Origin of the sequence: Flavobacterium branchiicola (assembly GCF_018383905.1) — a bacterium.
GTDB classification, from domain to species: domain Bacteria; phylum Bacteroidota; class Bacteroidia; order Flavobacteriales; family Flavobacteriaceae; genus Flavobacterium; species Flavobacterium branchiicola.
The window spans coordinates 230,687-346,029 of sequence record NZ_JAGYWA010000001.1 but is presented as its reverse complement, the minus strand read 5'-3'; the positions used below and the strand labels follow the sequence as shown (position 1 = coordinate 346,029).

Here is a 115,343-nt window from a genome sequence, read left to right as displayed (position 1 = left end):
ACAACAGATTGTTTTATTATCGTTTTGTTTTTATATGCTATTGTATAGCCCCAACCCGTATTAGTTTTGAAAGAATCTATTTTAAAAGCTTCTTTTTTTGTACAGGCAGAAAGTAATAAAACAGCAATGATAAACAATAAATTCTTCCGGATTTTACTCCAGAAGAATTGTTTTTTTGTATTAATTATCATCGTCGCTTTGTGTGTCCAGAGGTTTAAATTCCCATGCATCATCAAAATAAGTTGAGCCAACGCGGCCTAACATATAAAATCCACGATTGTTGATGGCAAACCCGACAGCATCAGTTCTTGCAGCGCCTTCCATTGCGGTTCTCTCTGTCCAGTAATCTGTAGAAGGATTATATTCCCAAACCGTTTTGATACTTTCGCCACCTACAACATATCCTAATCCGTTCATGGAAAAAGCCGAAGCATTTGCCCGTACAATTGCATACTCATCATTATAGGTATAATCATCATCGGTATCTTTGTCTATATCGCGTTTTCTGGTCCATACATCGGTAGAAGGATCAAACTCCCAAAAATCTTCCTGATAAACCCCATTATTAATCCCGGTGCCTATATAGGCTTTATCAGCAATTACAAAAACAGTAGCATTTCGTCTTTTGTTTCCGCTAAACCCGTTCATAAGTGTCCATGCATTAGTTTCGTCATTATATTGGTAAAAATCTTTTAGGTAATTTCCATCATAACCGGTTCCAAAATAAGCTTTACCGCCAACTTGAAATCCCAGAGCACCATAACGGGCAGTTCCTGCAAAATCTGTTTTTTGAGACCAGGAATTGCTAGCAGGATCATATTGATAAAAGTCTTTCAATTTGTTTGTTCCGTCATACCCAAGACCAACATATCCTTTTTCATTAAGTGTAAAACTAGAAGCAGAACTTCTACCAACTCCTGTAAAATCAGCTTTTTGTTCCCAGTAATCACCATTAGAGTTATAAGCCCATAAATCTTTTAAATATTCATCGCCTGTATATCCGGTAGCGACATAAGCATAATCACCAATTACAAAACTAGTTGCGCTAGATCTGGCAGGTCCATCAAATGCAGATTTTTTAATCCAGTTTCCTATCAAATCATCATCGTCATCATCGTTGCTGCAGCTTACAAAAAAGAGCGCCGAAAGCAATGTTGCGAGTAATATTCCTTTTTTTAAATTATTCATAGTGTATTAAATTTATTTATTGTTTGTATTTGATGCCAATTCCTAAAGTATATCCGTTGCCTGAATTAAAATCATATATTTTATGATTTTCAGAATCAATCAGATTGTATTTCTTATTAAAATCATATCCAGCCTTAAAATGAAGGAACCAGTTTTTATCGACATTTCTTTCATATTCAAAAGCAGATGTCATTTGCGATAAACTTGCTCTTGTGGCTGTATTCATGCTTGTTGTCTGATCTAAATTGTAGAAATTTCCATTGAAACTATTACTCACATTAAATTTGTTTCGAATAGTATTGGAATAAGAAAGTTTTGAATTCGGAAATCCTATCAAAAGAGTACTTTTGTTATTGATTTTAAAGTTTAAAGAGGCAACGGGTATAAATCCGGGATAACCAAAAACAGTTGCTCTTGCCGCTCCTAAAGCCAGACTTATATTTGAATCTATGTGCTGAATAATCTCAAGACTTCCTAAAATAGAAAAATCTGAAATATTCGGATTTTGCTGAAAACTTAATATTGGTGTCAGGCTGAAATTTACTTTTGTTGTATTTGAAAATTGATGCAGGAAATTGGTCTGATTTTTCAATTGATTAAACCGATTCAGATTTTCATAGGTTGTAAAACTTCCTAATTCATAATTTACATTCAGATTCGAATATTCAAATGTATTTGTTAGTTGATTTTTGTCATCTATTCTTTTATGGTATTGTAGCGCCAAACCGATTTCTGTGAAATCAATTTTATCCGTTGCTACTGTTTTTAAATTAAAATCTGCCGAAGAGGTTTCCTGTGCTTTCATACTAAAAAATGAAATGGTGAAAAACGTACCTATTAAGAGCCTTATTTTCATTACTTACTTATTGGCTCAAAAGTAGTTTCCTCATACTTTTAAAAAAAAGAATATATATGTATGACACTTTTTGATAGACTAAATCGTCGTTTTTACAGTCGAACCAATAATTTGTACGGATTAATCTATTGTAGATGTTTTTTTGCTGTCTGTAGGCTAAAAATGCGTGGTTGTATATGTTATAGTGCAGTGCAGAAGTGTGCCTTTTATATTTGTTGAAAAAATTTATTATGCACAAGTTTTTATTGATGTTCTTTTTTGCCATCACTTTGCTTTCATGTGGTACAGATACAGATGCTGGTGAATTTGTTGTTGGATCTGATTATTTAGCAGTAAACAATAAAGTAATTATGATTGATACTGTTTCTGTCGAGATGTCTACAATAAATTTTGATTCTTTGGTTACATCGGGTCAAAGTCGAATTTTATTGGGAAACTATGATGATCCTATTTTCGGAAAAGTACAGTCAAATAGTTATTTCCAGCTATCGGGAGCAATTTATGCCTTAAATTCCGGCGGATCAGATACAGAGGCTACAAACTTTGTTTTTGACTCTATTGCAATGATTTTAAAGTATGATAAGTATTATTTTGGAGATACCACAAAAGTGCAAACTTTAGATATTCACAGACTAATACAAAAGGTAAAACCAAATACAGATGATGCCAGTTTTTACAACAACTCGTCACTTGCTTATAATACTGAAAGTCTGGGGACAATTTCATATATACCAAGACCACTTGGAAAAGATTCCATTGTAATTAAAATGAATGATACTTTTGGAAGTGAACTTTTTCAGAAGATTAAAAAAAGAGAAGTTACCGGGTTTGATAATTTTACAGAATACCTTAAAGGTCTCGTTATTGTGCCATCAACATCCAATTCTTCAAGTGTTGTTGGTTTTCATGCCGCAACAAGTAAATTACGGTTGTATTATTCAAAATATCAGGCCGATACAGAAACCTCTTATTTTGTTGATTTTACCATTTTAGACATCTCAAAACAGTTCAATTCTATTTCGCTGGATAAAACGGGAACATTACTTTCCAGTTTACCCGTTTCAAGTAAAGCATTGTCAAGTTCGTTACTCAACAAACAAGGCTTTATTCAGTCCGGAACCGGAGTGGCGTGCCGAATCGATTTTCCAAATATTAAACAGCTAAAGTATATTTCTGAAAATGGTGCCATTGTAAATGCTGAACTCATCTTAAAAGCTGTCAATAATACGTATACGCAACAATATCCGCTGGCAGATTCTTTAACGGTTTATGTTGGCGATAATTTAAACAGGATTAGCGGTTCATTGCAAAACGCTGCAGGAACAGCTGTTTTTGGTATTTTAAATAAAAAAAGCGACGAGTTTAATGAGAATGTAGGTTACACCATTCCGGTTGGGAATTTCCTGCAGAAAGAAATGCTTAAACAAAGTGATTCCAGATCTAATCTTATCCTGACATTGCCCGGAATTAATAAAACAGTCAACCGAATTGTTTTGGGAGACCAGAAAAATTTAAACAATAAAATCCAATTGAAAATTTATTACATCTCTTATTAAATGAAAAAGAAAATAATTTATTTAAGTTACCTCGTTTTATTGTCCGTGGCTTCATTTTCTCAAAGTATTTCAAGTTCACCCTATTCGCTTTATGGAGTGGGGAGTTTGTATGATTCAGATTTTGGAACTATCCCTTCAATTGGTTCATCAGGCTTGGCTTTGCCTTCAGATACTTTTATAAACAATCTAAATCCGGCTTCGCTGGGTTATATGCCTCTTAATCATTTCATGTTTGACATAGGAGGGAAGGCTATTGCATCAACTTATCAAAGTGGTTCCAGAACAGAGAATCGAAATAATTTTCAGTTTTCACATCTTGCCTTTGCTTTTCCGGTAACTAAAAATTCAGGATTTAGCGTTGCATTAAGACCCTATTCGAGTGCTACTTTTAAAATTTCGAATTTAAAATTACCCATTACAGATAGTCAGGAATATTATTATTTAACAGCTGTAGGTTCCGGTGGATTAAACAATTTTGATTTTTCGTATGGATATCGATTCGGAAAGAAATTTTCAGCCGGAGTATCTGCTGCGGTATTATTTGGAAACACAACAGATGAACGAAGCTATCTGATTGCAAATTCAGTTACAGCCATTAGCAAAAAAACAAATTATAATGGTCTGCGTGCAACATTTGGAGCGCAGTATAAAATAGATTCCACTTTTACAATTGCATCAACGTTTAAGTTGCCGGCTCAGGTTAAAACGTCAAAAGTGCAAACTGTTCAGATGGTTACAGATGAGGTGGTAACTACTGTAGAGTCTGATGTTGCTTCAGACGTAGATGATTATTATTTACCTTCAGAAATAGGCGTGGGGATTAGTAAACGCTTTAAGAATAATCTAAATGTGACCTTTGATTACGAAAAGAGTCTGTGGAATAATACAAATCAATCTGAACTCTATGGCGATTTTGTAAATCAGGACAGATTTGCTTTAGGATTTACCTATAAACCTAAGAAAAATATTCGCAAATATTGGGATAGGGTGCAATATGCAATGGGTGCAAATTTTGATAACGGTTATCTCGAAATCGACGGAAAAAGAATTAATAATGCTGCAATCTCTATAGGGCTAAATTTACCAATAGAGAATACTTTTTCGAGTTTAAATATTTCTTACTCGTATGGACAAAAAGGAAGAATTTCAGATAATTTAATTAAAGAAAATTATCATAAGTTATCTCTTAATTTGTCTCTGGACGGTATCTGGTTCGTTAAACGAAAGATCGAATAATAACTTAAAAATCTCTTTTAATAACAGGATATTTGTTTTCTAAAATTGAGTTTAAAACAGCAGGATTAGAATTCACATAAAATTCAGGTGCATTTTCTATCGCATCAGAAAAACCAACTTTTTCACGCAACAGATTTTGTGTCTGGCGTGCCACTGCCTCTCCTGAATCTATAATCTGAATATGGTCAGGCAGTATTTTTTTGATCTGAGGGATCAGATACGGGTAATGGCTACAACCTAAGACAAGATAGTCGATATTGGCATCAATCATAGGTTGTAAATAAGATTCTAATAACTGAGTCATTTCCGGTGAGTTCAGATTTCCGTCTTCAATAAGTTGTACCAGACCATGTCCGACTTGTTCAATTATAGTAGTATTATGAAACATTTCAGCAGTTTTATTAAACAACTCACTGTTTAGTGTTCCTTTGGTAGCCAAAATACCAATAACCTGGGTTTTTGAATTGGTTGCTGCGGGTTTTATTGCAGGCTCAATTCCAACAAAAGGAATATCGTAATCTGCACGAAGTTCGCGAATAGCATTTGTTGTTGCAGTATTGCAAGCCACAACAATCAATTTGCAGTTCATTTCGAGTAATAAATCGACATTTTTTTTGCTCAATGCAACAATTTCCTCTTTGGTTTTCTGACCATATGGCGCATTTTTACTGTCTGCTAAATAGATGGTTTTTTCGTTTGGAAGTAAATCATGAATTGCGCTCCAGATTGAGGTTCCGCCAATTCCAGAGTCAAAAACGCCGATAGGATTATTGTTTGTCATAGTACAAATTTAGTGTTTTTTGAAATAAATTTATATTCTAATTTAACTGAAATCTTCAAATTCTATTGTGTTCTAATTTTAAATAAATGTAAAAAAAAACTGCTCAAACTTTTAAAGTCTGAGCAGTTTTTAATAGGGAATCTGTTTATTAGAATCCTAAGTCTTTTTTTACATCAGCAGTAATGTTTGGACCATCAGCTAATAAAAGAGAAGAACCATCTAATACATATTGGAAACCTTTAGCTTTTCCAACTTTTTGGATAGAAGCTCTTACTTTTTCCATTAATGGTTTTACGATATCGCTTTCTTTTTGTTGTAATTCTTTTTGTGCATTGTCTCTGTAATCAACAATTCTTTTTTGCATATCCTGAACTTCTTTAGAACGCTCACCGTTGATAGCTTCAGTTACTGTTGCAGCTTCAGCCTCATACTTTTTGATTTTTGTTTGATATTCGTCAACCATTTTTTTGTATTCAGCATCATATGTACCACTTAATTTTTGTAGTTGATTTTGAGCATCTAGCATAGCAGGCATTTTCGACATAATCTCGCTAACATCAACATGGGCAACCTTAGCCTGTGCATTCATTGTGTTACTTGCTCCTAAAATTAGCATCGCAGCAATTAGTAAAGTTTTGATTTGTTTCATCATTTTTAAAATATTAATTAATTATTGGTCGTATTTGTTTTTTGTGTTTCGGCCTCTTTTGCTTTTTTGGCCGCTTCTCGTTCTTCGAGTATTTTCTTTCTTCTTTCTTCTAATTCTTTTTTACGCTCTTCATACAATCTCTGTCTTTCTGCAGCTTTATCTACAGCAGGTTCAGTAGTTGCTGGTGTCGTTCCAGTTGCTGTGGCTGCGGCTGGTTTTGCCGTTGTGCCGTCAGTTTTTGCTGGTTCGGCTGTTTTAGCAGGTTCAGAAACCGTGCCATTTTTTTTCGCCTCTCTTTCAGCCTGAATAGCTTTTCTTCTGTCGTCGTATTCTTTTTTCTTAGCTTCTTGCTCTAATCTTCTGTCTTCAATTAGTTTCTCTCTGGCAGCTTTCTTTTCATCCAGAACTTTTTGACGATCTGCTAATGCAGGGTTTTCATCAATTGCATTTTCACGACTTTCTTTAACTTCCTGATCTTTCAATTGTTTTTTAGTCAATTGTTCTCGCTTATCAGTTCTGTTTAAAATACGTATCACCTGATCGCTGATATCGAATTTTTTATTGCTGAAAAGCATGGTTAAATCTGATGATCTGTCAAAAACAAAATCATAATTTTTAGCTTCTGCAATATCCTGAACGGCTGTGAAAACCTGATCCTGAATCGGTTTTGCTAAAGCAGCTTTTTGGTGCATCAAATTTCCATCTGAACCAAATTGTTTTTGCTGATAGTCGAGCATTTCAGTTTCAAGAAACTTAATTTCAGTTTCTCTTTCCTCTATAAGCTCTTTAGTAAGCAAAGCTTTTTCAGTTTTTAAACCTTCTTTTAATTTATTTATTTCTAGCTTCTTAGTTTCAACTTCCTGCTTCCATTTTTGAGCTTTTAACTCTAATTGAGCTGTAGCCTCTTTATAGTCGGAAACATTTTCTAATATGTATTCCATGTCAATGTAGCCAATTCTTGTCGTCCTTGTCTGCGCTTGACTTGTATTTGCTACAATCAAGGCTAAAAATATAAATAAATATTGTTTTCTCATAACATAATTTTATTTGATGATTTTTAACCAAACGTTATTTTTCTAAAATTGTTGTCCAATAATGAAATGCGTTTCCCAACCATTTGCTTTATTAGTAACAGATCCTGGTAAAGCATCGAAACCATATCCAAAATCAATTCCTAACAATCCAAATGCAGGCATAAATACACGTAAACCAACACCTGCAGAACGGCTCAAATCAAACGGGTTGTAATCTTTGAAAGTCGGATAAGATGAACCAGCCTCTAAGAACGTTAACGCATAGATAGATGCAGATGATTTTAAGGTAATTGGATATCTTAATTCCATAGAGAATTTGTTATAGATCGTTGCTCCAATTTGTTCGCCTTTTGAGTTTACAGGAGTTAATGAGTTATTTGGATAACCTCTCAATCCAATAGTCTCTCTACCATCCATCGAGTATTGTGCCATTCCGTCTCCACCTAAATAAAAACGCTCAAATGGTACTACACCTCTTGCTTGATCATAAGCTCCTAAGAAACCAAATTCAGTTAATGTTCTTAAAACTAATTTACCATAAACTTTCGTGTACCAGTCTGCTTTAAATTTAATTTTATAATATTCTAACCAATTGTATTTTTGTTGGTCAACTTTTGCAGGATCTGCAGCTGCTTCCTGATAAGTACTTACCTTGTTACCACTTGTGTCAAGATAGTCTCCTTTTTTGATCATTTGGCCATTTGCATCTCCTTGTGTAGCATCTGCAGTAGCTTTCATTTTGTACTCTTCTTTATCACCAAGAGTAGCATAATCAATTCCGTTAAACAATGAGTAAGGAGGTGTTACTTTTGCAGAAACACTAAACTCCGAACCATAAGTTGGGAATATTGGATTAACTCCTTTATTGCTTCTTGATAGTCCAATTGTGTAAGCTAAGTTTCTTGAAGCTCCATTACCAAAAGTAAACAAACCAGTGTTGTAATTATTCAAATCATAGTGTTGGTAACTTACCGATTGAGATAATACAAAGTAATCATCCGGTACTGTTAACCTTTTTGCTAAACCAACTTGTATTGTAAAAATATTAAAACTTTTGCTTTTGTCCACATCTCTTGTAATATAATTATTTAAGAATTGTTTACTATAAGAGATAGATGAGCTAAATTGTACTGGTTTTTTTCCTCCAAACCATGGTTCAGAGAATGATAAACTATAAGTCTGGAAATACGTACTTCCTTGTAAACGAAGTGCTATTTTTTGACCGTCTCCCATGGGAAGTGGCTTGTATGCATCTTTGTCAAATAATTTTCTAGCCGAGAAGTTGTTAAACGAAAGACCTAATGTTCCGATGAAACCTCCACCACCGTAACCTCCCTGAAGTTCGACCTGACTAGATCCTTTTTCAACAAGTTGGTATTCGATGTCTACAGTTCCTGCACCAGCATCAACATTTCTAAATTCTGGTTTGATAGATTCCGGGTCAAAGAAACCTAATTGACCAATCTCACGAATTGTTCTTACTAGCTCTTCTTTGCTGTATTTGTTTCCTGGTTTAGTTCTTAACTCACGGTAAATTACGTGGTCATTTGTTTTGTCGTTTCCTGTAACATAAATTTTATTGAAGTATGCAATAGGACCTTCTGTTACTCTAATTTCAAAATCAATAGTATCATTTGCTGTTTTTACCTCTACAGCATTGATGTTAGAGAATAAGTAACCATTGTTTTGATATAAGTTGGTAATATCCTCAGCATCTGGTTTCGACTTATCTGCAATTCTTTTTTCAAGTAAAACTCCATTGTAAGTTTCACCTTTTTTAATCCCTAAATAACGGTTTAATTGCTGATCTGAATATACAGTGTTACCTAAGAATTTGATATTTCCAAAGTAGTATTTATTTCCTTCTTCCAAATTAATTTTAATAGCAAGCATATTTTTTTCTTTGTTGTAAGTAACAGAGTCATAAATAATACGAGCATCACGGTATCCTTTTTCTTTATAGGTTGAGATAACCTTTTCTAAGTCGGTTTTGTATTTTTCCGGAATAAATTTTGAAGCTTTTAGTACACGAAGTACATTTTTTTGTTTGGTGTCTTTCATTGCGGCTCTTAACTGAGTGTCAGTAAGTTGTTTGTTTCCGCTAAAATCGATACTGCTAATTTTTACCTTATCGCCCTTGTCAATTCGAACAAGCATGTTTACATGATTTCCGGCCAGGGTGTCAGGTGTATTTGTGATAGTAACTTTTGTATTATAATAACCTTCTTTTTTATATTTATTTTCAATATAATTTTTGGTCGTCGTGATTAAGTTTTCATTGACAATTTTATTTTTTGTCAAATTATTATCCTTAATAAGTCCTTCGACCTTACTTTTCTTAACGCCAACAATTTTGACTTCGTTTAATTTTGGAAGTTCTACTATGTTTAAGTCCAGATAGATGCTGTCATTTTCTACTTTATTAATGTAAAAAGCGATTTCATCAAATAAACCTAGTTTACCTAATTTTTTAATAGCGCCACTAATTTCTTCACCGGGAACCGTTATTTCCTGTCCTTTTTGAAGGCCGGAAAATGTAACGACGGTTTGTTCATTGAAGCTTATTTTACCAACAACTGAAACTTTAGCAAGGATGTATTTTTTTCCCTGATCAAAAGGAACTCTATCTTGTGCTCTTATTTGTGAAAAACTACCCAATAACAAAAGGGTACAGATTATTTGTGGTATTCTTTTTTGTAACACTAAAAAATTATTTAATTTGTTCACTGGTTTTTCCAAATCTACGTTCTCTTTTTTGATAACTAATAATAGCCTCATATAAATCTTGGTCTTTAAAGTCTGGCCATAAGACATTAGTAAAATACAATTCGGCATAGGCAATCTGCCATAGCAAAAAGTTACTTATTCTATGTTCTCCACTTGTTCGTATTAATAAATCTACGTCAGGTAAATTTTGCGTGTAAAGATGCTCATTTATAATTAAATCGTCAATAGTGTCTATTGAAATTATATTATTTTTAACTTTATCACTGATGATTCTAACGGCATTTACCAATTCTTCTCGTGATCCGTAACTTAATGCTAGTGTTAGCGTAAGACGTGTATTGTTTTTTGTTTTTTCGATTACATCCAAAAGCTCTTTTTGAGCTGATTTTGGTAGTTTATCAAGATTACCAATTGCATTAAGACGGATGTTGTTTTCCTGAAGCGTGGTAAGTTCTTTTTTTAATGAATTGATTAAGATTTTCATTAAAGCTTCAACCTCTAGTTTTGGACGATTCCAGTTTTCAGTTGAAAATGCATATAATGTTAAGTACTCAATACCAAGTTTGGCACAAGTTGTAATTGTTTTTTTTACCGATTTTGTTCCGTTTTCATGACCAAAAGCGCGTAAAAAACCCTGTTGTTTTGCCCAACGTCCATTTCCGTCCATAATAATGGCCAGGTGTTTAGGTAAGTTTGTGTGGTCTATAGAGTCTATTAAATTCATTGTATTATTCTGCGCAATAGCAAGGTTTTTGTCCAAAGGTATACGTTAAAGTAATACCAGAGAACACATACCAGTCATTATTATTTAAATTTCCGAATTTTAAAATATTAGCATTGCTGGTATTCGGATTACTGCCATCAATATTATCTGTAAAAGTATAACGTGCACCAACCTCTGCTGCAAGAACAAAATGCGGTGTTATATTTGATTTTATACCCAATGTCATCGGAATTGCAAATGAATTTGAATTCACGCTGTAGATGTTGTTTGGGTTTGTATTATAACGGTATAAGCCATCATAGAGAAAAAAGCTTAAACCAGAATAAACATAAGGTGTAATTTTTGGATGATAATCATGAAGATTGAAATCGAAGAAATTAAACTCGAGGCCAGCAGAAAACTCTTTTACATTATTTTCAAATCTGTACCCTCTGTTGCTTCTTCCTGTTTCATCAGATTTTTTATCATTTCCTATAACAGTCGATTGTGTGTAGGAGAAACGATAAGAATGTCGGGGACTTTTGTTCCATTTGTACAGAACACCAAAAGCTGGTTTTTCGGGAGCGATATAAGTAGTACTTCCTACATCACCTACAAAGTTGCTTCCGCCTAGAAAAACACCAATCTCATTGATCTGAGCCTGTAGTGTAATAAAGGGGAAAAAACATAACAATAAATTAAAAATTTTCTTCATTTAATTCAAAATTGCGTGCAAATATAATAATTATCGATACGAATCAACGTTGCTTTAGTTAAATGTGCTTTTTTTTCAATTTACCATATGATTTTAAGCTATTTAATAAGGATTCGATACATGCAGAACGGGAAAAAGTAGTATTATCGTATAGTGAGTCGTCAGAAAAAGCTTTAATTTCTTTTGTCTTCACCCCATAGTAATTTGTTTCTTAAAGTTTTAAGGAAAGTTTCGCCCGGAATCTCAACCATTTTTATTTTGTAATCTGTTTTTTTGATCTTTAAAATAGATTCATTTTTTACCGACGAGATTCTGGAGTCTAAAGAAACCAAGTACTGATCTTCTCTGCCAGAGACACGCAATGTGATTTCGGTATCATCCGGAATAACCAGTGGTCTGGTGGTTAAATTATGTGGGGCAATAGGTGTAATTACTAAGCTTTTTACATCTGGTGTTAATAACGGGCCACCACAGCTTAAAGAATATCCTGTTGATCCCGTTGGTGTTGAAATAATTAATCCGTCTGCCCAATAAGAATTTAAATATTCATTGTTAAGATAGGTTTCAACTGTAATCATCGAAGTAGTATCTTTTCTGCTGACAGTTACTTCGTTCATTGCAAAATTAAGTTCCTTAAAAGCATCATTATTGGGTTCGGAAGTTAATCCAAGTAAAGTTCTTTCAGATGTGGTGTAGTTTTGATCGATTACATATTGCAGTAAACTATCGATGTTTTCTTTTTGAACTTTAGCTAAAAAACCTAATCGTCCTGCATTTATACCTAAAAGAGGAACACCGGAATTACGAACAAAAGCAGCAGAACGCAACATGGTTCCGTCACCGCCAATACTAATTAACATTTCAAAAGTACTGTCTAATATTGTGCTGGATGTAAAGGTTTTGTATTCTTTTTTTACAAGTTGTTTTTCGTAAAGCATTTGAAGAAAGTTTTCTTCAATGACTATTTCAACATTATTAGAAGTAAGAAAAGAGAAAATGTCTTTAATAATAGGTTCAGTACTGTTTTGATAATATTGTCCGTAAATGGCTATTTTCATTCTTGTTAAATTAGATAATATGGCAATTAGATAATGTGGCAATTTGAAAATTAGATAATGTCAGTTGGAGTGTAAATTTTCTAATTGACATATTAACTAATTTTCTAATTATATGTTGAGATATTTGTCTAAATAATCAGAACGCTCTTTTAAACTATTGATATAAGAGTCTTCCTGATGTTCAGAAATAATTTCGTAATTGTATCGTCTAAAAGTCTGGATAATTTCATTCATTGGTCCAGTGCTCACTTTTATGGTAATCTGAACATTTTCTAAATCGGCTTCAGATATAAAACAGCCCAGGATTTTACCATTATTACTTTCAATAATTTGTGTTACCTGACCCATTGAGTAATCTAAAAGCCCTTTTTGAACAATAATAATTCCGCCTTGTTCTTTTAAAAATGGAGTTTCCTGAAAAAATCTCATAATATCTTCCATTTCATAATAACCAATATAGGAATTATTTTCATCAAGAATTGGAACCGTATTAGTGTGATTTTTAGCAAAGACTTCCAGAACATCCAGCCAGATCATTTCTTTTCTCGCAAAAAAACGTTCCAGTGTATATTTATAGTCAATTGCTTTTTTATCAGTATCAAAAGTTTCAACGTCATCAGAAGCGATACTTCCAATGAAAATTCCGTTTTCCAAAACCGGAAAATGCGAAAAATCAACTTCGGCAAAAAAGTCCTGAACCGATGCTATCGTTTCCTGACTATCAATTGCTCTGAAATCATTGGTGATATAGTTTGTAATTTCTGTCATAAATCAATTGAGGATATTTGATGCAAAATAATCAAAAAATAGCAAAAACTGCTACGTTTTACTTTGTATTTTTGTCGTAACAAATATAGTGTTACTAGAATTAATTATCTATTTATATGACAAAGTTAAGTGTAAATATCAATAAAATTGCAACGCTTCGAAATGCTCGCGGTGGAAATGTACCTGATTTAGTAAAAGTAGCTGTAGATATTCAGCGTTTTGGGGGACAAGGAATTACAATTCATCCTCGTCCGGATGAACGCCATATACGCTATCAGGATGCAAGGGATTTAAAAGCGATTATTACGACAGAATATAATATTGAAGGAAATCCGCAGCATAATTTTATTGATTTAGTTTTAGAATGCAAGCCAGATCAGGTAACATTGGTTCCCGATGCTATTGGGGCAATAACCTCTTCTGCAGGTTGGGATACAATAAATAATCAGGCTTATTTAACGGAGGTTATTCAGGAGTTTCAAAGAAACGGAATCAGGACGTCGATTTTTGTTGATCCGGTTTTAGAAATGATAGAAGGGGCTAAAAAGACAGGGACAGATAGAATTGAATTGTATACTGAGGCTTTTGCACATCAATATGGTTTAGGAAACGAAAGAGGTATTGATCCTTACATAAAAGCAGCAGAACTGGCAAATGAATTAGATTTAGGAATCAATGCTGGGCACGATTTGAGTTTAGATAATATCAAGTTTTTTAAAGAAAATATTCCAGGTTTATTAGAAGTTTCTATTGGTCATGCTTTGATTTCAGAGGCACTTTATCTTGGTTTGGATAATGTGGTTAATATGTATTTGAATAAATTGAAGTAATTTTTTTAAAGTTTTTAATTTAATCGATTGATATGCTTAGTAATCAAAGTCAATTGTTTTCAGAGATTAGAGAAATTATTCTTCAGTCTCGTCAGCGTGTTTTCAGAATAGCAAATTCTACATTATTAGAAACATATTGGGAAATTGGAAAAGTAATCATTGAAGAAGAACAAAACGGAAAAGATCGTGCCGATTATGGTAAATCAACTTTAAAAAATCTGGCAGATCAACTTACGCTTGAATTTGGAAAAGGGTTTGATGAAAGAAATTTGAACAATATGCGTGCTTTTTATAGGGCTTTTCCAATTTGGAACGCATTGCGTACTGAATTGAGTTGGACGCATTATCGATTATTGTCAAGATTGAATTCGGAGCAAAAAATAAATTATTATTTAAACGAAAGCATTCAAAATAATTGGAATAGCAGAACGCTTCAAAGGCAAATAAATTCATTAGCATTTGAGCGTGTTTTGGAACATAAAAGTATTGAAACAAAAGCAGATACTATACATAATCTAATAAAAGATCCTTACATTTTTGAGTTTTTAGGACTTTCAACTGAAAATAAAAATTCTGAACGAAGTATTGAAACTTCTATAATTGATCATTTACAACAATTTTTATTAGAGTTTGGAAAAGGATTTGCTTTTGTAGCAAGACAGCAGCATATTGTAACAGATACTTCAGATTTCTATATTGATTTAGTATTCTATAATTATATTTTAAAATGTTTCGTTATTATTGATTTAAAAACGGGTTTCTTATCTCATCAGGATATTGGGCAAATCGATATGTACGTGCGAATGTATGATGATTTGAAAAAAGGAGAATCTGATCAGCCAACGATAGGAATTTTGCTTTGTTCTGAGAAAGACGAAACAATTGTAAAATACTCTGTATTGGCCGATAAGAAAAGTATTTTTGCAAGTCAATATTTACTGTATATGCCTAAAGAGGAAGAGTTGAAAGCTCTCGTTGAAAATGATATTCAAAGATTTAAATTAGATAATGAAATTGATTAAAAAGAGAAAAAAACGCATTAACTAAGAAAAGATTTTATAATTGTTTATTTTCGCACTTTTCTTATTAAAATTTAGTGTTGAAAATAATTACTTTTTTCTGTTTTTTCTGTTTTTCTGGGATATTTGCCCAATCAAAAGCAGTTCTTTCTGGTAATGTAAAATCTTCTGAAAACGAAATTGTTACTGGAGTGAATATTTCCTTTAGTGCAAAAGAATTTTTTGCATCCTCATTTACCGATTCTCTGGGTAATTTTTCTGCTAATATTCCTTTGGGAAAAATAAAAATGGATATAAATAAAGAGGGTTATCTTCAAAAAAGCTTTCATTTTAATTTCTCAAAAGACACGCTGATTTCTATTGTTTTAGAAAAAGATATTTCTCATTTAAAAGAAGTTGTTGTCGCCAGTGGAAAGAAAAATCCCATCACCAATTTATCCGGAGGAAAACTTTCTTTTAATCTTAAAGAATTAAGTAATGTTCCGACCGTTTTAGGAACTACCGATATCATCAAATTATTGCAATTAACTCCCGGAGTACAGAATTCTGGTGATGCAAATGGCTATTTTTATGTGCGGGGCGGAGATCCGGGGCATAATGCGATATTGTACAACGGAACGCCAATTTATGGAATGTCGCATTTGCTGGGTATTTTTCCGTTTTATAATGCCGATCATATAAAAGATGTCGAATTTGATAAGTCAAGTTCTAATGCAAAATATGGAGGACGTTTAAGCTCGACAACCGTACTAAACCCCAATAAAAAAATACCTGCTGAATTTGGAATTCAGGGAAATGTTGGAATTTTAGCCTCTCAATTAACCTTGGCAGTCCCACTTACCGATAAAACAGGGTTTTATATTTCAGGGCGAAAAACATATATAGATGAAATTGTTGGGCCAGTCTTAAAGTCGGGGTCAAACAATGATGTTCAGGATATGAAATATGGTTTTTCTGATGGTAACTTTGCCTTCATTTCGCAACTTTCAAAAAACAATTTATTTTCTGTTGATGCCTTTGTTAGTAGTGACGAACTAAAAGTTAAAGATGAAAATCTGGCATTAAGAACCAATTTAAAGTGGAGTAACTTTACGGTTTCACCATCTTTAACAACTACGTTATCTCCTAAAGCCAGCATGTCAAATTCGGTTTATTTTAGCCAGTATTCTAACGATTTGAGTATGAATCAGGCAACAATTCAATTTGATGTTTCTTCTTATGTTAAGGATTTTGGGTTTACAAATTCAATTAAATATTTCGTTAAAGACATTCCTTTTGAATCGGGAGCGCAATATGTTTACCATAACTTGCAGCCTCAAAAAGTAAATGTTGAAAATTTTACAACAGTTAATAATAATTCTGAGCAGATCATTAATGCCAGTGAAGCGGCAATTTTTACAACTGCAAAGCCAAAATTATCTGAAAAAGTAACGGCAGAATTGGGACTTCGAATTAATTATTACACTTCAGGAACTGACTCTTATCTGCATTTTCAGCCTCGAGCTATTGTGAATTATTTTGCAAGCGAAAAGTATTCATTTTATGCGTCATACAACAAGCAGTATCAGTATTTAAGTATGATCACGACTTCGAGTGTCGGGATTCCTACAGATTTCTGGATTGCAAGTACAAATGGAATAAAACCACAATCTTCTGATGAATTTGCAATAGGTTCAAATCAAAATATTACAAGAAATTTTTCTTCTTCTTTCGGAGGTTTTTATCGTTCGATGAAAAATCTATTGGAATATCCATACGGGATAACTCAGTTTAATGAAATTACAACTTTAAAAAACGATTTGCTGGTTGGAAAAGGAAAAGCCTATGGGTTTGAAATGATGCTTCGCAAAAGTAACGGAAGGTTTAATGGCTGGATAAGTTATACGTTGAGTTGGTCTGATCGAAATTTTGATGAATTGAATAATGGAGAAACCTATTTTGCAAAATACGACAGACGTCATAATCTTTCTGTGGTTGGAATGTATGATTTGAATCCAAAATGGAGTTTTGGTGTAACACAAATATTTGCCTCGGGAAATCGATTTACAATGCCAACTTCTTGGTATTTTATAAATAACAATCCGGTTAAAGAATATTCAGGATATAATAATGCGCAAATGCCCAATTATATCAGAACCGACCTTTCTGCAAATTATTATTTTATAAAAAGTGCTAAAAAAGAAAGTGCTTTAAATTTTTCTATTTATAATGCCTTCAATATTGAAAATCCGATTTATGTTGTTTTGAATGTTCAGGTTAATCCAGATAAGAGTAGCGTAATTGTAAAACAGGAGAAAAAGGTTTTGTACAGAATATTACCTTCGATAAGCTGGAGATTTAAATTTTAAAGAGATGAAAAAATATATCGTATTCCTTTTTGTTTTAATTGCGGTAAGTTGTTCTAAAGAGGACTTTAGCGAACAAAGTACCGAGTCTAAAATTGTAGTGGAAGGCTGGATTGAAGAAGGGGATTATGCCCAGGTTTTATTATCGACTAGTATTCCTGTTACAGGTGTAATAGATTCTACAAATGTTTTAAATCATGTTATTAGATCTGCAAAAATCACGGTTTCTGATGGTGAGACATCTGAGGTTTTAAGAGTGAAAAATGATAAAAACAGGGTGCCGCCATTTGTATATTACGGTACAACTTTAATGGGTGAGGCAGGAAAAGAATATTCTATCAAAATAGAATATCTGGACAGGGTTATTCAGGCTGTTACTACGATTCCGAAAACGGTAAAAATTAAAAGTGCAGAGTATGTAAAAAAAGACCCGTCCGATAAAACAGGATATATTTTTGTAAAATTTGATGACCCAGCCAACGAAAAAAACTACTACCAGATTGCTACAAAAATCGATGGTGAAGAACCTATTTTCGTTCCTGCTTTTTATGGTAATTTAGATGATTCAAATTTTAAAGGATCTTCGGTTTCGGTACAGATAAATCGTGGAATTTTACTTTTTCCTAAAACGAAGTTCACTCCTTATTTTTCTGATGGAGATTTAATTTATGTAAAATTGAGGACTCAAAATAAAGATGCACTGGATTTTTGGAACAGTTGGCAAAATGAAATAGTAAACAGCAGAAATCCTATTTACCCGGCAAATACAAGTCTGAAATCAAATATAAAAGGTGCTATAGGTATTTGGGCAGGATACGGGCAGAGTCTTTTTATTGTGAGAACCCCGGAAGTAATAAAGCCGATTTGAATTTCTTCAAACCGGCCTTAAAATGTATTTTAAAAGTTGTTATTTATTGAAAGCTATTATGAAATCTTCAAATTTAGTTATAAGTGTGTCAAAGCCTTTAGAGAAATAAGTGCTCATTGCTGCTTCAGTACTGTCATTGAATTTTAAATAATAGGTAGCATTATAATATTCAACATTAGAGTTATTATTGTCCTGATCTTTTTCAGAATGCTGAATGATGTCAGCAATTTTAGTTCCGTCTTTTTTAGAAACCAAAATTAACTTCATGTTTTTGTTGAAATTTGTAGCTTCACCTTCTGCTATTTTTTTGTTGTAAGCGCTATAGTCAGCATAATATGTTGAAGAATTATGATCAGTAGGACGAACTACAGATTTTGCAAGTGCAGCATCATCTACAGCAGCAGTTGCTAAATCCATATCAGCAACAATAACAAAATTGTCCATTAAGCTGAACAGTCCATTTGATTTACCTCTGTATTGTGTTAGCTCTTTATTATCAAGCAAAGCATCAATTTGCGCAGTGCTTCCTGCATTAAATCCAATTAGATTTTTATCATTATAAGTAAATAATGCTTTTGAAGTATTTGCAGTCGCTTTTGTTCCGCTCATTTCCCAGGTATAACCATCGTTTAGCACCATTTTATAAGCAAACTCATTAGGAATTTCTTTACCATTAGCATATTTTGCTGTTTGAGTAAATGTAGCAGATGAATTACCATCAATAGTTAAAACTGCATCAGAAGATAAAGGAAGATAAACCCAGTTGTTTGCATCTTGCTCATAGTCATCGTTGTATGGAACCTTAATTTCAGAAGAAATGCTTTTTGTAGAAAAAATGGCATTGTTTGCAGTTTGTGATTTTTTAGACGGGAAAACAAATTTTAAATCTGTAGTTGAAGGCGTTTTAACCCAAACGCTTCCTTTATTATCCCAGGTATAAATACCGTAAACACCAGACACATTTAAAATATCGTCTATTTTATTATTGTTTTTCCCGTCAGAAATATCAATAGAATTAAGCTCTAATAATCTTTTTAAGTTTTCAATTGCTTCAATAGCACTAGAGTTTTTAGATTTATCTAACTGAGTTAACATTTCGTTAGCTTCAGCTTCTAATTTTACTTTTTGGTCAGCAGGAGTTAATTTTGAATACGGTTGTTTTGATAAATTCGCAATTTGCTCTTGTAAAGTTTGATTTGTCTCAACCTTTTCGTCATTAGAACATGAAATGGTTAGTTGCGAAACAACTAAAGACATAAGTAAGATTTTTTTAATCATGATAATTTATTAATTATAGGTTTATATTGTACGAAAATACGAATTATTATTGTTTTTTCTTACAATAAACCCAGTAAATTAAGCTTTTACCTTGTTAAAATCAATTAATTAATTATGATTTAATTTAATAAGTGATTAAAATTATACTTTATTCACGGGAGATTACTAAAAGTATATTTAGAGAAGTACAGACTAAGCAAAACTATTTGTGTTTACTCATGAAATATTAAGCAAAAAAAATACTTTTCACGTAATAAGGAGAATTCTAATTTTAGATTTAAGAAGTTTCAATTGTAATTTTTCTTTTTCAAATAAAGAGAAATTTTTTATTGTAAAAACTCCGAAAATAAATAAAGCCGTTTTGAGTAATTCAAATCGGCTTTGTTTTTTTGTTTTAAAAATTATTATCTTTCAAAGGCTTTGATAAAATCTTCAAACTTAGTTTCTAATTTTTCAAATCCAGAAGAGAAGTAAGTACTGAAAGAAACTTCAGTATTATCATTGAATTTTAAATATAATACTTCTTCAAGGTATGGTTGTGCAAAAGTTTCACCAGTACCGTTGTTTGTCCAATAAGAATATTGAGCATTCCAAACAGGTAAGTTGAAGATATAATCATCACCAGATTTTTCTGAATGTTGAACAACTTCAGCAATTTTAGTTCCGTCTTTTTTAGAAACCAGGATTAGCTTAAAGTTTTTATTGAAATTAGCAGCAAGACCTTCAGAGTATTTTTTCTCATAAGCATTTAATGCTGTGTAATATTCTTTGTAATTAGTTTTAGGATTGTTTGAATCTGGATAAGCTGGACGTACTGAATTTTTGTCTAAAGCTATTTGATCAGCACCTTCAGTAGCTAAATCTAAATCTGCAACAATAATAAAATTGTCTAATAATTTGATTAGTCCGTTTGCTTTACCTCTGTATTGAACAAGCTCATCATTATCAATAAGATTATCAATACTAGCTGAACTTCCTGCATTAAACTCAAGTAAAGTTTTTCCATTATAAGTAAAAAGTGCTTTTGAAGTGTTTTCAGTACCTTTTTTACCATTCATTTCCCAAGTATAACCATCGTTTAGAGTCATTTTGTAAGCAAACTCATCTGGCGATTGGTTTTTAGAGTTGTACTTAGCAGTTTGAGTGAATGTTGCTGCTTGTGCGCCATCAATTGTTAAAGTCGCATCTGATGAACTTGGCAAAAACAGGTTGTCATATACATCGTCGTTTCCGTTGTATCCGTCAAAATATTTAACTTTTACATCAGAAGAAACTCCTTTTGCAGAAAGAATTGAATTGTTTGCTGTTTGTGCTTTCTTAGCAGGGAAAACAAATTTTAATTCTGTAGTAGAAGCTGTTTTATCCCATTTTTTGTTTGCATTGTTCCAAGTGTAAATACCGTAAACACCAGAGATGTTTAAAATATCTTCTACTTTATTATCGTTTTTTCCAACAAAAATATCAATTTGGTTAAGATCTAATAATCGGCTTAAGTTTTCTATAGCTTCAATAGCACCAGAACTTTTAGTTTTGTCTAATTGAACTAACATATCGTTAGCTTCAACTTCCAATTTTAGTTTTTGCTCAGCAGGAGTTAATTTAGAGTATGGTTGTTTAACGATCTCAGCAATTTGCTCAGCAAGAGTTTTGTCTTTTACAGGTTCTCCAGTGATTGGATCTGTTACAGGATCTGTGTTGTCATCGCTAGAACAAGAGATTGTTAGTTGCGAAAGAACTAATGATAATAAAAGGAATTTTTTAATCATATCGTGGTATTTAATTAGTTTTTAAATCAAAAGTTTTGGTTTTGATTTTCGGCGAAGGTAGGCCTTTCGTTTCTTAGATCTTTACGGGTTTCCGTAAAAATGTAATTTTTTTTGTACTAAAGGTGCTGGTCAGTATTTTAGAAGTATTCCTGCATTTTTTGCCTGATAAGTTTTTTTTACCTTTGTAAAAGTCATTAATACTTATATTAAATGTTATACTCAAAAATAGAAGGAGAAGGAAAGCCGTTTGTTATCATGCATGGATTTCTGGGAATGTCGGATAACTGGAAAACACTTGCCGGACAATATGTAGAAGCAGGATTTCAGGTTCATCTTTTGGATTTAAGAAATCACGGGCGCAGTTTTCATTCAGATGAATGGAGTTACGAAGCTATGGTACAGGATGTATTTGAATATTGTCAGGAACATCAGTTAACGAGAATCGATTTACTTGGACATTCGATGGGAGGAAAAGTAGCCATGCTTTTTGCAACGACACATCCTGAAATAGTAGATAAATTAATTGTTGCCGATATCGGACCTAAGTTTTACAAACAACACCATCAGGATATTTTAGCAGGATTAAATGCTGTAGATTTCTCGGTAAAACCAAGCAGAAACGATGTTGAAGCAATTGTAGCGCAATATGTTTCGGATTTTGGAACACGTCAGTTTTTGTTGAAGAATTTATATTGGAAGGAGCCGGGACAATTGGCATTCCGATTTAATCTGGAGGTTTTTAATAATAATCTGGATGCAATTGGAAAACCATTGGCAGAAGGTTTAGTTTTTGATAAGCCAACATTATTTATAAGAGGAGGAAATTCAGGATATATTCAGGACTCAGAAATTGATGATATCAAAAAGCATTTTCCGAATTTAAAACTAGAAACCATTCCAAATGCCGGACATTGGTTGCATGCCGAAAATCCAAAAATGTTTTTTGAAATGACGGCAACGTTTTTAAAAGAGTAGCCGCTTTTGATGAAAATTTTATTACTTTTAATTAAATTTTAAAATTAAAAACTATGAAATTATTACTCAGACTCCTTGTTACTGCTGCACTGGTATTGTTATTATCTAATCTTTTAACGGGGGTTCATGTAGCTAGTTTTGGTACAGCTGTAATTGTGGCCGTGGTTTTAGGATTATTAAATCTTTTTATAAAACCTATTTTGGTTCTGTTAACATTACCTGTTACATTTATTACACTTGGCTTATTTTTACTGGTAATTAATGCCATTATTATTTTATTATGTACAAACATTGTAGGAGGCTTTGCAGTCGATTCGTTCTGGACAGCGTTAATTTTTAGTGTTATTTTGTCTATTCTGCAGTCTATTACGTATAAAATACTGGGAGACGACAAATAAAAAGCAAATTGGCGTAGTTTAAAACTGCTTCAAATACAATAGATTAAAAAGTTGGTTGGGTTGCAAAAATTTTATAATTTTGCAACCCAATTTTATTATGTAAATTAAAGAAGAAGATGGATATTAAAAGAGTAGCAATAGACGCTGTAAACGAGACGATTGTTATGAACGTTGTTCATATGGATTATAAAGGTCAAGTAGCAAAAAGAGTTAACGAAAAAATGCCTTTGGCTACTGTTAAAGGTTTTAGAAAAGGTCAAGTACCTAAAGATCTTGTTGAAAAACAATACGGAAAAGGTATTAAGCAAGAAGAAGTAAAAAAAGTAGTTGATTTGGCTTTAGAGCGTTTTGTACAATCTGAAAGATTAAATCTTTTAGGAACTCCTATTGCTAAAGTAAACGAAAACTTCGACTGGGATGCTGAAGAGTTAACATTCGAATACGAAATTGGTTTAGTGCCAAACTTCGAAATTGATTTAGAAGCAAAAAATAATATCGTAAAATATATTGTTACTGCTGATGATAAATTAATCGACGGACAAGTTGAGCGTATCCAAAAACAATTTGGAAAAGCAATTCCTCAGGATAAAGTTGTTGCAGATTCAGATTTAACAGGAACTTTTACAAACGAAGAAAAAGGAATCAACAATCAAACTACAATTTCTGTATCTACTTTCAACAAAGCTGCCGGAGATAAATTCATCGGTAAAAAAGTTGGAGATGTTGTTACAGTAAGTACAAAAGGTTTATTTGAAGATGATCACCAATTAATGGATTACCTTAAAGTAGGTCATGATGATGTTCATGGTTTAGATATCGAAGTAAACTTTACAATCGAAGCTATCAACGGTGCTGAATTGGCAGAATTAAACCAAGAGCTATTTGATAAACTTTTTGGTGAAGGAAAAGTTGCTTCTTTAGAAGATTTAAAAGCTAAAATTAAAGAAGATGCTGAAGCACAATTCGCACAGCAAGCGGATCAAAAATTATTATTAGACGTTCAGGATTTCTTAATCGAGAACACTAAATTTGATTTACCAGCTGAATTCCTTAAAAAATGGTTACAAACTGTTGGAGAGAAAAAACTTTCTGCAGAAGAAGCTGAAGTTGAATACGCAAGATCTGAAAAAGGTTTACGTTTTCAATTAATCGAAGGAAAAGCAATGGCTCAAAGTAATATCCAAATTACATTTGAAGATTTGAAAGAGTTTACAACAGGCGCTATCAAACAACAAATGGCTCAATTTGGACAAACTAACCCAACTGACGAAGAAGTTCAGGGAATCGTGGCTAGAGTTTTATCTAACCAGGAAGAAGTAAAAAGACTTTCTGAGCAAGTTGTAGCAGCTAAATTGTTGGAAATTTTCAAAGAAAAAGCAAACCCAACAACTAAAGAAGTTACTTACGAAGAATTTATTGCAGCTTCTTACGGAGAATAAATTTAAGTCTGAAAGTCGAAAGTTATAAAGTCGAAAGTTGATGAGCACACTTCATTAACTTGATTTTGAAAATTAAGATTTTATTACAGAAACTGAAAGATAAAAATAATTATATTTGAACGTCAATGGAAGTTTTTTCTTCTATTGACGTTCTTTTTTTTGTTTCAAGTTTCAGGTTTCACGTTAAGATTAGTATAGAATCTGAAACTTGAAACAAAAAAAACGTAAAACGATTTTAAAAGAAGACATATTGACACCCTTCATAAAAAGGTATGACCTTTGCAGGGATTAAAAAAAATATACACCAATAAACGTAAAACTTAGATACATATGAACTACGGTAAAGAATTCAAAAAATTTGCTACAAAGCACCAAGGAGTAAATGCTATGTACTATGACAAAATCATAGCAGCGATGAATCCAACTAATATGACTCCATATATTATCGAAGAGCGTCAGTTGAATATTTCTCAATTAGACGTATTTTCAAGATTAATGATGGACAGAATTATTTTCTTAGGAACTGGTATTGATGACCAAATCGCAAACATCGTTCAGGCACAATTGTTATTTTTAGAAAGTGCCGATGCGTCAAAAGATATTCAGATTTATTTAAATTCTCCGGGAGGAAGCGTATACGCAGGATTGGGAATTTATGACACCATGCAATACATCAAACCAGATGTTGCTACAATTTGTACAGGAATGGCAGCTTCTATGGGAGCAGTTTTATTATGTGCAGGAGCAGCAGGAAAACGTTCTGCTTTACCACATTCAAGAGTAATGATTCACCAGCCATCAGGAGGAGCACAAGGTGTTGCAACAGATATGGAAATCAACTTACGTGAAATGTTGAAACTAAAAGATGAATTGTACAACATCATCTCTCAGCATTCAGGACAAACTTTTGACAAAGTGCATAAAGACAGTGAGCGTGATTACTGGATGATTGCAGACGAAGCAAAAGAATACGGAATGATTGACGAAGTATTAAGAAGAGGATAATTCTTAAAGTTTAAAATTTGTTTCAAGTTTCAGGTTTCAAGTTGCTTAGATAACATGAAACGTCAAACATGAAACATCAAATAAAAAATAAATATTAAGCTGTAAAGAGCTAAGTTTTTAAGTATTAAATAAAAAAACTTAGAAACTTAGTATCTTTGCAGCTTAGTAACTTAAATAAAGAATGGCAAAAGTAGTATTAGAATGTTCGTTTTGTGGAAGAAAAAAGCCAGAAACTAATTTATTAATTGCAGGTATTAATGCACATATTTGTGATAAGTGTATTGAACAGGCACATGGAATTGTTCTTGAAGAATTAAAATCCAGCGGAAGTGCAAAACTTGTAGGGGACTTGATTTTAAAGAAACCAAAAGAAATAAGAGCTTTTCTGGATCAATATGTAATTGGTCAGGATCAGACAAAAAAAGTAATGTCGGTCGCAGTTTACAATCACTACAAACGTTTAATGCAACAGCAATTAGACGACGAAGTAGAGATTGAAAAAAGTAATATCATCATGGTTGGTCAAACCGGAACAGGAAAAACATTGGTAGCAAAAACTATTGCAAAAATGTTAGACGTTCCTTTGGCTATTGTTGATGCAACTGTACTTACAGAAGCAGGTTATGTAGGAGAAGATGTTGAAAGTATTTTGACTCGTTTACTACAAGCTGCTGATTATGATGTAACCAAAGCAGAAAGAGGAATCGTATTTATTGACGAAATTGATAAAATTGCCCGTAAGAGCGATAATCCGTCAATAACACGTGACGTTTCTGGTGAAGGAGTTCAACAAGCACTTTTAAAATTATTAGAAGGAACTATTGTAAACGTACCACCAAAAGGAGGACGTAAACACCCGGATCAGAAATTTGTTGAGGTAAACACTCAAAATATCCTGTTTATTGCCGGTGGAGCTTTTGATGGAGTAGAACGTATTATTTCTAAACGTTTAAACCGTCAGGCAGTTGGATATTCAACTTCTAAAAATGTAGACAATATCGATAAAGACAATTTACTTCAATATATTATTCCAAAAGACATTAAAGATTTTGGTTTGATTCCGGAGATTATTGGTCGTTTACCAGTTTTGACACACATGGATCCTTTAGACAGAGAAACATTGCGTGCAATTTTGACACAGCCTAAAAATGCATTAGTAAAACAATATCAGAAATTATTCTTAATGGATGAGGTTGAGTTTAGTATTACTGATGAAGCTTTAGATTTTATTGTTGACAAGGCTTTAGAATACAAATTAGGTGCACGTGGACTGCGTTCGTTATGTGAAGCAATTCTAACAGATGCTATGTACGAATTACCAAGTTCAGATGATAAAGTTCTGACAATCGACAGAGAATATGCGGAACATACTTTAAGTAAGAATTTATTGAAGCGTATGGAAATTGCTTCTTAAAGTAATAGAATAACTTTGTCAAAGTTTAATTATAAACCTGTTCATTTTTTGAACAGGTTTTTTTTTACTTTTTAAAATCTATTTTCGTTTGTCTTTTTGTGTAAATTTAAACATGAAAAAAATGTTTTTTATAATTTGTCTAGGCTTGTCTTTTTCTTGTAATAAAGAGAAAAAAGAAGCTGACGTTTTTAAAAGTGAAAATAAAACAGAAATTGTTTCAATAGAAAAACCGCTGGTTAATTATAGCGATTATTATAGAGAAGCAGTACAATATTGTAAGACAAATAAGTTAAATCAAAATAAGTTTATCCTGATTGATCTTGGCTTACATTCCGGTTATAAAAGATTTTTTGTTTTTGATTTTAAAAAGAAAGAAATCTCAAAATCGTATATGGTCAGTCATGGCTGTGGCGATAATCAATGGGGAAGAACGTCTACTAAAGAGAAACCTCAGATAAGTAATGAATTTGATTCGCATTGTTCTTCGCTTGGAAAATATGTAGTTTTAGATCGCGGTGTAAGTCAGTGGGGGATAAAAGTAAATTATATTTTGCAGGGAAAGGACAAAACAAATTCTAATGCAAGGACCAGAGCAATTGTTCTGCATTCCTGGGATGCAATTTCAGATGCTGAAGTGTATCCTGAAGGAACTCCTGAAGGCTGGGGTTGTCCAGCAGTTTCAAATGAAAGTATGAGAGAAATAGATGAGCTTTTGAAAACGAATAAAAAAGTTCTCATGTGGATTATTAAGTCCTAATTTTTAGTTTTTTTGAAAACAAAAGCTTCTGGTTTAGCCCTGATCGAAACGGCATCCTTTTGTGGTCTCGTTTTTTTCTAACGAGGCTACAAAAGATATAGTGTAGAGCAGGACCGATGTTCTTGTAAAAACTAATATTGTGCTTCTTAAAATTACTGCACTCTAAACTTTTCTCTGTATTCAATAGGTTTCATTCCGACCATTTTATAAAATACCTTTCTAAACGCTTTAGGATCATTGTAACCCGTTTTTTCGATAATTTCAGAAATGGAGAGCTGCGTTTGTTCCAGATATTTTTTAGAACTTTCTACTCTTATGTTTTGTAGGTATTCTATTGGCGGAATTCCTGTAACTTGTTTAAAACGTCTTGTCATATTTCTGGTACTGGTTGGGATATCTTTGGTGATTTCTTCCAGTTTTTCGATACTATGATACTGACTTTCTATTTTTTGCTGCAGCATGGCAACTAAGGTGTCGTTATGAAGATGATTAGGTCTGAAAGTACTGAAATAACTTTGCTTGTATCGATTTAAGTCAATCGAGAAAATCTTGGCAATTTGTACAGCAATTTCATTTCCGCAATATTTCTGAACCAAAAGAATCAATAAATGAAAAGTTGAGGTTGAACCACCGCTTGTGTACAAACTTCCGTCGGCTGTTAGGGTTTCTTCAGGTTTAAGATTAACCATCGGGAAAGCCTTTGTAAAAGCACTGCAGGCATCAACATGTGTGGTAGCTAATTTTTCGTTTAACAAACCAGATGCCGCAAACAAAAAAGCTCCGGTACAAAAACTTGCGAGTTCTGCTCCAGCCTGATGTTGTTTTTGCAGCCACGGAATAAATTTTTTATTCTTTGCAATCATTTCGCTCATATCATCTGTCGTAAAAGCAGGAATTAAAATTAATTCCGATATTTCGTCAGATCCTTCAATAGAGTTAGTTTCATACCCAAATAAGCGCTCCTGATTGATTTGCTCGGCCATTTGAAAAATCGAAATTTCAAAAGGTTTTTCCTTCTCTTTACTCAGTTTGTTGGCTGTTTCAAAAACTTCTAAAATCGCTGCTATACTCAATAATTTATAATCGTGCGGAACAATTAAGGCTACTTTTTTGGTCATGATTTTTGCTTTTTTGTAAAATAACTTCCTAACAAAAGTATGAAAAATGTCTTAAATGACCCTAAAGATGACTTTTAATGTATCTTTTGGTTAATCTTAAAATTTTAAATTTGTTTTGATTAATTCGTAATTTTATAAAGATGAAAACAAAGATATTCTTAAATCTTGCTGTAAAAGATTTAAATCAGGCAATAACCTTTTTCAACGAACTTGGTTTTACAGTCAATCCAAAATTCACAAATGATAAAGGCGCATGTATCGTTATTAGTGAGAATATAAATGTGATGCTTTTGGTTAAAGAGTTTTATCAGACTTTTACCGAAAAGCAGATTTGCGATTCTACTACAACGAGCGAAGTTCTTATTTCGATTTCTCTTGATACTCGCGAAAAAGTAGATGAAATGATAGGCAAAGCCGTCAAAGCTGGAGGAACAGAGTATCTTCAAGCAAAGGATTATGGCTGGATGTACCAAAGATCATTTCTTGATTTAGACGGACACCATTGGGAAATTTTCTTTATGGATGAAAGCCAGATACCGGCAGAGATGTAATTGTTTTAAAAGAGTAAAAATGATAACAGTTCAAAATACAATTAAGGCATCTGTAGAAAAAGTATGGGAACTTTGGATTTCTCCTAAACACATACAAAACTGGAATTATGCTTTTGATAACTGGCATACACCCTTTGTTGAAAACGATTTGAAAGTAAATGGCAAATTTAAATATGAAATGGCAGCAAAAGACAAAAGTGCAGGTTTTGACTTTGAAGGGATTTATACGAAAGTTGAAAAATACTCCTTAATAGAATATAAGCTTCTCGACAACAGAACAGGAAGTATTTATTTTGAGGATAATGGAAATCACGTAAAAATAACAGAAGTTTTTGATCCTAATGAAACGGATGCTGTAAATATGCAGCAAATGTGGTGTCAGGCCGTAATTGATAATTTTAAAAAATACGTCGAGAACAATTAATAGAAAACGAAACCAAAGAATTTAAAACTAAATTTAATAGATAATGATAACAGTAAAAAGTACAATAAATGCGTCGGTAGACAAAGTATGGAATTTCTGGAATTCACCAGAGCATATTACAAAATGGTGTTCTGCTTCTCCTGAATGGCATACACCCTTTTCTGAAAATGATTTAAGAGAAGGTGGAAAATTCAAATCGACAATGGCAGCTAAAGACGGAAGCATGAGTTTTGATTTTGAAGGCGAATATACTTTGGTAAAAACAAATCAAGCTATCGAGTATGTAATGGGAGATGGAAGAAAAGTTGAAATTAGTTTTACTGAAACACCAAACGGAGTAGAAGTTGTAGAAAGTTTTGATCCCGAAACACAAAATCCCGAAGAAATGCAAAGAGGTGGCTGGCAGGCTATTCTTGACAGCTTTAAAAATTATACAGAGAGTAATTAGTTTTTCGATCCAAGAGGCAAAGGTTCAAAGGTTGAAAAAGAAACTAGTTTCTAACACATAGCTATGTTTGTTAATGCAAGTGAAACGCCTTTTTAGTCGCAAAAAAGCTATGTTTCTATGTGTTAAAGTTTTTTTTAATTACACCCAACAAGTTAATTTTCTAACAAAATATATGAAACAATGACAAAACAAATCTGGTTGAATCTACCTGTTAAAGACGTAGCAAAAGCGAAAAAGTTTTTCTGGGAAATTGGTTTTTCGTTTAATGAGCAACATGATACCTCAAGTTCGACGTGCATGGTAGTTGGTGAGACGCATTTTGTAGTAATGCTTTTTGAGGATTCGCTTTTTACAAGTTTCTCTCAAAATAGTTTAACAGACACTAAACAAAGTTCAGAAGTTCTGATTTCTATAGATGCCGAAAGTAAAGAAGAAGTAGATGAACTGGCAAAAAAAGTAAAAAATGCCGGTGGTGAAATTTTTAGCCCTCCTGCCGAAAGTCAGGGATGGATGTATGGTTTTGGCTTTTCAGATCTGGATGGCCATCGTTGGAATGTATTGTTTATGGATTTTAGTAAATTATCTTAATTATGGAAACATTAAAATTTGATATAGAAATAAAGGCTTCTAAAGAAAAGATTTGGAAAGTCTTATGGGACGACGAAACGTATAGAAAGTGGACAAAAGCTTTTTGTGGAGAAAGTTACGTAGAATCAACTTGGAATGAAGGCGACAAAATTTATTTTTTAGGTGCAGCCGGAGAAGGAATGAATAGTTTGATCGAAAAGAAAATTCCAAACGAGTACATGGCTTTTAAGCATATGGGTGAACTCAAAGACTATAAAGAGGTTCCGCCAAATGAAGAAACCGAGCAATGGATCGGAGCAATGGAAACCTATAGATTAACACAAAATGGAGATGTAGTTGATCTGCACGTAGAAGTAGATGTAATAGACAAACATTTAGACTATTTTAAAGAAGCCTTCCCAAAAGGATTGGAAACAATTAAAGAGTTATCTGAGAATTAGAAAATAGAGACAAAGAAGCAAGATTAACTACTTGCTTCTGAGTTTAAAAAATTATAATCAACAAAAAACAATAAAACATAAGAAATCATGACAACAGTAAATCCGTATTTAATTTTTAATGGAAATTGCGAAGAAGCGTTTCTATTTTACAAATCAGTTTTTGGAGGGGAGTTTCCTTATATCGGAAAATTTAAAGACATGCCGGCAGAAGAAGGCTGTGATCAGGTTACAGAGAAAGATGCCGACAGAATAATGCACGTTTCACTGCCAATTGGAAATACAATTTTAATGGGAAGCGACAGTAGCGAGCAATCAGGAGATGTGACTTTTGGTGGTAATTTTTCTGTTTCGATTAATGTTGAAAGTGCAGCAGAAGCAGATAGAATTTTCAACGGACTTTCAGCCGGAGGAACCGTTTATATGGCAATGAACAAAACATTCTGGGGAGCGTATTTCGGAATGTTCAAAGATAAATTTAACGTAAGCTGGATGGTGAACTTTGACGAGAATCAACCAGGTAAATAATTCAAAAAGTTATGTTATTGTAATACCCAAGCATAATTGTTAAATTACTCGAAAAAGCACATTGATATGTGCTTTTTCTGTTTAAAAAAACAATGATTATTCTTTTTTATCATCAGGAGATTGCCGATTTTTGTCGCTTTCTAAATCAATTCAGAATACAATGGCGACAGAAGATAAAGAGATTATTTTATTAAAAGTTTCAGGACATGATAAAATCGGGGTTACAACTGGTTTAACAGCCGTTTTAGCAGCTTACGATGCCAATATTTTAGATATTGGTCAGGCCGACATTCACGATACGCTTTCTTTAGGTATTTTGTTCGAAATTGAGGCAGGTTCAAGTTCTGCTCCAGTTTTAAAAGATTTGCTTTTTAAGGCATACGAATTGGAAATCAAGGTAAAATTTATTCCAATCTCTATTGAAGATTATGAAAAGTGGGTAAAATCACAATCTAAACAACGATATATCATCAATATTTTGGGCGAAAAATTAGCTGCTTCTCAACTGGCTGCAGTAACCAAAATTATGTCAGATCAAAATCTGAATATTGATTCTATTATACGATTAACAGGAAGAACTTCTATTCTTGAGAAAGAAGAATATCCACGTTCTTGCATTCAATTATCTGTAACGGGTGAAATTGTAAATAAAATTGTCATGACGGCAAATTTTATGGAAATTTCAAGAACCTTAAACGTTGATATTTCGTTTCAGGAAGATAACATTTACAGAAGAAACCGTCGTTTAGTTTGCTTCGATATGGACTCTACATTAATCCAAACGGAAGTTATTGACGAATTGGCAGAATTAAACGGAGTAGGGCCTCAGGTTCGCGCCATTACAGAATCTGCTATGAACGGCGAAATAGATTTTAACGAAAGTTTCAAACAACGTATGGCTTTGCTGGAAGGTTTAAGTGAAGAAGTTTTGCAAAACGTTGCAATCAATTTACCTATTACGCAAGGCGCACATCGTTTAATGAAAGCCTTAAAATATTATGGTTATAAAACCGCAATTCTTTCAGGAGGATTTACCTATTTCGGAAATTATCTGCAAAAAGAATTGGGAATAGATTACGTTCACGCTAACCAATTAGAAATAAAAGACGGTAAATTAACCGGTAAATATCTTGGCGATATCGTAGACGGACAAAAGAAAGCCGAATTATTAAAAGCAATTGCCGAAAAAGAAGGAATTCATATCAATCAAACTATTGCAGTGGGTGACGGAGCAAATGATTTACCAATGCTAAACTTAGCTGGTTTAGGAATCGCTTTCCACGCAAAACCAAAAGTAAAAGAAAGCGCATCAACGTCAATTTCAAGCTTGGGTCTTGATGGTGTTTTATACCTTTTAGGATATCACGACAGGTATATCGATATGATGTAATATTGTGTCACTTGACAAATTATATTTAGCCCAATTTTGTCATTTCGAGGAACGAGAAATCGCACTAGTAACTCGACAAAGATTGGCGCATATACTTTATAGAATTTCTAGTGCGATTTCTCGTTCCTCGAAATGACATAGAAAACGTAATAAAAACAAAACCTCAGTCTTTTTCAATAAAGAGCTGAGGTTTTTTATTTGGGTATATCCCCAGAAAGCGGGTCGGGCTATCCGTTCCACACGAGCGATAGCGAACTGACGAAGTAATCTTTTTGTTTTTAAAGAAAAAACAAAAAGGATTTCCACTGCTATCCCTCATGCGACTTTAGTAGAATTAGTCGTTTTTAATCATGAAATTATCTGACGAAAGTTTTTAAGTCTATTTTTTCTTTTAATTCAGTATAAATTTTTTCTGTGAACGGAGTTTCAATATTCAATTCGATTCCATAATTAATTATAGGACTCGCAAATAATTGTAACTCATTTTGTTCTTTGTTTGAATTTATATCAAGCTGCAACGAAGTTGGTGTCTGTGGCGGAAAAGTTGTTGCTTTTTCAAAAGTCTTCGCTATAATATCCTTATCCAGATTAAAACCCTTTTGGTCGGCTATTACTTTTATTTCTTTCATGATTTCTTCAGCTTCACTTCTTTGCAAAGGGTCTGAACAAACTTGTCCAATAGACGAATTGTACTTAGAAGTTACTAAACCAAAACTGGCAATAAAAATAAATTTTGTCCAGATTTCAGTAAAAGAATTGTCTTTCAGATCAAAATCGATTCCACTTTTAGACAATAAATCAAGTATCCAGTCGATGTTTTCAGTAAAATTTTCAGGATCGCGTCCAATAAAGATTTTTCCGGGCTTTCCTTTGTGTTCAATTATTCCTTTTTCTTTTATGTGAGATGCAACATAAATATAACTTGGTAAAATAGTATTTTTAGGAATTATTTTTCTTATCCTTTCATAAATGTCGGCACCATTCATCATCGGTAATATAATGGTATTTGGACTGATAATTTGAAACATGTCCTTACAGATATTTTCAAGATCATATTCCTTTGTACATAGTAATATTAAATCAGGAGATGAAACGTCTTTTATAGTATCAAGAATAAAATCTGGTTTTGTAACCGAATTAGGATGTTCGTCCGAAAGTAAAATTAATCCGTTATTTTTAACAGTCTCATATGTTTTGTCTCTGGCAACAAAAGTAATTTGATACTGTTTTTTATCTTCGTTGGCCTGATTTATTTTAAAGCCAAAATAGCCTCCAACTCCGCCAAGTCCTACTATTGCGATATGTTTTCTGTTCATTTTTTTATTTTTACAAATATCCGTGGTTACACGTCTAATAATACTTGCCAAATGATAAGAATTTTAGAGTTGAGAGGTTTCTCTTCTAATACGGCTTAATGAAGTATCTGTAATTCCTAAATAAGAAGCTATAATTTTAAGCGGTACATGCTTAAAAATATCAGGCCTTTCTTTTAAAAGCTTTAAATATCTTGTTTCTGCCTTTTGACTTCTCATTTCTATAAGTCTATCGTTAAGATTATGATAATTAATTACAAATAGCAGTCGGCTGAATTCTCTAAATTGTGAAATAGTATGAAAATTGTCCTGAACAGTTTCTAAATTGGTTTCCCAAAAAGAACAATCTGTAATAGTTTGGAAAGTTTCTTTGGTAGGTTGTTTTTTAAAAAAAGAAAGGAAGTCATTTACAAAGCAAGGAGCTGTGAAGATATTTGTAATAATTTCATCATTATCTTCATTAAGAATAAAAGACGCCATATATCCTTTTTCTAAAAAATAAGTTTTAGTACTTATGGTTTCTTTATCCAGCAGAATTGTATTTTTCTCTAACTTAAAAGGAGTAAAATTTTTGGTAATTTCTTGTACAACTTCTTTTTCTATTGGGAATAATGAATGGAAAAAGTTGTTTAAAATTAATTTATCTTCTGGGCTATTCGTCATACTCTAATTCCTTTATGAATTTATTCCTGGATATTTCAGGACAATTGATTTGTACCAATTCATGAAAATTGGTGCAAACTTCATAGTTCTACATTTCCTTCAACTGCTCCAAATAATCTCTTTGATTAGAAAGTCTCGGAATCTTATGCTGTCCGCCCAATTTATCTCTTTCTTTTAGCCAGTCATAAAAAAGATTTTCTCTGGCAACATTAATCACCAAAGGATTTAAAGTCATATTGTTGTAGCGTTTTGCTTCGTAGTCAGAATTTAAAGTCTGTAAAGTTTCGTCCAGAACTTTCTGGAAAAGCCCTACATCGGCAGGTTTTTTCTTGAATTCAATCATCCATTCGTGCGCACCTTTTTCTTTATCCTGCATAAAAATTGGAGCAACGGTATAATCGATAACTTCGGTTTGGGTAACCAGACACGCTTTTGCAATTGCCTGATCGGTATTTTCGACCATTAATTCTTCCCCAAAAACATTAATATGATGCTTGGTTCTTCCTGTAACTCTTATTCTATAAGGATTTAAAGAAGTGAAACGAACAGTATCACCAATTAAATAACGCCATAAACCGGAATTGGTTGTAATTACAATCGCATAGTTTTTATTCAGTTCAACATCTGCCAAACGAACCACTTTTTGATTTGGAGTTCCAAAAGTATCCATTGAAATAAATTCATAGAAAATTCCATAATCCAGCATCAATAATAAATCACTCGAATTATTTAAATCCTGAATGGCAAAAAAGCCTTCAGAAGCATTGTAGATTTCGTAGTATTTAAAATCTTTACTGGGTAATATTTTTTTGTATTGCTCTTTGTAAGGAGAAAAACTTACGCCGCCATGAAAGTAAACTTCAAGATTTGGCCAAAGTTCCAACAAGTTTTGATTGCCGGTGTTTTCTAAAACTTTATTCATTAAAACCAACATCCAGGACGGAACTCCTGCAAAACTGGTCACATTTTCATTCTTAGTTTCATTTATAATAGCAGCAATTTTGGTTTCCCATTCGCTCATTAGCGAAGTTTTACTACTTGGTGTACTGCTAAACTCTGCCCAAATAGGCATATTCTCAATTAAAATAGCCGATAAATCGCCAAAGAAAGTATTGTTGTTCTCGTAAATCTGAGAGCTTCCGCCCAAACGAAGACTTTTTCCTAAGAACAATTCAGAATCTTCATTGTTATTCAAATACAAACAAAGTAAATCTTTACTGCCTTTATAATGACAATCTTCCAGAGCTTCATTACTTACCGGAATAAATTTACTTTTAGCATTTGTTGTACCGCTCGATTTAGCAAACCATTTTATTGGAGTCTCCCAAAAAACACCTTGCTCACCCTGACGCGTGCGTTCAATTAAAGGTTGTAATTCTTCATAGCTCGAAATTGGCACTCTTTCCGTAAAAGTCTGATAGGAGTTTATCGATGCAAAATCGTATTTTTTACCCACAACCGTATATTCTGAAGAAGTCAATAAATTATGCAACAGTTCTTCCTGAACTTCATTCGGATATTTAAGAAAAAGTTCTATTTGGTGTATCCTTTGTTTAAGGACCCAAGAAGCGAAAGAGTTGATAATTGATACGGGCATGAAGATTTTATATTTTAGATTTCGAATTTTGTCCGGGAACAAAACTCATAAATTTAAGATTTGAATATCGACAGACAAATACTAACTTTGTCCTTGTATCAAAAATAGTGTTTTTTTATAAAAAACAGTTCTATTTGTAACAAAGATTCCAAATCTTAACCTGAATTTTCAACAATAAAAACTCTAAAATCTTCAGGTTATTATAAAATATATAATAAGCAATTTAAAAATTAAAACTTTATGCAATATCAGGGAGTACTTACAAAAATGCAGACTGAACTTGGAGACCCAATTCAATACTATTTAGTTTTTGAAGACAGTTTTTTGAGTATGAATCAATTATTGGATAAAGAAATCGAAATTAATTTTGTTGGTTACCAATGTTTAAATTGCAATAAAAAGAAAAAAATATACCGTCAGGGTTTTTGCTACGATTGTTTTTACTCAAGCGCCGCTGTTGGAGACTGGATTATGCGTCCTGAATTAAGTACTGCTCATCTAGGAATTGCCGATCGTGATCTTGAATACGAGCAAAAAGTACAATTGCAACCTCACATTGTCTATTTAGCTATTTCAAGCGAAGTAAAAGTAGGTGTAACACGTAAAACACAAGTGCCAACACGTTGGATCGATCAGGGAGCAGATCAGGCGATTTCTATTGTTGAGGTTCCAAACCGATATTTGGCAGGAATTACGGAGGTTGCTTTAAAAGATCATTTTACAGATAAAACAAACTGGCGTAAAATGCTGCAAAATACTAGTACGGATTTTGATTTAATTGCCGAAAAAGCAAAAGTAGAAAGCTTGATACCTGCAGAAGTAAAAGAATATTTTTACAGTCAGAAAAATGACGTTTACGAATTAAAATATCCTGTTTTAAGTTATCCTGCTAAAATTTCGAGTTTAAATCTGGATAAAACACCTTCTTTTTCTGGAAAATTAAAAGGAATTAAAGGCCAATATTTAATCTTCGAAAATGGTACTGTTTTTAATGTTCGTGGCTCGGAAGGTTACGTTGTGGTTATAAATGTCTAAACTGTATTTTAGTTTTAGCTTTTTTGTAATTACTTGATAATTTGTATGTTATAAATAATTTGATTAATTTTATTACGTAAGTAAATTGCATTTGTATGCAAATGATGAAACATTTGATTACAATTTTGTAATAATTACTTATTGAAATATTTTAGTTTTAAAAAACGGTATTAACTAGTTTAGTTCCAGTTCTTTTAGAACGGTTTTTCTCTTAAATAAAAGGAAAAATTTTAATCTGTAAATTATTTATAAGATGAATGTTTCAAGTAAAATTAATTCCTTTAGAAGAGCAGTAATGAACTTACTGACGAGGAATATTGGTAAGTCAAAAGTCGATCAGAATATTGTTTTGCTCAATAAATCAGAAATCAAAAGAGTATTGGTTTGCAGACCAAACGGAAGATTAGGAAATCTTTTACTGATAACTCCTTTGCTCCAGGAAATAACTTCAACGTTTCCAAATTGTAAAATTGATTTGTTTGTTAAGGGAACATTAGCGCCCATTATTTTTGAGAACTATGAGAATGTCGATAAAATTATAGATCTGCCTAAAAAGCCTTTTAAAAGCTTACTTGAATATATTAAAGTATGGTTTGTAATCAAAAATGGAAAGTATGATCTTGCCATAAATGTCGATCAGAATTCTTCCTCAGGAAGATTGGCAGTAAAAGTAGCCAATGCTAAATACAAATTTTTTGGTGATTTTCCTGACGGCCAAATGGATCTTAAAGCAGATTATGAGCATATTGCAAAATATCCCGTTTACAACTTCCGAAATTATCTTACGACATTAGGAATAGAAAAAAGTAACCGAATAATTGCTCCGGTAGATCTTAAATTAAATTCGGCAGAATTAACAGGGGGCAAAATAGCACTTGACCAACTGGTTCCTAATTCTAAAAAGACAATTTGCATTTTTACCTACGCTACGGGAGCAAAATGTCTTGAAGAAAATTGGTGGGAAGTTTTCTATAAAGATCTCAAAAGAAAATACAAAGACTACAATATTATAGAGATTTTACCTGTCGAAAATGTTTCTCAGATTGGTTTTGAGGCTCCATCATTTTACAGTAAAAACATTAGGGAAATTGCTGCGTTAATAGCAAATACAGAATTGTTTATTGGTGCCGATAGCGGGATAATGCATTTAGCAAGTTCTTCTCAGACTCCAACAGCCGGATTGTTTTCGGTTTCTAATTTAAAAAAATACGAACCTTACGATAATAGTAGTATAGGAATAGATATTTATAACTATTCTAAAAATGATTATTTTAAAGTCTTTAATAGTATTTTAAATAACGGCAGGCTCCATATTTATTCCAAAGCAGTATAAAAAAAATGGTCAATCTACTCGATTGACCATTTTTTGTTTAGATTTATTTCTTTTTAAATAATCCGTTTAATAAATCACTTGCTTTTTTAGTGACTTCCTGAGTTTTTTGTTCCTTCTCCGTTTTTGCAGCCTGAGTAGTATCTTTCGCTTTAGTGTTTTTGTTGATTAAATCATTTAAAGCCGAAGTTCCTTTTTGCGTTAGTTTTTCCTTTTGCTGATTCGCAACCTGAGAAGCTAAACTGCTAACAGCACTTTTCATATCAGTACTGATTTTTGGACTAGAAAAGTTACCTGTAATCATTGCATTAATTGGAATGTTTTCCAATTTAGCAGCATCGGCAGGAGACAATTTTGATATAAATGTATTTGCTTCACTTCCTAAATATTTAGCAGGAACATCTAATTTTAAGTTGTAATTCATCGTTTGATCAAAACCGTGAGTTCCGCCAACCGTAACTTTAATATCCTGATATTTGATGTCAAATGGTTTTACGTTTACTTTTCCATTCTCAAAAGTTAAAGCCGCTTTAATATCATTCAAATTCACCTTATTCATATCGATAAATTTAATGTTTGAGCCTAAAGCATTTAATAAAGTGGAATTTTTAGCATTTACAGTAGACGAAAGCAATTGTCCTAATAAATCTCCTGAAATCGAACTTAAATCCGGAGTTAATTCTTTAGCATCTAATTTTCCGTTTAATTTAATGGTCGAGTTTAATTTACCATTGATGATTCCGGCAATAGGGGCAATCTTTTTCATCATGTCCAATTGCGTGAATGTTTGTGCAATATCAACCTGATTAAAACCTAAATTCATGTCAAACGTTGGTACTTTTTCTTTAGTAGAAACAGCTCCGGTCAAACCAATTGTTCCACCAAAAATAGAAGTTTTAAAGTTTTCTAAAAGTGCTTTTTCATCTTTAACAATCAATCTTCCCGATACATCTTTCAGTTTTAAATTGTCGTATAAAACGGTTGTTGCTTTAGCATTTATTGTACAGTTTAGAAAAGCAGGAATTTTCATTGCCTCAGCTGGTTTTGCAGCCGTTTTTGTTTCTTCTTTTGCAGGTTCTCCGGCCGTCATAAAATCATCAACTGCAAGCTGATTGGAGCTCATATTGAAATTACCTCTTAATTCTTGTTTTTTGAACATGAATCCGTAGAAGTTTTCTAAAACTCCATTAATTGCAAGATCACTTTTTCCGGTAGTAGCATTAAATTGTTTTAAGTTAATTTTACTCGGATTAAATTCTACCAACGCTGTGCTGATATTCATAGATTTGTTATTCTCATCAGTGTATTTAAACCCTGATAAACTCATAGTTCCGGCATTTTTGATGTTTTGATATTGACTTTTTTCAACAGAAGCCATATCAAAATTAGTTGTAACATCAGCTTTCAAAATACCCGCAAGAGGTTTATCCATTTTAATTGGATATGCTTTTGAAAGATTAGCCAGGTTGATTGTTCCTTTTAAAGCAGCATCTACAATAGGATTTACGGTAATATTTTTGATATTCGCTTTAGCGTTAAAAACATCCTGATCAATTCTAAAAGAAAGTTTATCTAAATTGACGTAGGTATCATTTAGAATTCCTGTTTCGTTGATGATCTTAGTATCAATTACAATATTCTGAACCGATTTTGGTAAGTTAGGATATTGAAAAGAAGCATTGTTGGATGCAATCGCGATATTGAATTTAGGAACCGTAGTATCCGTCAATTCTCCTTTTGCAAAACCAGCAACAGTAAAATCGCCTGTAGTTTTTACACCATCTAAACTTGAGGCATAAGCAGATGGAATTAAACCTAAGAAGTTGGTAAAGGAAGAAGTTGGCGTTTTAAACTTTAAATCATAAACCTGAGCCTTTTCTTTCATTTGAATAAAACCATCAAATTCTAAAGGCAATTGGTTGATTAAAGCTTTGTTCTCCTTAAAAGTATATTTACTTTGGTTTAAATCAATTCCTAATACAGCATCTAAAGTCAGTTTTACATTTTTCATGTAATTGATTTTGTCCATATCTAACGATACTTTTGCTGTAGATTTTGTAGTTAGATCTAATTTTGAATTGGTAAAATCTCCAGTTCCTTCATGGTTTAAACTATCAATTACCATTTTAATTTTAGAACCCTGATCAATATATCTAAATGTAAAATTCTCGATTTTATAATTCTGAATTTTTAAAGAAAGCGGTTTGCTGTTATCGTCTTTCGGAGTGTCCTTCTTGTCTTTTAAGGCAATGTCAAAGTTTCCGACACCATCTTTATTAAAAATGATATTGATTAAACCATTTTCAGAAGTAATTCCCTGAATGCTTAAAGGTTCTTCTTTTCCTTTAAAAAGTTCTTTAACGCTCATTTTTAAATTTAATTCACCCAATGAAACTAGTGTGTCGCCTTCAAAAGGAGCTTTGTTTATAATAACAAGTTTTTCGATTCCAACAGTAGCATTCGGAAAGTTTTTAAACAAACTTAAATCAGCATCGGCAAAGCTTACTTTTGCATCAACACTTTCGTTGATCGCATCTGCAATTTTAGCTTTTATCTGATCTTTGAAAAAGTAGGGAATGGCAAATAGTGCGGCCACAAAAACCACGAGCACAATGGCGGTTATTTTTAAAATTTTCTTTAACATATTTATAGATTTGAGGGTTTACTTAAAAATCAAGTTATGCAAAAATAGTTTTTTTTGCCGCAGTTTGGAGATAAAGTTTTCTTAAAAATGTAAGAATTGTATTATTGTTAAATGAAAAAAAATCCGCTTGAAAATTTTCAAACGGATTTATGATTTTGTTATTGTGTTTATTTTTTAATAAAGGAAACAATCTTATTTACCATTGTCTCAGAAATTGGGAGAGTTTCATTGGTGTAACTTTCCATATTAGCTTTGTTATCTCCGTCAATAATCTTCATGATGTGATTCATTTTATCAATGATTACTAATTCAGAATTTTTATTTGCCTGAGCTAAATTTTCAGCATCCTTAATTGTTACTTGTAAATCATTACTTCCTTGTATAATTAGGACCGGGACAGTCAATTTTTTTATTTCTGCTTTAGGATCGTATTTAAACCATGAAATCAAATAAGGTTGAATACTTGGTCTGAAAAGCGAATTAAGAAGCGGATCAACTTTATTTACTTTATTTCCACCTTTAAGACTGTCTATAATAGGGAAAGTCATTTCCTCAACCTGTTTATTGGACTTTGATGAAATTTGAGATTTTATTAATTGATCTGCAGATTCACCAGCTCCTGCGATAGAAACAAACTTATTTGCTTTGGCACCTGCAATCATTCCAATTAAGGATCCTTCACTGTGTCCGATAATAGTTAATTGCGAAAAACGCTTATCCTGTTTTAGAAAATTAATCCAGCTTTTGGCATCCTCAGTATAATTTTCAAAAACCAGACTAGATTCTGTTATGGCAGACGCTTTACTCTCGCCAATTCCTCTTTTGTCGTATCGTAATGATGCAATTCCGTTTTTTGCTAAAGCTTCAGCCAGCATTTTTAAGGAATTGTTTTTCATCATCGGATTATTTCCGTTTCTATCTGTTGGGCCAGAGCCTGCAATTAGTAAAGCAACCGGACATTTTTTTACATTATCAGGAACGGTAAGTGTGCCATAAAGCTGATCAACATTGATTTTTAAAGTAACATTGGTTTCTTTAAAAGTATCTTGTGTATTGGTTTGTGCATTTACAATAGAGAAAAACAGAACACTTGCAAACAAAAATAAATTTTTCATTTTTTGAGATTCAATTATTTAATGTTTATTCCAAATGGCATCATGGCCTGAACACCTTTTTGTTTTTGAAGTTTTTTAACCTGCTCAATAAGCATATAGTTCTCTTCTCCGATTTCTTCTTTTATAAAAGCTTCTTTAGATTGTGCAAAAGGCATTTTTGACAAAAGATCTCCAAAAGTTTTCTCATACTCAGGATAATTTTGCGTACTGTATGTTTTTATTTTAGCAATTTTAGCAGCTTCAGCAATAGCATCATTTAATCCGCCTATTTTATCTACTAATCCAATCTTTACAGCTTCAGAACCCGACCATACTCTTCCTTGTGCAATGGCATCAACTTGTGCGAAAGTCATTTTACGGCCTTGCGCAACATGAGTTACAAAAGTGTTGTAAATATGTTCAACACCTTCTAAAGTAAATGCTTTGAATTTTTCATCAACTGGAACAAACGGACTGTAATTTGCTGAGTTTTCGTGTGTTTTTACTTGTTCTGTATTAATCCCTAATTTAGTAGCCAACGGACTAAAATTTGGCAATATTCCGAAAACGCCTATAGAACCTGTAATGGTATTGCTTTCAGCAAAAATCTTATTAGCATTACAAGCAATATAATAACCTCCGGAAGCAGCATAGTTACCCATAGAAACTACGACAGGTTTTACTTTTTTAGTTATTTCGATTTCCCTCCAGATCAAATCTGATGTTAAAGCACTTCCACCAGGACTGTCAATTCTCAATACAATTGCTTTTACATCCTCGTCTTTTCTGGCCTCCTGAAGTGCACGTCGCATAGAACCTTCGCCAATAACGGTAACATCTCCTTCGCCACCTTCTATTTCGCCTTGAGCGTAAATAATTGCAATTTGATCATCCGCTGTATTAGCAAGGGCAGTAGTAATGTTGTTTTGTGTATAATCTGAAATTGAAATTTTGTTGTAATCATCATCTCCGGTAACTTTCAACGCTTTTTTAATGGCATCGTGATATACATCTTCATAAGCGATAATATCTACTAAACCGTTGGCTTTTGCCATTTCGGGAGTTCTGGCTAATAAACCGTTTGCAATTTCATTAAGTTTTGGAAGCGGAATATTTCTGCTTTTAGAAATGTCAGCAGAAACCGTTGTCCATATTGAGTTTAGCAATGCTGTAACTTGTTCTCTGTTGGCATCACTCATTTTATTTTCTAAAAACGGTTCAACAGCACTTTTGTATTTTCCGTGACGAATCACTTCCATATGAATACCCGATTTGTCCTGAAAATCTTTAAAAAACATTACTTCAGACGAAAGTCCTTTAAAATCTAAATCACCCGCAGGATTCAAATAAACCGTATTGGCTACAGAATTTAGATAATACTCTTTTTGTGAATACGTATTGGCGTAAGCCCAAACAAATTTTCCTGATTTTTTAAAGCTTTCAAGTGCATTTCTTAAATCTTTATATTGAGCAAGTCCTAAAGAAGATTCATCATTTAAAATAGAAATTCCTTTGATGTTATCATCTGTTTTTGCCGCTTCGATTGCATTGATTACATCTGTTAATCCAATTCCTTTTTGTTCAGAAAAAACAGTAACCCATGGATCTTTATATTTACCTGCATAATCATTTTTGATTTCTTTCAGATTCAGTTCAATAACCGAATCTTTTTTGGCTGATACACTTTCCTCACCTCCAAAAATGGCTCCCAAAAGAATTATTCCAAAGAAAAACAGCATTATAAATACAAAAATACCAATCACTGTGGCAATTACATTTCCTAAAAACTTCATACGTATATTTTTTTAATAAGTAGTATTAACAGATAAAATGTTACAATTTTTAACACATAATTTTAAGATCAATTCTATGTGTTGTTTCACAAATATATTGGTTAATTCTAAAATAGTTTTAGTTAATTTGCATTTAATTATGAAGTCACAGCATCAAGTCGTTTTATCTATCGGGAGTAATCAGGGAAACAGGTTAGCAAATATCGAAAGTTGTATTGCATTAATACATCAGGAAGTAGGCACAGTAATCAGGGTTTCAAGACTATATGAAACACCTGCGTGGGGGTTTGAAAGTGATGCTTTTTATAATTGCGCACTGCTTTTGCACAGTACTTCATCGGCACAAAAAATACTGAATCAGGTTTTAAAAGTTGAAAAACAATTAGGTAGAATCAGACTTAATCAGGAAGGGTATCAATCCCGACTAATTGATGTTGATTTAATTGCTTTTGATAGTGAAATTATTGATTCAGAAAAACTTCAGATTCCGCACCCTTTAATGCAAAACAGGAATTTTGTTTTATTACCCATGCAGGATTTAAAACTGGATTGGGAACATCCGATTCTACAAAAAACGGTTTCAGAATTAATTGCGATTACTCCGGATGAAAGTGTTTGTACTGTTGTTCAGAATTTAAAGAATCCTTTGAAGGAAATTGCACTGGAGAAATTTAATTATATTGCTTTTGAAGGAAATATTGGAGCAGGAAAAACTACTTTAGTGCATAAAATTGCAGAAGATTTTAATGCTAAAACAGTTTTGGAAGGTTTTGCAGATAATCCATTTTTACCTAAGTTTTATAAAGACCAGAATCGTTATGCTTTTCCTCTCGAAATGTCTTTTTTGGCAGATCGTTATCAGCAATTATCAGATGATTTAAAGCAATTTGATTTGTTTAAAGATTTTATTGTTGCGGATTATCATATTTTTAAATCTTTGATTTTTTCGAAAATAACACTTGGTGAAGATGAATATCGTTTGTACCGAAATTTATTCGATATCATTTATAAAGAAATGCCAAAGCCTGATTTGTATATTTATCTGTATCAAAATACAGAACGTTTGCTTCAGAACATTAAAAAACGAGGTAGAAGCTACGAGCAAAATATAGAGGCAGGTTATCTCGATAAAATCAATAATGGTTATCTGGATTATATTAAATCTCAAACTGACCTGAATGTTTTAATAATAGACGTTTCGAATCGTGATTTTGTGAAAAAACACGAAGACTATCTTTATATATTAAGTGAAATTAAGAAGAAAATAGTTTCTTAGGGCTATAATATTCCAAGCTGTTTTCTCAGTTTTACGGATAATTTTTCATGAACAAGTCGATAAGACTGCTCAATGTATTTTTCCCATTCTGATTTTTTCATTCTTGAGATATCATCAATTAAAACCCATTTGTATTTTGCGACATAAGGAGCGGGTTTAAAGCCGGTTTTGTTGCTTATTTCTTCAAATTCTTCGTCCAAAACTTTAAAAGAAGCCGAAGTTGGATTTTGATCAAGACCAACAACGCAAAACATTTTTGATCCTACTGAAAACACAAGATCATGTTCCCATTTTATATCTTCAGTTACTCCAATGAGTTTGTGGCAGATTTCGCGAATTATTTCAATATTCATTGTTTATCTTTTTAATGAAAAATGACCTCTTAAAACAGGTTGAGTGTTGTCAATTTTTAAAGCATACCAATAATCTGAGGCTGGCAATTGCGCTTTATTGAAAGTACCATCCCAACTCATTTTTGCAGCATTTAGTTCTACTACTAATTTTCCGTATCGATCAAAAATTGTGACTTGTGCCTGTGGGTAATTTTCCATTCCGGTTACTTCCCAAACATCATTGAATGTATCATTGTTTGGTGTAAAAAATGCAGGAAAAACCAAAACAACAAAGTTTTTGGCAACTGCACCACAGTTCGTTTTTTCTTTTACATAAGCTGTTTGTAAGCCTCCGGGAACATCATAAAAGATATTAGAATCCTGAAAATGTACACCATCAACAGAATATTCAAAATAATTCTGTTCTTTTTTAAGATAAATAATAACCCTTGTGCCGTTTACGTCAATACGATCAATCTGTGGAGTTTCATGTTCTTCGACTATAATTGTTTTTGTGCTTGAACAATCTTCTGATGGATTTTTTACTTCTACGGTATAAGTTCCTCCGGTATTTACTTTTATTGTTTGAGTAGTCTCGTTTGTTGACCATTTGTATTCCATTCCTGAAACTCCTGCGTCTAAGGTTATAGTTTGAGATTGACATAATGGTAATGTTTCATCAATAACAGCAGGCGGAGTGTATATTCTAATATTAACCGGAATTCGATTTGGATTGATACAACCTTGATTAGAGGCTTGAGCGTAGTAGGTTGTGTTTTCAGAAATTGTTGGCGTTACAAAACTAGTACCTCTAAAAAGACTTGTTTGGTCAGAAGCAGTTTTATACCAATTAATTTCCCCAATATTTGAACTTGCTTTAAGAGTTAAAGAACCTGGTCCGCAGTTGGTATATTCGGTTTTTTCTGGTACGGGCGTAGATGGAGTAGTGTTTACAGTGGCAACAACCTGTTTCCTGTTTGATTCACAACCGGCATCAACATAATAGGTTGTGGTAGTACTTAATATTGGGGTTGTAAAAGAGTTTCCTATAGTTATTAAATTTCCTCCAACTGCGGCATCATACCAACGGATTATTGCTCCTGCTGTCGCAGCTGCTGAAAATGTAAAAGTTCCCGAGTCGCAAACCGCTACTGGATTTGCAGAAGGAGTGGCTACTGGAATTGTAATTTTTGTACTTGCAGCAATTTGCAAAGGCTGTTCTCCGGCAGAGCCCCCATATTCAACAACAAAACCTTTTGGCTGATATGGATCATTGGTTGTTAATGATCCAGTGTTTGACAAATCATTCCACGAACCTCTTATTCCTATTCCAGGTTGTGTAATGTGAGCATAGTCTTCATCGCCTTGTTGATTGGGTTCACCGGTATTCCAGAATGTATAATTCATTATAGTTCCGGCTTCAGGCCCTGTTACCCATTTCCAAACGCCTTCGGTTTCGGCATCGCTTCCTCCAATCCAGCCTGTTCCCGAAGCTTGTTCGCCAATTAATTTGGCTTCATCAGCAGATAATATCGTAGCTAAATAACCTTTAAGTCCGTAATAAGTTCTCGCCTCGGCTGCAGCTTTTGCGGAAGTCCAGGTAATACCAATATTTGGAATAAATTGATAATAATGTTGTGTAGAAGGTAAATAATTGGCCTGACCAATTGTTATCGAAAATGTCTTTGTGCCTGAAGCAGTTGGTGATGGATTAGTAAAAACGACATCTTTAACGGCTTTAATTAAATCTGAATAGGGAACTTGAGCACCAGCTACAGGATTTGAAAATGTCAATTTCCCTTCTGTAGGATCCCATTTTATAACAATACCCGGATGAGATGGTATATTGGTTAATTCCAGTTTATCAAGTCCATTTGAATATCCGGACGATATTTGAATATAGAGTGCTTCGGTTCCTGTTTCGGTTAAGTCGTGTTCGATGTCAAAAGTTTCAACTATTTTTATTGCTGTGCCAGTACAATAGAATTGATCACCTGTAGCTTTTATTTTGGGTGGCGGAACATCAAATAATAGTTTATTGTTTTTCCTTTTATTTAGTTTAAGGGTGTCGTTTTTTGTTTCAAAACAACTATTTTTAAAAGATTTAATCTTTTCATTTGCAATAGATTGATTGAAATGTAAAACAAAAAGAAATACGACTGTTTTTAAGAAAAGGAAATTTTTCATTTTATAAAAGTATCGATTTTATAAGAATAAAAAAATATATTTCGATTTCTAACATTTAAAGAGAAAACCCAATGTAAAATAACATTTTTGCATTGGGTAAAATGTATTTTAAACAGCGTTAGGCCAGTTTAATTTCTGAAATAAATCCCAAACTACAATTCCGGCACTAACAGCAATATTAAGGGAATGTTTGGTTCCAAGCTGTGGAATTTCTATACAGCCATCACATATTGCAACAGCTTCCTGAGCTACACCAAAAACTTCATTTCCAAAAACCAATGCATATTTTTGATTTTTTTCAACTTTAAAATCCTGAAGAAAAACAGCACTCTCAACTTGTTCAATTGCCATTGTCAGGACATTGTCTTTTTTTAAATTTTGAATAACCTCCAAAACATTTTCATGATGTTCCCAGGCTACAGTTTCAGTTGCACCAAGAGCAGTTTTATGAATTTCTTTATTCGGCGGAGTAGCCGTAATACCACACAGAATGATTTTTTCAATTAGAAAAGCATCAGCAGTTCTAAAAACAGATCCGATATTATGCAAACTGCGAATATCGTCTAATACTAATATTAAAGGTGTTTTATCTGATTTTTTAAAATCTTCAATTGATTTGCGATCCAGCTCGCTGTTTTCAAGTTTTCTCATTGGTGTTGTATTCAGAGCATAAAAAAAGCTTCCAAAGATAAGGAAGCTTTTTCGATTATTTTATTTTGTTTTCAGATTAACTTTTTACAGGATCTGGTAAAACAGTACCTTTAATAGTAAGTACTTTTGTTGGTTGTCCTTCAGCATTAGAAGTTACAGTTACAGTTTTAGTAAAAGCACCAACTCTGTCAGTAGCATATTTTACACCAATAATACCTTTTGCACCTGGAGCGATTGGCTCTTTTGGTGTAGTTGGTACAGTACAACCACAAGATCCTTGTGTGTTTGTAATGATTAATGGTTTAGTTCCGTTGTTTACAAAAACAAACTCACGTTTACCATCAGCATTATGAGCGATAGTTCCGTAGTCAATAGTTTCAGTTTCAAAAGCCATTCCAGCTCCTTCAATTTTAGCAACTTTAGTAGCTTTTGCTTTTTTAGTGCTTTGTGCATTTGCAGCTGTAATTCCAACTACAGCTAGCATAACAAATAAAATTATTTTTTTCATTTTAGGGTCTTTGTTTTTAATTATAAACAAATCTATGTAAAAATCTTAAATGTGCGCTTAAAAATATCTTAAAAATATTTTAATTTTTGAAGCTTTTTATATTCTTTCAAAAAAGCATAAATTCGCTGTCTTAATTTTTCATTTAAAAATATAATAATTTGGCAGCTAAAGAAAAAGTGGTGAAAGAAACACCTTTAATGAAACAGTACAACGAAATCAAGAGTAAATATCCTGATGCATGTCTGCTTTTCAGAGTAGGAGATTTTTATGAAACCTTTGGAGAAGACGCCATTAGAGCTTCTAAAATTCTTGGAATTACATTAACTAAAAGAGGTGCAGGATCTGAAACTGAAACTGCTTTGGCCGGTTTTCCGCATCACTCGGTTAATACTTATTTGCCAAAATTAGTAAAAGCAGGACTTCGTGTTGCAATTTGTGATCAGCTTGAAGATCCTAAAATGACAAAAACAATCGTTAAAAGAGGAGTAACAGAGCTTGTAACGCCGGGAGTTTCTTTAAATGATGAGGTTTTACAGTCAAAATCGAATAACTTTTTAGCATCAGTTTATTTTGCTAATAAAAATATTGGGGTATCCTTTCTGGATGTTTCAACAGGGGAATTTTTGACAGCACAGGGAAATGCTGAATATATTGACAAGCTTTTGCAGAATTTTAATCCAAGCGAAGTTTTGGTTCCTAAGAATAATAAAAATGATTTTAAAAGTGCTTTTGGAGAAGATTTTCATAGTTTCTACCTGGAAGACTGGATTTATAAAGAAGATTATGCTTTAGAAACCCTGACAAAACATTTTCAAACCACTTCATTAAAAGGTTTTGGTGTCGAAGAGTTAAAAGAGGGAATTATTGCATCGGGTGCGATTCTGTATTATTTATCTGAGACACAACATAACCGTGTACAGCATATTACGGCAATTCAGCGTATAGCAGAAGATGCTTATGTGTGGATGGATCGTTTTACAATCAGAAACTTAGAATTATATCATAGTTATAATCCAAATGCGGTTACACTTCTGGATGTTATCGATAAAACGCTTTCTCCAATGGGAGGCCGTTTGTTAAAACGTTGGTTGGCATTGCCATTAAAAGATGGCAATAAAGTAAAAAGCCGACATGAAGTAGTAGATTACTTAAAATCGAATCCTGAAATTCTGCATAATATTCAATATCAGATAAAGCAGATTTCAGATTTAGAGCGTTTAATTTCTAAAATTGCAGCTGGAAAAGTATCACCAAGAGAGATTGTTTATTTAAAAGAATCTTTAGATGCTATAATTCCAATTAAAACCTTGGCGCTTGAAAGTCCGCAGGAAGCAGTAAAAGTTATTGGAGATAGTTTGCACGCCTGTGATCTATTAAGAGAAAAAATCAAAATAACTTTAAATCAGGATGCGCCGGTGGCAATTGCAAAAGGAAATGCGATTGCAAAAGGAATTAGTGAAGAACTGGATGAGTTACGTGCGATTTCGACTTCCGGAAAAGAATATTTAGAAGGAATCGAAAAAAGAGAATCGGAGCGAACAGGAATTTCTTCTCTAAAAATTTCTTTTAATAATGTTTTTGGATATTATATCGAAGTTAGAAATACACATAAAGATAAGGTTCCGACAGAATGGATTCGTAAACAAACTTTGGTAAATGCAGAACGATATATTACTGAGGAATTAAAAGAATACGAAACTAAAATCTTAGGGGCAGAAGAGCGAATTTATAAAATTGAAACAGATCTTTTTGAGCAGTTGGTTGCCTGGATCGCAACATATATAAAGCCAGTTCAAATGAATGCAAATCTGGTGGCGCAATTAGATTGTTTGTGTTCATTTACGCAATTGGCTATTGAGAATAAATACGTGCGTCCTGAAATTGATGAAACGTTTGAATTAGAAATTAAAAATGGAAGACATCCTGTAATTGAAAAACAATTACCGGTAGGAACACCATATATCGCCAATGATGTTTTTCTTGATAGAGAGACTCAGCAGATTATCATGATTACCGGGCCTAACATGTCGGGTAAGTCTGCTATTTTAAGACAAACGGCGCTGATTGTCCTTTTGGCTCAAATGGGAAGTTTTGTTCCTGCTGATAGTGTTAGAATGGGAATTGTGGATAAAATCTTTACCAGAGTTGGAGCTTCGGATAATATTTCCATGGGAGAATCTACTTTTATGGTTGAGATGAATGAGACCGCTTCTATTTTGAATAATATTTCAGACAGAAGTTTGGTATTGCTGGATGAAATTGGAAGAGGAACAAGTACGTATGATGGAATCTCTATTGCTTGGGCTATTGCTGAATTCCTGCACGAACATCCAGGAAGAGCAAAAACGCTTTTTGCAACGCATTATCATGAATTAAATGAAATGACAGAATCGTTGCCTAGAATTCAAAACTACAATGTTGCTGTAAAGGAATTGAAAGATACAGTGTTGTTTGTTAGGAAGCTGGTAAAAGGAGGAAGTGCGCATAGTTTCGGAATTCATGTAGCTAAAATGGCTGGAATGCCTCAGCTTGTTATTTCAAAAGCACAGAAGCTTTTAAAGAAATTAGAAAAGAATCATTCAAGTGATGCATTAAATGGAATTAAAGCAGCAAATGATGAAATGCAAATGAGTTTCTTTAATTTGGATGATCCTTTGCTTGAAGAAATAAAAGAAGAAATTTTAAGTCTGGACATTAATGCAATTACTCCGGTAGAAGCACTAATGAAACTGAATGAGATTAAAAGAATGCTGGTCAAAAAATAATAATAAAAATTTTCAAGTTTAAAGTTTAGGTTATCAGAAAGTTATAAAATAAGTGAAATATTTTTTTAAAAAACGCTTGTGTAATTGAATAAATGTCCTAAATTTGCACTCGCAATACGAAACAAATCAAGTGTTGTGAGTTCTTAAAAAGATTTGAAATGCGAAAATAGCTCAGTTGGTAGAGCGCGACCTTGCCAAGGTCGAGGTCGCGGGTTCGAGCCCCGTTTTTCGCTCAAAACCATATAATGCTCGGATGGTGAAATTGGTAGACACGCTGGACTTAAAATCCAGTGAACAGCAATGTTCGTGCGGGTTCAAGTCCCGCTCTGAGTACTAAAGCCTCTTCTTTTGAAGAGGCTTTTTTTATGGTGTAAACTTTCATTTCAAAATAAATTGCGAAGTAATTTATTTTGAAGAATCTAAGAATCTAAGAATCTAAGAATCTAAGAATCTAAGAATCTAAGAATCTAAGAATCTAAGAATCTAAGAATCTAAGAATCTAAGAATCTAAGAATCTAAGAATCTAAGAATCTAAGAATCTAAGAATCTAAGAATCTAAGAATCTAAGAATCTAAGAATCTAAGAATCTAAGAATCTAAGAATCTAAGAATCTAAGAATCTAAGAATCTAAGAATCTAAGAATCTAAGAATCTAAGAATCTAAGAATCTAAGAATCTGCGGAAATCTAAAATCAACAATCTAAAATCTAAAATTATAAATGGGTGCATTCGTTATTAGCAGGCGATTTAACGATGAATATAAATTTGTTTTCACTTCCCGAAAAGGAAAAGTGATTTTTACGAGTTTGAGTTATGAATTGAAGTTTGAAGGGGAGGAGGATATTGAAAAGTTTAAAGCGAATATAGATCAGGCTAAATTTTTGAAATTTAAAGGCTCTGGCGGGAAGTATTTTTTTAAATTGATGTTGGGGGAGGTTCATTTTGCAACAAGTCGAAAATACACTACAGAATTGCTTTTGCAAAAGGGGATTAAAGAAATTGTGAATTATGCGGCAAAGTCTGAGATCTTGGATTTTTCGTCAAATGAATCAATTTTTGAAGATGAAGAAGAAATGGCTGAGGATGAAATGGATTAATCTGAGGTTGGTTATATAAAAAAAAGCGTTTACTTTTTGTAAACGCTTTTTTTTATGAGTTATGTTCGGATTTAAAATTTTGAACATAAAAAAAACCATCACGATGGATGGTTTTAAAATCTTTAGAATTTAGGTTCTAATTATTTTTTTACTTCTTTAGCAGCTTCTTCTACTTTAGTAGCAGCAGAATCAACTTTTGCAGCAGCAGAGTCAACAGTTGTAGCAGCAGAATCAACTACAGCAGCAGCAGAATCAACAGCAACAGCAGTAGAATCTACAGCAGTTTCAGCTGCAGCGTCAGCTTTTTTACAAGATACAACAGTTAAAACAGCAACAACAGCTAAACTTAAAAATACTTTTTTCATCTTACTTTATTATAAAAGGTTAATTATTAATTCGTGGCAAAGATATAAATTTTTTAATATGTAAAATATTTTTTTATTTTTTTTTTAAAATATTTTCATCGCTCACGATTATCTTAGTTATCAAATAATATGCCAAAACGACAAAAAATGTTTGTATTGTTGTATTTTTTGCAGAAATTATTAGTTGTTGAATATTCTGCAAAAGAAATGACTATTTATAGGGTGCGCTTTGCACTTTATTTTGATTTTGGCTGAGTATTCTATAAACGCTAAAAATAAAATAAGTTCTAGTCTTAAGTGTTTTTTAACTGTCTGGAGGTTAAAACTAGCTTTTTGAAATTTTAAATCGTTTCAGAGACCATTTTCAAGATGATATTTGTAGCTCCTGTATTGTTCTGAATGAAAGATTTACAGATTTCGCTCTTTTCGTTGAGAAAATTTTGATCATGTATTAATAGGTCTAGATTTTCTTTTAATTCTTCTTTATTAGAGATTGAAATACATCCGCCAAGTTTAACTAGTTCAATAGCTTCTGCAAAATGCGAATAGTTGGGGCCAATTATAATTGGTAATCCAAATGTTGCTGGTTCTAATATATTATGAACGCCCGGATTTCCAAAACCACCTCCTACGTAGGCGATTGTTCCGTAGCTATAGATTTTGGTTAATAAACCAACGGTATCAATAATAAAAACACTATAATCTGATAGGTTACCAGCGTTGCTCTTATCTGAAAAGAGTACAGCAGGTTTTGTGAGTTGTGCTTTTAAATTTGAAATCTGATCTTGTTTTATATTATGTGGTGCAATAATAAGCTTTACATTTTCTGAAGTCTGATTAATGTATTCTATTAATAAGGTTTCATCTTTTGGCCACGAGCTGCCTATTACAATAGTAGGTTTGTTATTTTTGAAACTTTCGATAAAATCAAGTGAGTTGTCTCTTTCTAAAATGGCATTAACGCGGTCAAAACGGGTATCTCCGGAAACAACTACATTCTGAAATCCTATAGATTCAATTTTATCTTTTGATTTTTCATTCTGAACAAAAAAATAAGAAAATGCTTTTAAGGCTTTTCGGTAGAAACCTCCATACCATTTAAAGAACATTTGGTTGTCTCTGAAAATCCCTGAAATTAAATAAGTAGGGATTTTCTTTGTTTCTAATTCCTTTAAATAGTTTAACCAAAATTCGTATTTAATAAAGAATGCTAATTCAGGGTGAACTAGTGCTATAAATTTTGTTGCATTTGCTTTAGTGTCCAACGGAAGGTAAAGTGTAACATCTGCAACTGTGTTATTTTTACGCACTTCGTATCCAGAAGGGGAAAAAAAGGTTACAATGATTTTATGGGATGGGTATTTTTCTTTTATTTTTTCTATAACAGGAAGTCCTTGTTCGTATTCTCCAAGTGATGCCGAATGAAACCAGATCGTCTTGTCTGAAGGTTTGATTTTTTCTTCCAGAATGGTGAAAACATTTTTGCGGCCATCAACAAAAAGTTTAATTTTCGGACTAAAAAGAGCTACAATTTTCAGAAAAAACCCCGCAATAGAAATAACTAAATTATATAGAAAAAGCATCTGTTTGTTTTTGTGGCTAAATTACATTTCTTTCGATTATTTTCATTGGTTTGCCCATATTAAATAACTATTTTTGTTGCTCCTTTTAAAGATTCTGTTTTAAAATCAGGTCTTTAGTTTAAATATAATTGAAAATGAAAAAAATTCAAATGGTTGACTTAAAAAGTCAATATGAAAAAATAAAATCTACTGTTGATGCTTCAATTCAGGAAGTTTTAGATACAAATACTTATATCAATGGACCTTTGGTTCATCAGTTTCAAAAAAATCTGGAAGACTATTTAGGGGCAAAACATGTAATTCCGTGTGCAAATGGTACAGATGCTTTGCAAATTGCAATGATGGGATTAGATTTAAAACCAGGTGACGAGGTTATTACGGCTGATTTTACTTTTGCAGCAACTGTTGAGGTTATTGCTTTGCTGCAATTGACGCCTGTTTTGGTTGATGTTGATATGGTAAATATGAACATTGATATCGACGCAATTAAAAAAGCAATTACGCCAAAAACAAAAGCAATTGTTCCGGTACATTTATTTGGACGTGCAGCCAATATGGATGCAATTATGGAAATTGCTGCTGAACATAATTTATATGTAATTGAGGATAATGCACAGGCTATCGGTGCTGACTATATTTCAAAATCGGGAGAAAAAACTAAAGTTGGAGTAATCGGACATGTAGCTGCAACTTCATTCTTTCCATCTAAAAACTTAGGATGTTACGGTGATGGTGGAGCAATTTTTACAAATGATGATAAATTGGCGCACATTATCCGCGGAATCGTAAATCACGGAATGTACGAGCGTTACCATCATGATGTTGTTGGAGTGAATTCTCGTTTAGATAGTATTCAGGCCGGAGTTTTAAATGCGAAACTACCTTTATTAGATGAATATAATAAAGCACGTCGTTTAGCAGCAACAAAATACAATGCAGCTTTTGCAGGTAACAGACATATTATTACGCCAGATTTTGATGCAAACGAAAATGACCATGTTTTTCATCAATATGTTTTAAGAATTATCGATGCAGATCGTAATGCTTTGATGCAGCATTTATTGGATAAAGCAATTCCATGTGCAATTTATTATCCAATTCCGTTGCACTCTCAAAAGGCTTACGTTGATACTCGTTATAAAGAAGAACAATTTCCAGTTACAAATCAGTTAGTTCAGGAAGTTATTGCTTTACCAATGCATACAGAACTCGATGATGAGCAAATTAAATTTATTACAGATTCTGTTCTTGAATTTTTGAATAAATAATTAACAGCCAAAATAACCACAAAAAACAACCAAATAAATGAAAGTATTAGTAACAGGAGGATTAGGATTTATAGGTTCTCACACTGTAGTCGAATTGCAAAATGTAGGCTTTGATGTAGTGATAATCGATAATCTTTCAAACTCTACGGAAGATGTTTTAAAAGGAATTACAGCGATTACAGGCAAAACACCTTTATTCGAAAAATTAGATTTAAGAGAAAAATCTTCAGTTCGGGATTTCTTTAAAAAACATAACGATGTTACGGGAGTAATTCATTTTGCGGCTTCAAAAGCGGTTGGAGAAAGTGTTGAGCAACCATTGTTGTACTATGAAAACAACATAAGCAGTTTGGTATATCTTTTACAGGAATTACAACAAAAACCAGAAGCAAGTTTTATTTTCAGTTCGTCTTGTACGGTTTATGGTCAAGCCGAAAAAATGCCAATTACAGAGGATGCTCCGGTTCAGACTGCAATGTCACCTTACGGAAACACCAAGCAAATTGGAGAAGAGATTATTGCAGATACTGCCAAAGTAACGAATATAAACGCCATTTTATTACGTTATTTTAATCCGGTAGGGGCGCATGCAACTACAGAAATTGGGGAATTACCAATAGGTGTTCCTCAGAATTTAGTTCCTTTTATCACACAAACCGGAGTAGGATTGCGTCAGGAATTATCTGTTTTTGGAGATGATTATCCAACACCAGACGGAACAGCAGTTCGTGATTACATTCATGTAGTAGATTTAGCAAAAGCACATGTTGTTGCACTACAGCGTTTATTAAATAAGAAAAACTTAGCAAAAGTTGAAACTTTCAATTTAGGAACAGGAAAAGGAAGTTCTGTTTTGGAAGTGATTAATAGCTTTGAAAAAGTTAGCGATAAAAAATTACCATACGTCATTAAGCCTCGCCGTGAAGGTGATATTACTGAAGCTTATGCAAATACAGATAAAGCAAATAATGTTTTAGGATGGAAAGCGGAACTAAGTTTAGACGAAGCGATGGCAAGCGCATGGAAATGGGAACAAAAAGTAAGGAGTAAATAATTCTTTACATTAAAATTATAAAATTTTAAGATCCCAAATTATAGCAATATAGTTTGGGATTTTTTTTTAGATGATTGATTATCATGAAACAAAGTTTAGATTATAAATTAATTTTCGCTCTTGCGGCAGTTGGGATTATTTGGGGAACAACATTTTTAGGAATACGAGTTGCGGTTGAAACAATTCCGCCTTGGTTTGTAACCTCCATTCGTCAGGGTTTGGCAGGAATAATAATGATGACGATTTTATTGTTTAAAAAAGAAATGAAATGGATTGGTTGGGAAAATTTTAAACAACAGCTTATTCCGTCAGTTTTGATGATTGTTATTGCAAATGGTTTTACTACGATTGCAGAACAGACGCTGCCAAGCGGATTAGCTTCTGTGATCAGTGCATTGTCTCCGATATTGATATTTCTAGGTAGCATTTTGGTTGGATTGCAGAAAATGAGTTTGAAAGGATTTGTTGGAGTATTAATCGGATTTTCTGGTGTAGTTTTTATATTCAAGGACGGACTTGGCTCGTTTATGGATGCCGATTATAGAACAGGAATGATGTTCATGGGATTTGCTATTTTAGCTTGGGCAGCAGGAACAATTTACACAAAAATGCATGCCAATAAATCAAATAATATTGTACTTAATTTATTTTACCAATTTATAACAGCATCCTGTATTCAGTTAGTTTTGGCGTCTATTTTTTCGCCAAATCCAGATTTCAGTTCATGGAGTTCCAGAAGTATTTTTGCAGCTTTATATTTATCGGTTTTTGGTTCAGTGATAGCATTTTTTAGTTATAGTTATGCTTTAAAACACGTTACAGCGGTTCAAGTTTCTATTTTAGCATATATCAATACAATAATTGCAGTTTTTTTGGGCTGGCTTCTTTTAGATGAAATCATTACAGTTGATTTTATTATTGCTACAGCGCTTATTATTCTTGGCGTTTTTATTGTGAATTATAAAAAGAAGGAAAAGAAAGTTTAGAGAAAATAATCATTTTTTGGTTTGATTTATTTTGTAAATTTGTAAGAATGAAAAAGTAGGAATCATGAGCTCGGATAAAGAAAATAAAAAAAATAATAAAGTTGAAGAACCTGCAACTGAATATGAAATTCAAAAAACTAAAATTCAAGGCATAGATCCTGAAACTTTTGATTTTGATGCAGAGTTTGCAAAAGGCTTAACTATTGAAGAAGCAAAAGCTGAATCAATTAGAAGGATCCGAGAATGGTGGGGGAAATAGAAGTTGTTTTCACACCAAAGGTATTAGGGTTTCTAGATGATTTAGTAATTAAATTATATAAGAAAGAATATTTTGGATTTCTTGAATCTGCAGAAAATTATGTTTTAACAATGTATGATGCGATTCCTGATAGAATAAAGAAAACGAGGCATAGTCAAACACCTAATTCAATTAAATATTTGGGAACAAATTATATTTTTTATAAAGCCAATAATAGAACAACTTGGTATATCTTTTTCGAAAAAAGAGAAAGAAATTATTTAATAACAGCGATTGTAAATAACAATTCTATCGAAGTTAAATATCTCTAAAACAAAATCCTCATAAACGATTTAAAGTCTATGAGGATTTTTATTTTTACACTTTCCTGCAAGGTTTCCAAAACCTTGTAGGTCTGTTTCTTTAAAGCTTAAATGCTTACAAGGTTTTGGAAAGTTTGCAGGAATTGCGACTTAACACTTAAAAATTAAGCATTCACAGTAACCGCTTCTTTATCAATTTTGTTGATCAAACCAGCTAAAACTTTTCCAGGACCAACTTCTGTAAATAAAGTAGCGCCGTCAGCGATCATTTGTTGCACAGATTGTGTCCATTTTACAGGAGCCGTCAACTGAATGATTAAGTTCTTTTTAATTTCATTTGCATCAGAAACCGCATTTGCAGTAACGTTTTGGTATACTGGACAAATAGGAGTAGAGAATGTAGTTGCTTCAATTGCTGCAGCTAATTCTTCTCTTGCCGGTTCCATCATTGGCGAGTGAAAAGCACCCCCAACAGGTAAAATCAAAGCACGTTTTGCTCCGGCAGCCTTCATTGCTTCACAAGCTTTTTCAACAGCAGTAGTTTCTCCTGAAATTACCAATTGTCCTGGGCAGTTATAGTTTGCGGCAACTACAATACCATCGATAGAAGCACAAACTTCTTCTACAATATTATCCGCTAAACCTAAAACAGCTGCCATTGTAGACGGCGTAATTTCACAAGCTTTTTGCATTGCCAAAGCACGCTGAGAAACCAATTTAAGACCATCTTCAAAAGATAAAGTTCCGTTTGCAACCAATGCTGAGAATTCTCCTAATGAATGTCCTGCAACCATTTCCGGTTTGAAATCTTCACCTAAAGTTTTGGCTAAAATAACAGAATGTAAAAATACAGCCGGTTGTGTAACTTTAGTTTCTTTTAGTTCTTCGGCAGTACCTTCAAACATAATATCAGTGATTCTAAAACCTAATATTTCATTAGCTTTTTCGAATAATTCTTTGGCTAAAGCCGAGTTTTCATATAGGTCTTTGCCCATTCCTGTGAATTGTGCGCCCTGACCCGGAAATACGTATGCTTTCATTTGTCTAATTTGTTTTTTATTTTTTTGAAATTGAAATTAGCTTCAATAGAAAGGCAAAAATAACACTTTTTTATTTCGTATAATCCTTAAACATGTAAATCCATGCTAATCGTGAAAATCGGAGATTGAATGATGTTAGTAATATAATCACAACGGCAATAATGGGAATGATTCTTAAATCGAAATTTTTCTCAAAGAAAAACTGCGCAACGCAATAGGTTGCGATCCCCTGAGCTACTGTTAAACCGTAGTTTACATACATGGCACCAAAGAAATAACCAGGTTCTTTTTGAAATTTATAATTACAATGACTGCAATATTCATTCATTTTTGGTAAACTAAAATTGAAGAAAATATTTTTGTCTGTAAAAACTTTTCCTTTATGACAAATAGGACATTCGTTGCTTAAGATATGAGTTAATGCACTTGACATGACTTTGCTATTTTTTATTTATACAAAGGTAATTCAGGGCAGAATAAAAGTCTTTTTTATATCTTCGCTTATTATAGCACAATAAAGACATTTTTGGTGTTTTGTTTTTTGCGATATATTAAACTTGGTATAAAATGATACACGGTTGACGCAGATTTATACTGATTTTGACAGATTATATAATAAAGAAATCAGTATAAACCCGTTTAACCCGCGTCATCCGTGTGCAATAATTCTAATCCTTATGAAAAAATATCCCATTTATAGTGTTCAGAGTTTTAGCTGTAACGATATTCATCGTGATTTTTATGTGAATACTTTTAAAGAGCATTTAAAGAGTCACAGTTTTGTTGAAGAACCACATCGACATGATTCTTATTTAATGGTCTTTTTTACAAAAGGTTCAGGATTGCATGAAGTGGATTTTGATCAATTCACAATCAAGAGAGGAAGTCTTTTTGTGCTGCAGCCTGGCCAAATGCATCACTGGAATCTATCTGAAGATGTTGAAGGTTTTGTAATTATCTTTTCTCAGGAACTATATAATTTATATTTCGGACAGAAAAAGATCAACGATTATAATTTTTATCATTCCATTCATAACAGACCGGAAATGGTTTTTGAGGAAAATGAAATCCCGAAAATTCAACCTTATTTTGATTTATTGATTCAGGAAAACATCCAGAACAATAAATATCAACTAGATAAATTGTTGAATTTATTAGACTGCATTCATATTGAAGTCGCTAGAAAATACAGCGAAACCTATTCGCATCAGGCTCATTCATACAATATCAAAATCAATTTATTCGAATCGCTTTTAGAAGAGTATTTCAGAACAGAAAAACTGCCGTCATTTTATGCAGAAAAACTAAATATTACATTAAAACATTTAAACAGAATCTGTAACGAAATCCTCCAGAAAACAGCAACAGAAGTTATTACAGATCGTGTTATTTTGGAAATTAAAAGAATGTTGATGAATAAGCAATTAGCTGTAAATGAAGTTGCGTTTAAAGTCGGTTATGAAGATTACTCGTACTTCTCCAGATTCTTCAAAAAACAAACAGGAATTTCACCAACAGAATTTAGAAATACTTCACGTTGAGTTTTATTAACCACAAATTAGCACAAATTATTATTTTAATTTTTTGCCAAAGATTAAAGGATTAATTGGATTAAATCTGTGGAAATCATTTTAATCTGTGGCAAAAAAATAGCGCTTTTTGAGAAAAATAATTTGCGAAAATTTGTGTAATTTTTGGTTTTAAAAAAAGCCCTGCACAAAAAGTACAGAGCTTTTAACCAACCAATTAAATCTAATCTTAAACCAAAAGATTAAGCTTGTTTTACGAATTGTAATTCGATGTTTAATTTTACTTCTTCACCAACTAAAACTCCTCCAGTTTCAAGAGCTGAGTTCCAGTTTAATCCCCAATCTTTACGATTGATTTTTCCTTCAATGCTTAAGCCTACTTTTGTATTTCCCCAAGGATCAGTCATAGTTCCGCTAAATTCAACAGGAAATTTTACTGTTTTTGAAACACCTTTAATGCTTAAATCTCCAGTTAATTCATAATCTCCAGCATCAATTTTTTTGAATGAAGAAGCTTTGAAAGCTAATTTTGGATGATTTTCAGCGTCAAAAAAGTCGCCGCTTCTTAAATGTCCGTCTCTGTCTGCATTTGCAGTATCAACTGAAGCGATATCGCCAGAAAATTCGATAGCAGCATTTTCGAAGTTATCTCCGTCTGTAGTAATTGTAGCATCGTAAGTTCCAAATTTTCCTGAAACATTTGTAAACATCATGTGTTTAACTTTAAAACCAATTTCTGAGTGAGTTGGGTCAATTGACCATTTTGTAGTTGCCATAATTTTATTTTTTTTAATAATTAATTTGTTTCATTTTGATAGGACAAAGTTACGGTAGCAGTTGTCCTGAAGCACTTAACCTAGATTAAGAAATAAAAAATGTGATAATTTTTGATTATCACATTTGTACACCTTTTGTCTCTCTGAGCAAAGTCGAAGAGTTATTTTTTAGTATTCATATAAAATGTCAGCGCTCCCGACGGACATTTATTAACGGTAGAAATTATTTTTTCAGTCGTAGAATGTTCCGGAGTAATCCATGGTTTTTCTTTTGGTCGAAAAACATCAGGATTATTGTTTTTGCAATTGGCAGAATGAATGCATTTTCCTGGCTGCCATACAATAGTTACTTCTCCGTTTGTATATTCCTTGGTAACATTATCTAGATTCATAATTGAAAATTTTAGCAGTTAATTTGATAAAAGTCAGACCAATTTTCCATTATAAAGTTAGCCTTTCTTTTTTAGTTTTGTTGAAATTAAGAAAAAAAAAGAAACGATAATAATCTGATTTTCAGATTTATTATCGTTTCGGCATTCAGGTATTAATTGTTTTTTTGTTTGAATTAATAGTTCATCGGAATATCCATTAATAAAAATTCAGCATCTGTATTAGCTTGAATATTTAAAGTATCAGTTCCTGAAATTCCAACGGCATCACGAGTATTTAATTCCTGACCGTTGATGGTTACATTTCCTTTTAAAACGAAAGCGTAAACACCGTTTCCTTCTTTTTTAATTTTATATTCAGTAGAAACTCCAGAATCGAAATTCCCCATATTGAACCAGGCATCCTGATGAATCCAAACACCTTCATCATCAGCATTTGGAGATAAAATCTGAGACAATTTATTGTGTCTGTCCGCAACGTCCAGAGTAATTTGCTGGTAACGAGGTGATACATTTCTTTTATTAGGAAACAACCAGATTTGTAACAATTTAGTCTGTTGATCTGCATTTGGGTTAAATTCACTATGCTGAACGCCAGTTCCGGCACTCATTACCTGAATATCACCATTTTTGATAATTTCAGTATTCCCCATGCTGTCTTTATGCGCTAAATCACCTTCAAGCGGAATTGTAATAATTTCCATATTATCATGAGGATGAGTTCCAAAACCCATTCCACCGGCAATCGTGTCATCATTCAAAACACGAAGCGCTCCAAACTGAATTCTATCCGGATTGTACCAACTTGCAAAACTAAAGCTGTGATAAGCGTTTAACCATCCGTGATTTGCATTTCCTCTAGTTTCTGCTTTGTGCAATACTATATTTTCCATGATTTTGTCCTTTTGTTATTTTTATAGTACAAAGATACGGTCAAGATGAATGAAAGGCACTTAACCTAGATTAAGAAAAGGTACTAAGGTTCTAAGATGCTAAGATTCTAAGGTTTTTGGTTTGGTTGCAAATAGGCAGAAGAGCAAAGGTTCAAAGGGTTTTATCGTGTAGTTTGTCATCCTGACGAAGGAAGGATCACACTAGTAGCTCTACAAAGTGAATCGACAATCTTTATAGGATTTTCGCGATTTAGTAAAATTATCTAATTATTTTTTTTGAAGCAGAAATTTCAGTTTTCATAAGACGTCTAGTCCCGCTATCCGTTTCAATCTTTTGTGTCTCGTTAAAAAACGATTCACAAAAGGATTTCCACTTCTATCGGGGCTAATTAAGAAGTTTTTGTTTTCAGAAGTTGAACCCAAAGTAACCACAAAGTTTGTCATCTCGACGAAGGAGAGATCACACTAGAAGCTCCGATCCAATAGTTGCCAATCTTTGTCGAACTCCTTGTGTGATCTCTCGTTCGTCGAGATGACAAGATTGTGCAAAAATCTAAATTCTGAAATCTAAAATTATCTAACTATACTGATTCATAAACTGCTGCACAACAGCATCCGTATTCTCATGACGTTGCTTTTTCTCCAGAGTAATAGGAGGAGAAGCGCGCTCCAGACAATCCTGCACGGAACAAGTCTCGCAGGTAACACCAACAATTCGCTTTACCAAAGGTTTTCCTTCAATGAATTTGAATTTCTTTTTCATTGCTGGGGTTATTAGAATCCCAACCGAAATACTCCTGATATAATTTTCTGCAAAAGGATCTTTTGTAGCCGATGAAAAAACTAAATATTCGTTTCCGCTATTGGCATAACTCGAAATTTGTGCATCAAAAAAATGCGGTTTATTTTGTTTGATGGCCTCGTCTATTGTTTTTACCGAAACCCATCTTCTGCAATAATGCTCGTTGGTTTCGTTGGCGTGCGGTTCCTGTTGATTGGTTATATGTAATTCTTTATTTATCTGATAAAAATCGGATCCGGGACGATGTGATAATCTTAAAAAGAATAAGTTTTTCAGATGAAAATCTTTTGGTAATAAATTCGTCAATCGCTGATAAAAAGATTCTGGAGAAACTTCAAAACTTTCAATTAAAGAAACAAATTCTTCCGGTTTTGGATTCTCATTTTCCAGAAAAGTATTGATTTTATCCACAACTAATTTTCTTGGTAAAAGTAAAGCACCTGCAAAATAAGAAGCATAAAAGTTATTCAGAACCTGATCAAAATTTTCAAATTTAATCCAGCTGAAAGTCAGTAAACGTTCTGAAATTTTTAGATAATTATAGGCAATTTCTTTAGCCAGAATAAAAGCTTTCTGAGGCGCGTCAATTTCTGTTGAAAGCAATAAAGTCTTGCTCTTTGGAACATAAATAGAACGTAAATCGTCTAAAGCCTCCTGATCGGTAAAAGCAATTTCCTGGATTTTATATTCGTATTCTTCTTTTAAAATCGCTTCGAGTTCTTCAATACTAATTTTAGAATCTAAATTAATCTGAAACGACTTAGAAAATGCAATTACCTTTTCTTCTAAATCTTCAAAATAATTACTGTGCGCTTCCTGATAGGAGCGCAATGCGGCAAGAAAAAAACTTTCCCGGCTTAAATTATAATGCTGTGCAATTTCAATAATCGTACTGATGAACGCATTGACTTTTGCCGGAGCGTTGGCAATAATATCAATTAAATCAGCCTCCTGAATTCCGAAAAGTTCCAGCGGAATCTCTTTTAAAATTCCGGATTTTAAGATTTCGCCAATCGGAGCGAGGTTATTATCGAGTTTTAAAGATACCATTTGGTCGTAAGTCACATCCAAATGTTCACATAAAAGCAAAATTTTATCTGTTTTGGGATATTTTTTTCCTTTTTCAATCTCGTTTAAATACGATTTTGAAAGATTGGTCAATTTAGCTAAGCCAAAAAGTGAAAGATTTTTTTCAGTGCGGACTTGCTTGAGTTTTAGCCCAAAAATCAGCTTAATATAGTCTTTTTCGATATCCATAATGCCAAATATAAGTATTATAAAAACAATCGCAAAATAATTATTTTTTAAATTTAGCGAACGTTCGCTTGTTTTGTAAAAAACTTTTTTATAACATTGTACTGTCGAAACAAGTTAATTATGAATTAGTTATAATTTGTTGGTTTTGATAAAATGAAAGATGATTAAGAAGAAACGCTTTTTAATCAAATAAAAAATAAAATCTGCAGCGATGAAAAACCAATTAGAAATTACCGAAATGGCTTTTGAAATTCTGGCCGACAAGAAGCTTACTTATCCAAAAATCTGGACAGAAGAAGCGATTGCATTTATTACCGAATTGCACAAAAAATTCGAATCACAACGAAAATTGTTGCTTTTGCAAAGAGAGCAAAAACAAGTCGCTTTTGATCAGGGTGTCATGCCGGTTTTTATTCCAGAAACAAAAAGCGTCAGAGAAGGTAATTGGAAAGCTGGGGAAATTCCGAAAGATTTACTAGATCGAAGAGTAGAAATTACCGGACCAGTTGATCGTAAAATGATTATCAATGCTTTGAATTCAGGCGCCAAAACTTTTATGGCCGATTTTGAAGACAGTACTTCACCAACCTGGCAAAATTTAATGGACGGGCAAGTGAATTTGATTGATGCGGTAAATAAAACCATAACATATACAGACTTGGTAAAGCAAAAATCCTATCATTTAAATGAAAAAATAGCAACCCTTATTGTTCGTCCAAGAGGTTTGCATCTTCCTGAAAAACACGTTTTAATTGAAGGAAATGAAGTTTCGGGATCGCTGATAGACTTCGGATTGTATGTTTTTCATAATCATAAAAGACTTTTGGAGAGCAGTTCTGGACCGTATTTCTACATTCCGAAATTGGAACATTATCTGGAAGCAAGATGGTGGAATACAGTAATTGATTTTACAGAGGATTATTTGAAACTGGAAAGAGGAACTATAAAAGTGACCGTTTTAATTGAAACGATTACGGCGAGTTTTCAATTGGATGAAATCATTTATGAATTAAAAGAACATATTGTTGGTTTAAACTGCGGACGCTGGGATTATATTTTCTCTTACATTAAAAAGTTTAGAAAAAATCCAAAATTCATCGTTCCAGACCGCGATCAGGTAAATATGACCTCGCCTTTTATGAATGCATATTCGAATTTGGTAATTCAGAGATGTCATAAACGCGGAATTCATGCGATTGGCGGAATGGCAGCGCAGATTCCGATTCGAAATAATGATGAAGCAAATGCTGTGGCTTTCGCGAAAGTAAAAGCAGATAAAGAGCGTGAAGTCAAAAATGGTCATGACGGAACCTGGGTGGCGCATCCGGACTTGGTTGTTTTAGCAAAAGAAATTTTTGATAAAGGAATGCCAACGCCAAACCAGATTCACATAAAAAGAGAACACCGCAAAATAACAGAAGCAGATTTGATTGAACCACCAATTGGATTAATTACTGAAAATGGTGTTCGTAAAAATATCAATGTGGGCGTTTTGTATTTGGCTTCATGGCTGAACGGTCAAGGTGCGGCTGCTTTGCATAATTTAATGGAAGATGCAGCAACTGCCGAAATTTCGAGATCGCAATTGTGGCAATGGCTTCAGAATAAAGAGGTTTTGGATAACGGACGAAAATTAGATTTGGCGTATTATCACGAATTGGCTTTGGATGAATTTCAAAAAATCAAAACAGAATTAGGAGAAGAAAATCATGAAAAACAGCAATTTCCATTAGCAGAAAAAGTACTAGAGAGATTAGTTGTAAATCCTGATTTCGTTGACTTCTTGACGATTCCGTGCTACAAATACTTATAAGACACCTAATTGGGATTCCTGCAAGGTTTACAAAACCTTGTAGGTATGGCGATCGTAATAATAAAAAACTACAAGGTCAAAAAAAGACCTTGCAGGAAATTTAAAACATATAACGCTATTACTTACTAACCAACTTAACTATACATTTATGAAAACAACAGAAGACAGAATTCAGGAATTGATTAACGATTGGATTGCGAACCCAAGATGGAAAGGAGTGGAGCGTCCTTACACTGCGAGTGAAGTAGTGACGCTTCAGGGATCTTATCAAATTGAGCATTCTATTGCCAAAATGGGAGCGCAAAAATTATGGAGAAAGTTAAAAAATCAGGATTATGTTGCGGGTTTGGGGGCTTTAACGGGAAATCAGGCGATTCAGGAAGTTGACGCTGGTTTAGAAGCGATTTATTTAAGCGGATGGCAAGTTGCAGCGGATGCAAATCTGGCAGGCGAAATGTATCCAGATCAATCGCTTTATCCTGTAAACAGCGTTCCGATGGTGGTAAAAAAGATTAATAATGCTTTATTGCGCGCTGATCAGATTCAGACCGTAAATAAAGTTGAAGATAAAAAAGATTATTTAGTGCCGATTGTGGCTGATGCCGAAGCGGGTTTCGGAGGAAATTTAAATGCTTTCGAATTGATGAAATCAATGATTGAAGCAGGAGCTTCTGGTGTGCATTTTGAAGATCAGCTTAGTTCTGCTAAAAAGTGTGGACACCTTGGCGGAAAAGTTTTGGTACCAACACAAGAAGCGATTAATAAGCTGATTGCTGCTCGTTTGGCTTCAGATGTTATGGGAGTTCCAACTTTGATTGTTGCAAGAACAGATGCTGATGCAGCTAATTTACTAACGAGTGATGCCGACCCAAGAGATCGAAAATTCTTAACAGGAGAAAAAACAGCTGAAGGTTTCTTCTACGTAAACAACGGAATCGATCAAGGAATTGCAAGAGGTTTAAGTTATGCTCCTTATGCCGATTTGATCTGGATGGAAACCAGTAATCCTGATTTGGTTTATGCGAAAAAATTTGCAGATGCAATGAAAAAAGAATTTCCGGATAAAATGCTGGCATACAATTGTTCGCCATCTTTTAACTGGGCAGCAAGATTAACTGTTGCTGAAATGGAAACGTTCAGAGAGGATTTGGCGGCAATGGGTTATAAATTCCAGTTCATTACTTTGGCGGGATTCCATGCTTTGAATACGAGCATGTTCGAATTGTCTAGAGCGTACAAAGAACGCGGAATGGTAGGTTATTCTGAATTGCAGGAAAGAGAATTCGCTCTACAGAAAAACGGATTCAGAGCTGTAAAGCACCAGGCTTTTGTGGGAACTTCTTATTTCGATGCCGTTCAAAATACGGTGATGATAGGAAAATCAACTATAACCGCAATGGAACATTCTACGGAGGTTGAGCAATTTTAATTCATTTTTTTACCATTAAGATATTAAGAAAGTTAAGCTTTATGTCTTTAATTAATAAGAAAGATTAAGTCTAGCTTAATGAATCTTAATGTCTTAATGGTTAATTTTTTTATTTCTTCAAAAGGCGAGCTTTCATTTTGCTAAAAAATTCAGGTGTTACACCAATGAAAGAAGCAATTTGTTTTTGTGGCACTTTGTGAACCAATGTCCCATATTTTTTAGTAAATTTTTCGAATCGTTCTTCCGCAGGCAAACTCAAGTTGTCCATTAATCGCTGTTGATTTGCAACTAATGAATTCTCGATTAAAATCCTAAAAAAACGCTCCAGTTTCGGAATTTCAAGATACAATTGTTCCTGATTTTCTTTGGATAATGAAACTACTTCTGCCTCTTCTAAAACTTCAATAAAAAGCTGTCCCGGTTTTTGCGAAAAATAACTGTACATATCACTCATCCACCAGCCTTCGCAGGCAAATGCAAGAACATGTTCTACAATATTATCGTTTATATTGAAACTTCTTAAAATACCCGAATTTACAAAATACGAATGTTTGCAAACTTCGCCTGCATTCAATAAAATGGTTTTGGCTTTGTAAGTATTCGTTTCAAGTTTAGATAGAAAAAGCGCTTGTTCTTCTGGAGTAAGAGAAACATGTTTGGCAATGTTTTCAAGAATTAATGCCATTATTTTTTATCTTCTATTAATGCAAACGAAGTTGCTTTGAATCTGTTGTTTACAATTTCTCCAGTAACAGAAGCTTTGCTGATGGCATTGCAAAAACCTTTTTCAGCGTGTGCATCTCCGTGATCGTGAATAGTTGTTCCGTCTACAAAATAGCTTTTTCCGTCAATACGAACGGCTAAATCACAGCTTTTGCCTTTCATTCCGAATTGGCATTCTCCGCAGGAAGCTTCTACGATTGTTGGTTTGTCAAATTTCTTTTTGCTTTGAGCCTGAACTGCGATTCCGATAAATAGGAATGTCGCTAATAATATGTTTTTCATTTTAGAGTGTTATATTGTTGGAGAAGTAAAAGTAACGAAAAATGTTTTTAACCGCAAAGTTCAATTTATATGTATTGATGTAGAGATGCACTGCAGTGCGCCTAAGCAATGTGTGTTTAACCGCAAAGAGCGGAAAGATTTACGCAAAGAACGCTAAGTTTTTGGTTTTAATTTAAAGGTAAGATAGCAAAAAGTTTCTCTCGCAGATTTGCTTCACCTGTTCGCTGTCGCTCGGGTTGCAAATTTGGCAGATTATTTTTTATCAATTGCCTCCAGCTTTAGCTGGAGGAACTTTAGTAAAGATTATCTAGGCTTTAGCCAAACTTAATTTTTGGCTAAAGCCTTATTGAGGTGATTAAATTAACCTCCAGCTAAAGCTGGAGGCAATTAATGCTTTTTCTTTTGAAAATGATATTTTCTCGTTAACCCGTTTGCGTGAGGGATAGAAGTGGAAAGCCCGGAGCCTGACGGAGGAAGTGTGAGGACTTGTAACGGATAGCCTCCCGATAGCTATCGGGACAAGCACACGCCCAAAATAAAAAACCGATACTTCTTTTAAAAGCATCGGTTTGTATATTAATGATATTGATCTTCTTCAATCTCAAATTCGGCATCTTTTTCCCAGATTTCCATTTCGCAGGGTTTGCAGTTGAATTTAAGTTTGTATTCTAACTCTCCCTGTTTTAAAACCAAAGGTTCTTTTACCTTAACACCAACAATGTCCTTTTGGTGTATCGGACATTTTTTTAATTCGTATTTGATGCAATATTTGGTTGTCATTACACGAGATTTTCCTGGATCCCATTGTAATTCAAATGCTTTTTCGATTTCGGTAACACCGTGGCGTTCGTAGAATTTACGAGCGGTTTTGTTCGAAACGTTGTACATGAAATCCAGTTTAGTTTCCGGATAAGGATGTGACGTTTTTACCAATTGGTGTTCTTCACGTTTATAATTTGCCAGACGAATTTCTGATAATTGTTCGAAAACATTTCTTCTCATTTCGTTGATTTTTGAAATAGGAAGGAACCAGTTTTGAGAGAACATTACATTGATTTCATCGGCGCTGTAAGGTGTAAAACCTGTTTTTGCCAATTGCACTTTAATGTTTTCTTCGATCGATTCGCCAGTTTTTGTCTGCTCTTTTGCGTGCTCTAATTTTACGGTGCTTACGTTTCCGTCTTCGTCGGTTGCGATTAATTCAAAACCATTTTCGTTTTCGGTAAGCAATAAAGTAGTTCCGATTTTACGGATCGCACTGTCTTCTCTTTCAACAATTTTGATGAAAGCAATATCATTATTACGGTAAATGAAAGTTCCGTCTTTAATTTCTTTAAGAACGTTTGGATAAACTTTTCCGTTCTCAGCTTTGTTGACATAAATTCCGTCCGCTTCGTTGTTTTCGTTGATGAAACAAAGTCCGTCACCGTTGTTTAGTAATTCGCCGTTTTCGATTTCGTAAGCATCTCCAATAGTTCGGACTAATTTACCAATATATTGTCCTTTTGATTTTGGACTTTCCCAAGAACCAATACTAGCGTGTCTTTCGTTAACAAAATAATCGGTATAACCACGGTTGAACGTTCTGTTTAAAGTAGAATCGAAAGTATATGTACATTTTCCAGAAGAAGCTTTGGTGTATTTATCGCTTCCTTCTAAATAACTGTCTAATTTTTGACGTAAATAAGAAACGTTGTTTTTAACGTAAGCCACATCTTTTAGACGGCCTTCAATTTTGAAAGAAACGATTCCGGCTTCGATCAAATTCGGAATTTGATCTGAAACGTCTAAATCTTTAATCGAAAGCAAGTGACTGTTTTTGATTAAAGTTTCTCCATTTCCGTCGATTAAGTTATATGGTAAACGGCAGTTTTGAGCACAAGAGCCACGGTTGGCGCTACGTTCTCCGTTTGCCACACTCATATAACAGTTTCCACTGAAGGATACACAAAGTGCACCAGTTACGAAAAACTCTAATTCAACATCAGCTTCGTCGTAGATTGTTTTAATTTGATGCAAGTTTAATTCACGTGCTAAAACCACACGTTTGATTCCGGCATCTTTTAAGAATTTAATTTTATCTGCGTCACGGTTGTTGGCTTGTGTACTGGCATGAAGTACGATAGGAGGCAAGTCCATTTCCATAATCGCCATATCCTGAATAATCAGGGCATCAACACCAATTCCGTATAACTCCCAAATCATGGCGCGACAAGTATCTAATTCGTTGTCGTACAAAATGGTATTCATTACCACAAAAACCTGAGCGTTAAATAAGTGCGCGTATTTTACTAATGCCGCAACATCTTCAATTGAATTATTGGCATTAGAACGTGCTCCAAATTGTGGCGCACCAATATATACTGCATCTGCACCGCTGTTAATAGCTGCCATTCCGCCGATTAAATCTCTTGCTGGAGCTAATATTTCTATTTTCTTCTTCATTTCTAAAACTTTAGCCTTTTGTGGTATTCACGGAAAAAAGTGTGCAAAGGTCTAATAAATTATTCGAGTTTGCTAGTGTAGAAGCGATTTTTTTGAAATTGTTAACTTAATATGGAATGAAGATAACGGGAATGTGAACTTTAAATTAATCGAGAGGGAAATTATAACCTACGGCAAATACTCCTGTTGACTGTTTTGCAGCGGGATGAAAGTAGCCGGAAATACCAATTTCGAAACTATTATGTCTGCCTATGGCTAATCCAATACTAAATGGAATATGCAATAAAGCGTCGCTTTTGTCGAAGTTAACTCCAGGTGTAATGGTTTCAAATTTACCTATTGAAACTCCAATACCTCCTTCAATAAATGGAGCAACCCATGGTATTGGTGCACAAAGGCGAACTTTTCCTCCTAGCAGAAAAGCATTAGTTGTTACTTTGTATTGAGGTTGGTTTTGTATATTTTGATTTTTATTGACAGATTCAAAGATTGCACCAGCATAGGGTCTTACACTTAACCATGATTTTACTCCTATAATATATTCACCTTGAAGATAAAGTCCGCCACCCATAACATCTACTTCTTCTTGACTTCCATAATTTTCAATATAATAAGAACTGCTTGATCCGTAACCTATTGAGGCTTTAATGGATTTTCCTGTTGATTGGGCTTTTGAATAACATGAAAATAATATTATAAAAACAAGAGTAATAAAATAACGCAAAGTTAATGTCATATATTTTTTTGATTTATTGAAACGGCGCGGCGAAAATAAGAATTTTTCTGAATTATAAATAAAAAAAACTACTCAATCAGATGATCAAGCAGTTTTTCTAAAATTAAAAGTTTTAATATGATTAATTCGCTCTCATTTTAATTTGTGATAAAGTATTTTGAATACTGTTTAATTGTTTAGATACAATAAATACCTGACTGTGTTCAAGATGGTTTTCTTCGAGAGCCATTTTGTATTTTTCTATAGCGGCTTCTTCTCCGGTTACACAAGCGTTGATGATAGCTTCTGTATCGCCACCAGTGAAAGATGATTTGATGTCTATCCAGGCGCGGTGTAGAGTTCCTAACGGGCCTCCGCCGGAAGTGTCTGTTGATTTTCCTAGTTTATTGATTTCGTCCTGTAATTCTACAATAAACAAAGCACGTTCGCGGGCATAATCTAGGAAATCGGCTTTTATGGCGAGATTTTCTACGTGCTCGGCGGCGTTGGTATATCCTAGTTTTCCATCTTCAAGAATTGAAATTAATCCTTCCAGTGTTTTAACTGTTTCTGTTGTGGTTTCATCTGTATTTGTCATGACCTGTAATTTTTGAAATTAATATATTACAAAGTTTGTAATTTCTAAGGTGCTTTGTTTTACAGGATTTCATCTGGGGTTTTATAATATTGTGGAATGGGAATTTTGAAACTGTTTTTTGTTTGCTATCAATTTCACAAATTATAGATGTGTCATATTTTTGTTTTAAAATGATATTTCTCGCATATCATTTTGCGTGAGGGATAGTAGTGGAAAGCCCACAGCCTGACGAAGGAAGTGCGAGGACTTGATGTGGATAGCCTCCCGATAGCTATCGGGACAAGCACACGCCCAAATTAATTTCCATAAAAAAACAGCTTAAAGTATAAAAGTGATGAAACTTTTGAACCTTAAGCCGTTTTAATAAAAACTTATATTTGAATTATGCAGTCAAAGCTTCTTTGATTCTGCGTAATGCTTCTTTTAAGATATCGTCGCTTGTTGCGTAAGAGAAACGAATACAGTTTGGATTTCCAAAAGCGTCTCCTGTTACTGTTGCAACGTTTGCTTCTGCCAAAAGATACATAGAAACATCGTTTGCATCTTTAATTTCAGTTCCTCTTAATGTTTTTCCGAAGAAAGAAGAAACGTCTGGGAAAACGTAGAAAGCTCCTTCGGGAACGTTGATTTTAACACCTGGAATCTCTTTTAATAATCCAACTACTAAATCTCTACGACCGTGGAAAGCTTTAACCATTTCGTTTAATACGCTAGGATCAGCATCAACAGCAGTGATTGTAGCACGTTGTGCTACAGAGTTTGCACCAGAAGTTACTTGTCCTTGAATTTTTGTACACGCTTTTGCGATAAATTCTGGAGCACCGATATAACCAATTCTATATCCAGTCATTGCAAATGCTTTTGCAACCCCGTTTACAGTAATTGTTCTTTCTAACATTCCCGGGATTGAACCGATACTGCAGAATGTTCCTGAGAAATTAATGTGCTCATAAATTTCGTCTGCAACTACATATATATTTGGGTGTTTTTCTAAAACTTTTGCAAGCGCTGTTAATTCTTCTCTGCTGTATACAGATCCAGATGGATTACAAGGAGAAGAGAACCACATCATTTTTGTTTTTGGTGTAATTGCAGCTTCTAATTGTTCTGGAGTGATTTTGAAATCAGTATCTACCGATGTTGGAACTTCAACCGGAACTCCGCCTGAAAGTTTTACGATTTCGAAATAAGAAACCCAGTAAGGTGCTGGTAAAATAACCTCGTCACCGTCGTTTAACATTACTTGTGCAATGTTGTATAATGATTGTTTTGCTCCTGTAGAAACAACGATTTGAGTTGGTTTGTACTCTAAGTTGTTGTCTCTTTTGAATTTTCTGCAAATTGCTTCTCTTAATTCTAAATAACCTTCTACTGGAGAATAAGTACTGTAATTTTCATCTACTGCTCTTTTTACAGCTTCTTTAATGAAATCAGGTGTGTTGAAATCAGGTTCACCTAAGCTTAAACTAATAATGTCTTTTCCTTGTGCTTTTAATTCGCGGGCCAAAGCAGCCATTGCTAATGTTTGTGAAGTTGCTAAGTTGTTGATTCTGTCCGAAAGAATATGATTCATTATAAATTTTTTGAATGTCCTTAATTTTCTACGCCAATCAAGGAGGGTTAATTATTAATAGATTTTTTAGTTTAAAGTGATAATTCTGGTTTCATACCAAGATCTCGTAAATGCTTAAAGTGAGCAATAATTGCACTTCCCATTGTTTTGTATTCGTAATAAGGTAAGTTGCATTCTTGCGCGGTTTCTTTTACGATTTTTGCAATTTTACCATAATGAATATGACTAATATTTGGAAAAATATGGTGTTCGATCTGATGATTTAAACCTCCTGTATACCAGTTTACAATTGCATTTTTTGGAGCAAAATTAGTTGTAGTATATAATTGGTGAATTGCCCATGTATTTTCCATTTCTCCTAATTCATTTGGTTCCGGATTAGTAGTATGATCAACAACGTGTGCTAGTTGAAATACAATACTTAAGATTAATCCAGTTGTATAATGCATTACAAAAAATCCAAGAACTACTTTCCACCATGTAATTCCAATTACGATTGGCAATACAATCCAGATTGATACATAGATGATTTTTGTTATAATTAAAGTTGTCCAAAGAATTTTTGGACTTTTTGGCTCTCCGTAAGACAATTTTCTTCTCAGGTAATTACGCATTTGCTTAAAATCGGTTGTGATGGCCCAATTGAAAGTTAATAAACCATATAAGAATACCGAATAATAATGCTGAAAACGGTGAAAACTATGCCATTCTGCATGTTCTGTAAAACGAATAATTCTTCCTGCATCAAGATCTTCATCGTGTCCGGGAATATTGGTATACGTATGGTGCAACACATTATGCTGAACTTGCCAGTTGTAAACATTTCCAGCTAAGACATAAATCGTGCCGCCCATTATTTTGTTAATCCAGCTTTTGTTTGAATAAGATCCGTGATTTCCGTCATGCATTACGTTCATTCCAACTCCGGCCATTCCAATACCCATTACGATTGATAATAGTAACATTACCCAAAATGGCATGTCTAGCGTAAGGATTAAAAAGTATGGAGTAAGAAAAACAGCAAAAAGAATAACGGCTTTTAAGTGTAACTTCCAGTTTCCTGTTTTCTGAATGTTATTTTCTTTGAAATAATTGTTTACACGAGAGTTAAGTGTTCTAAAAAATTTCAAATTGTCTTGCCTTGCAAATGTTGGTGCAGTGTTATTCATAATTAATTTAAATAGTTTTCAAAGGTAATTATTATAAATTTTCAATTTGCAAAATTGAGTTAAATATTTCAATCGTAAAGTAGTACTTTTGTTAAAAATTTAGAGCAATGGATGAGATATTGAAATATTTTCCTGATTTGACCGATCTTCAAATCGAACAATTTCAAAAATTAGACTTTTTATACCACGATTGGAATGAAAAAATCAATGTGATTTCGCGTAAAGACATTGATTCCTTATATACTAAACACATTTTACATTCTTTAGGAATTGCTAAAATCATGAAGTTTGAACCCGGAGCAACAGTTTTGGATGTTGGAACCGGCGGTGGATTTCCGGGAATACCATTAGCAATTCTTTTCCCTGAAACACGTTTTTATCTGATTGATGTTATTGCGAAAAAAATAAAAGTAGTGCAAGGTGTTGCTGATGCATTAGAATTAAAAAACGTAAAAGCAGAACAAAAACGTGCAGAATTGGTAAAAGGTGATTTCGATTTTATTGTAAGTCGTGCTGTTACGAATATGCCTGATTTTGTTTCCTGGATTAAAGATAAAATCAAAAAGCAAAATAAACATGCTTTAAAAAATGGAATCCTATATTTAAAAGGAGGTGATTTAGCCGAAGAGCTAAAAGATTTTCCAAATGCAACACTGTACGATTTGGCGGAAATATTTGAAGATGAATTTTTTGAAACCAAAAAAGTGGTTCATCTTCCTTTGAAGTTTAAAGTTTAAGCTGAACGATATAAAATCAATAACCCGGTTAGAGTATATATTCTGACCGGGTTATTTTTAATCAAAAATAAAAAATATTACAACTATGAGGCTCTTTGTGGAAGATTTAAAAAAGCATTTTCTTTTGGGTTTAAATTATTGATAAAATTATGAATAGCGTTTTCAGACGCTTCTATGGTATATTCAAATTCCTCGTCAAAGAAGAATTCACGGGAAATAACAGCTTCGGTTGAAGAGTCATATACAGCTTCGTCTGACTGATCCAGTTCTGCATTTTTATATGAGCAAGGATACAGATGAATTAAATTTGTTATAGTTTGAGTAAACCAATTATCAAATGTTTTCTTTTTTGGAGTAATATGACGAGCCAATAAAACTAAACCGATAAGTTCATTTTGTAAATAATAAGAACCTTTTCTATATCTTACATCAATCATTCTCACGTTCATTAGTGCAATCCATAAAGCACCATTAACAGAGCCTGAAGCTGGAAATTTAAGATCAGTGTCAAATAATAAAGGATTAGTTTGTTCACGATTTTCTATTGAACACCAAAGTGCTTCAATTCGTTTTTGGGTGTCGTTAGTAAATTGCGTATATCCGGTAAAACGCCAATATATCCATTCTAATAAAGCGGCAGTTAGTCCAATAGAACCTTTGTGGTTAATTTGCATTAAAGTATTCTCAAGATCTATTGTTGTTTCTAATGGGTCTAATAGTTCATCTATTTTCTTTTTTGTCCATTTAAAGTTAATTGGAGCCCCAATACTTTTTGATTTTAATATTACTTTGGGAATGTTGTTTAAATTTCTCATCATTTATGCTGTTTATGTGTATTGCATTTAATTTGTTAACGGGTACAAATTTAGAGTGATGAGCTTTTTTGTAATGGAAGAAAAAGATTTAAGAATATTAAAATAAGGTTTTTTAGTTCTTTAATGTGTTGATAATTAAATATATAGGAAAAATATTACAATTTTAATTTTATGATTCTAATAGTGAAATCAGATAAGGTAAATTCGTAAAAAAGGATTCTGGAAATTAGTTTATTTTGGAATAAGTATCTTTCTGAAAATAAATGAAATAGATAAAAAAAGCCGAATCTGTAGAAGATTCGGCTTTTATATGTTTGTAAGTTTTAAACTTGAAACAAGTATTAACCTAAAAATGGATATCTGTAATCTTCTGGAGTTACAAAAGTTTCTTTTATAGTTCTAGGAGATGCCCAACGCAATAAGTTTAATGCAGAACCAGCTTTATCGTTAGTTCCAGAAGCTCTTGCACCACCAAATGGTTGCATTCCAACAACTGCTCCAGTTGGTTTGTCGTTAATATAGAAGTTACCAGCAGCGTTTTGCAATTTAGTTGTAGCTACTTCGATAGTGTAACGATCCTGGCTGAAAACTGCTCCTGTCAAAGCATACTCAGAAGTAGTGTCTACCAATTCTAAAGTTTCTTCCCATTTAGCATCTTCGTAAACATAAATAGTGATAACTGGTCCGAACAACTCAGTTTCCATTGTAGTATATTTTGGATTTGTCGTTACAATAACCGTTGGCTCAATAAAGTATCCAACAGATTTATCGTAGTTTCCTCCAACGATGATTTCTGCATCAGCATCTTTTTTAGCCTGATCAATATAGCTAGCTAATTTGTCAAAAGAACCTTCGTGAATAACTGCTGTAATAAAGTTTCCGAAATCTTCCGGAGAACCCATTTTCATAGATTTTACATCAGCAATTAATTGTTCTTTTACCGCTGGCCATAAACTTTGTGGGATATAAGCTCTTGATGCAGCAGAACATTTTTGTCCCTGGAATTCAAATGCTCCACGAGTAATTCCTGTTACTACTTGTTTTACATTAGCGCTTGGGTGAGCAATGATAAAATCTTTACCTCCAGTTTCACCAACGATTCTTGGGTATGTTTTATAGTTGTGAATGTTTGCTCCAATTTTAGCCCAGATATCTTTAAATACGTGAGTTGATCCTGTAAAGTGAACACCAGCAAAATCACGGCTAGCTAAAACAGTATCTGTAATCATTAAAGCATCTCCAAAAACTACGTTGATAACTCCATCAGGAACTCCAGCTTCTTTGAAAACATCCAAAATGATTTTTGTAGAAAATACCTGGCTGTCACTTGGTTTCCAAACGACAACGTTACCCATCATTGCAGCACTTGCAGGAAGGTTTGCAGCGATAGCAGTAAAGTTAAATGGAGTAATTGCGTATACAAAACCTTCTAAAGGTCTGTACTCTAAACGATTCCAAACAGAAGAATCAGATTTTGGCTGGTCGTTATAAATTTGAGTCATAAACTCAACATTGTAACGTAAAAAGTCGATTAATTCGCAAGAAGCATCGATTTCTGCCTGGTGAATATTTTTAGACTGACCAATCATTGTAGCTGCATTAATACGTGCTCTGTATGGTCCGGCGATAAGTTCAGCAGCTTTTAAGAAAATAGCAGCACGTTGTTCCCATGCCATGTTTGCCCATGCTTTTCTTGATTCAAGTGCATTTGCAATCGCTTTTTCGATATGTTGTTTTTCAGCTAAATGGTATTTTCCAACGATATGTTTGTGATCGTGTGGAGAAGTAATATTTCTTGTGTTTCCAGTTCTGATTTCTTCGCTTCCAATGTGCAAAGGAACATCAATTTGAGAATTCCACATTGTAGTATAAGCTGCCTGAACAGCTGCCTTTTCTGGTGAATTCGGTGCGTAGCTTTTTACAGGCTCGTTTACCGCTTTTGGTACATGAAAAAATCCTTTAAGCATGTTATTTAAAATTAGATTATTAGATAATTTAAAGTTAGATATATTCGATTTGTTACGAATAATCTAACGCTGCACAAAAGTACAAAGGATAAATTAATAAATTGATAATTTTGTGATTAAGATAACGATAAAAATGACAGTTGTAAACTATATCTTAGTTTAAAGCAAAAGGAGCGCACATTCTAAAAGTAGGAACAATTACTTTGAATGTTTTTGTAGTAGTAAAATTGATCATATTAAAATGACCTTTCATTGCACCATAAGGAGATGAAAGTAAACAACCTGAACTATAAGTGTGGTTTTCACCAGGTTTTAAAACTGGTTTTTTACCAATAACACCTTCACCATCTACAATATCTAAGTCATTAAGAGAATCAAAAATTTCCCAGTGACGCGAAGTTAACTGAACGGAATCTTTACTGTGATTTTCGATTGTAACTACGTAACTAAAAGCAAAATGAATCTTGTAGTTTTTGAAGTAAGTACCTTCAAAACTAGTCAAAACTGATATTTTTATGCCTCTTGTAATTTGAGAAACCATACTAACGTAGTATATATGTGTGCGTTATACCTGCAAAGCTACAAAAAAAAACTAGGATTCCTAAAACGTTAACAATGTTTTAATTGACGATATTTATGGAGTTGGCGTTTCCTTTTCCGATAACTCTCTGATAGCGATCAGTATTTTCTTTGTAATAAACCAGGATAGTGTACTCATTTTCTGTTTGATAAAAGTTTCCGTCAACGGCATTTTCATTATCAATATTTCCTTTTTTATCAGCAACAGTGTATTGGAAATTGGTAAAGCCCTGCTTGATTACAATCGCTTTTTCGTAAACGCCCTTCTCCTGATTGTAATCCATTTTATTTTCAGGTGAAAGACCATAATTATTAAACATTCCAGTAATATAAATGTCTTTATTAAGTCTGAAAGCCGGAGCAGAAAGTGTAAAATAAACCCAGGCATAATCAGCCTCGATTTCGTTGTCGGATCCATTTATATTTTTAACTACAAAATTTCCATTTACATCCTCATATAAGGTGTAAATTTGATTTCCTCTCGCCGCATTTGTATATAGATATGCATTGTAAATATCATTGTTAGAGCCCACTCTTCCAACATTATTATTGGCAGCGCGTATATCTTTATTTTCAAAATAGAGAAACTCATTTCCGGCCCAAAATTGTGTTTCCTTATCGTATTTATAAACCAACTGATTGCCGATTGTGTATTGTGGAACGACATTTTTTATACCGGTTTTAAAATTACCATTTTGCAGCAAAAGTACTTTTACGTTTTGCAAAGGAGTCTGAAAAACAATGTCATTTGATAATATAGCAAAATCCACATTTTGTTTGTAGTTAATATTGCTTAAGTTTCTTGTTCGTTTAATTTGTGCAGGAACAGTGCAATGGTCTTCATATAAAATGAATTTTCGGGAGAAAACAACTTCTTTATCCTCATTTAGAATTTTAAGCATATAATTTCCGGATATTCTCAATTGTGTTGCAAATTGATTTGGAAATGAAAGACGATAATGCGAATAAACCTGAAGGGTATTAAATGAATTGGAATAGTCCATAATTCTCTGACCATCAAAACCTCGCAGATAATCTGTTTTAGGAATGTCAGTCGGAATCCAGTTATAGTCACAATGTACAACTTCAAAATAATAATTGGCTTCATTGCCAAATAGGTCATCAAATTGAAGTTGAAATACAGAGTTCATTTCAAATATAGGAACAACATTACTGCCATTCTGAACAAAAGAAACGGTTTTGATATTATAAGGCGGATCTATTTCTTCTTGTACTTCCTGGGCTTTCGCCGAAGTAAAAATAAAAATCAGAAGAAAGCTTAGATATGAAAATTTTGGCATCTTAATACATTGAAAGATTGTAAATATAACAATTTTATACAACGAAAAATAGGCCAATCTATTGGATTTAACTTTTATATACCTAAAATATATTCCAGATTACCTTCAATTTCGTCGTTAATATAGCTTTCTTCCAAAAGGGAATCAGACAACAGTTTTTTGTTTTCCTGTAATTTGATGATTTTTTCCTCAACCGTATTTTTCGAAATAAACCGAATCACATTCACTTTATTCAATTGCCCAATTCTGTGTGCTCGTCCAACACCTTGTTTCTCCGCAAAAGGATTCCACCAAGGATCTAAGAATAAAACATAGGAAGCTTTTGTAATATTCAAACCGACACCACCTGCTTTAAGGGAAATAAAAAACAACAAAGGTTCTTCCTTTTCCTGAAATAAATTTACTTGTTGTTCTCTTTTGTTTGCTGGAGTTTCTCCGGTAATTTCGCAAAAGGCTATTTTGTTTTCTTTACACCAATCGGTATAGAAATGCAGATTGGTAACAAACGAACTGAAAATGATAACTTTTTGTTTGGCTTTAACTAAGTTTTCCAGATAATTGGTAACCGCAATATATTTTCCCGAATCAATTTCAGACTCCTGATCAACCATTTTGGGGTGATTGCTTAATTGTCGTAACTTCATCAAAGTATTAATAATACTGATTTTGTCCGGACTTGAGCCATCAGTTTTAAGCAGGAAATTACGAGCTTTAGATTTTTCTTTCTCATATAATTTTTCCTGTTCAGGATCCATATCGCAATAATAAATCTGCTCGGTTAATTCAGGTAAATCTTTTAAAACCTGTTCTTTGGTTCGTCGCAAAATATAAGGCTGAATAAGATTCTTTAATTCTAATAAAACTTCTTCATTCTGCTTTTTCTCAATCGGATTTTTGAAATTCTCCATAAAGAAAGCATAACTGCCCAAAATATCAGGATTGATAAATTGCATTTGTGACCATAAATCGTCAAGCGAATTTTCGATTGGTGTTCCACTCAAAGCAATTTTATGTCCCGTACTGATTTTATTTATGGCTTTAAAAATCTTAGAATTTTTGTTTTTAATGTATTGACTTTCGTCTAAAATCAGATAGCGGAAATCGTATTTTTCTAAAATAGATATATCGCGATGAATAATGCTGTAACTCGTAAAAATCAAATCGGTTGAATCTAATCTGCTTGCTAATTGTTTTCTATCGTTACCAACATACTGCATTTTGGAGAAGTGCGGCGTAAATTTTCCAGCTTCATTAAACCAGTTAAAAACTAAGGAAGAAGGCTGGACAATCAACGCTTTAAGCGGTTCTCTTTCAATCGTTGTTTCGTTTGCAAACAAATCAAAATTGGTCGTTTTGGTAGTAAAACCTAATTGTTCTTGTACCGAAACCAAAACCGACAAAGTTTGTAATGTTTTTCCAAGTCCCATATCATCAGCCAGACATGCTCCCATATTAGAGTTGAAATGCCCCAAAAGCCATTTTACTCCATCAATTTGGTACGGTCTCAAAGTTGCTTTGATTAATTCTGAAGCTGTAAATTCAGCTTTGTGAATTTGGTCTAAATCATTGTCGATTTCTGAAATTCCGTCTAAAGCGGTAAAATTGCTTTTACGTAAAAGTAAAGCTCCGTTTTCTGTCTTAGCTAATTTTGCCAAAGAGCCATATTTGCTGAACCATTCCAGTGGAATTAAAAAGTAATTTCCGTCAGGCAATTGAAAAAGTCTTTCCTTACTTTTTATATTTGGAATAATGTCGCTGAAATTGATTTTATAATTCCCAATCGTAATGATTATTTTAATATCAAACCAATCTGCTTTTGTTTCTTTTGCAATAGAAATCGTGTTGCTTTCTGTAATGATTTCTTTGCTTTCGAGTTTTAAATTTTGAATGGTAAAACCTAAACTTTCCAGCTTTTCTCTGTTGTCAATAATTAATTGAATATTGATATAAGGATCAGAAGTTTCTGCGTCAGAATTCAATCCAAACAATTCGTTTTTGATTTTTATTAGACCAATTTCGAGCAATTTATCTGTATATGAATTCTCGTCAGGATTTCGTTTAAACTGAATTATTCTAGGCTCGTTCGCAACGCTGAAATCAACAAAAGAATGTGTTCTTTTAGTTTTGCTGGCGTCAAAAATATAGCCGTTATAATCAAAATAAAGATTGAGATAATAACAGTTTTTAAAGAAATCAAAAACAGGCTGAATGGTGCAGGAAACGATTTGGTCACGAAGTTCTATTTCAAATCCGTTGGCTTCAATATCAATTTTTTTAGCTATTTCTGGAATGAAATTTTTAAAATAATCATCAACTAATTTGGAAGGAATTTCGATGGATTTTTTCTTTAAAAAAGGAGTTAGCTTTTTACCATTAAGCTCTTTTAATTTACCTAATTTTTTATCGATAATTAACCAGCCCGGTTCATCTGAAAGAATTTCTACATTATGATTCATTGGTAAAAATGTAGTTTCGTTTTCTTTTAAAGATAAAGTATAAGTGATGCCTTCGGAATGTTTGTCAAATTGAATTTGAGGTTCAAAATCCAAAGAATCAATACTTACTCTTGAACGATAAAAATCTTTTTCAGGTCCTAAATTGATGGACAACGGAAATTGCTCTTTTACAATCAAATCGTAAAACGGACTTAAATTGAGTTTTAAGTGCTGACGAATCGCAAAGTCAATTTTGGAATCTTTTTGCAAATCGGCAATTGTTTTAGCTGATTTGATTTTAGCACCGAATTTTTTGAATATAAATTCAGGTTTTAGAGATTCACAAATATTGAGAATCCTTTTGGAATTTGGATCTAAATTTTCGAAATCAATGCCGAAACTTTCGATAATAGCTTTTGTTGCTTTTTTATCCAGATATTTGATTTCGATTGTATTTTCAACAATATAGGCTGTTGGAATAAAGGCATTCAGATTTTTTTCAAAACTGATGTCAAAACAGAACTGAAATGGTTTTGTAGGTTGCAAAATTTAAAGATTTGGTTAGGCTTGTAATTTAGGAATTGGGCAAAAAAATAAAGAGTTTTCAAAATATCAATAATTTGAAAACTCTTTTAAATGAACTTGTATCACTTATATGGTGAAAAAAATTAGTTTTCCTGTTTAAAGCAAAGCGGAATAATTTCACCTTTTGCCAAACAGTATTTTTCAACTAATTCAGGTGCAATTTTGTTAGTGTAATCTTCTTCGATAACAATAAAACCAATGCTTCTTAATTTATCAAAATAATCGCGTCCGTACACACGAACGTGATCGTATTGTCCGAAGATTTTAGCACGTTCTTTTTGATCTGTAATTGTATCATCAGCAAAAGTAACTTCGCGGGATAAATCCTGAGGAATTTGCAAAATTGCCATTCCGCCCGGTTTTAAAACGCGATATAATTCCTGCATTGCTTTTGTATCGTCTGGAATGTGTTCTAAAACGTGATTACATAAAATAACGTCGTATTCATTGTCTTTGAAAGGTAAATTACAGATATCTGCTTTTACATCTGCCAAAGGTGAAAGTAAATCGGTTGTTGTATAATCCAGGTTTTTCTGCTTACGGAATCTTTTATAAAAAGCTTGTTCCGGAGCAAAATGCAACACTTTTTTGGGTGCTGTAAAAAAATCAGTCTGATCGTTTAAATACAACCAAAGCAAACGGTGTCTCTCTAGTGAAAGCGTACTTGGCGAAAGTACATTATTACGTTGTTTTCCGTATCCGTAAGGCAAAAACGATTTAAAGCTTCTTCCATCTATAGGATCTGTAAATTTATCTCCTCTTAATGAGAAAGCTAAAATTGGGCGCGCCACATAACTCAAACGAATTAATAAAGGGCGAGGGATTGTATTTAAAACTAATTTGAAAAGTTTTTTCATGGGGCTATTCCAAAAATATTTTTTGTTTTCCTGCAAGGTTTTCAAAACCTTGTAGGTATTTAAGTTGAAAAAAGACACCTACAAGGTTTTGAAAACCTTGCAGGAGTTTGAATATTTTTTAAGTTTTAGAATCTCGGCTAATAACTACAATACCAACGGCACTTTTCTAAATTCATCTTCTTCATTGCTTTCAATTCCTAAAGCTTTGTAGATGTATTGGAAAGTAGATAATAATTCTGGTTTACCATCAATTAATGCAACATCATGTTCAAAATGCGCACTTGCTTTTCCGTCAGCAGTTGTAATAGTCCAGCCGTCTTTATGTTGTTTGATGTTTTTTGTTCCCATATTGATCATTGGCTCTATTGCTACAACCATTCCTTCAACAAAAAGTTTTCCGCGGCCGCGTTTTCCGTAGTTTGGCATTTCTGGTTCTTCGTGCATTTTTTGCCCAAGACCATGTCCAACCAATTCACGAACAACTCCGTAACCGTGAGCTTCAGTATATTTCTGAATCGCATTTCCAACATCCTCAACACGATTTCCTGCTTTAAATTCTCTAATTCCAACATAAAGAGATTCTTTTGTTACCTGCAAAAGTTTTTTAACTTCCGGAGCAACTTCTCCAATTTCGAAACTGTAAGCATGATCTCCGTGATATCCATTTTTAAAAGCACCACAGTCAACCGAAATAACGTCACCACTTTTTAGAGGCGTATTATTTGGAATACCGTGAACAACCTGAGAATTTGGACTCATACAAAGTGAATTCGGAAAATCATATAATCCTAAAAAGCTTGGAACCGCACCATGATCACGGATAAATTCCTCAGCTAATTTGTCAAGATATAATGTAGTCACTCCTTCTTTAATTTCAGAAGCGATCATTCCTAATGTTTTTGATACGATTAAAGCACTTTCGCGCATTAATTCAATTTCTTCTCTAGTTTTCTGGATAATCATATTTTTCCCATTTTCAGTTCGCAAAAATACAATTTTTATCTCATTTTTTATGCAATTTTTTTTTGTCACGAATTCGCGAAATTATACAAATCTAGATTGGTGAAATTCAATTTCCCTAATCTAGATTTAGAGATATAAAAAAGTGAGAATTCGTGAATTCGTGGCTAATAACAGACAGCTTTTTCGGAAAAAAGCCATAAATTAGTAGTTAAAACGTTTGTAATTATGGAAACTATTATAGAACAGGATATATCTAAAGTAAAGGCTCTTAGGAAAATGAAGAGAAATGCTTTGGCTCTTTTAGGTTTTGCAGTGTTATTATTTATAATAGCAATTTACTTTAAAATCCCGATGTTGCAGGCCTTTAGCGAGGCAGCGATGGTAGGTGGAATAGCGGATTGGTTTGCTGTTGTAGCGCTTTTTCGCCATCCGATGGGAATCCCGATTTGGCATACAGCCATTATTCCGACCAAGAAAAATGAAATTGGAGAAAATCTGGGAAATTTTGTTTCGGAAGAGTTTTTAAACAGGGAAAAATTAGAAATAAAACTGGAAGAATTCAACTTTGCAACAAAAGCTTCAGATTGGCTTTCGGAGGAAGAGAATGCCAATAAAATTGCAAGTCTTGTTACAGTAAATATTATTCCGGGAATCTTGCGAACTATAAAAGATGAAGATATTAAAAGATTTATTCAGGTTCAGTTTGCGGCAAAAATGGAAGGGATAAATTTTGGAGATTGGGTTGCAGTTGCATTAGAGCCTTTGCAGAAAGGAAATCTAAAAAATGAAATGCTGACAAATCTTCTTGAAGTGATGAGCAACGAATTGACTAATAATAAGGATTTAATTAGACAAAAAGTAAAAGCTTCAACACCACTTTTAAGTTTTGGTTTGGCTGATAAAAAGATTACAGAAGGTGTTTTTAATGGTTTGCAGGATTTTTTAAATGAAGCTAAAAAACCTCAAAGTGCTGTTCGTTTAAAAATTGATGAATATATTTTTAACTTTTTGGAAAAAGTAAAAAACTCCGAAGAAATGAGGGTTAAAATCAATGATATGATTTTGGGCTTTGTCGGGAAAAAAGAAGTTCAGGATTATATCAATGGAATTTGGGACGAAATAAAACTTTCGATTACAAATGATTTGAATAAAGGTGAAGATTCTTCGATTAAAAATAGCATCGCAGGATTAATTCAAACTTTTGGAAACGGATTAAAAGAAGATCAAATTATGATTGAAAAAATCAATAATTTTATTAAAAACGATTTATTATCAATCCTTCTGAATAATAAAAAAGTGATTGGAGATCTAATTTCTTCGACCGTAAAAAGCTGGGATGGGAAAGAGGTTTCAGAAAAGCTGGAGTTAGAAATTGGAAAAGATCTTCAATATATAAGAATCAACGGAACTTTGGTTGGTGGTGTTATTGGACTTGTAATTTATGGAGTGGAGCAATTGTATCATTATTTGTTGGTCTAAATGAATAATCTCGCAAAGTCGCAGAGACGCAAAGTTTATGAATTTCTTTGCGACTTAGCGTCTTTGCCAGATTTTTTTAAGTTCTATTTAAAAGAACTTATATCACTTATATGATTTAAATTACAAAAGGGAATGACAAGTCATTGCATTTGGTTGCTGAACGCCCATTAATTCTAAAATTGTTGGAGCGATATCACCTAAAACACCATTTTGAATGTTTTTCAATTCTTTATCAACCAAGATAATCGGCACTGGGTTTGTTGTGTGTGCAGTATTTGGACTTCCGTCAGGATTAATCATAGTTTCGCAGTTTCCGTGATCTGCAATTACAATTGTAGTATAATCGTTAGCAAGAGCTGCTTCGATAACTTGTTTTGCACAAGCATCAACAGCTTCACAAGCTTTAATTGCAGCTTCCATGATTCCGGTATGACCAACCATGTCTCCGTTTGCAAAGTTTAAGCAGACAAAATCAACTTCACCTTTATTCAATTCCGGAACTAGTGCGCTTGTAAGTTCAAAAGCACTCATTTCTGGCTGTAAATCGTAAGTAGCTACTTTTGGAGAATTTCTTAAAATTCTTGATTCACCTTCAAAAGGAGTTTCTCTACCACCGGAAAAGAAAAACGTTACGTGAGGATATTTCTCTGTTTCAGCAATTCTAATTTGTTTTTTACCTGCTTTTTCTAAAACCTCACCAAGAGTTTCGGTGATATTATCTTTATTGTAAACTACCTTTACGTTTTGATACGTTTCGTCATAATTTGTAAGCGTAACATAGTACAAGTTTAGTTTGTGCATGTTTTGCTCGTGGAAGTCTTGCTGAGAAAGTGCTTCAGTAAGTTCACGTCCTCTGTCTGTTCTAAAGTTAAAGAAGATTACAACATCACCTTCAACAATTGTTGCAAGAGGTTTTGCGTTTTCATCAACAATAACAACAGGATCGATAAATTCGTCAGTTACATTTTTCTCATAACTCTCAAGAACACTTGCGACAGGATTTGTAGAAGGAATTCCTACTCCGTTAACCACTAAATCGTAAGCTAGTTTTACACGTTCCCAACGTTTGTCACGATCCATTGCATAGTAACGACCAACTATTGAAGCGATTTTTACAGGAGTATCTTTAATATAGTCTTCTAAATCGTGAATATATTTTGCTCCTGATTTTGGATCAACATCACGTCCGTCTGTAAAAGCGTGAACATAAACCTGGTCTAAACCATATTCCTGCGAAGCATCAATTAATCCGCGTAAGTGAGAAGTATGAGAGTGAACACCTCCATCAGAAACTAATCCTAAAAAGTGTACTTTTTTATTGTTTTCTTTAGCATAAGTAAAAGCATCAATAAGTACTTGTTCTTTTGCCAGTGTTTTGTGTGCTACTGCCAGATTGATTTTGGCTAAATCCTGATATACAATTCTTCCGGCACCTAGGTTCATGTGACCAACTTCACTATTTCCCATTTGTCCTTCAGGTAAACCAACATTTAGTCCGTCGGTTCTAAGTTGTGCGCTTGGATAATTTTTGTAAAGACTGTTTATAAAAGGAACATTTGCATTGTCTATTGCAGATACTTTAGGGTCAGGAGATTTTCCCCAACCATCTAAAATCATTAGGATAACTTTCTTGTTCATTATTTTTTAGTTTTTTACAAAGATAAGCCATTTCTAAAATTAGCAAGAGCGCGGTGTTACATTTATGTTTAATAAAATGAAGCGTATTAAAAAATAATAATTTAGTTGCAGAAGTCTTTATTTTTTAAAGTTAATTCAGGCTAGGCTCTTCTGCGGAGTTTATTTTTGACAGCATTATAATCGATAAAATACTTAACACTGACTGAAAAAACATGTTTTAAAGCTTCGTTATTTAGTAAGCCTGTTACATTGTCTTTAAATTGTTTGTCGATAATGCGCTCAAAATTATCAGCGCTATTGCGATATAAAACAGAAATCTGACTTCCCGGAGCAAACCACCAGGAATAAGAAAGATCTGCATTCCAGGAATAGAAACTTGAATTTTTATTCTTTGTATATTCAGGATATGGAGTGAGCGTACCATTATGCTGTAATTGTAAAATGTCTTTATTTTCGGCATAAGACCAGTATTGGCGAATAGCTAAGTTTATTGTCATAGTGCTGTTTAAAGCATATTTTCCGCCAAGAGTATTAGAATACGTAATCACATTTCGATTGGCAAAGGTGATGGTTTTGGGAGTGTTTTCATTGTTGTCTGCATCAACACTGTCAATGTAACCTTTGTCATTGTTTTTTCTGAAAAAGCTAAACAAGTAAGTCAATAGTAGCTTGTCATTAAAACGATATCTTGGTCCTATATCAAAGGCATAAGAAAGTCTTCCGGGTTCATCTAAAATAGCTATTGAAGGATTTAAATCTATAGCAAATTTTTTGTTGTAGTTGGTCGATATACTAGCCCAGGATTCAAATTTTCTGGGGATAATAACGTAACGGTTATTGGCTCTGGGTTCGTAATAATCATTTGATTCTAAGGGGTAAACTGTTATTCCTATGCCAAAATAATTATTCTTTACCGTAGACAGGTTTACGTTTACATTGATATTGTTGTCTTGTACTTTTCCCGATTCCTTATTAAATTCAGAATACATATTCCAGTTAATTCTGAAGCTGTTAAAAAGCTTTGTTGGGTTTAAAATTCTATAATTAGCATTGCCATAAAAATTATAATAATTAGTATAGAAATTAATCCCTAAATCGTTTGGATCAAAATCTTTACTTACAAAATCAGAACCTATGCTGTAGCGATATTTTCCGCTAGTCTCAGCAAAGCCAAGAGTAGTGTAAGTTCCATTTTTGTCTTCCTCAGTATTAATATGGCTGAACTTTGCATTTCCAAATAAACTATAGGTGTTTGCTTTAGTATTTAAGTCCCAAGCTAAACCAGTAACATTCGCATCTCTGTAATGGCCATTTCGGGTTACATTACTATTAATAAAGGTAACCGATGAGTTTTTGCGAAAACGCTGATCTAATACCAATACATTATAATTAGTCAAAGGTTCAACAATAACTCGGCGAGTTTCATTTGTAATGGTATCTTTTATGGTGGCAAAAGTTTTTTCGGTAACCGCGTTCAAAACTCCAATTCCCAATCCATGTTTAGTTCTTCCGGAAACTTTTAAAGCATTGATAAGGTTAACATTCTGTATGTTTTCAATAAGTTTTTCATTGTCATTTAAATCGGGTTCAATAGTTGGTTTTCCTCCAATCCTTCTGGAATAAAACATATTACCTTTATTAAATAAGTCTGTTCCTTCTGTGAAAAAAGCCCTGTTTTCGTTGAATTGCTGTTCAAACGGACTAAGATTCAAAATTTGATCGTCGTATTTTGTTTGTCCAAAATCTGGAATCAGAATAGCATCTAGTGTAAAGGCATCATTAATACCATATTTAATATCCATTCCGCCTTTCATTGTTCCGTATGTTTTCTGGCCATCGGAGGCATTCAAATAATAAGAGGCGTATGGCATAAAAAACAATCGGGTAGGAGGTTTGATGTTTTCTATTCCGGTTAAATCTCCGTTTTGCTGTGTAAATGTTCCGATTTTAGTATCGATTAACGTCCAGGTATATTTTTTGCGTTCTCTTTTTATTTCCCTGAAAAAGTTAATTCCCCAGATTTGTTTCTTTTCTCCGGAAAAACGCAGGGCAGCATACGGAATTTTAATTTCGACAATCCAGCCTTCATTAGTAATTTTGGCTTTGCTTAACCAAACTGCATCCCAGGAATAATCTTCGCCAATAGCATCTGTCATTATACAGTCACCTTGTACATCTGCTGCCGAAACAAAAAATTCAAAATTCTGCTGACCGTCATTAAAGCCATTCACAAAAACACCAAAAAGATCTGCGGTTCCAAAATTATCACGTTGCGAGATCTCTTTTAAAATCTTTCCGGGTTCATCATCATACATCGTAGCGCCTATGTAGATAGCATCATTATCATAGATAACTTTAATTTCTGTTTTTTTAGTTTCAGGAATTGGTTTTCCGTTATCAGGTTCAAACATGATAAAATTAGTGGCAATCGGAACATTTTCCCAAGTAGTCTCATCGAGCTTTCCATCGATTGTGATAGACGCCGTGGTTGCTTGAGCCTGAACTGTTTTCTTTTGACTAAAGCTATAAAAAGAGATCAAAAGAATACTTGCGAAAACTAATTTTTTCATGAAATAATAAAAGGTAAATACTTTAAAAATGTTAATAGATGAGGTAATAGACTATACTTTAACGCAATTGTTACAGTTTGTAAAATCAAAAATAATGTTTAATTGTATTTTCTTTAAGAAAAACCTTAAAAATGTTAAGATTTTAAATATGAGTAAATATCCTACATAAAAACTTATTTTTTTGACAAAAACGCAAAATTTTACTGTTATTCTGTTAAAGTTTATGCAAAACAGCACAGATTCAGTGCGTTGAGTTTCGATCGGTGTAAAATTTTTATATTTTTGCCCTACCCAAATTTTATTATTAACCTAAAGAAATTCAATGATTTACAAGATTTATCCACTATTTGTGTTTTTGCTGCTGTCTTTTGGTAAAGATTCTAAAAGCACACCCAAGATTAAAAGTGAAACAACCAAAACTATTGCTAAGGTTGAGAAACTTACCGTTGAAGCTAAGATTGAAAGTATTTACAGCGCTTTAAATCCGAACAATTTTCAGTTACCGGAACTTAAAACTTTTTCTGAAGCCTTAAAAGGGTTTTATATTTTAAAAGAAAAAGGAGTTATCCACAAAGATATTTTAACGCTGATTGATTTTAGTTTGTCATCAAATAGTAAACGCCTTTGGGTGATTGATTTGGCGACCAATACAGTTTTATTTCAGTCGTTAGTAGCTCACGGAAGAAATACAGGAGAAGAATTTGCTTCTTCATTTTCAAATAACAATTCGTCTTATAAAAGCAGTTTAGGTTTTTATGCTACCGGAGAAATTTATCAGGGAAAACATGGAGCTTCTTTACGCCTTGATGGTTTAGAAAGAGGATACAATGACAACGCCCGCCAAAGGGGAGTTGTTATGCATGGAGCAGATTACGTTTCTGAATCTTTCATAAGAGATCATAAAAGATTAGGAAGAAGCCAGGGATGTCCGGCAGTTCCAGTTGAATTGACAAATGAAATAATTCAGTTAATAAAAGATAAATCGTGTTTGTTTATCTATCATCCATCAAGAAGTTTTATGATGGAAGAAAAGCTAATTTCTTAATTTAGCATACAAATCCGAATCCAGATTATAAATATCAGCTCTGAAAATGAGCTGATTTTTTTTGCTCCAGGCTGTCCAGTACCATTGGTATAAAGCGTATTTTTTTGTGATTTTGATACTAGTTGTCTTTTTGGAAGCAATAATCGTATCAATCTTTATTTTTGAATATTTTACAGAGTCAGCCAGAATATGTTCTGCAAGCTCCAAAGGATTTTCTACACGAACACAACCAGAACTTAATGAACGATTGCTTCTGCCAAAGTAATTACGGTGATTGGTATCGTGCAGATACACACTATGATTATTCGGAAACAAAATTTTCATTACCCCAAGAGAGTTGTTCTGACCCGGACTTTGTATATAACGATATCTGTTAGGTTTGTTTTCATTCCATGCATTTGGAGCAACAACGTTTCCGGAAGTGTCGTATATAGTGATGTTTTTATTGGCCAGATAATTTCGGTTTCGCTTCATTGCCGGTACAACATCTTCTTTCAAAATTGTTGGAGGAACAGTCCATGTTGGGTTAAAAACAACTGTTCTTAATTTTGAGGTAATAATTGGTGTTTTTCTTTTGCTTGTTCCAACAACAATATTTCTTGTCAAAGTAGTATCTTGTTCTTCAACAACATTTAAGCTGTAATCGGGGATATTAATGATAAAATAATTTTCGGCAAAATCGGTTGTAAACCATCTCCATCTTTCCAGATTGGCAATAATTTGTTCTTTTCTTTTTTCTTTAGAATAATTTAATGCATTAATAGTACCAACACCAATAACTCCATCGGCAGCCAAACCATGTCTCTCTTGGAATTTTTTAACAGATTCAAATGTTTTCTTCGTGTAAATTGTAGAAAGACTGTCTTTTCCTTCCATATCACCCCAATACAAAAGTCTTTTTTTAATATTTATTAAAGCAGAATTGGTGTCGTTTAAGGTGATCTTTTCGGCAGATTCAATGTTTTTTACGTGATCATCCGGAAAACTGTTTATAATTTCAAGTGCTTTTAACAACTCTCTATAGGTTTGCGATTTTGGCTGAATATTATCAACCAGACTATCTAATTTGTTGTTGTTGAAACCTTTTATAAGAATATTATTTACATCAAAAGTTTTTTCCTCTAAATCCCAGTCAGTGTATAATGTCTTAGGGTCTAGTTTTCCTTTATAAAGATGTTTTAAGTATTTCTCAAAATTATATGTTAGTAAAATATCATAAGTTGCCAGGTCAGAATCGCTAAGAGAACTTACTTTTTTTTCGAATTTTTTCAATTTCGAAATTTTATAATCTTCTGGTTCTAAGCCTAATTTGTCTGATTTTTCTAATTGAGATAAAACATAAGTTCTTTTTTTTAGATTTCCCCAAACAGTTGTGTTTTCAGATGCAGCATAAAATTGTTTAAGAGTTTCGCTCTTAAAAGTACTTATTTGTGCAGTATCAATTTGAACTTTTCTTTCATCAGTAAGTATGATTATTGGGGGCTTTTTTTTGACAATTGGGGTGATTTTGGGTGTGTCTTTTTTACAACCAATAAAAATGCATATTACTAATAAAAAGTAAAGTTTGTTCATTTTATAATTTTTTAAACATCATATAATGTTCCCCAACGTCTTTGATATCAAATGCTTCTCCCTCAACTTGGTAATTCATTTTTTTATAAAAGCCGACTGCGGCAGTTCGGGCATTAAACCAAATTAAATCGACTTTGTTTTCGATACAGTAGTTTTCGCAATGCTTAACTAAAGCTTCGCCAAAACCTTTTTTCTGATGCGTGTCTAAAACTGCCATTCCTCTAATCTGAGCCTGATTTTCGTCGGCAAATATAGGATTGATTTTGTTGAATAATGAAATAATTCCTATTAATTTTTCATTATCATATAATCCGAAGTGGTGGGTATCTGTTAAATCATCTCCTTCAAAGATGCAACTTTCTATAGGTTTCCCTTTTCTTAAAACGGGTTGACGAACTGCATAAGTTTCATTTGATGGGATTTCTTTGATAATATTCATAATTTTTGAAAAATATTTGATTTTATAACTTTTTAATTTTAAATAAGTTATAAAAAAATGTTGATTTTAATTGATTTTTTTTGCCAAAAAGCTTGTTTTGAACTTAACTTTCTTTCTATATTTGCACCACCAATGCGAAAGTAGCTCAGTTGGTAGAGCTCCAGCCTTCCAAGCTGGTTGTCGCGAGTTCGAGCCTCGTCTTTCGCTCTAAGAAACCAAGATTTAAACGTTTCGGTTTTTTTATCAAAAGTAAATAATTTTTGATTTTATTTTTTTTAAAAGATTAAATTATTTATATTTGCACCCTGTTAATGCGAAAGTAGCTCAGTTGGTAGAGCTCCAGCCTTCCAAGCTGGTTGTCGCGAGTTCGAGCCTCGTCTTTCGCTCTTCAAAAGCCTCAAACATTGTTTGAGGCTTTTTTGTTTTTATTATTATTTAAACCATATAAGTGATATAAGACAGTATAAGTTTTTTTGACTTTAATATTTTAAATGAACTTATATTACTTATATGGGATGATAAATTATTTCAAATTGCTTAAATCGCTTTCGGTTTCTAGTTCGATCGGGGTTTCGTTTTGTTTAAATAAACGAGCAGATAAATTTCCTTTCAGGGTAATTTTTTCTCCTTTCACTTCCAGCCAGCTTCCTTCTCTTAAACCTAAAACAGGAATTGAGTTAAATGCATGAAACTCTTTAATTCTTGTTTCACGTGTTTCACCCATATGTTTAGATTGTAAATCCGGATCTAAATAATGTGGATTTAGGTTAAACGGAATTAATCCTAAAGTCTGAAAACTTGGAGGATAAATAATTGGCATATCATTGGTAGTTTGCATGGATAGGCCACAAATATTACTTCCTGCGCTGGTTCCTAAGTATGGGGTTCCGTTTTTTACAGTTTCTGCAAGAAGTTGCATAATTTTGTTTTTGTATAATTGAGTAACCAGCAAAAAAGTATTGCCTCCGCCGGTAAATATACCTTCAGCATTTTTTATGGCGCTTTCTGTATCTTCAAATTCGTGAATTCCTTTTACAGAAATGTTAATTGTAGCAAAAGCCTCAGCAACTTTTTGGGTGTAATCGTCGTGAGAAATTCCGCTAGGACGTGCGTAAGGTATAAATAAAAGATTTTTGCAGTTTTTAAAATGAGATTGTAACGTAGGTAATAAATACTCTAAATAGCTGCCTTCGTGAAGTGTAGAAGTGCTGGCAATAATAATGCTTTTCATATTTTTTAAATCAGATTCAATCCGTTAAAGATATTAAAAACTCTCATTTTGAGAATGATTATCAAAGTTTAATTAACATATTTTTACCAAGTCCTTAATACTATATTTGGAATACATTAAGATATTTTTACGGCTTTAAGAATAATTCTAAATTTTCATCATTTTGATTCATAAAGTCGCTTGTTTTTTTCTGGTTGTTTGGGGACAAAGTATTTGTGCTCAAGTTCAGGAACGTACCACATTTACTGGAAAAATCGCCGCCAATACTTCAGATTTGGAAGGTGTATATGTGATCAATGCGCAAACCGAAAAAATGACCGTCACTGATTCTTTTGGAGGTTTTTCAATTTTAGCGGGCGCGGGAGATACGCTGGTTTTTTCTTCAATACAATTTAAAGAAAATAGAGTTTTATTAAGTCCTGAGAATTTTACGGATATTAATTTTACTGTAAAATTAAGCATGGTTATGCATCAATTGCAGGAAGTTGTGGTTAAGAATTACAGCGGTATAAATGCAGTTTCTTTAGGAATTATTCCGAGTGGACAAAAGACATATACCGAGGCTGAACGAAAGCTGCGCACTGCCACGGCTTTAAATCCGCAGGCTAATGCAGGAACAATGGCGGGAGGATCAATTTCGGCAGATCCTTTGCTGAATTTTTTCTCGGGTAGAACTGCAATGCTGAAAAAAGAAGTTGAGGTGGAGAAAAAAGAGGCTTTTATGAAGCTTTTAGAGCGAATGTTTACTTTAGAACATTTTGTGAATGTCTTGAAAATTCCTAGTGAATATGTAAAAGGGTTTGAATATTATGCTGTTGAAAATGATAAGTTTACGATAATTCTAAATTCGAAAAATAAAACTTCGACGGAATTTTTGCTGGCTGAATTAGCAACTAAATACAAAGAAATAATAGCAGGTGAAATTAAGTAAAGTTTTAAATATAGTTCTCTTATTGTTTTTGGTTCAGGTTGGTAGGGCGCAAAATACAGCTTCAAAAGAAATTTTAGGCCAGATTTTCGAAAAGTCAACTTCTGTCGATGGTGTTACTATTGTCAATAATACAACTCAGTTTACAACAATTTCAGATGAAAACGGAATGTTTTCAATTGTGGTTAAAGAAGGTGATGTTTTGGTTTTTTCATCTGTAAATTTAGAGCCGTTAAAACTTAGAATTACAGCGGATGATATGATGTCTGGTAAGCTTTTGGTAAAAATGACGGCCAAAGAAATTGAACTGAAAGAAGTTGTAGTTAATGAAAATGCAAATATCACAACCGAAAACCTTGGAATAGTGCCACGGGGAATGAAGACTTATACGCCGGCAGAAAGAAAAGTTTATACAGCAACTTCAACGTCTGTAGATAAATTAATTAATAAGATTTCGGGGCGCACTGCAATGCTTAAAAAAGAAGTAAATGTAGAGAAGAAGGAAATGCTTTTTAGAAAAATAGAATATCTCTTTGAAGAGAATTATTATACTGGCAGATTGAAAATTCCTGTAGATGATATTAAAGGATTTCAATTATTCTGTGTCGATGATACTGAATTTGCTGTATCTTTGAATACGAAAAACAAAACAATGAGTATGTTTTTAATCACAGATTTAGCCAGAAAATATTTAATAATTCTAGAAAATGAAAAATAAGTTAGGAATATTCGTTGTTTGTTTGTTTTGTCAAATTGCTTTAGGACAAAATGCTACGAGGAAATCACTTCACGGACAAGTGGTTAATACTTCACTTTCTATAGAAAGTGGTTATGTTATGAATATTAATGCCAAGACCAGAACGTTTATTGGTGCAGGAGGTTTGTTTGATATTTTGGCTCAGCCAAAAGATACTTTGCTTTTTAGCGGAATGGCATTTCAGTCTAAAAAAATTGTACTTTCAGAGAAAGATTGTGCAGAAATTCTTTTAGTGGTTCCATTAGATTTGATAAACAATCAATTAAAAGAAGTTGTGGTTCATAAAGATTTAAAAGTAAAATCACTTGGCGTTGGTTCGCAGGCAATAGTAGATATGCAATTTGAAGATGATAAGCAATCTACAGCAAAAAATACGGCAATGTACTCTGATCAGACCATTAAATACGGAACAGACTTCGTTCGAATATTTAAGGACGTTAAAAAATTGCTGAAGAAAAAAGATAACGTAAAAGAAGAGGAGATATCTGATATTGCCTTTGTTACTTATGCCAAAGATAATTTTAAACCTGATTTTTTTACTAAAACACTAGGTTTGCAAGAGGATGAGGTTGAGTTGTTTTTAATGTATTGCTCTAATGATCCTGAATCTAAAAGACATGTCGATCCTGATCAGAAATTTGAATTGATAGATTTTTTAATTAACAAGAATAAAGAATTTCAAAAATTGAATGTTCATCAAAAATGAGAAATAGGTTGCTTTATCCTTTAATCGGGATATTATTTTTATCACTTTCTGCATTTGCATTTCACAAGTTTTATGTGGGTGTATTTCAGGTGAATTATGCGGCTGAAAAAAAGATGATTCAAATCACTTCTCGTATTTTTATTGATGATCTGAATAACGGATTGGAGAAAAAATACCATAAAAAAGCATTTGTTGGTACAGATAAAGAAACTCCGGAAGATGTTGAGTTATTAAAAAAATATCTTGCTGAAAATTTCACTATAAAAATAAATGGTCAGTCTAAAGCGATTACTTTTTTATCTAAAGAAGTAGAGTCAAATGATGTTTTGGTTTGTTATTCCAGAATAAAAGAAGTGGATAAATTTAAGACGCTTGAAATTTCAAATACAATTTTAGTAGATTGGAATGCTGAACAGCAAAATATTACGCATGTTTCAGCATTCAACTCAAAGAAAAGTGTACTTTTTACAGAATCCTCGCGCAAAGAACTGTTAAAATACTAGTGAAAATATAAAATTGATATTTTAATTGTTATTTTCACCGCCTGTTTAAATTACCATCAAATTTTTATGAAAAAGATTTCATTATTATTACTTTTTCCCGCTATGTTGTTAGCTCAGGAAAAAACAACTGCCCCTGTTGCTCCAAAACAGCAAGGAAAATACGATACGAACAAATTTAGCCAGATGTACGATTTGTTGGCTACTCCAAATATGTTTCGTACGGCATCTGGTGCGCCCGGTCCGGCATATTATCAGCAACAGGCAGATTATAAAATCGATATTGAATTAGATGATAAAAACTCAAAGATAACAGGTTCAGAAGTTATTACCTATTCAAATAATTCTCCTGACAGTTTAGAATACTTATGGATTCAGCTGGATCAAAATCAGGCAAGAGCCAATACACAAAGCACTTTAGCGGAAAGCGAAAAAATCAATCAGGTTTTACCACTTGATGGTTTTTCGGGCAAATATTTGAAAAAAGATTTAGAGCGCGGATTTAATATTGAGCAGGTAAAAGATGCCAAAGGAAATTCAATGTCTTATACAATCAACGAAACCATGATGCGTATTAATCTGGTAACTCCGTTAAAACCGGGAGAGAAGATTTCTATGGCGATAAAATGGTGGTATAATATCAATAATTATAGAAAAGAAGGCGGTCGTTCAGGTTATGAATTGTTCGAAAAAGATGGGAATAAACTATATGTAATTGCACAGTTTTATCCTAGAATGGCAGTTTATAATGATGTTGAAGGCTGGCAAAATATGCAGTTTTGGGGAAGCGGAGAGTTTGCTCTTCCTTTCGGAAACTTTGACGTAAATATTACTGTTCCTGCTGATCATGTAATTGATGCAACTGGAGAGTTAATGAACAGAAGTGAAGTTTTTACAGCAGAACAGGTAAAACGTTACGAACAGGCGCAAAAATCATTTGATAAACCAGTTGTAATTGTGACTCAGGCTGAGGCTGAAGCTGCAGAAAAGGGTTTTTCTGAAAAGAAAAAAACATGGAAATTCAGTGCAAAAAATGTACGTGATTTCGGAATTGCTTCTTCCAGAAAATTCATTTACGATGCCATGGCTGTTAAATTAGGTGGTAAAATTGTAATGGCAGAATCAGTTTATCCTAAAGAATCAAATCCGCTTTGGGGAGAAACATCTACAATAACTGTAGCACATACGCTGAAAAGTTATTCAGCACATACTTTTGATTACCCCTATCCAAAAGCTGTTTCAGTTTCTGCAGAAGATCAGGGAATGGAATATCCTATGATCTGCTGGAACTACGGGCGTCCGGATGAAAATGGTGTAACGAGCAAAGAGGTTAAAAACGGAATGATTGGTGTTATTATTCACGAAGTGGGACATACTTTCTTTCCAATGATTGTAAACTCTGATGAGCGTCAATGGACCTGGATGGATGAAGGATTAAACTCATTTCTTCAATATATGGCAGAACAGGAATTAGATCCTAATTTCCCTTCAAGAAGAGGTCCTGCTAAAAATATTGTTCCTTACATGAGTGGTGATCAGAAATTTTTGGAACCAATTATGTCAAATTCTGAGACCATTCATCAATTTGGAAATAACGCTTACGGAAAACCGGCTACGGGACTTAATATCTTGAGAGAAGTAGTGATGGGAAGAGAGTTATTTGATTACGCTTTTAGAACCTATGCCAACAGATGGAAATTTAAACACCCGACTCCGGAAGATTTCTTTAGAACAATGGAAGATGCTTCTGCCGTTGATTTGGATTGGTTTTTCAGAGGATGGTTCTATTCAACAGATTTTGTAGATATCGGAATTAAAGAAGTTAAACAATATTACGTTTCTGAGACTCCAACAACAGACATTAAAGATGTAAAAGTTAGAAAAGGACGTTTCGGTTTTGATAAAGGACCTTTTGTTTATTTGGTTGCAGGAGACAATGCAGAAGTTAGTGATGCTAGCAAAAAACCGTTAAAAGTTGAAGACGTAAAAACTTTAGCAGAGTACGTAGAGAAAACTTTTACAAGTGAAGAGAAAGCAAGTTTAAAATCGCCTAAGTATTTCTACGAAGTTGAGTTTAGCAAACCGGGAGGAATGATTATGCCAATTTTAGTTGAAATCACTTATGAAGATGGTTCAAAAGATAATTATCAGTATCCGGCACAAATCTGGAGAAAAAATAATGATACTGCCAAGAAAGTTTATGCAACTACAAAAGCAATAAAAAGTATCCAAATTGATCCAAAGTTATTGACTGCTGATATTGATGTGACTAATAATTCATGGCCAAAAGTAGAGCAAAAGTCAAAATTTGACTAGATATAAAGTAAAAAAGACTCTGAAAAGAGTCTTTTTTTTTTAAGTAAATTTTAAAACTCTAAGCTGCAAAATTTAATATCTTTGTGGCACATAAAAATAAAAGATATGTTCGGTATAGGAGGAGGAGAATTAGTTTTCATACTGTTTATAGTACTAATGCTTTTTGGTTCAGATAAAGTTCCGGAAATTGCCCGTACAATGGGGAAAGCAATGGCACAATTAAAAAATGCAACTAACGATATTAAAAGTGAAATTCAGAAAGGAGCAGAGGCTAATGGCCTTGATGCAAAATCCCTTACGGATATAACAGGAAATATTAATGCTCAAATCAACGATGCAAAATCAAATATTTTAGGAGATTCTGGTAACTTGCTAGGTGATACTGCAACAGAAATTGACAAAGTAAAAGAAGATATTGATTCGCTTTCGGGACCTATAAAACGTCAAATGTAATATGCTTGAAAAAATACAAGAACTGGATACCAACCTTTTTGTGTATCTGAATGGTCTAGGCTCTGAAACATACGATAAACTTTGGCTGATTATTACCAATCAGTTGTATTGGACACCTCTTTTTTTATTAATGTTTTTTCTTATTTATAAAAAAATAGGAGGAAAACAAACCTTGTATTTGCTACTTTTTATAGCTGTTTTAATTGCTTTTACAGATCAAACCTGTAATTTGTTCAAACACACTTTCGAGCGTTTGCGTCCTTGTAATAATCCGGAAATTAATTCGTTTATTCGTGTTGTTCAGGTTAGAAAATCATACAGTTTTTTCTCTGGTCATGCTGCTAATACAATGGCTGTTGCAACCTTTTTGTATTTGGTTTTAAAACGCCAGTTCAAATATTTAGGTTTTATCTTTTTATGGCCTTTAATCTTTGCTTATAGCCGTATTTATTTAGGATTACACTATCCGGTTGATATACTTACAGGATATTTCTTTGGAGCTCTTTTTGGATCTTTGATTTATTTGGTATACAGAAAATTGAAGCCACAGTATTTTCCGGGGTAGATTTTTTTTAGTCGCTAAGGTTCTGAGATACTAAGGAGCTAAGGTTTTTAGCTGAATTAAATATATTTTGAGTTGCCTTCAGCTTTAGCTGAAGGAATCAAGATTTGATAAGAAAAAGGCTTTAGCCGAACTGTAAAGTTTGGCTAAAGCCTTTTTTTGTGACTTTATAAAACCTCCAACTAAAGCTGGAGGCAATTGATCTATAATATTCTCGAAACAGTTAATCCGTCACGAATTGGTAACAAAACAGTCTCAACACGCGGATCATTCTTTAAAAGTAAATTATATTCTAAAAGTACTTTTGTGCTTACATCGTTGGGGTGAACCGGATCAAGGATTTTTCCGCTCCACAAAACATTGTCAGATAAAATGATTCCTCCTTTATTCATTTTAGGAACAATCATTTCCCAGTAATTGATATAGTTTTCTTTATCAGCATCAATAAAAACCAAGTCAAATTTTACATCCAGATTTGGAATAATATCCACAGCTTCTCCTAAATGCTGAAAAATTTGATTTCCCCAAGGTGAAGCATCAAAATATTTTCGCTGAAAATCAATTAGTTCTTCTTTAATGTCAATCGTATGCAATTGCCCATTGTCCTGCATTCCTTCGCATAAACATAAAGCTGCATAACCGGTGTAAGTTCCTATTTCAAGTATGTTTACCGGACGAATCAATTTAGAAAGCATACTCAGAACTCGACCTTGAAAATGCCCGCTTAACATTCTTGGTAAAAGAATTTTCTGGTATGTTTCTTTATTAAGTTTTGCTAATAACGCTGGTTCGTTTTCAGAATGCTGTTCGATATAATCTTCTAATTCTTGTGAAATAAAATGCATTGTAGTGTCTTCTAAATTTGATTGCAAAAATACAAAAAATATCCACTCGCTTTTTTGCAAAAAAAAACCATTCGACAAAACGAATGGTTTACTATTGAATTGAAATGAAATTACTTTTTCAAAGCATCATTTACATCTTTTGCTGTCTTTTCAGTTCCGTCTTTTGCTGCTTTTGCTGCATTTTCAACTTTCTCTGCGCCTTTTTTAGTAGCATCTTTTACGTCGGCTGCTGTTTTTTTAGCGGCCGCTTCAACATCGTCTGCTGCTTTTTTAGTTGCATCTTTAACATCCTGAGCTGCATTTTCTGTTTTAGCTACGGCTGTGTCTTTTACTTCTTCAATATCTGTGGTTAATGAATCAACTTTGTTTCCAAGAGTTAATTCATCTTCTGCAGGTTTAGGTTCTTTTTTCTCGCAAGATTGTACAGCAAATGCTAATACAGCAACAACAGCTAAGCTTAAAATTTGTTTTTTCATGATAAATTGTCTTTTTAGGTTAAAATTTTTAAAGGTTATAACGTGGAATCATAAAAGTACAAATTTTAAAACTTTGGCGCGCTTTGTAAGATTACTTTCCTTTTTAGAGCAAGACAATTCTCGTGCCAAATTTTATTTTTTAAAACTGAAATTTCTTTCTTTAGAAAAAAAATAAAAGAGACAATGTTCTACTTGTTTATTTAGTTGTTATTAAGTGTTTATCTGATAACAAAAACATTTTCATTTTTTACTGAATCGGTTAGAGTGATATTAAAAAGTACCGTTAGTTCTTTACCAGCTTTAACCACTCCAAGTGCTGCAGATGGAGGTGTCATTTCAAAATCGGCAAAAGTCATTCGGTTAGAGCCTTGTAATACAAAAGTACTGTTATCGTTTGTTGTAATTCTTACTTGAGTTTTGTAGTCTTTGCTAACGCCAGCAATGGTGTATGTTCCGATAAAAACCCAAGTTGTTTCGTTTACTTTATCGGCAGATTTTAAAACGTATTTAATGTTTTTGTGTGATTTGGTATCCAAAGCTTCATATGCTACATCATCCATACTGGTTTTGCTGCTTTTTATACTTTCTGCAGCCAATGTCACCGTTAGGTTTTTTATATCAGCTAGTTTTGAATCTGTAAAAGTTAGCATAGCACCTCCTGTACCATCTGAAGATTTCATTGTCCAATCGTGTATATTAGAAGTTCCTGCAACTTCAAAAGTGGCTTTTGTTAAGGAATATCTTTTTTGTGCATTTACCTGAATTGATAATGTAATTACTACGGCTAATAAAATTGATTTGATCGTTTTCATCTTTATGTGGTATTTAGTTAAACCTTGATAGTCTATAAGTCAGTTTGGTTTTGATTATAACTTCTATCTTTTTCTTAGACCAAATTTATTGCGAACGAATAGTAAAAGAACTGATAAAAATCATGGTTAAGATTTTATTAAAGACTTATACTAAGGATGTCAAATATTTATTTGCTCTTAGTATAAGTCTTTGTGTAAAATTTACTTTTGTGAAGTTGCTGATTATTTGTGTTTTCTAGTTTTTGTAAAGAATAAAGTTTATTACAATATCATCCTTAACTTTTATAAGACCAGCCATTTTTACTGGCGGTTCTAATTCAAGGTCAGAAAATTTCAGATTAAGTGTTCCCTGAATTTTGTTATCAGCATTGTATAGAATAAAGTCATTGTATTTTAATGTTTTATCCGTTACGTAAAAATTAAGTTTGCATCTGTAATTTTTTCCACTTGGTTTTATGTCAGTAATGGAAACAGTACTATTTGGAAATTTTTGTACCTTAACAGTACCTTGTAAATCCCGGGTCATTATTTTGTTGCCACAATCAAAATTTGACATTTTGATCACGGTATTAAAAATATCTTTTTTAGTTGAATTTATATAAATCGTATCTTTTATAGAAAAAGTATTGGAGCAATTATATTTGCCCACAGTTGATATTCCGGTAATTTCTATTTTTATTTTATTTATTACCAAAGTTGTATCATCTGCTAAAGAAGAGGGTTTAGCACTTCCTAAGAAAAAGAAAACTGCTAAACCCATAATTAAAAAAATAAATCTTTTAAACATTTTATCAAAATAAAATTACTGCTTCGAACATCAGTCCTTTAAAGCTGCCACCAAAAAGATCGTTTGGAGTTGCTCCATTAAATTGCGAGAAGTTTTTATAGTTTTGATCTACATACTCTAATTTTGCCAGAACATTTTTAGTCATAAACCAGCCTGCTGCTGCTTCAAATCTGTTTATTTGAATTGCTTGTGCGCTTGCGTTAGAAAGTTTTCCATCTACTAAATTATATTTCCCACCTACATAAAATCTTTCTTTTTCACCAAAACGATAAACTAAATCTCCTACGTATTGATTTACCTTACGAGTATCATCGGTTCCTTTGTAATCTCCGCCAGACGTAAATTCTAACGTTCCAAAAAATTCAAGGCCTTTATACTTAATAAAAGGGTTTACCATATACGATGTTGCCCAGTTTCCATAATTAGGATTAAATCTTCCAGTGTCTTTATTTGCAGTTGGATCAAAGTTATTTGGTACAGTGCTTACCGTAGCGCCAGTAGTAGGATTTATAATATTATACTCAGAATGGCTCATTACACCATAAAAACGGCTTCCTGCTCTGTCGGAAGAATATAAATTTCCACTGGAATTTGCAGTATGATAGTAAGAACCTGTTAATCTAATTCTCAGATCCTCATTAATTTGTTTATCCCAACCTAATTTTGCAAGGATTGAAGGACTTATTGTAGTATTAGAATCTGGTTTTGCTACAGTAGAAGCAGCAGGAACAATTTCCTGAACATTTTGATTCAGTTTAGAGTTTGTTACTCCAATCATACTTACAAACCCAGATCTGTTGTAATAAACTTCTGCTCCCATTTCTGTAATAAAAGCATCCATAATATTATTTCCAACGAACGGATTCATAAAGGCATTTCCATTATCAGATCTTCTAAAATGAGCATCACCATAGTTATTCTCCATCTGACCAATTTTAATGGTTGTATATTGCATAAAATCGGCAAGGAAATCTTTCTTGATGAAGTCTAGTTTATCAATTTGCAAATAACCTCCTTTTACCCAGGTTTCATTATGATGACGTGAAGCCAGATATACATCTAAGTTTACACGTACACCATCATACAATTGTGCGCCAATAGTTAAGTTTGCATTAGGCAGATTGAAATTATTCTCTAAATTATTTAATCTGTAATTTGGTGCAGTTGCTAAATCTTTTTGATCATTAAAAGAATTTAAGGCTTGAAACTGAAGCGCAAAAGCAGCTCCTAAATCAACACTAAGTCCTTTAAATGCAACAGTGTCTTTTTTTACGTCAAATTGATTAATACCATTTTGGTTTCTCGGAATTTGGTTCTGAATATGTCCAAAACTAACTTGTGCTTTAACAGTAAATGTTGTCGCTAGAGCGATAAATAGAATAAGAATTTTTTTCATGGCTGTTATAGATTAAAATTTAAATTAAATTTCAAGGTCAAATCCTGACCTGTTTTGATGGTTCCTAGCAGAGCAGTTGGCGATTTCATTCCGAAATCAGCAAATGTTATTTTGTTGGATCCCTGCATCGTCAATCCGTCTTTTGTAATGGCTGTTTTTACAGTAGTTTTATAAATTTTACTAACTCCGGCAATCGTATAGGTTCCTGTTAGTTCCCAAGTTGTTTCGTTAACTTTTTCGGCAGATTTTAAAACATACTTTATGTTTTTGTTTTTATCTGTTTTCAAAGTTTCATAAGCGACTTTATCCATGCTTTTTTTCTCACTTTTAATACTTTCTGCTAACAGATTTATAGATAGAGATTCAATCTCGGTAAGCTTGGCATTTGCAATTGTAAAATTGGCAGTGCCTGTGCCTGAGCCGGATTTCATTTCCCAATCATGTAGTGTGGAAGTGCCCGAAACTGAAAATGTTGATTTATTGTCTAAAGTGTATGATTTTTGAGCTGAGGCAAATGATGTAATTCCTAAAAAAGTAATTAACGACAGTAATAATTTTATTGTTTTCATTTTGAACTGGTTTTAAAATATTCATATCAAGTATTTATGAAGCAGTAGCATGCGCATTTACTAGCTTTGATTCAAATGTATTACACTTAATGTAGTATTTGTATGACAAAAGTCATTGTTAAAACTTTATTAAAATGCTATTTATAACTACATCGTTTTAAATCCCAAGAAATAATGCAAAAACAGGGTAAATAATGTGCAGTTATTTTTTTTAAAATGTTAATTTTTATATTTTTAAAGATTGGAGCTTTCTTTGTTCTTTTAGAAATGAACAAATACTTAACTTTGCACCATGCAAATTGAGAAAAAAGACATACGAGCCTTATCAAAAGATCAATTAAGAGATTTTTTTGTATCCAATAATGATAAAGCATTCCGCGGAAATCAGGTCTATGAATGGTTATGGAGCAAAGGAGCACATAGTTTTGAGGATATGACAAACGTTGCAAAAGCAACGCGATCCATGCTTGAAGAAAATTTTGTAATCAATCATATTAAGGTTGATACTATGCAGAGAAGTAGTGACGGTACAGTAAAAAATGCCGTTCGTCTTCATGATGGTTTAGTGGTTGAATCTGTTTTGATTCCAACAGAAACCAGAACAACTGCTTGTGTTTCAAGTCAGGTGGGTTGCAGTCTGGATTGCAATTTCTGTGCTACTGCAAGATTAAAGCGCATGCGAAATCTGGAGCCGGGAGAAATCTACGATCAGATTTTAGCAATTGATAAAGAAAGCCGTTTGTATTATAATCATCCACTTTCAAATATTGTTTTTATGGGAATGGGAGAGCCTTTAATGAATTATAACAATGTCATTAAAGCAATCGATATGGTTACATCGTCTGAAGGGTTAGGAATGTCGCCGAAACGTATTATGGTTTCGACTTCCGGAATTCCTAAAATGATTAAAAAAATGGCTGATGACGATGTAAAATTCAAATTAGCCGTTTCGCTGCATTCTGCGATTGATGAAACGCGTGCGAAGATTATGCCTTTTAGTAAAAATTTCCCTTTAAAAGATTTAAGAGAAGCTTTGGAATACTGGTACAGAAAAACCAAATGCAAAATTTCTTATGAGTATGTAGTCTGGAAAGGAATCAACGATGATAAAGCTTCGGTTGATGCATTGGTGAAATTCTGCAAATATGTACCATGTAAAGTCAATTTAATCGAATATAATCCAATTGATGATGGTGAGTTCCAACAAGCCTCAGAAGAATCAATTATGGCATATATAAAAGCCTTAGAAAATATTGGAGTAGTGGTTAAAGTAAGACGAAGCCGCGGAAAAGATATTGATGCCGCTTGCGGACAATTGGCAAATAAAGAAAGTTAGACAACATCTTCTGTTTCTAAATAAACAAAAAGCATTAAAAACGAGAAAAATTCTTGTTTTTAATGCTTTTTCAGGCAAAAAGGGATTCTTATTTTTTCAAATCGACTTCTTCTGTTACTCCATCTTTTGTGATTGTTGCAAGTGTATCACAAGTTCCGTCACCATAATCAACAACTGCGGTAGCTCCGTTTTTGGTTACAGATAAAACTCCTTTTACAGGAATTGATTTTTTGCATGATGCTTTAAATTGTAAGGGGGTAGTAATTTCAGCTGAAAAAGTATCTCCATTAGGGAAAGTTGTGGTTCCGCTTCCTGTTACCAGATAGGCATTGTCATCCCAGTCAAACCAGGTATCAAAACCTTCAACCATTTCTTTTACCAAAGAACCTTTTCTGGTGTAAACACCTCCATCATCAAAAGTAATTGTCATATCGATTGCAGCAGTAAAAACAGGATGCGCCGTTGCCAGTAAATCGGTTGTTTTTACAGTTCGCACAATACTTTTACTACCCTGAAGTTTTTTGCCATTGTGATAAAATCCATCAAAAGTATAACTAATAGTCTGTGTGGAGGATTCGAAATCATTAGAAAAAGAAATCACCATTTTTCCTTTTACAGTGTTGCCATTTCCTAATTCACAACCTTCAACACCAAAATCGACAGTTCTTGTCCAGGTATTATTAGTTAAAACTGTTGTAATCGTAGCACAACTCGGAAGGAAATTTTTTACCATCCCGCTTGGTTTTGCGGTAACGTTTTGTTGTGCGCTAAATTGATCTTCAGCAATATTCGTTACATCATCTATTGAGGCGTCAATTTTAGAGTTTGTAATGATTTCATCTTTAGAAATTGCTGCAGATGATCCGTCATTTGTTTTTTCGTCAGAATTACAACTAACAAAAAAAGATAAAGCTACTAATGTTCCAATAAGGAAAAGTTTTGTTTTCATAATAAATTGTTTTTTGGTTTTAATTTTATGAATTCAAATTAGGCTTTAACTACATTGTGTTTTTGGTGTGAAATTGCATTAGTATTTCAAAATGTTGATATACTAACATAAAATACACAACGTTTTTTTATTAAAAATAGTATATTTGAAATCGAAATGAATATTACTTCTCAAATAAAACAGCCCATTTTTAACGAAATGGAACTTTTTGAAAAAAAGTTCCACGAATCGATGACCTCAAAGGTTGCTTTGCTGAACAGAATCACCTATTATATTGTAAACCGAAAAGGAAAACAAATGCGTCCGATGTTTGTTTTTTTAACGGCAAAAATGGTGTCTGGAGGTATCGTAAATGAAAGAACATATCGTGGGGCTTCAGTGATCGAATTAATTCACACCGCAACTTTAGTTCATGATGATGTTGTAGACGACAGTAATCGTCGCCGCGGATTTTTCTCTATTAATGCGCTTTGGAAAAACAAAATTGCAGTTTTAGTTGGAGATTATTTACTTTCAAAGGGATTGCTTTTGTCAATCGATAATGGCGATTTTGATTTACTGCGAATTATTTCGGTTGCTGTTCGTGAAATGAGCGAAGGCGAATTGCTTCAGATCGAAAAAGCGCGAAGACTTGATATTACCGAAGATGTTTATTACGAAATCATCAGAAAGAAAACAGCAACACTTATTGCTGCATGTTGCGCGCTTGGAGCAAAAGCCGTAATCGAAGATGATGCTCAGGTCGAAAACATGCGTAAATTTGGTGAATTAATCGGAATGGCTTTTCAGATTAAAGATGATTTATTTGATTATAGCGAAGAAGCCATAGGAAAACCAACAGGAATAGATATTAAGGAGCAAAAAATGACTTTGCCTTTAATTCATGTTTTAAATACTTGTACTCCGCAAGAAAAAAAGTGGCTGATAAACTCCATTAAAAACCACAATAAAGACAAAAAACGCGTAAAAGAAGTTATTGCTTTTGTAAAGAATAATAATGGTTTGGTTTACGCCGAAAACAAAATGGTCGAATTCCAGCAAGAAGCACTTTCGTTACTTCAAAACTTTGAAGATTCAGAATATAAGGATGCTTTGACTTTGATGGTGAATTACGTTATTGAAAGAAAAAAATAATCTTATTATCAAATAACAGTTAATTATTATTAATTTAGAACTGAATTTAATAATAAAAATATGGTTATTTTAATAGTAGTACTTGCATTGGTTGTTCTCTTAGCTATTTATTTAATAGTACTTTACAATGGTTTTGTTGCAAAAAGAAACTTCCTTGAAGAAGCTTTGAGCGGTATAGATGTAATCTTAAAAAAGCGATTTGATTTAATTCCGAATCTTGTAGAAACGGTAAAAGGCTATTTAAATCACGAAAAAGAAACACTTTCAAACATTGTAAATCTTCGTAATCAGGCTTTAAATGCCAATAATGCAGATGAAAAATTGCTACTCGATAAAAAATTAGGGAATGCGGTTGGGACTATTTTTGCTTTGGCAGAAAATTATCCGGATTTAAAAGCTAATACAAATTTTCTTGGTCTGCAATCAGAATTGAGCGAGATCGAAACTGAAATAGAACGTTCTAAAAGATATTACAACGGAACTGTAAGAGATTATAATACATCTGTGGAATCTTTTCCGGGTAATTTGTTTGCGGGTTCTTTTGGTTTTTCGAAGAGAAATTTTCTGGAACTAGAGAATGAAGCTCAACGAGAAACACCTAAAGTTCAGTTTTAATTCTTTGTTTTGATATGTTCCTAAAAAAAATATTTTTTGTTTTACTTACACTTTTCTTTTGTCAGCTTCAGGCACAGGAAAGAATCCTGGATTTTGATGTCAAAATTCAAATTGAAAAATCCGGTGACATTCGGGTTCTTGAAAATATTACTATAAAAGCAGAAGGAAATGCTTTTAAACATGGTCTTTTAAGGACTCTTCCATTAAATAGAAAAGACAAAGACGGTAATAATATTGATGTAAAATATACCATTGATTCTATTAAAAAGGATGGAATAACAGAAGATTATTTTACAGAAGAAGAACAAAATGTTTGGAAAATTTATATTGGTAACAAGGATGTTGAACTAGAAAGTGGAGTTTATAAATACCAAATCAGTTATCATGTTCCTTTTCAAATTGGCTATTTTGATTATTATGATGAGCTTTATTGGAATGTGACTGGAAATGGTTGGGATTTTCCTATTGATAAAGTATCGTGTCAATTTTATCTTCCATCCGAAAATAATAAATTTGAAAATCTACATTGTTACAGCGGTCCTGAAGGTTCTACGGCTTCTAATTGCATTAGTTCCTTAAATGATAATAAAACAGTAGTTAGTTTTTCGGCAGTTCATCTTAAAGAAAATGAAGGGCTTACCGTTGCAGCTTCATTTGCCAAAGGAATTGTCGATCCACCAACTTTTGGTCAAAAATCTAATTCTTTTTATAAGCAAATAAAAACCAATCTGTGGTCTGCTATATTTGGGATAGGCATGATGTTTTTCTTCTTTTTTAACTGGAGGAAATATGGAAAAGATCCAGTAAAAAAGACAATAATTCCCGAGTTTTTACCACCTTTTGACTGGTCACCCGCACTTGTAGGTTATGTTTACCACAGAAAGCTGGAAGATAAAATTTATATGTCCTCGGTTATCAACAGCGCAATCAAAGGAGCTATTAAAATTAGTTCTGAGATAGAAAGCGGTATTTTTGTTAACTCAAAAAAATACGAAATTGAAGTTCTGGATAAACAGGCAAAATCATTAAGTCTTGAAGAATCAGATATCATAAGCAGTTTTTCAAAAAAAGTGAAAATTAAAATTGAGGATACTAATTACAAAATTTTTGAAAAAGCATATTCTAAATGGATTGAAGCAGTTGAAAGTCAAATCAAATTAGAAGAAATTTATTTAAATAATACCAGATTAAAATGGGTTGGTTTTGCTGTTTTGGTAATAGCAGGTTTAGCATTTGAACTGTTATCAAAAAGTGAGGGATATATTAATTTTCCTTTTTACACCGGATTTGTTTGCGCTCTTTCAGGATTAACCTATTGGTTTACAAGAAAAGTAGTAGGAACGGGTTGGTTAATTTTGAGAGGTATTTTGGCCTTCTTTCTTTATCCGATGGCTGTTGGTTTATTTTTTATGAGTATTCCTTTTCTAAATGCAACACAAATAATAGTTATTGCATTTATTGTGGTGATTTATATTATTTATGCAGTAAATCTTGGGAAATTCACAGAAAAAGGAGCTGAAGTATTTAATCGATTGGAAGGATTTAAATTATATCTCGAAGCGGCAGAGAAAGATAGAATGAATATGTTGAATCCACCCGAACTGACTCCTTTATTGTTTGAAAAATTATTACCCTATGCAATTGCATTAGGAGTTGAAATAAAGTGGGGAAAACAATTTGAAGAAATTTTAGAGCTCGCAAAATATAACCCAGAATGGTATCACGGAACCGATCCTTTTTACAGACAGCCAACGTTGTTTTTATCAGACTTGCGAAATTCTGTAAATAATGCGGCAGTAGATCCTACTTCTCGTTCATCAAGTTCGTCATCAGGAAGCAGCGGTAGCTGGAGTTCCGGTAGTTCTGGCGGCGGTAGTTCCGGCGGTGGTGGAGGTGGCGGCGGAGGCGGCGGTTGGTAAAACCCGCTCTTAGCTGTTGTTTAAAAAAAAATGAAGTATAAAGAACCTTGTAATAGTTTTATTGCAAGGTTTTTTTATTGTATTTTTTCTACGTTTAAAATGTGTGTCATTATTATTTTAATGGTTTTAATTCAGTTGTTTTTTTACGCATTTTTGTGATTTGGAATTTTTTTATTGAAATTTTCGATACTTCATGCAACCATTTTAAATCGACAATCGTCTATGCTAATAGAAGTCTGTTTCTAAAACCAAAACCGAAAGCTTATTAATGAAAATTATTCCGTTACATCAAGAAGAAACCAAAATCATAAAGCTGGCTGTCGAAAATAATCGTCAGGCGCAGCAACAGATTTATGGTAAGTTTTCTTCAAAAATGTTAAGTGTATGTCGTCAATATATAAAAGACATTCAGCTGGCAGAAGATGTAATGATTACGGCTTTCATGAAAGTTTTTACCAATTTAAGTAAGTTCGAACACAAAGGGAGTTTTGAAGGCTGGATTCGTCGAATTATGGTTAACGAATGCATTTCTTATTTAAGAGTTCAGAAAAAAGTAAAATTTACTGAAGATGAATTTTTTGTTGAAGAAAGTTTTAATGCCATCGATAGTCAGTTTACGGTAGATCAGATTCAATATTTGATAGATGCTTTGCCGGATGGTTATAAAATGGTTTTCAATTTATATGCGATCGAAGGTTACAAACATAATGAAATTGCAAAGATGTTAGGAATTAATGAAGGAACATCAAAATCGCAATTATCGCACGCCAGAAAAATGCTGCAAACACAAATTACTATTTTAAAAAAACAAGATAATGGAACCGAATAATTTTGAAAAGGATTTCCGTGAAAAGCTAAACGAGCGTAAAATTGAACCAAGCAACAAAGCTTGGGATCGATTAGACGCAATGTTAAGTGTTGCTGAAGAAAAGAAACCTAAGAAAAGCAAAAAATGGCTTTATATCGCAGCAAGCGTTATTGGATTTTTATCGGTTAGCACAATTTATTTTAATCGTTTTGAAACTGTAGAAATAAATAAGGATGTACCAATAGTCTTAGAGGAAAAAAAGGAAAAAGATACTTTAGATAAGCGAGGAGTAAACAAAGATGATATGATAAATCTAAATAGTTATACTCCAAAAAAAATAATGCGAGATTATTCAATTGTTGCTGATATTGAGAGTAAAAAAACACCTTCAAAACACCTTGAAAATAGTGAGAAAATTTCAAATAAGAATAATTTAAAAGGGGACAGTGTAATAGCTAAATCTTCTGAAAATAAGAATTACCAATTAGCTACTAAAAATAAATACATTTCAGCAGAAGAATTATTAGCGGAAGTTAGTGGTAGTAAGTTTGAACCAAAAGAGACTTTGGAAACAATTGAGAAAAAAAGAAAGGCTGTTTCAGTAAATCCTAATGATTTGTTGTTAAATGCAGAAACAGAATTAAATCAATCATACAGAGAGTCTGCGCTAGATAAATTTAATAAAAATTTGAAGGCTGTAAAAAGTGCAATAGCCAATAGAAATTACGAAGAATAAATATAGAATCATCAATCATCAATCAAAAAACGAAAATCATGCAAAAAATTATATTAATTACAGTAGTAATGGTGTTTACTATGGCAACTAAGCTATCAGCACAGGAGAATGGTAGCTACAAAAAAGTTTTAGACTGGGTTTAT

At 33.1% G+C, this 115,343-nt stretch carries 107 protein-coding genes and 4 tRNA genes (2 of these 111 running past the window's edge); 53 read left to right on the top strand and 58 right to left on the bottom strand.

Annotated elements, in window-relative coordinates:
* The 3 genes in view from KHA98_RS01550 to KHA98_RS01540 are tightly spaced (at most 16 nt apart) and all read right to left on the bottom strand, a layout consistent with a single transcriptional unit that may run on beyond the window.
* A protein-coding gene (locus KHA98_RS01550; RefSeq protein WP_213254661.1) for a DUF4907 domain-containing protein crosses the window boundary here: on the bottom strand, nt 1-191 show its 5' portion. The gene continues 142 nt to the left of window position 1, outside the view; only the first 191 of its 333 coding nucleotides appear in the window; the start codon lies at nt 189-191; its stop codon lies beyond the left edge, outside the window.
* Nucleotides 181-1,188: a Kelch repeat-containing protein gene (locus KHA98_RS01545; protein ID WP_213254659.1), complete on the bottom strand. Its 1,008-nt coding sequence runs from the start codon at nt 1,186-1,188 to the stop codon at nt 181-183. The genes KHA98_RS01550 and KHA98_RS01545 overlap by 11 nt, the downstream gene beginning before the upstream one ends.
* 16 nt (nt 1,189-1,204) lie before the next feature.
* On the bottom strand, nt 1,205-2,044 hold the full coding sequence (locus KHA98_RS01540; RefSeq protein ID WP_213254657.1) for a DUF6268 family outer membrane beta-barrel protein: 840 nt from the start codon (nt 2,042-2,044) through the stop codon (nt 1,205-1,207).
* Between the two features lie 230 nt (nt 2,045-2,274).
* On the opposite strand from KHA98_RS01540, the gene KHA98_RS01535 reads away from it, so the two are divergent.
* Both KHA98_RS01535 and KHA98_RS01530 read left to right on the top strand, forming a co-directional pair.
* Entirely contained in the window at nt 2,275-3,600 is a 1,326-nt protein-coding gene (locus tag KHA98_RS01535; RefSeq protein ID WP_213254655.1) for a DUF4270 family protein, read from the top strand.
* A complete protein-coding gene (locus tag KHA98_RS01530; RefSeq protein WP_213254653.1) occupies nt 3,601-4,836 on the top strand; it encodes a PorV/PorQ family protein in 1,236 nt (411 codons plus the stop codon).
* A gap of 4 nt (nt 4,837-4,840) precedes the next feature.
* Here the strand turns inward: KHA98_RS01530 and murI are convergent, their stop codons facing one another.
* The 8 genes from murI to KHA98_RS01490 all read right to left on the bottom strand — a co-directional run bounded on the left by murI (nt 4,841) and on the right by KHA98_RS01490 (nt 13,271).
* Nucleotides 4,841-5,617 carry a glutamate racemase gene (gene murI / locus KHA98_RS01525; RefSeq protein WP_213254651.1) on the bottom strand — a complete coding sequence of 259 codons (777 nt, stop codon included), beginning with the start codon at nt 5,615-5,617 and terminating at the stop codon, nt 4,841-4,843.
* 148 nt (nt 5,618-5,765) lie between these two features.
* The gene (locus KHA98_RS01520; protein ID WP_213254649.1) at nt 5,766-6,269 is read right to left on the bottom strand and encodes an OmpH family outer membrane protein; all 504 of its coding nucleotides are present in this window, start codon (nt 6,267-6,269) and stop codon (nt 5,766-5,768) included.
* A gap of 14 nt (nt 6,270-6,283) precedes the next feature.
* The gene (locus KHA98_RS01515) at nt 6,284-7,300 is read right to left on the bottom strand and encodes an OmpH family outer membrane protein (RefSeq protein WP_213254647.1); all 1,017 of its coding nucleotides are present in this window, start codon (nt 7,298-7,300) and stop codon (nt 6,284-6,286) included.
* 42 nt (nt 7,301-7,342) lie between these two features.
* Nucleotides 7,343-10,078, bottom strand: a complete 2,736-nt coding sequence (bamA, locus tag KHA98_RS01510) for an outer membrane protein assembly factor BamA (RefSeq protein ID WP_213254645.1) — start codon at nt 10,076-10,078, stop codon at nt 7,343-7,345.
* Entirely contained in the window at nt 10,011-10,751 is a 741-nt protein-coding gene (locus KHA98_RS01505; protein WP_213255372.1) for an isoprenyl transferase, read from the bottom strand. The genes bamA and KHA98_RS01505 overlap by 68 nt, the downstream gene beginning before the upstream one ends.
* A gap of 4 nt (nt 10,752-10,755) precedes the next feature.
* The gene (gene porG, locus KHA98_RS01500) at nt 10,756-11,445 is read right to left on the bottom strand and encodes a type IX secretion system protein PorG (protein ID WP_213254643.1); all 690 of its coding nucleotides are present in this window, start codon (nt 11,443-11,445) and stop codon (nt 10,756-10,758) included.
* Nucleotides 11,446-11,618: 173 nt separating this feature from the next.
* Nucleotides 11,619-12,503 (bottom strand): NAD kinase, encoded by an 885-nt coding sequence (locus tag KHA98_RS01495; RefSeq protein WP_213254642.1) that lies wholly within the window; start codon nt 12,501-12,503, stop codon nt 11,619-11,621.
* A 108-nt stretch (nt 12,504-12,611) separates the two neighbouring features.
* Entirely contained in the window at nt 12,612-13,271 is a 660-nt protein-coding gene (locus tag KHA98_RS01490; RefSeq protein ID WP_213254639.1) for a CBS domain-containing protein, read from the bottom strand.
* Between the two features lie 116 nt (nt 13,272-13,387).
* Here KHA98_RS01490 and KHA98_RS01485 point away from each other — a divergent pair, with 116 nt between their 5' ends.
* From KHA98_RS01485 to KHA98_RS01470, 4 genes are all read left to right on the top strand, one after another.
* On the top strand, nt 13,388-14,101 hold the full coding sequence (locus KHA98_RS01485; protein WP_213254637.1) for a pyridoxine 5'-phosphate synthase: 714 nt from the start codon (nt 13,388-13,390) through the stop codon (nt 14,099-14,101).
* A 32-nt stretch (nt 14,102-14,133) separates the two neighbouring features.
* Nucleotides 14,134-15,123 (top strand): PDDEXK nuclease domain-containing protein, encoded by a 990-nt coding sequence (locus tag KHA98_RS01480; protein WP_213254635.1) that lies wholly within the window; start codon nt 14,134-14,136, stop codon nt 15,121-15,123.
* A gap of 77 nt (nt 15,124-15,200) precedes the next feature.
* Complete coding sequence (locus tag KHA98_RS01475) at nt 15,201-17,468, top strand: TonB-dependent receptor plug domain-containing protein (RefSeq protein ID WP_246522104.1); 2,268 nt, start codon at nt 15,201-15,203, stop codon at nt 17,466-17,468.
* Nucleotides 17,469-17,472: 4 nt separating this feature from the next.
* On the top strand, nt 17,473-18,333 hold the full coding sequence (locus KHA98_RS01470; RefSeq protein WP_213254631.1) for a DUF4249 domain-containing protein: 861 nt from the start codon (nt 17,473-17,475) through the stop codon (nt 18,331-18,333).
* A gap of 39 nt (nt 18,334-18,372) precedes the next feature.
* Here KHA98_RS01470 and KHA98_RS01465 read toward each other — a convergent pair whose 3' ends face one another.
* The gene (locus tag KHA98_RS01465; protein WP_246522102.1) at nt 18,373-19,590 is read right to left on the bottom strand and encodes a hypothetical protein; all 1,218 of its coding nucleotides are present in this window, start codon (nt 19,588-19,590) and stop codon (nt 18,373-18,375) included.
* Between the two features lie 425 nt (nt 19,591-20,015).
* Entirely contained in the window at nt 20,016-21,377 is a 1,362-nt protein-coding gene (locus KHA98_RS01460) for a hypothetical protein (RefSeq protein WP_213254627.1), read from the bottom strand.
* 210 nt (nt 21,378-21,587) lie between these two features.
* Between KHA98_RS01460 and KHA98_RS01455 the strand changes: the two genes are divergently transcribed.
* From KHA98_RS01455 to KHA98_RS01430, 6 genes are all read left to right on the top strand, one after another.
* On the top strand, nt 21,588-22,352 hold the full coding sequence (locus KHA98_RS01455) for an alpha/beta fold hydrolase (RefSeq protein WP_213254625.1): 765 nt from the start codon (nt 21,588-21,590) through the stop codon (nt 22,350-22,352).
* A 53-nt stretch (nt 22,353-22,405) separates the two neighbouring features.
* Entirely contained in the window at nt 22,406-22,750 is a 345-nt protein-coding gene (locus KHA98_RS01450) for a phage holin family protein (protein ID WP_213254623.1), read from the top strand.
* 116 nt (nt 22,751-22,866) lie between these two features.
* Nucleotides 22,867-24,189, top strand: a complete 1,323-nt coding sequence (locus KHA98_RS01445) for a trigger factor (RefSeq protein WP_213254622.1) — start codon at nt 22,867-22,869, stop codon at nt 24,187-24,189.
* 330 nt (nt 24,190-24,519) lie between these two features.
* Nucleotides 24,520-25,194 (top strand): ATP-dependent Clp endopeptidase proteolytic subunit ClpP, encoded by a 675-nt coding sequence (clpP, locus tag KHA98_RS01440; protein WP_089054473.1) that lies wholly within the window; start codon nt 24,520-24,522, stop codon nt 25,192-25,194.
* Between the two features lie 181 nt (nt 25,195-25,375).
* Nucleotides 25,376-26,608 carry an ATP-dependent Clp protease ATP-binding subunit ClpX gene (clpX, locus tag KHA98_RS01435; protein ID WP_213254621.1) on the top strand — a complete coding sequence of 411 codons (1,233 nt, stop codon included), beginning with the start codon at nt 25,376-25,378 and terminating at the stop codon, nt 26,606-26,608.
* A gap of 121 nt (nt 26,609-26,729) precedes the next feature.
* Entirely contained in the window at nt 26,730-27,365 is a 636-nt protein-coding gene (locus KHA98_RS01430; RefSeq protein ID WP_246522100.1) for a murein L,D-transpeptidase catalytic domain-containing protein, read from the top strand.
* Nucleotides 27,366-27,517: 152 nt separating this feature from the next.
* On the opposite strand, the gene KHA98_RS01425 is transcribed toward KHA98_RS01430, so the two are convergent.
* Nucleotides 27,518-28,483: a GlxA family transcriptional regulator gene (locus KHA98_RS01425; protein WP_213254619.1), complete on the bottom strand. Its 966-nt coding sequence runs from the start codon at nt 28,481-28,483 to the stop codon at nt 27,518-27,520.
* Nucleotides 28,484-28,623: 140 nt separating this feature from the next.
* On the opposite strand from KHA98_RS01425, the gene KHA98_RS01420 reads away from it, so the two are divergent.
* The 7 genes from KHA98_RS01420 to serB all read left to right on the top strand — a co-directional run bounded on the left by KHA98_RS01420 (nt 28,624) and on the right by serB (nt 32,849).
* On the top strand, nt 28,624-29,034 hold the full coding sequence (locus tag KHA98_RS01420; RefSeq protein WP_213254618.1) for a VOC family protein: 411 nt from the start codon (nt 28,624-28,626) through the stop codon (nt 29,032-29,034).
* A 19-nt stretch (nt 29,035-29,053) separates the two neighbouring features.
* Nucleotides 29,054-29,458: an SRPBCC domain-containing protein gene (locus tag KHA98_RS01415; protein WP_213254617.1), complete on the top strand. Its 405-nt coding sequence runs from the start codon at nt 29,054-29,056 to the stop codon at nt 29,456-29,458.
* A gap of 43 nt (nt 29,459-29,501) precedes the next feature.
* Nucleotides 29,502-29,906, top strand: coding sequence for an SRPBCC family protein (locus KHA98_RS01410; protein WP_213254615.1), 405 nt, complete (start codon nt 29,502-29,504; stop codon nt 29,904-29,906).
* Nucleotides 29,907-30,086: 180 nt separating this feature from the next.
* Nucleotides 30,087-30,494, top strand: a complete 408-nt coding sequence (locus tag KHA98_RS01405; RefSeq protein ID WP_213254613.1) for a VOC family protein — start codon at nt 30,087-30,089, stop codon at nt 30,492-30,494.
* A gap of 2 nt (nt 30,495-30,496) precedes the next feature.
* Nucleotides 30,497-30,934: an SRPBCC family protein gene (locus KHA98_RS01400; RefSeq protein WP_213254611.1), complete on the top strand. Its 438-nt coding sequence runs from the start codon at nt 30,497-30,499 to the stop codon at nt 30,932-30,934.
* Nucleotides 30,935-31,021: 87 nt separating this feature from the next.
* On the top strand, nt 31,022-31,459 hold the full coding sequence (locus tag KHA98_RS01395) for a VOC family protein (protein ID WP_213254609.1): 438 nt from the start codon (nt 31,022-31,024) through the stop codon (nt 31,457-31,459).
* A 160-nt stretch (nt 31,460-31,619) separates the two neighbouring features.
* A complete protein-coding gene (gene serB, locus KHA98_RS01390) occupies nt 31,620-32,849 on the top strand; it encodes a phosphoserine phosphatase SerB (protein ID WP_213254608.1) in 1,230 nt (409 codons plus the stop codon).
* Nucleotides 32,850-33,205: 356 nt separating this feature from the next.
* On the opposite strand, the gene KHA98_RS01385 is transcribed toward serB, so the two are convergent.
* The 3 genes from KHA98_RS01385 to KHA98_RS01375 all read right to left on the bottom strand — a co-directional run bounded on the left by KHA98_RS01385 (nt 33,206) and on the right by KHA98_RS01375 (nt 36,422).
* Nucleotides 33,206-34,165 (bottom strand): ketopantoate reductase family protein, encoded by a 960-nt coding sequence (locus tag KHA98_RS01385; RefSeq protein WP_213254607.1) that lies wholly within the window; start codon nt 34,163-34,165, stop codon nt 33,206-33,208.
* Between the two features lie 63 nt (nt 34,166-34,228).
* Nucleotides 34,229-34,825: a Crp/Fnr family transcriptional regulator gene (locus KHA98_RS01380; protein WP_213254606.1), complete on the bottom strand. Its 597-nt coding sequence runs from the start codon at nt 34,823-34,825 to the stop codon at nt 34,229-34,231.
* Nucleotides 34,826-34,913: 88 nt separating this feature from the next.
* On the bottom strand, nt 34,914-36,422 hold the full coding sequence (locus KHA98_RS01375; protein ID WP_213254580.1) for a GH3 auxin-responsive promoter family protein: 1,509 nt from the start codon (nt 36,420-36,422) through the stop codon (nt 34,914-34,916).
* A 240-nt stretch (nt 36,423-36,662) separates the two neighbouring features.
* Between KHA98_RS01375 and KHA98_RS01370 the strand changes: the two genes are divergently transcribed.
* Both KHA98_RS01370 and KHA98_RS01365 read left to right on the top strand, forming a co-directional pair.
* A complete protein-coding gene (locus KHA98_RS01370) occupies nt 36,663-37,457 on the top strand; it encodes a DUF2797 domain-containing protein (protein ID WP_213254579.1) in 795 nt (264 codons plus the stop codon).
* A 253-nt stretch (nt 37,458-37,710) separates the two neighbouring features.
* Complete coding sequence (locus KHA98_RS01365) at nt 37,711-38,790, top strand: glycosyltransferase family 9 protein (RefSeq protein WP_213254578.1); 1,080 nt, start codon at nt 37,711-37,713, stop codon at nt 38,788-38,790.
* 43 nt (nt 38,791-38,833) lie between these two features.
* On the opposite strand, the gene KHA98_RS01360 is transcribed toward KHA98_RS01365, so the two are convergent.
* The 3 genes from KHA98_RS01360 to sppA all read right to left on the bottom strand — a co-directional run bounded on the left by KHA98_RS01360 (nt 38,834) and on the right by sppA (nt 44,318).
* The gene (locus tag KHA98_RS01360) at nt 38,834-41,431 is read right to left on the bottom strand and encodes an AsmA-like C-terminal region-containing protein (RefSeq protein ID WP_213254577.1); all 2,598 of its coding nucleotides are present in this window, start codon (nt 41,429-41,431) and stop codon (nt 38,834-38,836) included.
* Nucleotides 41,432-41,598: 167 nt separating this feature from the next.
* Nucleotides 41,599-42,546, bottom strand: a complete 948-nt coding sequence (locus KHA98_RS01355; protein ID WP_213254576.1) for an alpha/beta hydrolase family protein — start codon at nt 42,544-42,546, stop codon at nt 41,599-41,601.
* Between the two features lie 14 nt (nt 42,547-42,560).
* Nucleotides 42,561-44,318, bottom strand: a complete 1,758-nt coding sequence (gene sppA / locus KHA98_RS01350) for a signal peptide peptidase SppA (protein ID WP_213254575.1) — start codon at nt 44,316-44,318, stop codon at nt 42,561-42,563.
* A gap of 139 nt (nt 44,319-44,457) precedes the next feature.
* Between sppA and folK the strand changes: the two genes are divergently transcribed.
* Nucleotides 44,458-45,594 (top strand): 2-amino-4-hydroxy-6-hydroxymethyldihydropteridine diphosphokinase, encoded by a 1,137-nt coding sequence (gene folK / locus KHA98_RS01345; protein ID WP_213254573.1) that lies wholly within the window; start codon nt 44,458-44,460, stop codon nt 45,592-45,594.
* A 2-nt stretch (nt 45,595-45,596) separates the two neighbouring features.
* Here folK and KHA98_RS01340 read toward each other — a convergent pair whose 3' ends face one another.
* From KHA98_RS01340 to KHA98_RS01325, 4 genes are all read right to left on the bottom strand, one after another.
* Entirely contained in the window at nt 45,597-45,947 is a 351-nt protein-coding gene (locus KHA98_RS01340; RefSeq protein ID WP_213254571.1) for an MmcQ/YjbR family DNA-binding protein, read from the bottom strand.
* A 3-nt stretch (nt 45,948-45,950) separates the two neighbouring features.
* Entirely contained in the window at nt 45,951-48,113 is a 2,163-nt protein-coding gene (locus KHA98_RS01335) for an Ig-like domain-containing protein (protein ID WP_213254569.1), read from the bottom strand.
* Between the two features lie 108 nt (nt 48,114-48,221).
* Nucleotides 48,222-48,764, bottom strand: coding sequence for an RNA methyltransferase (locus KHA98_RS01330; protein WP_213254567.1), 543 nt, complete (start codon nt 48,762-48,764; stop codon nt 48,222-48,224).
* A 76-nt stretch (nt 48,765-48,840) separates the two neighbouring features.
* Complete coding sequence (locus KHA98_RS01325) at nt 48,841-49,272, bottom strand: DUF1573 domain-containing protein (protein WP_213254565.1); 432 nt, start codon at nt 49,270-49,272, stop codon at nt 48,841-48,843.
* A gap of 158 nt (nt 49,273-49,430) precedes the next feature.
* Between KHA98_RS01325 and mutS the strand changes: the two genes are divergently transcribed.
* The 4 genes from mutS to KHA98_RS01305 all read left to right on the top strand — a co-directional run bounded on the left by mutS (nt 49,431) and on the right by KHA98_RS01305 (nt 53,133).
* Nucleotides 49,431-52,037, top strand: coding sequence for a DNA mismatch repair protein MutS (gene mutS, locus KHA98_RS01320; RefSeq protein ID WP_213254563.1), 2,607 nt, complete (start codon nt 49,431-49,433; stop codon nt 52,035-52,037).
* A 160-nt stretch (nt 52,038-52,197) separates the two neighbouring features.
* Nucleotides 52,198-52,270 (top strand) — tRNA-Gly (locus tag KHA98_RS01315).
* A 14-nt stretch (nt 52,271-52,284) separates the two neighbouring features.
* Nucleotides 52,285-52,370 (top strand) — tRNA-Leu (locus KHA98_RS01310).
* A 385-nt stretch (nt 52,371-52,755) separates the two neighbouring features.
* Nucleotides 52,756-53,133, top strand: a complete 378-nt coding sequence (locus tag KHA98_RS01305) for a DUF1508 domain-containing protein (protein WP_213254561.1) — start codon at nt 52,756-52,758, stop codon at nt 53,131-53,133.
* A 140-nt stretch (nt 53,134-53,273) separates the two neighbouring features.
* On the opposite strand, the gene KHA98_RS01300 is transcribed toward KHA98_RS01305, so the two are convergent.
* Entirely contained in the window at nt 53,274-53,498 is a 225-nt protein-coding gene (locus KHA98_RS01300) for a PG1828 family lipoprotein (protein WP_213254559.1), read from the bottom strand.
* A 341-nt stretch (nt 53,499-53,839) separates the two neighbouring features.
* A complete protein-coding gene (locus KHA98_RS01295; RefSeq protein ID WP_213254557.1) occupies nt 53,840-55,081 on the bottom strand; it encodes a 3-deoxy-D-manno-octulosonic acid transferase in 1,242 nt (413 codons plus the stop codon).
* 134 nt (nt 55,082-55,215) lie between these two features.
* Here KHA98_RS01295 and KHA98_RS01290 point away from each other — a divergent pair, with 134 nt between their 5' ends.
* From KHA98_RS01290 to KHA98_RS01270, 5 genes are all read left to right on the top strand, one after another.
* Nucleotides 55,216-56,349, top strand: a complete 1,134-nt coding sequence (locus KHA98_RS01290; protein WP_213254555.1) for a DegT/DnrJ/EryC1/StrS family aminotransferase — start codon at nt 55,216-55,218, stop codon at nt 56,347-56,349.
* 37 nt (nt 56,350-56,386) lie between these two features.
* A complete protein-coding gene (galE, locus tag KHA98_RS01285) occupies nt 56,387-57,403 on the top strand; it encodes a UDP-glucose 4-epimerase GalE (RefSeq protein WP_213254554.1) in 1,017 nt (338 codons plus the stop codon).
* An 83-nt stretch (nt 57,404-57,486) separates the two neighbouring features.
* Entirely contained in the window at nt 57,487-58,389 is a 903-nt protein-coding gene (locus KHA98_RS01280; RefSeq protein ID WP_213254551.1) for a DMT family transporter, read from the top strand.
* A 64-nt stretch (nt 58,390-58,453) separates the two neighbouring features.
* On the top strand, nt 58,454-58,648 hold the full coding sequence (locus KHA98_RS01275) for a hypothetical protein (RefSeq protein ID WP_213254549.1): 195 nt from the start codon (nt 58,454-58,456) through the stop codon (nt 58,646-58,648).
* Entirely contained in the window at nt 58,633-58,959 is a 327-nt protein-coding gene (locus KHA98_RS01270) for a hypothetical protein (protein WP_213254547.1), read from the top strand. Before KHA98_RS01275 ends, KHA98_RS01270 begins: the two co-directional genes overlap by 16 nt.
* A gap of 155 nt (nt 58,960-59,114) precedes the next feature.
* On the opposite strand, the gene fabD is transcribed toward KHA98_RS01270, so the two are convergent.
* Entirely contained in the window at nt 59,115-59,990 is an 876-nt protein-coding gene (fabD, locus tag KHA98_RS01265; RefSeq protein WP_213254545.1) for an ACP S-malonyltransferase, read from the bottom strand.
* 70 nt (nt 59,991-60,060) lie between these two features.
* Nucleotides 60,061-60,423, bottom strand: a complete 363-nt coding sequence (locus KHA98_RS01260) for a DUF983 domain-containing protein (RefSeq protein ID WP_213254543.1) — start codon at nt 60,421-60,423, stop codon at nt 60,061-60,063.
* A gap of 244 nt (nt 60,424-60,667) precedes the next feature.
* Here KHA98_RS01260 and KHA98_RS01255 point away from each other — a divergent pair, with 244 nt between their 5' ends.
* Nucleotides 60,668-61,531: a helix-turn-helix domain-containing protein gene (locus KHA98_RS01255; protein WP_213254541.1), complete on the top strand. Its 864-nt coding sequence runs from the start codon at nt 60,668-60,670 to the stop codon at nt 61,529-61,531.
* Between the two features lie 230 nt (nt 61,532-61,761).
* Here the strand turns inward: KHA98_RS01255 and KHA98_RS01250 are convergent, their stop codons facing one another.
* The 4 genes from KHA98_RS01250 to KHA98_RS01235 all read right to left on the bottom strand — a co-directional run bounded on the left by KHA98_RS01250 (nt 61,762) and on the right by KHA98_RS01235 (nt 65,636).
* Nucleotides 61,762-62,295 carry a YceI family protein gene (locus KHA98_RS01250; protein ID WP_213254539.1) on the bottom strand — a complete coding sequence of 178 codons (534 nt, stop codon included), beginning with the start codon at nt 62,293-62,295 and terminating at the stop codon, nt 61,762-61,764.
* 161 nt (nt 62,296-62,456) lie between these two features.
* Complete coding sequence (locus KHA98_RS01245; RefSeq protein WP_213254537.1) at nt 62,457-62,687, bottom strand: (4Fe-4S)-binding protein; 231 nt, start codon at nt 62,685-62,687, stop codon at nt 62,457-62,459.
* Nucleotides 62,688-62,860: 173 nt separating this feature from the next.
* The gene (locus KHA98_RS01240; RefSeq protein WP_213254535.1) at nt 62,861-63,577 is read right to left on the bottom strand and encodes a pirin family protein; all 717 of its coding nucleotides are present in this window, start codon (nt 63,575-63,577) and stop codon (nt 62,861-62,863) included.
* 577 nt (nt 63,578-64,154) lie between these two features.
* Nucleotides 64,155-65,636 carry a helix-turn-helix domain-containing protein gene (locus KHA98_RS01235; RefSeq protein WP_213254533.1) on the bottom strand — a complete coding sequence of 494 codons (1,482 nt, stop codon included), beginning with the start codon at nt 65,634-65,636 and terminating at the stop codon, nt 64,155-64,157.
* Between the two features lie 211 nt (nt 65,637-65,847).
* On the opposite strand from KHA98_RS01235, the gene aceB reads away from it, so the two are divergent.
* Nucleotides 65,848-67,449: a malate synthase A gene (gene aceB / locus KHA98_RS01230; protein WP_213254531.1), complete on the top strand. Its 1,602-nt coding sequence runs from the start codon at nt 65,848-65,850 to the stop codon at nt 67,447-67,449.
* A 148-nt stretch (nt 67,450-67,597) separates the two neighbouring features.
* Nucleotides 67,598-68,878: an isocitrate lyase gene (gene aceA / locus KHA98_RS01225; RefSeq protein ID WP_213254529.1), complete on the top strand. Its 1,281-nt coding sequence runs from the start codon at nt 67,598-67,600 to the stop codon at nt 68,876-68,878.
* Between the two features lie 109 nt (nt 68,879-68,987).
* Here the strand turns inward: aceA and KHA98_RS01220 are convergent, their stop codons facing one another.
* From KHA98_RS01220 to KHA98_RS01190, 7 genes are all read right to left on the bottom strand, one after another.
* Nucleotides 68,988-69,563 (bottom strand): Crp/Fnr family transcriptional regulator, encoded by a 576-nt coding sequence (locus KHA98_RS01220; RefSeq protein ID WP_213254527.1) that lies wholly within the window; start codon nt 69,561-69,563, stop codon nt 68,988-68,990.
* A complete protein-coding gene (locus tag KHA98_RS01215; RefSeq protein ID WP_213254525.1) occupies nt 69,563-69,883 on the bottom strand; it encodes a DUF6370 family protein in 321 nt (106 codons plus the stop codon). Before KHA98_RS01215 ends, KHA98_RS01220 begins: the two co-directional genes overlap by 1 nt.
* Nucleotides 69,884-70,459: 576 nt before the next feature.
* Nucleotides 70,460-72,328: a peptidase U32 family protein gene (locus tag KHA98_RS01210; RefSeq protein WP_213254523.1), complete on the bottom strand. Its 1,869-nt coding sequence runs from the start codon at nt 72,326-72,328 to the stop codon at nt 70,460-70,462.
* Between the two features lie 145 nt (nt 72,329-72,473).
* Complete coding sequence (locus KHA98_RS01205) at nt 72,474-73,064, bottom strand: hypothetical protein (RefSeq protein WP_213254521.1); 591 nt, start codon at nt 73,062-73,064, stop codon at nt 72,474-72,476.
* Between the two features lie 121 nt (nt 73,065-73,185).
* A complete protein-coding gene (locus KHA98_RS01200; protein WP_213254519.1) occupies nt 73,186-73,641 on the bottom strand; it encodes a ferritin-like domain-containing protein in 456 nt (151 codons plus the stop codon).
* A gap of 382 nt (nt 73,642-74,023) precedes the next feature.
* Nucleotides 74,024-75,214, bottom strand: a complete 1,191-nt coding sequence (locus tag KHA98_RS01195) for a pyridoxal phosphate-dependent aminotransferase (RefSeq protein WP_213254518.1) — start codon at nt 75,212-75,214, stop codon at nt 74,024-74,026.
* A gap of 71 nt (nt 75,215-75,285) precedes the next feature.
* On the bottom strand, nt 75,286-76,383 hold the full coding sequence (locus KHA98_RS01190) for a fatty acid desaturase family protein (RefSeq protein WP_213254516.1): 1,098 nt from the start codon (nt 76,381-76,383) through the stop codon (nt 75,286-75,288).
* Nucleotides 76,384-76,490: 107 nt separating this feature from the next.
* On the opposite strand from KHA98_RS01190, the gene rsmG reads away from it, so the two are divergent.
* Entirely contained in the window at nt 76,491-77,120 is a 630-nt protein-coding gene (gene rsmG, locus KHA98_RS01185) for a 16S rRNA (guanine(527)-N(7))-methyltransferase RsmG (protein WP_213254514.1), read from the top strand.
* Nucleotides 77,121-77,203: 83 nt separating this feature from the next.
* Here the strand turns inward: rsmG and KHA98_RS01180 are convergent, their stop codons facing one another.
* The 7 genes from KHA98_RS01180 to map all read right to left on the bottom strand — a co-directional run bounded on the left by KHA98_RS01180 (nt 77,204) and on the right by map (nt 86,622).
* A complete protein-coding gene (locus tag KHA98_RS01180) occupies nt 77,204-77,938 on the bottom strand; it encodes a hypothetical protein (RefSeq protein WP_246522098.1) in 735 nt (244 codons plus the stop codon).
* Between the two features lie 338 nt (nt 77,939-78,276).
* Nucleotides 78,277-79,902, bottom strand: coding sequence for an L-glutamate gamma-semialdehyde dehydrogenase (gene pruA, locus KHA98_RS01175; RefSeq protein ID WP_213254512.1), 1,626 nt, complete (start codon nt 79,900-79,902; stop codon nt 78,277-78,279).
* Nucleotides 79,903-80,056: 154 nt separating this feature from the next.
* Complete coding sequence (gene apaG, locus KHA98_RS01170) at nt 80,057-80,443, bottom strand: Co2+/Mg2+ efflux protein ApaG (RefSeq protein WP_012023834.1); 387 nt, start codon at nt 80,441-80,443, stop codon at nt 80,057-80,059.
* Nucleotides 80,444-80,522: 79 nt separating this feature from the next.
* Nucleotides 80,523-81,782, bottom strand: coding sequence for a type IX secretion system plug protein (locus KHA98_RS01165; RefSeq protein WP_213254510.1), 1,260 nt, complete (start codon nt 81,780-81,782; stop codon nt 80,523-80,525).
* Between the two features lie 74 nt (nt 81,783-81,856).
* Nucleotides 81,857-84,763 (bottom strand): DEAD/DEAH box helicase, encoded by a 2,907-nt coding sequence (locus KHA98_RS01160; protein WP_213254507.1) that lies wholly within the window; start codon nt 84,761-84,763, stop codon nt 81,857-81,859.
* A gap of 122 nt (nt 84,764-84,885) precedes the next feature.
* A complete protein-coding gene (locus tag KHA98_RS01155) occupies nt 84,886-85,659 on the bottom strand; it encodes a class I SAM-dependent methyltransferase (protein WP_213254505.1) in 774 nt (257 codons plus the stop codon).
* Between the two features lie 144 nt (nt 85,660-85,803).
* Nucleotides 85,804-86,622: a type I methionyl aminopeptidase gene (gene map / locus KHA98_RS01150; RefSeq protein ID WP_213254503.1), complete on the bottom strand. Its 819-nt coding sequence runs from the start codon at nt 86,620-86,622 to the stop codon at nt 85,804-85,806.
* A 225-nt stretch (nt 86,623-86,847) separates the two neighbouring features.
* On the opposite strand from map, the gene KHA98_RS01145 reads away from it, so the two are divergent.
* Nucleotides 86,848-88,101, top strand: coding sequence for a DUF445 domain-containing protein (locus tag KHA98_RS01145; protein WP_213254502.1), 1,254 nt, complete (start codon nt 86,848-86,850; stop codon nt 88,099-88,101).
* Between the two features lie 120 nt (nt 88,102-88,221).
* On the opposite strand, the gene gpmI is transcribed toward KHA98_RS01145, so the two are convergent.
* Together gpmI and KHA98_RS01135 are read right to left on the bottom strand one after the other, a co-directional pair.
* Nucleotides 88,222-89,739: a 2,3-bisphosphoglycerate-independent phosphoglycerate mutase gene (gene gpmI / locus KHA98_RS01140; protein ID WP_213254500.1), complete on the bottom strand. Its 1,518-nt coding sequence runs from the start codon at nt 89,737-89,739 to the stop codon at nt 88,222-88,224.
* A 140-nt stretch (nt 89,740-89,879) separates the two neighbouring features.
* Nucleotides 89,880-92,309 (bottom strand): DUF5916 domain-containing protein, encoded by a 2,430-nt coding sequence (locus KHA98_RS01135; protein WP_213254498.1) that lies wholly within the window; start codon nt 92,307-92,309, stop codon nt 89,880-89,882.
* A 322-nt stretch (nt 92,310-92,631) separates the two neighbouring features.
* On the opposite strand from KHA98_RS01135, the gene KHA98_RS01130 reads away from it, so the two are divergent.
* Entirely contained in the window at nt 92,632-93,354 is a 723-nt protein-coding gene (locus KHA98_RS01130; RefSeq protein WP_213254496.1) for a murein L,D-transpeptidase catalytic domain family protein, read from the top strand.
* Here the strand turns inward: KHA98_RS01130 and KHA98_RS01125 are convergent.
* On the bottom strand, nt 93,343-94,926 hold the full coding sequence (locus tag KHA98_RS01125; RefSeq protein WP_213254494.1) for a L,D-transpeptidase family protein: 1,584 nt from the start codon (nt 94,924-94,926) through the stop codon (nt 93,343-93,345). The two genes, KHA98_RS01130 and KHA98_RS01125, sit on opposite strands and share 12 nt — an antisense overlap.
* A gap of 1 nt (nt 94,927) precedes the next feature.
* The gene (locus KHA98_RS01120) at nt 94,928-95,365 is read right to left on the bottom strand and encodes a GNAT family N-acetyltransferase (protein WP_213254492.1); all 438 of its coding nucleotides are present in this window, start codon (nt 95,363-95,365) and stop codon (nt 94,928-94,930) included.
* Nucleotides 95,366-95,499: 134 nt separating this feature from the next.
* On the opposite strand from KHA98_RS01120, the gene KHA98_RS01115 reads away from it, so the two are divergent.
* Nucleotides 95,500-95,572: transfer RNA gene (locus KHA98_RS01115), tRNA-Gly, on the top strand.
* A 106-nt stretch (nt 95,573-95,678) separates the two neighbouring features.
* Nucleotides 95,679-95,751: transfer RNA gene (locus tag KHA98_RS01110), tRNA-Gly, on the top strand.
* A 137-nt stretch (nt 95,752-95,888) separates the two neighbouring features.
* Here the strand turns inward: KHA98_RS01110 and pepE are convergent.
* Complete coding sequence (gene pepE, locus KHA98_RS01105) at nt 95,889-96,596, bottom strand: dipeptidase PepE (RefSeq protein WP_213254491.1); 708 nt, start codon at nt 96,594-96,596, stop codon at nt 95,889-95,891.
* Nucleotides 96,597-96,759: 163 nt separating this feature from the next.
* Between pepE and KHA98_RS01100 the strand changes: the two genes are divergently transcribed.
* The 7 genes from KHA98_RS01100 to KHA98_RS01070 all read left to right on the top strand — a co-directional run bounded on the left by KHA98_RS01100 (nt 96,760) and on the right by KHA98_RS01070 (nt 102,821).
* On the top strand, nt 96,760-97,527 hold the full coding sequence (locus KHA98_RS01100) for a carboxypeptidase-like regulatory domain-containing protein (protein ID WP_246522096.1): 768 nt from the start codon (nt 96,760-96,762) through the stop codon (nt 97,525-97,527).
* Nucleotides 97,514-98,242, top strand: coding sequence for a carboxypeptidase-like regulatory domain-containing protein (locus KHA98_RS01095; protein WP_213254490.1), 729 nt, complete (start codon nt 97,514-97,516; stop codon nt 98,240-98,242). Before KHA98_RS01100 ends, KHA98_RS01095 begins: the two co-directional genes overlap by 14 nt.
* Nucleotides 98,232-98,987, top strand: a complete 756-nt coding sequence (locus KHA98_RS01090) for a hypothetical protein (protein ID WP_213254489.1) — start codon at nt 98,232-98,234, stop codon at nt 98,985-98,987. The genes KHA98_RS01095 and KHA98_RS01090 overlap by 11 nt, the downstream gene beginning before the upstream one ends.
* Nucleotides 98,984-99,490: a DUF6702 family protein gene (locus KHA98_RS01085; RefSeq protein ID WP_213254488.1), complete on the top strand. Its 507-nt coding sequence runs from the start codon at nt 98,984-98,986 to the stop codon at nt 99,488-99,490. The genes KHA98_RS01090 and KHA98_RS01085 overlap by 4 nt, the downstream gene beginning before the upstream one ends.
* 66 nt (nt 99,491-99,556) lie before the next feature.
* On the top strand, nt 99,557-101,803 hold the full coding sequence (locus tag KHA98_RS01080; protein ID WP_213254487.1) for a M1 family metallopeptidase: 2,247 nt from the start codon (nt 99,557-99,559) through the stop codon (nt 101,801-101,803).
* Nucleotides 101,804-101,908: 105 nt separating this feature from the next.
* Nucleotides 101,909-102,256 carry a Sec-independent protein translocase subunit TatA/TatB gene (locus KHA98_RS01075; protein ID WP_213254486.1) on the top strand — a complete coding sequence of 116 codons (348 nt, stop codon included), beginning with the start codon at nt 101,909-101,911 and terminating at the stop codon, nt 102,254-102,256.
* A 1-nt stretch (nt 102,257) separates the two neighbouring features.
* Nucleotides 102,258-102,821, top strand: coding sequence for a phosphatase PAP2 family protein (locus tag KHA98_RS01070; protein ID WP_213254485.1), 564 nt, complete (start codon nt 102,258-102,260; stop codon nt 102,819-102,821).
* Nucleotides 102,822-103,021: 200 nt separating this feature from the next.
* Here KHA98_RS01070 and KHA98_RS01065 read toward each other — a convergent pair whose 3' ends face one another.
* From KHA98_RS01065 to KHA98_RS01040, 6 genes are all read right to left on the bottom strand, one after another.
* Nucleotides 103,022-103,663 (bottom strand): O-methyltransferase, encoded by a 642-nt coding sequence (locus KHA98_RS01065; protein WP_213254484.1) that lies wholly within the window; start codon nt 103,661-103,663, stop codon nt 103,022-103,024.
* Between the two features lie 110 nt (nt 103,664-103,773).
* The gene (locus tag KHA98_RS01060) at nt 103,774-104,139 is read right to left on the bottom strand and encodes a hypothetical protein (RefSeq protein WP_213254483.1); all 366 of its coding nucleotides are present in this window, start codon (nt 104,137-104,139) and stop codon (nt 103,774-103,776) included.
* A gap of 218 nt (nt 104,140-104,357) precedes the next feature.
* Nucleotides 104,358-104,951, bottom strand: a complete 594-nt coding sequence (locus KHA98_RS01055; protein ID WP_213254482.1) for a YceI family protein — start codon at nt 104,949-104,951, stop codon at nt 104,358-104,360.
* 235 nt (nt 104,952-105,186) lie between these two features.
* Entirely contained in the window at nt 105,187-105,711 is a 525-nt protein-coding gene (locus KHA98_RS01050; RefSeq protein ID WP_246522094.1) for a hypothetical protein, read from the bottom strand.
* A 31-nt stretch (nt 105,712-105,742) separates the two neighbouring features.
* Nucleotides 105,743-107,134 carry a hypothetical protein gene (locus KHA98_RS01045; RefSeq protein WP_213254480.1) on the bottom strand — a complete coding sequence of 464 codons (1,392 nt, stop codon included), beginning with the start codon at nt 107,132-107,134 and terminating at the stop codon, nt 105,743-105,745.
* Between the two features lie 5 nt (nt 107,135-107,139).
* A complete protein-coding gene (locus KHA98_RS01040; RefSeq protein ID WP_213254479.1) occupies nt 107,140-107,703 on the bottom strand; it encodes a YceI family protein in 564 nt (187 codons plus the stop codon).
* A gap of 292 nt (nt 107,704-107,995) precedes the next feature.
* Here KHA98_RS01040 and rlmN point away from each other — a divergent pair, with 292 nt between their 5' ends.
* Nucleotides 107,996-109,039: a 23S rRNA (adenine(2503)-C(2))-methyltransferase RlmN gene (gene rlmN / locus KHA98_RS01035; RefSeq protein WP_213254478.1), complete on the top strand. Its 1,044-nt coding sequence runs from the start codon at nt 107,996-107,998 to the stop codon at nt 109,037-109,039.
* A gap of 88 nt (nt 109,040-109,127) precedes the next feature.
* On the opposite strand, the gene KHA98_RS01030 is transcribed toward rlmN, so the two are convergent.
* A complete protein-coding gene (locus KHA98_RS01030) occupies nt 109,128-109,988 on the bottom strand; it encodes a hypothetical protein (RefSeq protein WP_213254477.1) in 861 nt (286 codons plus the stop codon).
* Nucleotides 109,989-110,144: 156 nt separating this feature from the next.
* Between KHA98_RS01030 and KHA98_RS01025 the strand changes: the two genes are divergently transcribed.
* The 6 genes from KHA98_RS01025 to KHA98_RS01000 all read left to right on the top strand — a co-directional run.
* Entirely contained in the window at nt 110,145-111,122 is a 978-nt protein-coding gene (locus KHA98_RS01025; protein ID WP_213254475.1) for a polyprenyl synthetase family protein, read from the top strand.
* A gap of 60 nt (nt 111,123-111,182) precedes the next feature.
* Nucleotides 111,183-111,737, top strand: coding sequence for a LemA family protein (locus KHA98_RS01020; protein WP_213254474.1), 555 nt, complete (start codon nt 111,183-111,185; stop codon nt 111,735-111,737).
* 14 nt (nt 111,738-111,751) lie between these two features.
* Entirely contained in the window at nt 111,752-113,656 is a 1,905-nt protein-coding gene (locus tag KHA98_RS01015) for a DUF2207 domain-containing protein (RefSeq protein ID WP_213254473.1), read from the top strand.
* Nucleotides 113,657-113,924: 268 nt separating this feature from the next.
* Nucleotides 113,925-114,485 (top strand): RNA polymerase sigma factor, encoded by a 561-nt coding sequence (locus KHA98_RS01010; protein WP_213254472.1) that lies wholly within the window; start codon nt 113,925-113,927, stop codon nt 114,483-114,485.
* Nucleotides 114,472-115,200 (top strand): hypothetical protein, encoded by a 729-nt coding sequence (locus tag KHA98_RS01005; protein WP_213254471.1) that lies wholly within the window; start codon nt 114,472-114,474, stop codon nt 115,198-115,200. Before KHA98_RS01010 ends, KHA98_RS01005 begins: the two co-directional genes overlap by 14 nt.
* Before the next feature lie 38 nt (nt 115,201-115,238).
* A protein-coding gene (locus tag KHA98_RS01000; protein ID WP_213254470.1) for a porin family protein crosses the window boundary here: on the top strand, nt 115,239-115,343 show its 5' end (the start). The gene runs 1,494 nt beyond the window's last position; the window shows 105 of its 1,599 coding nt (coding positions 1-105); the start codon lies at nt 115,239-115,241; the stop codon falls past the right edge of the window.

What these genes read in the sequence shown, in the direction of transcription:
- KHA98_RS01545 (WP_213254659.1), bottom strand. Translation starts at nt 1,188, where the DNA reads ATGAATAATTTAAAAAAAGGAATATTACTCGCAACATTGCTTTCGGCG.
- KHA98_RS01540 (WP_213254657.1), bottom strand. Translation starts at nt 2,044, where the DNA reads ATGAAAATAAGGCTCTTAATAGGTACGTTTTTCACCATTTCATTTTTT.
- KHA98_RS01535 (WP_213254655.1), top strand. Translation starts at nt 2,275, where the DNA reads ATGCACAAGTTTTTATTGATGTTCTTTTTTGCCATCACTTTGCTTTCA.
- KHA98_RS01530 (WP_213254653.1), top strand. Translation starts at nt 3,601, where the DNA reads ATGAAAAAGAAAATAATTTATTTAAGTTACCTCGTTTTATTGTCCGTG.
- murI (WP_213254651.1), bottom strand. Translation starts at nt 5,617, where the DNA reads ATGACAAACAATAATCCTATCGGCGTTTTTGACTCTGGAATTGGCGGA.
- KHA98_RS01520 (WP_213254649.1), bottom strand. Translation starts at nt 6,269, where the DNA reads ATGATGAAACAAATCAAAACTTTACTAATTGCTGCGATGCTAATTTTA.
- KHA98_RS01515 (WP_213254647.1), bottom strand. Translation starts at nt 7,300, where the DNA reads ATGAGAAAACAATATTTATTTATATTTTTAGCCTTGATTGTAGCAAAT.
- bamA (WP_213254645.1), bottom strand. Translation starts at nt 10,078, where the DNA reads ATGAGGCTATTATTAGTTATCAAAAAAGAGAACGTAGATTTGGAAAAA.
- KHA98_RS01505 (WP_213255372.1), bottom strand. Translation starts at nt 10,751, where the DNA reads ATGAATTTAATAGACTCTATAGACCACACAAACTTACCTAAACACCTG.
- porG (WP_213254643.1), bottom strand. Translation starts at nt 11,445, where the DNA reads ATGAAGAAAATTTTTAATTTATTGTTATGTTTTTTCCCCTTTATTACA.
- KHA98_RS01495 (WP_213254642.1), bottom strand. Translation starts at nt 12,503, where the DNA reads ATGAAAATAGCCATTTACGGACAATATTATCAAAACAGTACTGAACCT.
- KHA98_RS01490 (WP_213254639.1), bottom strand. Translation starts at nt 13,271, where the DNA reads ATGACAGAAATTACAAACTATATCACCAATGATTTCAGAGCAATTGAT.
- KHA98_RS01485 (WP_213254637.1), top strand. Translation starts at nt 13,388, where the DNA reads ATGACAAAGTTAAGTGTAAATATCAATAAAATTGCAACGCTTCGAAAT.
- KHA98_RS01480 (WP_213254635.1), top strand. Translation starts at nt 14,134, where the DNA reads ATGCTTAGTAATCAAAGTCAATTGTTTTCAGAGATTAGAGAAATTATT.
- KHA98_RS01470 (WP_213254631.1), top strand. Translation starts at nt 17,473, where the DNA reads ATGAAAAAATATATCGTATTCCTTTTTGTTTTAATTGCGGTAAGTTGT.
- KHA98_RS01465 (WP_246522102.1), bottom strand. Translation starts at nt 19,590, where the DNA reads ATGTCTTTAGTTGTTTCGCAACTAACCATTTCATGTTCTAATGACGAA.
- KHA98_RS01460 (WP_213254627.1), bottom strand. Translation starts at nt 21,377, where the DNA reads ATGATTAAAAAATTCCTTTTATTATCATTAGTTCTTTCGCAACTAACA.
- KHA98_RS01455 (WP_213254625.1), top strand. Translation starts at nt 21,588, where the DNA reads ATGTTATACTCAAAAATAGAAGGAGAAGGAAAGCCGTTTGTTATCATG.
- KHA98_RS01450 (WP_213254623.1), top strand. Translation starts at nt 22,406, where the DNA reads ATGAAATTATTACTCAGACTCCTTGTTACTGCTGCACTGGTATTGTTA.
- KHA98_RS01445 (WP_213254622.1), top strand. Translation starts at nt 22,867, where the DNA reads ATGGATATTAAAAGAGTAGCAATAGACGCTGTAAACGAGACGATTGTT.
- clpP (WP_089054473.1), top strand. Translation starts at nt 24,520, where the DNA reads ATGAACTACGGTAAAGAATTCAAAAAATTTGCTACAAAGCACCAAGGA.
- clpX (WP_213254621.1), top strand. Translation starts at nt 25,376, where the DNA reads ATGGCAAAAGTAGTATTAGAATGTTCGTTTTGTGGAAGAAAAAAGCCA.
- KHA98_RS01430 (WP_246522100.1), top strand. Translation starts at nt 26,730, where the DNA reads ATGTTTTTTATAATTTGTCTAGGCTTGTCTTTTTCTTGTAATAAAGAG.
- KHA98_RS01425 (WP_213254619.1), bottom strand. Translation starts at nt 28,483, where the DNA reads ATGACCAAAAAAGTAGCCTTAATTGTTCCGCACGATTATAAATTATTG.
- KHA98_RS01420 (WP_213254618.1), top strand. Translation starts at nt 28,624, where the DNA reads ATGAAAACAAAGATATTCTTAAATCTTGCTGTAAAAGATTTAAATCAG.
- KHA98_RS01415 (WP_213254617.1), top strand. Translation starts at nt 29,054, where the DNA reads ATGATAACAGTTCAAAATACAATTAAGGCATCTGTAGAAAAAGTATGG.
- KHA98_RS01410 (WP_213254615.1), top strand. Translation starts at nt 29,502, where the DNA reads ATGATAACAGTAAAAAGTACAATAAATGCGTCGGTAGACAAAGTATGG.
- KHA98_RS01405 (WP_213254613.1), top strand. Translation starts at nt 30,087, where the DNA reads ATGACAAAACAAATCTGGTTGAATCTACCTGTTAAAGACGTAGCAAAA.
- KHA98_RS01400 (WP_213254611.1), top strand. Translation starts at nt 30,497, where the DNA reads ATGGAAACATTAAAATTTGATATAGAAATAAAGGCTTCTAAAGAAAAG.
- KHA98_RS01395 (WP_213254609.1), top strand. Translation starts at nt 31,022, where the DNA reads ATGACAACAGTAAATCCGTATTTAATTTTTAATGGAAATTGCGAAGAA.
- serB (WP_213254608.1), top strand. Translation starts at nt 31,620, where the DNA reads ATGGCGACAGAAGATAAAGAGATTATTTTATTAAAAGTTTCAGGACAT.
- KHA98_RS01385 (WP_213254607.1), bottom strand. Translation starts at nt 34,165, where the DNA reads ATGAACAGAAAACATATCGCAATAGTAGGACTTGGCGGAGTTGGAGGC.
- KHA98_RS01380 (WP_213254606.1), bottom strand. Translation starts at nt 34,825, where the DNA reads ATGACGAATAGCCCAGAAGATAAATTAATTTTAAACAACTTTTTCCAT.
- KHA98_RS01375 (WP_213254580.1), bottom strand. Translation starts at nt 36,422, where the DNA reads ATGCCCGTATCAATTATCAACTCTTTCGCTTCTTGGGTCCTTAAACAA.
- KHA98_RS01370 (WP_213254579.1), top strand. Translation starts at nt 36,663, where the DNA reads ATGCAATATCAGGGAGTACTTACAAAAATGCAGACTGAACTTGGAGAC.
- KHA98_RS01365 (WP_213254578.1), top strand. Translation starts at nt 37,711, where the DNA reads ATGAATGTTTCAAGTAAAATTAATTCCTTTAGAAGAGCAGTAATGAAC.
- KHA98_RS01360 (WP_213254577.1), bottom strand. Translation starts at nt 41,431, where the DNA reads ATGTTAAAGAAAATTTTAAAAATAACCGCCATTGTGCTCGTGGTTTTT.
- KHA98_RS01355 (WP_213254576.1), bottom strand. Translation starts at nt 42,546, where the DNA reads ATGAAAAATTTATTTTTGTTTGCAAGTGTTCTGTTTTTCTCTATTGTA.
- sppA (WP_213254575.1), bottom strand. Translation starts at nt 44,318, where the DNA reads ATGAAGTTTTTAGGAAATGTAATTGCCACAGTGATTGGTATTTTTGTA.
- folK (WP_213254573.1), top strand. Translation starts at nt 44,458, where the DNA reads ATGAAGTCACAGCATCAAGTCGTTTTATCTATCGGGAGTAATCAGGGA.
- KHA98_RS01340 (WP_213254571.1), bottom strand. Translation starts at nt 45,947, where the DNA reads ATGAATATTGAAATAATTCGCGAAATCTGCCACAAACTCATTGGAGTA.
- KHA98_RS01335 (WP_213254569.1), bottom strand. Translation starts at nt 48,113, where the DNA reads ATGAAAAATTTCCTTTTCTTAAAAACAGTCGTATTTCTTTTTGTTTTA.
- KHA98_RS01330 (WP_213254567.1), bottom strand. Translation starts at nt 48,764, where the DNA reads ATGAGAAAACTTGAAAACAGCGAGCTGGATCGCAAATCAATTGAAGAT.
- KHA98_RS01325 (WP_213254565.1), bottom strand. Translation starts at nt 49,272, where the DNA reads ATGAAAAAAATAATTTTATTTGTTATGCTAGCTGTAGTTGGAATTACA.
- KHA98_RS01305 (WP_213254561.1), top strand. Translation starts at nt 52,756, where the DNA reads ATGGGTGCATTCGTTATTAGCAGGCGATTTAACGATGAATATAAATTT.
- KHA98_RS01300 (WP_213254559.1), bottom strand. Translation starts at nt 53,498, where the DNA reads ATGAAAAAAGTATTTTTAAGTTTAGCTGTTGTTGCTGTTTTAACTGTT.
- KHA98_RS01295 (WP_213254557.1), bottom strand. Translation starts at nt 55,081, where the DNA reads ATGCTTTTTCTATATAATTTAGTTATTTCTATTGCGGGGTTTTTTCTG.
- KHA98_RS01290 (WP_213254555.1), top strand. Translation starts at nt 55,216, where the DNA reads ATGAAAAAAATTCAAATGGTTGACTTAAAAAGTCAATATGAAAAAATA.
- galE (WP_213254554.1), top strand. Translation starts at nt 56,387, where the DNA reads ATGAAAGTATTAGTAACAGGAGGATTAGGATTTATAGGTTCTCACACT.
- KHA98_RS01280 (WP_213254551.1), top strand. Translation starts at nt 57,487, where the DNA reads ATGAAACAAAGTTTAGATTATAAATTAATTTTCGCTCTTGCGGCAGTT.
- KHA98_RS01275 (WP_213254549.1), top strand. Translation starts at nt 58,454, where the DNA reads ATGAGCTCGGATAAAGAAAATAAAAAAAATAATAAAGTTGAAGAACCT.
- KHA98_RS01270 (WP_213254547.1), top strand. Translation starts at nt 58,633, where the DNA reads ATGGTGGGGGAAATAGAAGTTGTTTTCACACCAAAGGTATTAGGGTTT.
- fabD (WP_213254545.1), bottom strand. Translation starts at nt 59,990, where the DNA reads ATGAAAGCATACGTATTTCCGGGTCAGGGCGCACAATTCACAGGAATG.
- KHA98_RS01260 (WP_213254543.1), bottom strand. Translation starts at nt 60,423, where the DNA reads ATGTCAAGTGCATTAACTCATATCTTAAGCAACGAATGTCCTATTTGT.
- KHA98_RS01255 (WP_213254541.1), top strand. Translation starts at nt 60,668, where the DNA reads ATGAAAAAATATCCCATTTATAGTGTTCAGAGTTTTAGCTGTAACGAT.
- KHA98_RS01250 (WP_213254539.1), bottom strand. Translation starts at nt 62,295, where the DNA reads ATGGCAACTACAAAATGGTCAATTGACCCAACTCACTCAGAAATTGGT.
- KHA98_RS01245 (WP_213254537.1), bottom strand. Translation starts at nt 62,687, where the DNA reads ATGAATCTAGATAATGTTACCAAGGAATATACAAACGGAGAAGTAACT.
- KHA98_RS01240 (WP_213254535.1), bottom strand. Translation starts at nt 63,577, where the DNA reads ATGGAAAATATAGTATTGCACAAAGCAGAAACTAGAGGAAATGCAAAT.
- KHA98_RS01235 (WP_213254533.1), bottom strand. Translation starts at nt 65,636, where the DNA reads ATGGATATCGAAAAAGACTATATTAAGCTGATTTTTGGGCTAAAACTC.
- aceB (WP_213254531.1), top strand. Translation starts at nt 65,848, where the DNA reads ATGAAAAACCAATTAGAAATTACCGAAATGGCTTTTGAAATTCTGGCC.
- aceA (WP_213254529.1), top strand. Translation starts at nt 67,598, where the DNA reads ATGAAAACAACAGAAGACAGAATTCAGGAATTGATTAACGATTGGATT.
- KHA98_RS01220 (WP_213254527.1), bottom strand. Translation starts at nt 69,563, where the DNA reads ATGGCATTAATTCTTGAAAACATTGCCAAACATGTTTCTCTTACTCCA.
- KHA98_RS01215 (WP_213254525.1), bottom strand. Translation starts at nt 69,883, where the DNA reads ATGAAAAACATATTATTAGCGACATTCCTATTTATCGGAATCGCAGTT.
- KHA98_RS01210 (WP_213254523.1), bottom strand. Translation starts at nt 72,328, where the DNA reads ATGAAGAAGAAAATAGAAATATTAGCTCCAGCAAGAGATTTAATCGGC.
- KHA98_RS01205 (WP_213254521.1), bottom strand. Translation starts at nt 73,064, where the DNA reads ATGACATTAACTTTGCGTTATTTTATTACTCTTGTTTTTATAATATTA.
- KHA98_RS01200 (WP_213254519.1), bottom strand. Translation starts at nt 73,641, where the DNA reads ATGACAAATACAGATGAAACCACAACAGAAACAGTTAAAACACTGGAA.
- KHA98_RS01195 (WP_213254518.1), bottom strand. Translation starts at nt 75,214, where the DNA reads ATGAATCATATTCTTTCGGACAGAATCAACAACTTAGCAACTTCACAA.
- KHA98_RS01190 (WP_213254516.1), bottom strand. Translation starts at nt 76,383, where the DNA reads ATGAATAACACTGCACCAACATTTGCAAGGCAAGACAATTTGAAATTT.
- rsmG (WP_213254514.1), top strand. Translation starts at nt 76,491, where the DNA reads ATGGATGAGATATTGAAATATTTTCCTGATTTGACCGATCTTCAAATC.
- KHA98_RS01180 (WP_246522098.1), bottom strand. Translation starts at nt 77,938, where the DNA reads ATGATGAGAAATTTAAACAACATTCCCAAAGTAATATTAAAATCAAAA.
- pruA (WP_213254512.1), bottom strand. Translation starts at nt 79,902, where the DNA reads ATGCTTAAAGGATTTTTTCATGTACCAAAAGCGGTAAACGAGCCTGTA.
- apaG (WP_012023834.1), bottom strand. Translation starts at nt 80,443, where the DNA reads ATGGTTTCTCAAATTACAAGAGGCATAAAAATATCAGTTTTGACTAGT.
- KHA98_RS01165 (WP_213254510.1), bottom strand. Translation starts at nt 81,782, where the DNA reads ATGCCAAAATTTTCATATCTAAGCTTTCTTCTGATTTTTATTTTTACT.
- KHA98_RS01155 (WP_213254505.1), bottom strand. Translation starts at nt 85,659, where the DNA reads ATGAAAAAACTTTTCAAATTAGTTTTAAATACAATCCCTCGCCCTTTA.
- map (WP_213254503.1), bottom strand. Translation starts at nt 86,622, where the DNA reads ATGATTATCCAGAAAACTAGAGAAGAAATTGAATTAATGCGCGAAAGT.
- KHA98_RS01145 (WP_213254502.1), top strand. Translation starts at nt 86,848, where the DNA reads ATGGAAACTATTATAGAACAGGATATATCTAAAGTAAAGGCTCTTAGG.
- gpmI (WP_213254500.1), bottom strand. Translation starts at nt 89,739, where the DNA reads ATGAACAAGAAAGTTATCCTAATGATTTTAGATGGTTGGGGAAAATCT.
- KHA98_RS01135 (WP_213254498.1), bottom strand. Translation starts at nt 92,309, where the DNA reads ATGAAAAAATTAGTTTTCGCAAGTATTCTTTTGATCTCTTTTTATAGC.
- KHA98_RS01130 (WP_213254496.1), top strand. Translation starts at nt 92,632, where the DNA reads ATGATTTACAAGATTTATCCACTATTTGTGTTTTTGCTGCTGTCTTTT.
- KHA98_RS01125 (WP_213254494.1), bottom strand. Translation starts at nt 94,926, where the DNA reads ATGAACAAACTTTACTTTTTATTAGTAATATGCATTTTTATTGGTTGT.
- KHA98_RS01120 (WP_213254492.1), bottom strand. Translation starts at nt 95,365, where the DNA reads ATGAATATTATCAAAGAAATCCCATCAAATGAAACTTATGCAGTTCGT.
- pepE (WP_213254491.1), bottom strand. Translation starts at nt 96,596, where the DNA reads ATGAAAAGCATTATTATTGCCAGCACTTCTACACTTCACGAAGGCAGC.
- KHA98_RS01090 (WP_213254489.1), top strand. Translation starts at nt 98,232, where the DNA reads ATGAAAAATAAGTTAGGAATATTCGTTGTTTGTTTGTTTTGTCAAATT.
- KHA98_RS01085 (WP_213254488.1), top strand. Translation starts at nt 98,984, where the DNA reads ATGAGAAATAGGTTGCTTTATCCTTTAATCGGGATATTATTTTTATCA.
- KHA98_RS01080 (WP_213254487.1), top strand. Translation starts at nt 99,557, where the DNA reads ATGAAAAAGATTTCATTATTATTACTTTTTCCCGCTATGTTGTTAGCT.
- KHA98_RS01075 (WP_213254486.1), top strand. Translation starts at nt 101,909, where the DNA reads ATGTTCGGTATAGGAGGAGGAGAATTAGTTTTCATACTGTTTATAGTA.
- KHA98_RS01070 (WP_213254485.1), top strand. Translation starts at nt 102,258, where the DNA reads ATGCTTGAAAAAATACAAGAACTGGATACCAACCTTTTTGTGTATCTG.
- KHA98_RS01065 (WP_213254484.1), bottom strand. Translation starts at nt 103,663, where the DNA reads ATGCATTTTATTTCACAAGAATTAGAAGATTATATCGAACAGCATTCT.
- KHA98_RS01060 (WP_213254483.1), bottom strand. Translation starts at nt 104,139, where the DNA reads ATGAAAAAACAAATTTTAAGCTTAGCTGTTGTTGCTGTATTAGCATTT.
- KHA98_RS01055 (WP_213254482.1), bottom strand. Translation starts at nt 104,951, where the DNA reads ATGAAAACGATCAAATCAATTTTATTAGCCGTAGTAATTACATTATCA.
- KHA98_RS01050 (WP_246522094.1), bottom strand. Translation starts at nt 105,711, where the DNA reads ATGGGTTTAGCAGTTTTCTTTTTCTTAGGAAGTGCTAAACCCTCTTCT.
- KHA98_RS01045 (WP_213254480.1), bottom strand. Translation starts at nt 107,134, where the DNA reads ATGAAAAAAATTCTTATTCTATTTATCGCTCTAGCGACAACATTTACT.
- KHA98_RS01040 (WP_213254479.1), bottom strand. Translation starts at nt 107,703, where the DNA reads ATGAAAACAATAAAATTATTACTGTCGTTAATTACTTTTTTAGGAATT.
- rlmN (WP_213254478.1), top strand. Translation starts at nt 107,996, where the DNA reads ATGCAAATTGAGAAAAAAGACATACGAGCCTTATCAAAAGATCAATTA.
- KHA98_RS01030 (WP_213254477.1), bottom strand. Translation starts at nt 109,988, where the DNA reads ATGAAAACAAAACTTTTCCTTATTGGAACATTAGTAGCTTTATCTTTT.
- KHA98_RS01025 (WP_213254475.1), top strand. Translation starts at nt 110,145, where the DNA reads ATGAATATTACTTCTCAAATAAAACAGCCCATTTTTAACGAAATGGAA.
- KHA98_RS01020 (WP_213254474.1), top strand. Translation starts at nt 111,183, where the DNA reads ATGGTTATTTTAATAGTAGTACTTGCATTGGTTGTTCTCTTAGCTATT.
- KHA98_RS01015 (WP_213254473.1), top strand. Translation starts at nt 111,752, where the DNA reads ATGTTCCTAAAAAAAATATTTTTTGTTTTACTTACACTTTTCTTTTGT.
- KHA98_RS01010 (WP_213254472.1), top strand. Translation starts at nt 113,925, where the DNA reads ATGAAAATTATTCCGTTACATCAAGAAGAAACCAAAATCATAAAGCTG.
- KHA98_RS01005 (WP_213254471.1), top strand. Translation starts at nt 114,472, where the DNA reads ATGGAACCGAATAATTTTGAAAAGGATTTCCGTGAAAAGCTAAACGAG.